This window comes from Pseudarthrobacter sp. R1 (genome assembly GCF_024494415.1).
Lineage (GTDB): Bacteria > Actinomycetota > Actinomycetes > Actinomycetales > Micrococcaceae > Arthrobacter.
This window is the reverse complement of record NZ_JAMKFI010000006.1, coordinates 193,979-306,454: the sequence shown is the minus strand read 5'-3', so window position 1 is coordinate 306,454 and position 112,476 is coordinate 193,979. Positions and strand designations below refer to the sequence as shown.

The 112,476-nt window shown below is 65.5% G+C and carries 109 protein-coding genes and 2 pseudogenes (1 of these 111 running past the window's edge); 40 read left to right on the top strand and 71 right to left on the bottom strand.

Annotation, left to right across the window (positions count from 1 at the left end; genetic code table 11):
* Window positions 1–263 carry the 5' portion of a TetR/AcrR family transcriptional regulator gene (locus M8J71_RS07485; RefSeq protein WP_256247314.1) on the bottom strand. 466 nt of this gene lie to the left of the window's left edge, so the window shows 263 of its 729 coding nt (coding positions 1–263); it begins with the start codon at window positions 261–263; its stop codon lies beyond the left edge, outside the window.
* Between the two features lie 161 nt (window positions 264–424).
* Here M8J71_RS07485 and ptsP point away from each other — a divergent pair, with 161 nt between their 5' ends.
* Window positions 425–2,110, top strand: a complete 1,686-nt coding sequence (ptsP, locus tag M8J71_RS07480; protein ID WP_256247313.1) for a phosphoenolpyruvate--protein phosphotransferase — start codon at window positions 425–427, stop codon at window positions 2,108–2,110.
* A 34-nt stretch (window positions 2,111–2,144) separates the two neighbouring features.
* On the opposite strand, the gene M8J71_RS07475 is transcribed toward ptsP, so the two are convergent.
* Complete coding sequence (locus M8J71_RS07475; RefSeq protein ID WP_256247312.1) at window positions 2,145–2,927, bottom strand: alpha/beta fold hydrolase; 783 nt, start codon at window positions 2,925–2,927, stop codon at window positions 2,145–2,147.
* Between the two features lie 101 nt (window positions 2,928–3,028).
* Here M8J71_RS07475 and M8J71_RS07470 point away from each other — a divergent pair, with 101 nt between their 5' ends.
* Window positions 3,029–3,472, top strand: coding sequence for a helix-turn-helix domain-containing protein (locus M8J71_RS07470; protein WP_256247311.1), 444 nt, complete (start codon window positions 3,029–3,031; stop codon window positions 3,470–3,472).
* On the opposite strand, the gene M8J71_RS07465 is transcribed toward M8J71_RS07470, so the two are convergent.
* The gene (locus tag M8J71_RS07465) at window positions 3,435–4,655 is read right to left on the bottom strand and encodes a PucR family transcriptional regulator (protein WP_256247310.1); all 1,221 of its coding nucleotides are present in this window, start codon (window positions 4,653–4,655) and stop codon (window positions 3,435–3,437) included. The genes M8J71_RS07470 and M8J71_RS07465 overlap by 38 nt on opposite strands.
* Window positions 4,656–4,931: 276 nt before the next feature.
* On the opposite strand from M8J71_RS07465, the pseudogene ald reads away from it, so the two are divergent.
* Window positions 4,932–6,033, top strand: a pseudogene (gene ald, locus M8J71_RS07460) (alanine dehydrogenase); the annotation flags it as partial.
* Between the two features lie 106 nt (window positions 6,034–6,139).
* Window positions 6,140–6,259: pseudogene (locus M8J71_RS23785) on the top strand (alanine dehydrogenase); the annotation flags it as partial.
* Window positions 6,260–6,407: 148 nt separating this feature from the next.
* Here M8J71_RS23785 and M8J71_RS07450 read toward each other — a convergent pair.
* From M8J71_RS07450 to M8J71_RS07425, 6 genes are all read right to left on the bottom strand, one after another.
* Entirely contained in the window at window positions 6,408–7,478 is a 1,071-nt protein-coding gene (locus M8J71_RS07450; RefSeq protein ID WP_256247309.1) for a Gfo/Idh/MocA family protein, read from the bottom strand.
* Window positions 7,479–7,611: 133 nt separating this feature from the next.
* On the bottom strand, window positions 7,612–9,333 hold the full coding sequence (locus tag M8J71_RS07445; protein ID WP_256247308.1) for an ABC transporter family substrate-binding protein: 1,722 nt from the start codon (window positions 9,331–9,333) through the stop codon (window positions 7,612–7,614).
* A 52-nt stretch (window positions 9,334–9,385) separates the two neighbouring features.
* Window positions 9,386–11,623 (bottom strand): dipeptide ABC transporter ATP-binding protein, encoded by a 2,238-nt coding sequence (locus M8J71_RS07440; RefSeq protein ID WP_256247307.1) that lies wholly within the window; start codon window positions 11,621–11,623, stop codon window positions 9,386–9,388.
* Window positions 11,620–12,609, bottom strand: coding sequence for an ABC transporter permease (locus M8J71_RS07435; RefSeq protein ID WP_256247306.1), 990 nt, complete (start codon window positions 12,607–12,609; stop codon window positions 11,620–11,622). Before M8J71_RS07435 ends, M8J71_RS07440 begins: the two co-directional genes overlap by 4 nt.
* A 2-nt stretch (window positions 12,610–12,611) precedes the next feature.
* Window positions 12,612–13,595: an ABC transporter permease gene (locus M8J71_RS07430; RefSeq protein ID WP_256247305.1), complete on the bottom strand. Its 984-nt coding sequence runs from the start codon at window positions 13,593–13,595 to the stop codon at window positions 12,612–12,614.
* A 353-nt stretch (window positions 13,596–13,948) separates the two neighbouring features.
* Complete coding sequence (locus tag M8J71_RS07425; RefSeq protein WP_256247304.1) at window positions 13,949–14,557, bottom strand: TetR/AcrR family transcriptional regulator; 609 nt, start codon at window positions 14,555–14,557, stop codon at window positions 13,949–13,951.
* 126 nt (window positions 14,558–14,683) lie between these two features.
* Here M8J71_RS07425 and M8J71_RS07420 point away from each other — a divergent pair, with 126 nt between their 5' ends.
* The 6 genes from M8J71_RS07420 to M8J71_RS07395 all read left to right on the top strand — a co-directional run bounded on the left by M8J71_RS07420 (window position 14,684) and on the right by M8J71_RS07395 (window position 19,892).
* Window positions 14,684–15,241, top strand: a complete 558-nt coding sequence (locus M8J71_RS07420; RefSeq protein WP_256247303.1) for an NAD(P)H-dependent oxidoreductase — start codon at window positions 14,684–14,686, stop codon at window positions 15,239–15,241.
* 143 nt (window positions 15,242–15,384) lie between these two features.
* Complete coding sequence (ligD, locus tag M8J71_RS07415; protein ID WP_256247302.1) at window positions 15,385–16,629, top strand: non-homologous end-joining DNA ligase; 1,245 nt, start codon at window positions 15,385–15,387, stop codon at window positions 16,627–16,629.
* A 369-nt stretch (window positions 16,630–16,998) separates the two neighbouring features.
* Window positions 16,999–17,550 carry a GerMN domain-containing protein gene (locus M8J71_RS07410; protein WP_256247301.1) on the top strand — a complete coding sequence of 184 codons (552 nt, stop codon included), beginning with the start codon at window positions 16,999–17,001 and terminating at the stop codon, window positions 17,548–17,550.
* A 78-nt stretch (window positions 17,551–17,628) separates the two neighbouring features.
* Entirely contained in the window at window positions 17,629–18,921 is a 1,293-nt protein-coding gene (locus M8J71_RS07405; RefSeq protein ID WP_256247300.1) for an aminotransferase-like domain-containing protein, read from the top strand.
* Window positions 18,922–18,970: 49 nt separating this feature from the next.
* On the top strand, window positions 18,971–19,399 hold the full coding sequence (locus M8J71_RS07400) for a universal stress protein (RefSeq protein ID WP_091419548.1): 429 nt from the start codon (window positions 18,971–18,973) through the stop codon (window positions 19,397–19,399).
* Between the two features lie 157 nt (window positions 19,400–19,556).
* Entirely contained in the window at window positions 19,557–19,892 is a 336-nt protein-coding gene (locus M8J71_RS07395; RefSeq protein WP_256247299.1) for a hypothetical protein, read from the top strand.
* Window positions 19,893–19,900: 8 nt separating this feature from the next.
* On the opposite strand, the gene M8J71_RS07390 is transcribed toward M8J71_RS07395, so the two are convergent.
* The 7 genes from M8J71_RS07390 to M8J71_RS07360 form a co-directional block, all read right to left on the bottom strand.
* A complete protein-coding gene (locus M8J71_RS07390; RefSeq protein ID WP_256247298.1) occupies window positions 19,901–20,518 on the bottom strand; it encodes a phosphatase PAP2 family protein in 618 nt (205 codons plus the stop codon).
* A gap of 12 nt (window positions 20,519–20,530) precedes the next feature.
* A complete protein-coding gene (locus tag M8J71_RS07385) occupies window positions 20,531–22,042 on the bottom strand; it encodes a dihydrolipoamide acetyltransferase family protein (RefSeq protein WP_256247297.1) in 1,512 nt (503 codons plus the stop codon).
* A 67-nt stretch (window positions 22,043–22,109) separates the two neighbouring features.
* Entirely contained in the window at window positions 22,110–23,090 is a 981-nt protein-coding gene (locus tag M8J71_RS07380) for an alpha-ketoacid dehydrogenase subunit beta (RefSeq protein ID WP_163165185.1), read from the bottom strand.
* Entirely contained in the window at window positions 23,090–24,367 is a 1,278-nt protein-coding gene (gene pdhA / locus M8J71_RS07375) for a pyruvate dehydrogenase (acetyl-transferring) E1 component subunit alpha (RefSeq protein WP_256247296.1), read from the bottom strand. Before pdhA ends, M8J71_RS07380 begins: the two co-directional genes overlap by 1 nt.
* A 148-nt stretch (window positions 24,368–24,515) precedes the next feature.
* A complete protein-coding gene (locus M8J71_RS07370; RefSeq protein ID WP_256247295.1) occupies window positions 24,516–25,634 on the bottom strand; it encodes a histidinol-phosphate transaminase in 1,119 nt (372 codons plus the stop codon).
* A 152-nt stretch (window positions 25,635–25,786) separates the two neighbouring features.
* Window positions 25,787–27,664 carry a pectinesterase family protein gene (locus M8J71_RS07365; RefSeq protein WP_256247294.1) on the bottom strand — a complete coding sequence of 626 codons (1,878 nt, stop codon included), beginning with the start codon at window positions 27,662–27,664 and terminating at the stop codon, window positions 25,787–25,789.
* Entirely contained in the window at window positions 27,664–29,034 is a 1,371-nt protein-coding gene (locus tag M8J71_RS07360) for a pectate lyase family protein (protein ID WP_256247293.1), read from the bottom strand. The genes M8J71_RS07365 and M8J71_RS07360 overlap by 1 nt, the downstream gene beginning before the upstream one ends.
* Before the next feature lie 253 nt (window positions 29,035–29,287).
* Between M8J71_RS07360 and M8J71_RS07355 the strand changes: the two genes are divergently transcribed.
* The gene (locus M8J71_RS07355) at window positions 29,288–29,710 is read left to right on the top strand and encodes a phage holin family protein (RefSeq protein ID WP_256247292.1); all 423 of its coding nucleotides are present in this window, start codon (window positions 29,288–29,290) and stop codon (window positions 29,708–29,710) included.
* Window positions 29,711–29,766: 56 nt separating this feature from the next.
* Here the strand turns inward: M8J71_RS07355 and M8J71_RS07350 are convergent, their stop codons facing one another.
* Both M8J71_RS07350 and M8J71_RS07345 read right to left on the bottom strand, forming a co-directional pair.
* Window positions 29,767–31,134 (bottom strand): hypothetical protein, encoded by a 1,368-nt coding sequence (locus tag M8J71_RS07350; protein ID WP_256247291.1) that lies wholly within the window; start codon window positions 31,132–31,134, stop codon window positions 29,767–29,769.
* The gene (locus tag M8J71_RS07345; protein ID WP_256247290.1) at window positions 31,134–31,436 is read right to left on the bottom strand and encodes a hypothetical protein; all 303 of its coding nucleotides are present in this window, start codon (window positions 31,434–31,436) and stop codon (window positions 31,134–31,136) included. The genes M8J71_RS07350 and M8J71_RS07345 overlap by 1 nt, the downstream gene beginning before the upstream one ends.
* Before the next feature lie 173 nt (window positions 31,437–31,609).
* On the opposite strand from M8J71_RS07345, the gene purB reads away from it, so the two are divergent.
* Entirely contained in the window at window positions 31,610–33,052 is a 1,443-nt protein-coding gene (purB, locus tag M8J71_RS07340) for an adenylosuccinate lyase (RefSeq protein ID WP_256247289.1), read from the top strand.
* Between the two features lie 104 nt (window positions 33,053–33,156).
* Window positions 33,157–33,831, top strand: coding sequence for a histidine phosphatase family protein (locus M8J71_RS07335; protein ID WP_256247288.1), 675 nt, complete (start codon window positions 33,157–33,159; stop codon window positions 33,829–33,831).
* Here M8J71_RS07335 and M8J71_RS07330 read toward each other — a convergent pair.
* The 3 genes from M8J71_RS07330 to M8J71_RS07320 form a co-directional block, all read right to left on the bottom strand.
* Window positions 33,828–34,757, bottom strand: a complete 930-nt coding sequence (locus tag M8J71_RS07330) for a serine/threonine-protein kinase (protein ID WP_256247287.1) — start codon at window positions 34,755–34,757, stop codon at window positions 33,828–33,830. The genes M8J71_RS07335 and M8J71_RS07330 overlap by 4 nt on opposite strands.
* Window positions 34,754–34,954 (bottom strand): hypothetical protein, encoded by a 201-nt coding sequence (locus M8J71_RS07325; RefSeq protein WP_256247286.1) that lies wholly within the window; start codon window positions 34,952–34,954, stop codon window positions 34,754–34,756. The genes M8J71_RS07330 and M8J71_RS07325 overlap by 4 nt, the downstream gene beginning before the upstream one ends.
* Before the next feature lie 199 nt (window positions 34,955–35,153).
* Entirely contained in the window at window positions 35,154–35,666 is a 513-nt protein-coding gene (locus tag M8J71_RS07320; RefSeq protein ID WP_256247285.1) for a MarR family winged helix-turn-helix transcriptional regulator, read from the bottom strand.
* 146 nt (window positions 35,667–35,812) lie between these two features.
* Here M8J71_RS07320 and M8J71_RS07315 point away from each other — a divergent pair, with 146 nt between their 5' ends.
* The 5 genes from M8J71_RS07315 (at window position 35,813) to M8J71_RS07295 (ending at window position 41,081) form a co-directional block, all read left to right on the top strand.
* On the top strand, window positions 35,813–36,316 hold the full coding sequence (locus tag M8J71_RS07315) for a GNAT family N-acetyltransferase (protein WP_256247284.1): 504 nt from the start codon (window positions 35,813–35,815) through the stop codon (window positions 36,314–36,316).
* Window positions 36,317–36,386: 70 nt separating this feature from the next.
* Entirely contained in the window at window positions 36,387–36,821 is a 435-nt protein-coding gene (locus M8J71_RS07310; RefSeq protein WP_256247283.1) for an acyl-CoA thioesterase, read from the top strand.
* Between the two features lie 251 nt (window positions 36,822–37,072).
* Window positions 37,073–38,149 carry an extracellular solute-binding protein gene (locus M8J71_RS07305; protein WP_256247282.1) on the top strand — a complete coding sequence of 359 codons (1,077 nt, stop codon included), beginning with the start codon at window positions 37,073–37,075 and terminating at the stop codon, window positions 38,147–38,149.
* A 47-nt stretch (window positions 38,150–38,196) separates the two neighbouring features.
* Window positions 38,197–39,261 (top strand): ABC transporter ATP-binding protein, encoded by a 1,065-nt coding sequence (locus M8J71_RS07300; protein ID WP_256247281.1) that lies wholly within the window; start codon window positions 38,197–38,199, stop codon window positions 39,259–39,261.
* Complete coding sequence (locus tag M8J71_RS07295; RefSeq protein WP_256247280.1) at window positions 39,261–41,081, top strand: ABC transporter permease; 1,821 nt, start codon at window positions 39,261–39,263, stop codon at window positions 41,079–41,081. The genes M8J71_RS07300 and M8J71_RS07295 overlap by 1 nt, the downstream gene beginning before the upstream one ends.
* On the opposite strand, the gene M8J71_RS07290 is transcribed toward M8J71_RS07295, so the two are convergent.
* The gene (locus M8J71_RS07290; RefSeq protein ID WP_256247279.1) at window positions 41,082–42,137 is read right to left on the bottom strand and encodes an FAD-dependent monooxygenase; all 1,056 of its coding nucleotides are present in this window, start codon (window positions 42,135–42,137) and stop codon (window positions 41,082–41,084) included. It lies immediately after the preceding gene.
* A gap of 52 nt (window positions 42,138–42,189) precedes the next feature.
* Here M8J71_RS07290 and M8J71_RS07285 point away from each other — a divergent pair, with 52 nt between their 5' ends.
* On the top strand, window positions 42,190–42,729 hold the full coding sequence (locus M8J71_RS07285) for a TetR/AcrR family transcriptional regulator (protein WP_256247278.1): 540 nt from the start codon (window positions 42,190–42,192) through the stop codon (window positions 42,727–42,729).
* Between the two features lie 135 nt (window positions 42,730–42,864).
* On the opposite strand, the gene M8J71_RS07280 is transcribed toward M8J71_RS07285, so the two are convergent.
* The 3 genes from M8J71_RS07280 to M8J71_RS07270 form a co-directional block, all read right to left on the bottom strand.
* The gene (locus M8J71_RS07280; protein ID WP_256247389.1) at window positions 42,865–44,052 is read right to left on the bottom strand and encodes a 4-hydroxybenzoate 3-monooxygenase; all 1,188 of its coding nucleotides are present in this window, start codon (window positions 44,050–44,052) and stop codon (window positions 42,865–42,867) included.
* Window positions 44,053–44,174: 122 nt separating this feature from the next.
* The gene (locus M8J71_RS07275; RefSeq protein WP_256247388.1) at window positions 44,175–44,918 is read right to left on the bottom strand and encodes an IclR family transcriptional regulator; all 744 of its coding nucleotides are present in this window, start codon (window positions 44,916–44,918) and stop codon (window positions 44,175–44,177) included.
* 36 nt (window positions 44,919–44,954) lie between these two features.
* The gene (locus M8J71_RS07270; protein ID WP_256247277.1) at window positions 44,955–46,058 is read right to left on the bottom strand and encodes an FUSC family protein; all 1,104 of its coding nucleotides are present in this window, start codon (window positions 46,056–46,058) and stop codon (window positions 44,955–44,957) included.
* A gap of 157 nt (window positions 46,059–46,215) precedes the next feature.
* On the opposite strand from M8J71_RS07270, the gene M8J71_RS07265 reads away from it, so the two are divergent.
* Window positions 46,216–47,055, top strand: a complete 840-nt coding sequence (locus M8J71_RS07265; protein WP_256247276.1) for an ACT domain-containing protein — start codon at window positions 46,216–46,218, stop codon at window positions 47,053–47,055.
* Here the strand turns inward: M8J71_RS07265 and M8J71_RS07260 are convergent, their stop codons facing one another.
* From M8J71_RS07260 to M8J71_RS07180, 17 genes are all read right to left on the bottom strand, one after another.
* Window positions 47,056–47,973: a diacylglycerol/lipid kinase family protein gene (locus M8J71_RS07260; protein ID WP_256247275.1), complete on the bottom strand. Its 918-nt coding sequence runs from the start codon at window positions 47,971–47,973 to the stop codon at window positions 47,056–47,058. It lies immediately after the preceding gene.
* Between the two features lie 81 nt (window positions 47,974–48,054).
* Window positions 48,055–49,428 carry an NAD(P)(+) transhydrogenase (Re/Si-specific) subunit beta gene (locus tag M8J71_RS07255; protein ID WP_256247274.1) on the bottom strand — a complete coding sequence of 458 codons (1,374 nt, stop codon included), beginning with the start codon at window positions 49,426–49,428 and terminating at the stop codon, window positions 48,055–48,057.
* Complete coding sequence (locus M8J71_RS07250) at window positions 49,425–49,745, bottom strand: NAD(P) transhydrogenase subunit alpha (RefSeq protein ID WP_256247273.1); 321 nt, start codon at window positions 49,743–49,745, stop codon at window positions 49,425–49,427. The genes M8J71_RS07255 and M8J71_RS07250 overlap by 4 nt, the downstream gene beginning before the upstream one ends.
* On the bottom strand, window positions 49,745–50,914 hold the full coding sequence (locus M8J71_RS07245; RefSeq protein WP_256247272.1) for a Re/Si-specific NAD(P)(+) transhydrogenase subunit alpha: 1,170 nt from the start codon (window positions 50,912–50,914) through the stop codon (window positions 49,745–49,747). Before M8J71_RS07245 ends, M8J71_RS07250 begins: the two co-directional genes overlap by 1 nt.
* A 170-nt stretch (window positions 50,915–51,084) precedes the next feature.
* Complete coding sequence (locus M8J71_RS07240; protein ID WP_256247271.1) at window positions 51,085–51,411, bottom strand: MmcQ/YjbR family DNA-binding protein; 327 nt, start codon at window positions 51,409–51,411, stop codon at window positions 51,085–51,087.
* A gap of 120 nt (window positions 51,412–51,531) precedes the next feature.
* Window positions 51,532–52,335, bottom strand: coding sequence for an IclR family transcriptional regulator domain-containing protein (locus M8J71_RS07235; protein WP_256247270.1), 804 nt, complete (start codon window positions 52,333–52,335; stop codon window positions 51,532–51,534).
* A 23-nt stretch (window positions 52,336–52,358) separates the two neighbouring features.
* Window positions 52,359–53,033 (bottom strand): 3-oxoacid CoA-transferase subunit B, encoded by a 675-nt coding sequence (locus M8J71_RS07230; protein WP_256247269.1) that lies wholly within the window; start codon window positions 53,031–53,033, stop codon window positions 52,359–52,361.
* A 1-nt stretch (window position 53,034) separates the two neighbouring features.
* The gene (locus M8J71_RS07225) at window positions 53,035–53,718 is read right to left on the bottom strand and encodes a 3-oxoacid CoA-transferase subunit A (RefSeq protein ID WP_256247268.1); all 684 of its coding nucleotides are present in this window, start codon (window positions 53,716–53,718) and stop codon (window positions 53,035–53,037) included.
* Between the two features lie 3 nt (window positions 53,719–53,721).
* Entirely contained in the window at window positions 53,722–54,951 is a 1,230-nt protein-coding gene (locus M8J71_RS07220) for a thiolase family protein (protein ID WP_256247267.1), read from the bottom strand.
* A complete protein-coding gene (pcaC, locus tag M8J71_RS07215) occupies window positions 54,948–55,400 on the bottom strand; it encodes a 4-carboxymuconolactone decarboxylase (RefSeq protein ID WP_256247265.1) in 453 nt (150 codons plus the stop codon). The genes M8J71_RS07220 and pcaC overlap by 4 nt, the downstream gene beginning before the upstream one ends.
* Entirely contained in the window at window positions 55,397–56,215 is an 819-nt protein-coding gene (locus tag M8J71_RS07210) for an alpha/beta fold hydrolase (protein WP_256247264.1), read from the bottom strand. Before M8J71_RS07210 ends, pcaC begins: the two co-directional genes overlap by 4 nt.
* Window positions 56,208–57,689, bottom strand: a complete 1,482-nt coding sequence (locus tag M8J71_RS07205) for a lyase family protein (RefSeq protein WP_256247263.1) — start codon at window positions 57,687–57,689, stop codon at window positions 56,208–56,210. The genes M8J71_RS07210 and M8J71_RS07205 overlap by 8 nt, the downstream gene beginning before the upstream one ends.
* Window positions 57,686–58,258: a protocatechuate 3,4-dioxygenase subunit alpha gene (pcaG, locus tag M8J71_RS07200; RefSeq protein WP_256247262.1), complete on the bottom strand. Its 573-nt coding sequence runs from the start codon at window positions 58,256–58,258 to the stop codon at window positions 57,686–57,688. The genes M8J71_RS07205 and pcaG overlap by 4 nt, the downstream gene beginning before the upstream one ends.
* Window positions 58,259–58,261: 3 nt before the next feature.
* A complete protein-coding gene (pcaH, locus tag M8J71_RS07195) occupies window positions 58,262–59,134 on the bottom strand; it encodes a protocatechuate 3,4-dioxygenase subunit beta (RefSeq protein ID WP_256247261.1) in 873 nt (290 codons plus the stop codon).
* A gap of 42 nt (window positions 59,135–59,176) precedes the next feature.
* The gene (locus M8J71_RS07190; protein ID WP_256247260.1) at window positions 59,177–61,069 is read right to left on the bottom strand and encodes a bifunctional sugar phosphate isomerase/epimerase/4-hydroxyphenylpyruvate dioxygenase family protein; all 1,893 of its coding nucleotides are present in this window, start codon (window positions 61,067–61,069) and stop codon (window positions 59,177–59,179) included.
* Entirely contained in the window at window positions 61,069–61,950 is an 882-nt protein-coding gene (locus M8J71_RS07185; RefSeq protein WP_256247259.1) for a shikimate dehydrogenase, read from the bottom strand. Before M8J71_RS07185 ends, M8J71_RS07190 begins: the two co-directional genes overlap by 1 nt.
* Window positions 61,951–62,099: 149 nt before the next feature.
* Entirely contained in the window at window positions 62,100–62,924 is an 825-nt protein-coding gene (locus M8J71_RS07180) for an IclR family transcriptional regulator (RefSeq protein ID WP_256247258.1), read from the bottom strand.
* A 232-nt stretch (window positions 62,925–63,156) separates the two neighbouring features.
* Between M8J71_RS07180 and M8J71_RS07175 the strand changes: the two genes are divergently transcribed.
* The gene (locus tag M8J71_RS07175; protein WP_256247257.1) at window positions 63,157–64,476 is read left to right on the top strand and encodes an MFS transporter; all 1,320 of its coding nucleotides are present in this window, start codon (window positions 63,157–63,159) and stop codon (window positions 64,474–64,476) included.
* A 184-nt stretch (window positions 64,477–64,660) separates the two neighbouring features.
* Here M8J71_RS07175 and M8J71_RS07170 read toward each other — a convergent pair whose 3' ends face one another.
* A complete protein-coding gene (locus M8J71_RS07170; RefSeq protein ID WP_256247256.1) occupies window positions 64,661–65,737 on the bottom strand; it encodes an ATP-dependent DNA ligase in 1,077 nt (358 codons plus the stop codon).
* A gap of 65 nt (window positions 65,738–65,802) precedes the next feature.
* The gene (locus tag M8J71_RS07165; protein ID WP_256247255.1) at window positions 65,803–66,726 is read right to left on the bottom strand and encodes an AEC family transporter; all 924 of its coding nucleotides are present in this window, start codon (window positions 66,724–66,726) and stop codon (window positions 65,803–65,805) included.
* Window positions 66,727–66,899: 173 nt separating this feature from the next.
* Here M8J71_RS07165 and M8J71_RS07160 point away from each other — a divergent pair, with 173 nt between their 5' ends.
* The gene (locus M8J71_RS07160) at window positions 66,900–67,940 is read left to right on the top strand and encodes a TIGR03885 family FMN-dependent LLM class oxidoreductase (RefSeq protein WP_256247254.1); all 1,041 of its coding nucleotides are present in this window, start codon (window positions 66,900–66,902) and stop codon (window positions 67,938–67,940) included.
* On the top strand, window positions 67,937–69,631 hold the full coding sequence (locus M8J71_RS07155) for an alpha-amylase family protein (protein ID WP_256247253.1): 1,695 nt from the start codon (window positions 67,937–67,939) through the stop codon (window positions 69,629–69,631). The genes M8J71_RS07160 and M8J71_RS07155 overlap by 4 nt, the downstream gene beginning before the upstream one ends.
* 78 nt (window positions 69,632–69,709) lie before the next feature.
* Here the strand turns inward: M8J71_RS07155 and M8J71_RS07150 are convergent, their stop codons facing one another.
* Complete coding sequence (locus M8J71_RS07150) at window positions 69,710–70,105, bottom strand: hypothetical protein (RefSeq protein ID WP_256247252.1); 396 nt, start codon at window positions 70,103–70,105, stop codon at window positions 69,710–69,712.
* A 165-nt stretch (window positions 70,106–70,270) separates the two neighbouring features.
* On the opposite strand from M8J71_RS07150, the gene M8J71_RS07145 reads away from it, so the two are divergent.
* On the top strand, window positions 70,271–70,507 hold the full coding sequence (locus tag M8J71_RS07145) for a hypothetical protein (protein WP_163165091.1): 237 nt from the start codon (window positions 70,271–70,273) through the stop codon (window positions 70,505–70,507).
* Between the two features lie 108 nt (window positions 70,508–70,615).
* Here the strand turns inward: M8J71_RS07145 and M8J71_RS07140 are convergent, their stop codons facing one another.
* The 3 genes from M8J71_RS07140 to M8J71_RS07130 all read right to left on the bottom strand — a co-directional run bounded on the left by M8J71_RS07140 (window position 70,616) and on the right by M8J71_RS07130 (window position 72,358).
* Window positions 70,616–70,936 (bottom strand): MoaD/ThiS family protein, encoded by a 321-nt coding sequence (locus M8J71_RS07140; protein ID WP_256247387.1) that lies wholly within the window; start codon window positions 70,934–70,936, stop codon window positions 70,616–70,618.
* A gap of 52 nt (window positions 70,937–70,988) precedes the next feature.
* Entirely contained in the window at window positions 70,989–72,095 is a 1,107-nt protein-coding gene (locus M8J71_RS07135) for a WD40/YVTN/BNR-like repeat-containing protein (RefSeq protein WP_256247251.1), read from the bottom strand.
* A gap of 62 nt (window positions 72,096–72,157) precedes the next feature.
* Window positions 72,158–72,358: a hypothetical protein gene (locus tag M8J71_RS07130; protein ID WP_163165088.1), complete on the bottom strand. Its 201-nt coding sequence runs from the start codon at window positions 72,356–72,358 to the stop codon at window positions 72,158–72,160.
* Window positions 72,359–72,643: 285 nt separating this feature from the next.
* Between M8J71_RS07130 and M8J71_RS07125 the strand changes: the two genes are divergently transcribed.
* From M8J71_RS07125 to M8J71_RS07100, 6 genes are all read left to right on the top strand, one after another.
* Window positions 72,644–73,354 (top strand): hypothetical protein, encoded by a 711-nt coding sequence (locus M8J71_RS07125; RefSeq protein WP_256247250.1) that lies wholly within the window; start codon window positions 72,644–72,646, stop codon window positions 73,352–73,354.
* A gap of 99 nt (window positions 73,355–73,453) precedes the next feature.
* Window positions 73,454–74,197, top strand: coding sequence for a class F sortase (locus M8J71_RS07120; protein ID WP_256247249.1), 744 nt, complete (start codon window positions 73,454–73,456; stop codon window positions 74,195–74,197).
* A gap of 56 nt (window positions 74,198–74,253) precedes the next feature.
* Window positions 74,254–74,769: a universal stress protein gene (locus M8J71_RS07115; RefSeq protein ID WP_256247248.1), complete on the top strand. Its 516-nt coding sequence runs from the start codon at window positions 74,254–74,256 to the stop codon at window positions 74,767–74,769.
* Between the two features lie 283 nt (window positions 74,770–75,052).
* The gene (locus M8J71_RS07110) at window positions 75,053–75,415 is read left to right on the top strand and encodes a metal-sensitive transcriptional regulator (protein ID WP_256247247.1); all 363 of its coding nucleotides are present in this window, start codon (window positions 75,053–75,055) and stop codon (window positions 75,413–75,415) included.
* A 67-nt stretch (window positions 75,416–75,482) separates the two neighbouring features.
* Window positions 75,483–75,722 (top strand): heavy-metal-associated domain-containing protein, encoded by a 240-nt coding sequence (locus M8J71_RS07105; RefSeq protein WP_256247246.1) that lies wholly within the window; start codon window positions 75,483–75,485, stop codon window positions 75,720–75,722.
* A 23-nt stretch (window positions 75,723–75,745) separates the two neighbouring features.
* Window positions 75,746–78,223: a heavy metal translocating P-type ATPase gene (locus M8J71_RS07100; RefSeq protein ID WP_256247245.1), complete on the top strand. Its 2,478-nt coding sequence runs from the start codon at window positions 75,746–75,748 to the stop codon at window positions 78,221–78,223.
* Here the strand turns inward: M8J71_RS07100 and M8J71_RS07095 are convergent.
* The gene (locus tag M8J71_RS07095) at window positions 78,208–78,480 is read right to left on the bottom strand and encodes a DUF2277 domain-containing protein (protein WP_079598081.1); all 273 of its coding nucleotides are present in this window, start codon (window positions 78,478–78,480) and stop codon (window positions 78,208–78,210) included. The two genes, M8J71_RS07100 and M8J71_RS07095, sit on opposite strands and share 16 nt — an antisense overlap.
* Before the next feature lie 213 nt (window positions 78,481–78,693).
* On the opposite strand from M8J71_RS07095, the gene M8J71_RS07090 reads away from it, so the two are divergent.
* Window positions 78,694–78,957 (top strand): WXG100 family type VII secretion target, encoded by a 264-nt coding sequence (locus M8J71_RS07090; protein WP_256247244.1) that lies wholly within the window; start codon window positions 78,694–78,696, stop codon window positions 78,955–78,957.
* A gap of 130 nt (window positions 78,958–79,087) precedes the next feature.
* Here M8J71_RS07090 and M8J71_RS07085 read toward each other — a convergent pair whose 3' ends face one another.
* The gene (locus M8J71_RS07085; RefSeq protein WP_256247243.1) at window positions 79,088–80,134 is read right to left on the bottom strand and encodes an EamA family transporter; all 1,047 of its coding nucleotides are present in this window, start codon (window positions 80,132–80,134) and stop codon (window positions 79,088–79,090) included.
* 71 nt (window positions 80,135–80,205) lie between these two features.
* Here M8J71_RS07085 and M8J71_RS07080 point away from each other — a divergent pair, with 71 nt between their 5' ends.
* Window positions 80,206–80,751 (top strand): CGNR zinc finger domain-containing protein, encoded by a 546-nt coding sequence (locus M8J71_RS07080; RefSeq protein WP_256247242.1) that lies wholly within the window; start codon window positions 80,206–80,208, stop codon window positions 80,749–80,751.
* 4 nt (window positions 80,752–80,755) lie between these two features.
* On the opposite strand, the gene M8J71_RS07075 is transcribed toward M8J71_RS07080, so the two are convergent.
* The 3 genes from M8J71_RS07075 to M8J71_RS07065 all read right to left on the bottom strand — a co-directional run bounded on the left by M8J71_RS07075 (window position 80,756) and on the right by M8J71_RS07065 (window position 83,185).
* The gene (locus M8J71_RS07075; protein ID WP_256247241.1) at window positions 80,756–81,112 is read right to left on the bottom strand and encodes a hypothetical protein; all 357 of its coding nucleotides are present in this window, start codon (window positions 81,110–81,112) and stop codon (window positions 80,756–80,758) included.
* A gap of 104 nt (window positions 81,113–81,216) precedes the next feature.
* Window positions 81,217–81,807, bottom strand: coding sequence for a hypothetical protein (locus tag M8J71_RS07070; protein ID WP_256247240.1), 591 nt, complete (start codon window positions 81,805–81,807; stop codon window positions 81,217–81,219).
* 25 nt (window positions 81,808–81,832) lie between these two features.
* Window positions 81,833–83,185: an MATE family efflux transporter gene (locus M8J71_RS07065; protein ID WP_256247239.1), complete on the bottom strand. Its 1,353-nt coding sequence runs from the start codon at window positions 83,183–83,185 to the stop codon at window positions 81,833–81,835.
* A gap of 108 nt (window positions 83,186–83,293) precedes the next feature.
* Here M8J71_RS07065 and M8J71_RS07060 point away from each other — a divergent pair, with 108 nt between their 5' ends.
* The 3 genes from M8J71_RS07060 to M8J71_RS07045 all read left to right on the top strand — a co-directional run bounded on the left by M8J71_RS07060 (window position 83,294) and on the right by M8J71_RS07045 (window position 89,612).
* Window positions 83,294–83,728 (top strand): DoxX family protein, encoded by a 435-nt coding sequence (locus tag M8J71_RS07060; protein ID WP_256247238.1) that lies wholly within the window; start codon window positions 83,294–83,296, stop codon window positions 83,726–83,728.
* 389 nt (window positions 83,729–84,117) lie between these two features.
* Window positions 84,118–88,512: a rhamnogalacturonan lyase family protein gene (locus M8J71_RS23325; RefSeq protein WP_308292950.1), complete on the top strand. Its 4,395-nt coding sequence runs from the start codon at window positions 84,118–84,120 to the stop codon at window positions 88,510–88,512.
* Window positions 88,513–88,640: 128 nt separating this feature from the next.
* Window positions 88,641–89,612: an acyl-CoA thioesterase gene (locus tag M8J71_RS07045; RefSeq protein WP_256247237.1), complete on the top strand. Its 972-nt coding sequence runs from the start codon at window positions 88,641–88,643 to the stop codon at window positions 89,610–89,612.
* 53 nt (window positions 89,613–89,665) lie between these two features.
* Here the strand turns inward: M8J71_RS07045 and dnaB are convergent, their stop codons facing one another.
* Window positions 89,666–91,048 (bottom strand): replicative DNA helicase, encoded by a 1,383-nt coding sequence (dnaB, locus tag M8J71_RS07040; protein WP_256247236.1) that lies wholly within the window; start codon window positions 91,046–91,048, stop codon window positions 89,666–89,668.
* A 660-nt stretch (window positions 91,049–91,708) separates the two neighbouring features.
* On the opposite strand from dnaB, the gene M8J71_RS07035 reads away from it, so the two are divergent.
* Window positions 91,709–91,987 (top strand): hypothetical protein, encoded by a 279-nt coding sequence (locus tag M8J71_RS07035; RefSeq protein WP_256247235.1) that lies wholly within the window; start codon window positions 91,709–91,711, stop codon window positions 91,985–91,987.
* 3 nt (window positions 91,988–91,990) lie between these two features.
* Window positions 91,991–92,563, top strand: coding sequence for a hypothetical protein (locus tag M8J71_RS07030; protein WP_256247234.1), 573 nt, complete (start codon window positions 91,991–91,993; stop codon window positions 92,561–92,563).
* 53 nt (window positions 92,564–92,616) lie between these two features.
* On the opposite strand, the gene M8J71_RS07025 is transcribed toward M8J71_RS07030, so the two are convergent.
* The 3 genes from M8J71_RS07025 to M8J71_RS07015 form a co-directional block, all read right to left on the bottom strand.
* Window positions 92,617–92,955 carry a TFIIB-type zinc ribbon-containing protein gene (locus M8J71_RS07025; RefSeq protein ID WP_256247233.1) on the bottom strand — a complete coding sequence of 113 codons (339 nt, stop codon included), beginning with the start codon at window positions 92,953–92,955 and terminating at the stop codon, window positions 92,617–92,619.
* Window positions 92,956–93,001: 46 nt separating this feature from the next.
* Window positions 93,002–93,628, bottom strand: a complete 627-nt coding sequence (locus M8J71_RS07020) for an FMN reductase (RefSeq protein WP_256247385.1) — start codon at window positions 93,626–93,628, stop codon at window positions 93,002–93,004.
* 94 nt (window positions 93,629–93,722) lie between these two features.
* Window positions 93,723–94,574 (bottom strand): PhzF family phenazine biosynthesis protein, encoded by an 852-nt coding sequence (locus tag M8J71_RS07015; RefSeq protein WP_256247232.1) that lies wholly within the window; start codon window positions 94,572–94,574, stop codon window positions 93,723–93,725.
* Between the two features lie 59 nt (window positions 94,575–94,633).
* Between M8J71_RS07015 and M8J71_RS07010 the strand changes: the two genes are divergently transcribed.
* Complete coding sequence (locus tag M8J71_RS07010; RefSeq protein ID WP_256247231.1) at window positions 94,634–95,056, top strand: DUF1801 domain-containing protein; 423 nt, start codon at window positions 94,634–94,636, stop codon at window positions 95,054–95,056.
* Window positions 95,057–95,123: 67 nt separating this feature from the next.
* Here M8J71_RS07010 and rplI read toward each other — a convergent pair whose 3' ends face one another.
* From rplI to rpsF, 4 genes are all read right to left on the bottom strand, one after another.
* Complete coding sequence (rplI, locus tag M8J71_RS07005) at window positions 95,124–95,576, bottom strand: 50S ribosomal protein L9 (protein ID WP_256247230.1); 453 nt, start codon at window positions 95,574–95,576, stop codon at window positions 95,124–95,126.
* Window positions 95,577–95,593: 17 nt separating this feature from the next.
* On the bottom strand, window positions 95,594–95,833 hold the full coding sequence (gene rpsR / locus M8J71_RS07000) for a 30S ribosomal protein S18 (RefSeq protein WP_003800144.1): 240 nt from the start codon (window positions 95,831–95,833) through the stop codon (window positions 95,594–95,596).
* Between the two features lie 126 nt (window positions 95,834–95,959).
* Window positions 95,960–96,538: a single-stranded DNA-binding protein gene (locus tag M8J71_RS06995; protein ID WP_163165048.1), complete on the bottom strand. Its 579-nt coding sequence runs from the start codon at window positions 96,536–96,538 to the stop codon at window positions 95,960–95,962.
* A gap of 73 nt (window positions 96,539–96,611) precedes the next feature.
* Window positions 96,612–96,917: a 30S ribosomal protein S6 gene (gene rpsF / locus M8J71_RS06990; RefSeq protein WP_015939036.1), complete on the bottom strand. Its 306-nt coding sequence runs from the start codon at window positions 96,915–96,917 to the stop codon at window positions 96,612–96,614.
* A gap of 485 nt (window positions 96,918–97,402) precedes the next feature.
* Between rpsF and M8J71_RS06985 the strand changes: the two genes are divergently transcribed.
* On the top strand, window positions 97,403–100,096 hold the full coding sequence (locus M8J71_RS06985; protein WP_256247229.1) for a helix-turn-helix transcriptional regulator: 2,694 nt from the start codon (window positions 97,403–97,405) through the stop codon (window positions 100,094–100,096).
* A gap of 243 nt (window positions 100,097–100,339) precedes the next feature.
* Entirely contained in the window at window positions 100,340–100,999 is a 660-nt protein-coding gene (locus M8J71_RS06980) for an acetyltransferase (RefSeq protein ID WP_256247228.1), read from the top strand.
* A 106-nt stretch (window positions 101,000–101,105) separates the two neighbouring features.
* On the opposite strand, the gene M8J71_RS06975 is transcribed toward M8J71_RS06980, so the two are convergent.
* From M8J71_RS06975 to M8J71_RS06930, 10 genes are all read right to left on the bottom strand, one after another.
* Complete coding sequence (locus M8J71_RS06975) at window positions 101,106–102,158, bottom strand: hypothetical protein (protein ID WP_256247227.1); 1,053 nt, start codon at window positions 102,156–102,158, stop codon at window positions 101,106–101,108.
* Window positions 102,155–102,379 carry a hypothetical protein gene (locus M8J71_RS06970; RefSeq protein WP_256247226.1) on the bottom strand — a complete coding sequence of 75 codons (225 nt, stop codon included), beginning with the start codon at window positions 102,377–102,379 and terminating at the stop codon, window positions 102,155–102,157. Before M8J71_RS06970 ends, M8J71_RS06975 begins: the two co-directional genes overlap by 4 nt.
* Window positions 102,376–102,714: a hypothetical protein gene (locus M8J71_RS06965; protein ID WP_256247225.1), complete on the bottom strand. Its 339-nt coding sequence runs from the start codon at window positions 102,712–102,714 to the stop codon at window positions 102,376–102,378. Before M8J71_RS06965 ends, M8J71_RS06970 begins: the two co-directional genes overlap by 4 nt.
* Window positions 102,711–104,489: a glycosyltransferase gene (locus M8J71_RS06960; RefSeq protein WP_256247224.1), complete on the bottom strand. Its 1,779-nt coding sequence runs from the start codon at window positions 104,487–104,489 to the stop codon at window positions 102,711–102,713. Before M8J71_RS06960 ends, M8J71_RS06965 begins: the two co-directional genes overlap by 4 nt.
* Window positions 104,486–105,769 carry a lipopolysaccharide biosynthesis protein gene (locus M8J71_RS06955; protein ID WP_256247223.1) on the bottom strand — a complete coding sequence of 428 codons (1,284 nt, stop codon included), beginning with the start codon at window positions 105,767–105,769 and terminating at the stop codon, window positions 104,486–104,488. Before M8J71_RS06955 ends, M8J71_RS06960 begins: the two co-directional genes overlap by 4 nt.
* A complete protein-coding gene (locus M8J71_RS06950) occupies window positions 105,766–106,578 on the bottom strand; it encodes a glycosyltransferase (RefSeq protein WP_256247222.1) in 813 nt (270 codons plus the stop codon). Before M8J71_RS06950 ends, M8J71_RS06955 begins: the two co-directional genes overlap by 4 nt.
* A 13-nt stretch (window positions 106,579–106,591) precedes the next feature.
* Window positions 106,592–107,692 (bottom strand): hypothetical protein, encoded by a 1,101-nt coding sequence (locus M8J71_RS06945; RefSeq protein ID WP_256247221.1) that lies wholly within the window; start codon window positions 107,690–107,692, stop codon window positions 106,592–106,594.
* A 98-nt stretch (window positions 107,693–107,790) separates the two neighbouring features.
* Entirely contained in the window at window positions 107,791–110,205 is a 2,415-nt protein-coding gene (locus M8J71_RS06940; protein WP_256247220.1) for a CBM96 family carbohydrate-binding protein, read from the bottom strand.
* Between the two features lie 146 nt (window positions 110,206–110,351).
* Window positions 110,352–111,347, bottom strand: coding sequence for a glycosyltransferase (locus M8J71_RS06935; RefSeq protein ID WP_256247219.1), 996 nt, complete (start codon window positions 111,345–111,347; stop codon window positions 110,352–110,354).
* A 1-nt stretch (window position 111,348) separates the two neighbouring features.
* Window positions 111,349–112,206 carry a glycosyltransferase family 2 protein gene (locus M8J71_RS06930; RefSeq protein ID WP_256247218.1) on the bottom strand — a complete coding sequence of 286 codons (858 nt, stop codon included), beginning with the start codon at window positions 112,204–112,206 and terminating at the stop codon, window positions 111,349–111,351.
* Between the last annotated feature and the right edge of the window lie 270 nt (window positions 112,207–112,476).

Here is a 112,476-nt window from a genome sequence, read left to right as displayed (position 1 = left end):
CACATTCTCCGGATATCCTCGAGCGGCTGTCCGGAGGGGGCGAAATCCCTTTCGCCCGCAACATACTCTTCAAACCCTGCGGCGACGACGGCGTCGAACAGCCCTTCCTTGTCACCGAAGTGGTGGTACAGCGTGGGAGCCGTCACTCCTGCCAGCTGGGTGATCTGGCGGGTGGAAACAGGTGCTCCCGCAGAGTTCGCCAGCAGCTCGGCGGCTGCACGCAGCAGCCGCATCTTGGGGGGAAGCTGGCCATCCAAACTCATAACCGCTACCCTAGCACCTATAGCAATGCTATATGAACTGAATCACATACAATTTTTTCAGGCACGTTTCCCGCCTCCGGACGTAGCAGTCCTCCGGCGGGCCGGCATGGCGCCGGACAATACCGGCGGGCCTGGCAACCGGCAGAGAATGAGGACCTTCAGTGCAGAACTTCCCAGGAGTAGGCGTCAGCCCAGGCCGCGTCATCGGCACCGTCCGGCAGATGCCCAAACCCATCAGCGAACCTCCGGCCGGCGAGCAGCTGGCAGCAGGCACCACCGCCGAGGAAGCCACAGCAGCGCTGAAGGCGGCCTCACAGGCCGTGCACGATGAGCTCAAAGCTCGCGCCGCCCATGCCACCGGCGACGGCAAGGCAGTCCTGGAAGCCACGGCACTGATGGCCAAGGACACCATGTTGATCAAGGGCGCCGCCAAGCTGGTTGCCCGCGGAACATCGGCCGAACGCGCCATCTGGGAGTCCGGCTCCTCCGTTTCCGAAATGCTCCACAACCTGGGCGGCTACATGGCCGAGCGCGCCACCGACGTCCTCGACGTGCGCGCGCGGATCGTCGCCGAGCTGCGGGGTGTGCCCGCGCCCGGAATCCCGGCTTCAAACACCCCGTTCGTCCTGGTGGCCGAGGACCTGGCCCCGGCGGACACCGCCACATTGGACCCGAACAAGGTCCTGGCCCTGGTGACCTCAGGCGGCGGGCCCCAGTCCCACACCGCCATCATTGCCCGTTCCCTCGGCCTGCCCGCCGTCGTCGCGGCAGTAGGAGTGGACGAACTTCCGGACGGCACGGAAGTGTACTTGGACGGCGCCGCCGGCGCTGTCACCTCCGAGCCGGACGACGCCTTGCGCGCAGCCGCAGAGGCGTGGGCGGCCACGGCTTCCCTGCTGGCCGAGTTCAGCGGCACGGGCGCGACGGCGGACGGCCACTTGGTCCCGCTGCTCGCCAACGTGGGCGGCGGCAAGGACGCGGAGGCGGCAGCCAAGCTCGGCGCCCAAGGCGTGGGGCTGTTCCGTACCGAGTTCTGCTTCCTGGAACGTGACACCGAACCCAGCGTTGAAGAGCAGGCCCTTGCCTACAAAAAGGTCTTTGATGCCTTCCCGGGCAAGAAAGTGGTCCTGCGGACGCTCGATGCCGGCGCCGACAAGCCGCTCCCCTTCCTCACTGACTCCACCGAACCCAATCCCGCCCTCGGCGTCCGCGGCTACCGCACCGACTTCACCACCCCCGGCGTCCTGGACCGCCAACTGGAAGCCATCGCGCTGGCTGAAAAGCAGTCCGAAGCGGACGTGTGGGTCATGGCCCCGATGATCTCGACGGCGGAAGAGGCTGCCCGGTTTGCCTCCATGTGCGCTGATGCCGGCATCAAGACCCCCGGCGTCATGGTGGAGGTTCCTTCCGCTGCCCTTACTGCGGAAGCCATCCTCCGCGAAGTGGGCTTCGCGAGCCTTGGCACCAACGACCTCACCCAGTACGCCATGGCCGCGGACCGCCAGCTCGGCCCGCTCGCGAACCTCAACACCCCCTGGCAGCCGGCCGTCCTGCGCCTTGTTGGGCTGACGGTGGAGGGATCACGTGCCGAGGGCAACAACAAACCCGTGGGCGTCTGCGGTGAGGCAGCCGCGGACCCGGCGCTCGCCGTCGTCCTTACGGGCCTCGGCGTGAGCACGCTGTCCATGACGGCCCGCTCCCTCGCCGCTGTCGCAGCCGTGCTGAAGACGGTGACCTTCGAGGAAGCGCAGCAACTCGCCAAGCTTGCCCTGTCCGCCCCCAGCGCGACTGAGGCGCGGGCGTGGGTGCGCGAAAAGCTGCCCGTCCTGGAGGAACTGGGGCTCTGACCCGGCTGGCCCCCGCCCTGCCGGCGGGGGCCTGCTAGGCCGTAACGCCGAACCCGTTCACGGCCCGGACCCAGCCGCTGATGGCCTGGGCCGCGATTTCGGGGGCAGTGTGCTGGAAGACGTGGCCCTGGCCCAGGATCTCGGCCATCGTTCCCTGCTGGGCCACCTCTGCGAGGTTCACGCACCAAGGCCGGCGGGCAATGGGGTCCTTGGTTCCGCGGAGCACCAGCACGGGCTGGCTGACAGCGGCCAGCCGTTCCTCCAAGGGGTAGTCCATCATCACCGGCAGTTCGGTCAGGTACCAGCGCGGGCCCGCCCTGAAGTAGTCGCTGAAGACGATGGCGTTGGAGGTCAGGGACTCGCTGAACATGGCGTCGCGCGTGAGTGCCACCGCCTGCCTGGCCGTCGACTTCCTGCTGGTTTCCACCACCGGACCCATCAGCACGGCACCGGCCACCCGCTCGGGTTCCTGCAGGGCCAGTTCGACTGCGAACTGGGTCCCCATCGAGTGGCCCACCGGCACGTAGTTGTGGACCCCGGCCTCCGTCAGGACGTCCCCTACGAAGCCAGCGAACTCTTCAACCTGCAGTTGGCGCCCGGGGTTTGACGACTTCCCAAAGCCGGGCAGGTCGAAGGAGTAGACGTCCGCTGCTTTTGCCAGTTCCTCGTGAAGCCGGGCCAGATAGCGGTGCGAGACACCGATGCCGTGCAGCAGCACATAGGTAGGCCGCGCTCCCATCTCTGCCGGCTGGACGGAAGCGTAGAGCCTTCCCTGCAAACCACCGGATTCAACGTCCCGGCCACCAGTTAATGCCATCAGCCGAGCATACCGCCGGAGCCCGAAAGGCACCGGCAGGCCGCGGCGCACAGGTAGACCGGTCTCATCGGCAGGCTCCGGACCACCGGTAGGCTGGGGCCATGGCACTGATTGCTCCCAGGATGGCCGGCGCCCTTCCGCCCGAAGACGCCGTAAAGCTGCAGCAGGCACTGGCCGGCAGCGACGACATCACCGTTTTCGTGGACGGCACTGTCCCCCGCCTGCCGCCCCTGGCGAGGGACGCCGTCGTTGACCTCCTGCAGCGGTTCAGCCGCGGCGAGGCTGTGACGGTCAGCAGCGTGGAGGAAATGCTGACCACGTCAAAGGCTGCAGAACTGGCGGGAATCTCGCACACCTACCTCCGCAACATGACGGACCGCGGCGAGATTCCCGTGGAATACCGGGGCAGCCACCGTCGGATTCCCCTGGCGGCGATCATGGCGTGGCTGGAGGGGCAGAAGAAGGACCGGCAGAAAAAGGCTGCTGCGGACCAGGCTGACGGGGACGTCAGATCCGGGGCCGAAGGGCCCAGCGCCGCATCTTGAGGGCAGCGTGGAGTTCCAGGCGGGGCAGCCCTTTCAGCGGATCCACCCCCAGCAGTTGCCGGATCCGGCCCAGCCTGTTGTAGATGCTGCTGCGGTGCAGGTGGAGTTTCGCGGCAACGTCCTGGACGGAACCGTCGTTGTCGTACAGCAGTTCCAGGACCGGGATCAGTTCGCCGTTGCGGTCGTGGTCTTCAAGCGCGCGGAAGTAGACGGACCCGGAGTCAGCCCACGCCCCTGCACCGCCCCCGGCAGAGGCCAACAGCTGATAGACGCCGGTGGACCGGCAGTCCACGAGTTCCCCGAGCTGGGCGTCCACCGCGGCGGCCTGTGCGGCGAGCTTGGATTGCCGGTAGGCCTCGGCGAGTTCCCGCGGCCGGGCAAACCCTTCGCTGATCCCTAAGATGATGCGGTGAACCGGCCGTCCGGAGCGCTTTGCCAGCTCCAGCTGGTAGTGGACCAGGACCTGGGCGTGGTTTGCGCGGCCCGATGACTCGCGGAACAGCACCACGGAGTGGGTCTCCGTCCCGGCGCTGAAAAGGGCGGCATCAACACCCACCGTTGCCTGGAGCGCTGCCGAGCGGTGGATCAGGGTTGAGGCGATGGGATCCGGCCCACCCGCCCACCCGTCGGCGTCGAGCACTGTAACCATCTGCCAGGGCCCGCGGCCCTGGACCTCTTTCCAGCCGGCCACCGCCGCCACCGCATTTGCTTCCCCCGCACAAGCTGAAAGGAATTCCCGCTCCCGCCCGCGCCGGAATTCGGACTCGGCGGTGTTCGAATCGAGCAGCAGACCGGAGAGCATCTCGAGCTCGTTGGTGACCGTCGGCAATTGCGTGAGGATCGACGTCGGATTCTCCTCCACGGAGTCCTGCTGCACCCAGAGGTAACCCACCCGGAAGCCGCGGACCATCAGCGGGACACAGACGCGGCCGAGCATCCCAAGGTGAGGGTTTGCGGGAACCGCGACGGGGCGGACGGCGGTGGCAATACCGTGGGACAGCTGCCAGGCGCTGACATCGGCCGGTACCTTCTTGCTGAGCAGGAAGTTCACGCGGACCCGGTCGGCGTGGGACTGGTTGGAGCTGTAAGCCAGCAGCACGCCGTCCAGGTCTTCCAGGGACAAGCCGCGGCCCAGTTTCTGCGCCACCTGCTCAACCAGTTGCTCCACGCCCTGCTGCTGCATGGCCCAACACTACTGCCTTTGCACTGGCGGGGACGAACGGACATGAGGCGACACCTGACGCCCCAGGGCTGGACAAATGTCGATCTGCTAGAGTCTGGATCCGCGGAATGACGGGGTTTTTACTTCACCGACCCTTCCTTCCCATGTCAGCTGGCTCACAACCGGATTTATCGTGGAAACACACAATCTTCCGCACTTTCCGGCTTACCCGCCGAGAACCTGGAGCCCACGATGATCATCGGTGTCCCCAAAGAAATCAAGAATAACGAATTCCGGGTGGCCATCACCGCCGCCGGCGTCCACGAGTTCCGCACCCACGGCCACACCGTGCTGGTGGAACGCGGCGCAGGACTGGGGTCAGGCATCACGGACGAGGAATACGCCATCGCCGGCGCCGAGATCGTCAACGACGCCGACGACGTCTGGGCACGTGCGGACATGGTGATGAAGGTCAAGGAACCCATCAAGGCCGAGTACCACCGCTTCCGCAAGGGCCTGATCCTCTTCACCTACCTCCACCTCGCCGCCGAGCCGGAACTTACCCGCGGTCTGGGCACGTGCGGACATGGTGATGAAGGTCAAGGAACCCATCAAGGCCGAGTACCACCGCTTCCGCAAGGGCCTGATCCTCTTCACCTACCTCCACCTCGCCGCCGAGCCGGAACTTACCCGCGAGCTCATCAACTCCGGCGTCACCGCCATCGCCTACGAGACCGTCCAGGAAGGCCGCACCCTCCCGCTGCTGGCCCCCATGTCCGAGGTAGCAGGCCGGCTCTCCGTCCAGGTGGGCGCCGCTTCGCTGATGGCCCCCGCCGGCGGCAAGGGCGTGCTGCTGGGCGGCGTGCCCGGCGTCCGGCCCGCAAAGGTAGTTGTCCTGGGCGCCGGCGTTGCCGGAACCAACGCGGCAGCCATGGCATTGGGCCTGGGTGCCGACGTCACCATCATGGACATCAACATCAACCGCCTGCGCGAGCTGGACGCCCAGTACCAGGGCCGGCTGAAGACGGTGGCATCGAACTCCTACGAGATCGAAAAGTCCGTGGTGGACGCCGACCTGGTAATCGGCTCCGTCCTCATCCCGGGCGCCAAGGCCCCCAAGCTGGTAACCAACGAGCTGGTGGCCCGCATGAAGCCCGGTTCAGTCCTGGTGGATATCGCCGTGGACCAGGGCGGCTGCTTCGAGGACACCCGCCCCACCACGCATCAGGAACCCACCTACAAGGTCCACAACACCATTTTCTACTGCGTGGCCAACATGCCCGGCGCCGTCCCCAACACCTCCACCTACGCCTTGACCAACGTGACCCTGCGGTACGCGGTGTCCCTGGCCAACCTCGGCGTCAAGGCCGCCTTCGACCGCGACCCCGCCCTGGCCGCCCAACATGCCCGGCGCCGTCCCCAACACCTCCACCTACGCCTTGACCAACGTGACCCTGCGGTACGCGGTGTCCCTGGCCAACCTCGGCGTCAAGGCCGCCTTCGACCGCGACCCCGCCCTGGCCGCAGGCCTCAACATCGCCGCCGGCCACGTTGCACACCACTCCGTGTCCGAAGCGCACGACCTGCCCCTCGTAGCGGACTGGCACGAACTGGTGTCTGCGTAGGTCTAACTCGTCCCGCTGCGCCGGACGGCAGTCATCCAACGCGTGCCGCCCCCTGGGCCCACGCCAGCAGGGTTCCCTGGCCGAGCTTGCGAGGTTAGGGGGCTGGTGGGGAGCACGCTGCCGGATGTCTGTCGTCCAGCGTTGTCGTTTAAGCCCTTTCTCCAGCCAGTTCCCTTGCTTTTTCTATTAGTTTGATTGTCTCGACGGCGTCTGCCGGGTCTACCGGGAGCGGCAGCTTTGAGGCCGTTCCGCCGTCGAGGATCTTGTCCGCCAGGAGCCGGTAGAACTCGGGGTAGGCGCCCCGCTCGGTGGGGAGGGCATCAAGGTGGCCGTCACGGCCCAGGAGCCCTGCCCACTCCGGCGCCTCCTCGCCGTACTCCGCGTCCAGGGGGCTGCCGCCGGCAACGATGTACGGCTCCTGCGGATCCACGCCGTTCTTGGTGTAGCCGCCAACGGAACCCAACACCCGGAACCGCGGGCCCTGCTGCGCGCAGAGCATGTTCATTGTGAGGTGGCTCAGCACTCCTGAGGTGTGCCGCAGCACCAGGAAGACGTCGTCGTCCGCCCGCTCGTCCGCGCGCCGTGCCCTCAGCTCGGCGTGGACCACCGTCGCGGGACCAAACAGCAGGAGCGCCTGGTCGATCAGGTGGCTGCCGAGGTCGAACAGGACGCCGCCCCCGTCCGAGGCGGTGGCATGCGCCTTCCACGCCTTGGCGATGGCGGGAGACCACCGTTCGAACCGCGACTCAAACCTGGTCACCTTCCCCACGGCGTCCGCCGCCAGGAGTTTCCGGAGCGTCAGGAAGTCCCCGTCCCACCGCCTGTTCTGGAACACCGTCAACACCCGGCCCCGTTGTTGGGCGAGGGCAACAAGCTCCTGTCCTTCCTCGCTGGTCACCGCAAATGGCTTGTCCACCACCACATCCAGGCCGGCTTCCAGCGCTGCCTTGGCGAGCGGGTAATGCGTGGCCGGCGGGGTGCCCAGGACCACGAGGTCAAGGTCAGCAGCGCGCGCCAGGACAGCATCGCCGTCGTGCACTGTCCTCACGCCGGGGTAGCGGGCAGTGGCCGCCTTCTGCCGCTCCACGTTGGACGTGGCGATGATGTCCAGCGAGTAGCGCGCGTCCGTCCCGATCAAGGGTGCGTGGAAGACGCTGCCGGACAGGCCGTAGCCGACGACGGCCGTGCGGATAGTGCGTGGAGCGGCGGAGTCAGTCATAGGGCTACGGTACTCCGGCACGCTCTCTCACCTAATGCCCCTTAACGGCCAACGCTCTCTCACTTCCTAAAAGAAAGTGAGAGAGCGTTGCAGGAAAACCCACATTAAGTGAGAGAGCGTCCCGGGGGTGGGGCTACTTCTTTTCCCAGCCGAGGGTGGTCCAGTCCGGAACCTGGGACAGGCTCTGGAACAGCGACGGGCCGTAGTTGGCCAGGCCGGTGCGGACGAAGGAGATCTGCGGGCCGTTGAAGACTACGCCCATGGAGTAGTACTTGGCCATGTGCTCCTTTTCAACTTCCATTGCCGCCTTGTTGCGCTCGGCGTTGTCCTCGATGGACGCCAGATCGGCGATCTTCTTGTCCAGTTCGGCATCGCCCAGCTGGTTTTCGTTGGTCTTGGAGTCGTAGTACTGCTTGACGGCGGACGTGGCGTCCGGACCGACCGTGTAGCCGGAGATGCTCAGGTCGAATTCACGCGAGCCCAGGACCTTGCCGAAGTCGGCCGAGGCACGCTGGTCGATACCAACATCCATGCCGCCGGCCTGGAGCTGCTTCTGCAGGGTCTGCGCGACGGCCAGCGTAGTTGGGTCGTCACCGAAGTTGCTGATCTTGAACGCGGCGGGCTTGCCGTCCTTCTCCATGATGCCGTTGGCGTTGGCAGTGTAGCCGGCATCGGTGAGCACCTTCTTGGCGGCGTCCGGACCGGTTTCCTTCACAGGGTAGTTGTCCTGGTAGTACTCGGAGAATGGCAGCAGCATCATGGAGCCGGAGCTAGGCTCTTCCCAGTTCAGTCCGTTGAACCGCACCTTGCGGAGGGCCTCACGGTCCACTGCCGCGAAGATCGCCTTGCGGACGGCCACATCGGTGATGCGCTGGGCGTTGAGATTCAAGCCGCCGGCGAACAGGCGTTGGCCGCGCCGGACCTCTGAGTCCTTAGTTCCGTCCAGCTGCTTGTACAGGGAGACGGTGTTGGCGGACATGGCGTCGATCTCGCCGTTCTTGAAGGCAGCGATCTGGGCGCTGGTCTCAAGCTGGCGGAACACTACGCTTTCCAGGACCGGCTTGTTGCCCCACCACTTCTCGTTGGGCACCAGGGTTACCGTCTTGGCCGCGGTATCGTACTGGTCCAGCTTGAACGGGCCTGCCATCCACTGCGGATGCAGTTCCCCGTTGAAGCCTTCGTTGAAGATCTGCGGAGTGTTCACAGCGGGGTGGATCAGGCCGAAGAACAGGTCCTCCAGCGGGTACACCGGCTGGCTGGTCTTGACAATGATTTCCTTGTCGCTGCTGCCGGCCTCGACGGATTCAACAAACTCGTACGCTCCCGAGGAGACGATGTCGTAGCCGGTATCGGGGCTCTTCAGGATGTTCCAGGTGTTCTGGAAGGCCTTAACGTCGATGGGGGTGCCGTCGTTGTAGGTGGCCTTCTCGTTGACCTTGATGGTGATGGTCTGCTTGCCATCCTTGACTTCGTTCGTGACCTCCTCGCAGAAGTCCTTATTGGGCGATGCCTTGCCCTCGAAGTCGAGCTTCCAGCAACCGCCGATGCCGCCGCTGTTTACCGCGACAGGGTTCATGGGAATCTGCAGCGCCGAGTTGTCTGCGCTGTTGCCGTTGTTCGAGAAGCCGTTGAAGTCCGGGCCGATGTTGCCCAGCGGAAGGGTGACCTTGCCGCCCTGTTCAAGATCTGCAGCGGGCTTTTCGTTAACGCTGATGAGCTTGGACAGGTCGCTGCCTGCTTCCTGCCCCTTTGCCGTTTCCGGCCCTGTGGCCCCGCCACCGCCGCCGCCGCAGGCAGTCAGCGCCAGAGCAGCAGCAATGGCCGCCGCTCCGCCGATCTTGTTCAGTTTCCTCATGGTGTTCCCTTCGTTGTTGCAGGTGGTGATGCTGGTGATGGGTCGAAAAAACCTAAGGTGCATGGTGGTCCGATGATTCGTGGACTACCAGCATGTCCTCGTCCAGTTCCCCGTCCGGGAAGAAGCAGGCGAAGCGCTGGTCCAGGGCCGGCAGTGGCTGGGCGGCCAGGGCCTGGGCCGCTGCCGAGGGCGCCACCGGTTCCAGCGGCGGCTCCAGGGTGAGGCACTTTTCCTGTTTCGCAGGCGGCAGCGCCGCGAAGACCGGGCACCTGGTGGCAAAGTTGCAGCCCTTGGGGGCGTCCAGCGGGGAGGGCAGGTCGCCCCGCAGGATGATCCGCTCCCTGGTCTTCTCCACCTGCGGGTCCGGCACCGGGATGGCCGAGAGCAGGGCCCGGGTGTAGGGGTGGCGGGGGTTGTCGAACACCCGGTCCACTTCACCGATCTCCACAATCTTGCCCAGGTACATAACAGCCACGCGGTTGGAGATGTGCCGGACCACCGAAAGGTCATGGGCCACCAGCAGGTAGCTGAGGCCCAGCTCGGCACGGAGCTTGTCCAAAAGGTTGATCACGCCGGCCTGGACGGAAACATCAAGGGCGGAGACAGGTTCGTCCAGGACCACCAGCTTCGGATTCACGGCCAGGGCGCGGGCAATCCCGACGCGCTGGCGCTGTCCCCCGGAAAACTGGTTGGGGAAGCGGTTGACGTGGTCCGGCTGCAGGCCCACCAGCTTCATCAGTTCCATGATGCGTGTCCTGATGGCCTGCTTGTCCATGCCGGCGTTTTGAAGCGGCTCGGCGAGGACTTCGTAGACCGTGAACCGTGGATCCAGCGCCCCGGTGGGGTCCTGGAACACCATCTGCATCTCGCGGCGCATGGCACTCTTGGTCCGGGCATCGGCAGCCTGCTTGTTGCTGATGCCGCCAATCGTCACCTCGCCGTCCTGGTCCTTGTGGAACTCCATGATCTCCAGCAGGGTGGTGGTCTTTCCGGAACCGGACTCGCCCACAATCGAGAAGCACTCACCTTCGCGGATATCGAAGCTGACACCGTCCACGGCCTTGACCGTGCCGATCCGGCGCTTTAGCAACGCACCCTTGGTCAGGGGGAAGTGCTTACGCACGTCCTTGAGCTGCAGGACGGTGGAGCGTTCCGCACGCGGAATGGCATCAAAGCGGGACACCGCCACCGGCGGGGCCGAGAAGACGTCGTGGACGTCGACGTCGCCGCCCAGGGATCCGGACTTGATGCAGGCGGCGCGGTGAAGGGCACCTCCGGGTACCGCCGCCAACGCCGGCTCGCCCTCCAGGCAGGCGTCGGTGGCCAGCGGGCAGCGGGGTGCGAAAGAGCAGCCGGTGGGTGTGTGGATCAGGTTGGGCGGCATGCCCTCAATGGGAACCAGGGACGACTTCTCCGCCACGTCCACCCGCGGCACGGCGCCGAGCAATCCCATGGTGTAGGGCATCCGCGGGTTGTAGTAGATGTCATCCACCGCGCCCGTCTCCACGGGCTTGCCGGCATACATCACCATGATGTCGTCTGCCATCCCGGCCACCACGCCCAGGTCGTGCGTGATCATCACGACGGCGGCACCCGTCTCCTCCTGGGCGGTGTGCAGCACCTCCAGCACCTGCGCCTGGATGGTGACGTCCAGGGCCGTCGTCGGCTCGTCAGCGATGAGGACGCGCGGGTTGTTCGCGATCGCGATGGCAATCATCACCCGCTGGCGCATGCCGCCCGAGAACTCGTGCGGGAAGGCCTTTAGCCTATCCTTGGGGCTCGGAATGCCCACCATGGCCAGGAGTTCGACGGCGCGGGCTTCTTTTGCCTGCCTGCTCATCGTGGAATTGTGGATGGTGAGCGCTTCCACAATCTGGGTGCCTACGGTGTACACCGGTGTCAGGGAAGACAGCGGGTCCTGGAAGACCATGGCCAGTTCGTTGCCGCGGTACTCGCACATGGCTTTATCACTGAGGCCCAGCAGCTCCTTGCCTTTGAGCCGGACGGACCCGGATATTTCCGCTGTGGTGGGGAGGAGCCCCATGATGGCCAGGGACGTAACCGATTTGCCGGACCCCGATTCACCCACGATGCCCAGCGTCTTTCCAGGCAGGAGATCGAAATCAACGCCCCGGACTGCGTGGACTACGCCGTTCTCTGTGTTGAAGCGGACGTTCAGGTCGCGGACAGAGAGGACTGCGTCCGTTGGCGCGTGGAGGCCGGCGACGTGCAGCCGCTCCACTGTTGACTGTGGCTGTTCGGCGTGGCCGGCGGCAATTTCGCTGCTCATGAGTACTTCCCCTTAACACGGGCTTTCAGTGCGCGGCGTTTTTTGGCGCTGCCGCTTGAGCTGGAGCTGGGGTCGAAGGCGTCCCGCAGTCCGTCGTTCATCATGGCCAGAGAGCCTGTCAGCAGGAACATAACGGTCAACGGCACCCAGAACATCCAGGGAAAGGTCTGTACCTGCGATGTGGCAGCGCCGATGAGGACCCCCAGGCTGACGTCCGGAACTTTGATGCCGATGCCGATGAACGAGAAGGCCACCTCCGCAAGGATGGCGCCGGTGACGCCGCGGGTAATGTCGAGCACCAGCAGGGACCCGATATTGGGAACCAGGTGCCGCCAGACGATCCGGCGCGGCGGGACACCCATGTACTGGGCGGCTTTGACGTAGTCCCGCTGCATCAGGGACATGGACAGCGACCGGATCAGCCGGGCCGTTCCCATCCAACTGAAGACCAGCAGCACGATGATCAGCAGCAGCCAGGAGGGCAGGTCCCGCTTCAGGCCTTCCCCTCCCCCGCTGGTGGCGACCGCTACCACCAGCAGTGCCGGCATCATGATGAGCGCTTCAAGGACGAAGAGCATCACCTTGTCCACCTTGCCGCCGAAGTAGGCCATGGTGCACCCATAGACGGCGGCAATAAGGACGGAGACAAGCCCCACGATCAAGCCGATCAGGATGGAGATCCTGGTGCCTTCGACCGTCATGGCATAGAGGTCAATGCCTGCCTGGGACGTTCCGAGGTAGTGCTCGGCCGAGGGAGGCATGCCGATGTTGAAGGGATCGATGGTCTCTTTGTCCCACGGGGTGAAGTAGCCTCCGACAAAGGAGAAGACGGTCAGGGCCAGGAAAATGGCAAGGCCTGTCACGGCCGTCCTGTTGCGCATAAAACGGCGGAAGATGATGGTGTTCTTGCCGATGATGACATCGGCGTTTTCCAGGTGCGCGTCCTGTGCGACCGCGGCCGGGTCAACGGCGTTAAGGTTGGTCATGGCTACTGCACCCGCACTCTCGGGTCGACGAGGGTGGTGGCGAAGTCCGCCAGGATGGCCCCCAGGGCGAAAATAACGGAACCGTAGGCCAGCGTGGCCGTGGCGGCGTTGACGTCCTGGAGCGAGATGGCGTCGATGCTCCAGGAGCCCACACCGGGCCAGGCGAAGATCTTCTCCGCGAAGAAGCCGCCGGCAAAGATGGCCGGGATGGTGAAGGCGATGCTTTGGGCCACGGGAATGAATGAGACCCGCAATGCGTGCCGGGAGATCGCCTGGTTCCGGGTCAGCCCCTTGGCCCGGGCGGTCCGGACAAAGTCGGCGTTCACGTTGTCCAGGAGGTACTGGCGCTGCGCAATCTGGTACGAACCCCATCCCACCAGCGTGATGGCGACCGTCGGAACCGCGTAGTGCGCCAGCATGTCCACGAACTGCGCCCACCCCGGCCCAATTCCGGGCGTGGAAATGCCGGTGACAAAGAAGATGCGCTCCCCCACGGTTTCATTGATGTTGATGGCGCCCAGCTGCACCAGGAAGTACGCAATGGGGGCAGGCACGATGTAGGCGAGGTAGCTGTAGGACGTGATGACGCGGTCCTGGAACTTGTACTGGCGTGCTGCCGAATAGACCCCGAGTGCCACACCGATGACGAGCGTCAGGATGATGGAGGCCAGGAAGAGCCGGGTGGAAATCCATACCCGGTCCCCGAACTCGGCGTTGATGAACGCGCCGTTGGGGCTGCGGCCCCAGTCCCAGCGGGTAACGATGGCAGTCAGCCATTCAACGTAGCGCTCCCACGGGCTCAGGTCCGGGTCCAGGCCCTTGAGGCGCATCGAGTTTGCCACCTGCTCCGGGGTGGGCCGGGGTATCCGTTCCTGCTCCAGCAATGCGGGCTTTAGGGAGCTGACCGCCAGGAAGTATCCCGCCGAGGTGGTCAGGAAGATCATAAAAACGTACGTGATGCCGCGCTTGGCGAGGTACCTGAGCATGGCGCTAGTTCAGCTTCGCCGCCGGCAGCTGGACGGTAAAACCCCGCGGTGTCAGCAGGCGGGCCAGGCTGTTGGGCAAATCAACAATCACGTGCTGGATCCTTCCGTTATCCCCGGATCAGCGGGGGTTGTGCCGCTTCATCGGGTCCTCTGCCAGCGGTAGCTGGGCTCCCGCAGCCTTTGCAGGCCCAGCCCTGGTGGACTATGTCGCGGGTCACATTCCAGAGGAAACTATCACAAGCCGCTCCCCAAAAAGGGCTGGTTGTGGGCAAACCCACCTGCCCGTATCAGATCGTTATGAATAATTCTGTAAATTTGGTGTGACACGGCGTAAGAACAATGAGCGGCGAAGTCTAGGAAGCGGTGACAACCCGCGTGACAAGCTCCCGCCACGAGTCATTGAGCCGGTCACTGCTCACTCCATGCACGCGAACCAGATTTAGGAGCCGGTCCGGCGCCAGGGTGGCGCCCAGCGAACGCGCCATCAGCCAAGGGTCGGCCCCGAACCCCTCCTCCCTGAGCAGCACCTCGATATGGCGGTACCACAGGGCAGCAGCAGGAACCTCAAAGCGGCCCCGGGAGGAGTTCTCCGCCGCGAGCGCCAGGTCACCAAACTCCATCACGTAGGCAATCCGCTCCACGCCGAAAGCAATCAGGCGTTCCAGTCCGGGCGCGCCGGGGCCCAGGGGTGGCGGCCCGAACATAAAGCGGGCCTGGAAGGCAGCCTCGGACTCGCTCAGGAGGGTGAGCATGAGCCCGGCACGGCTGCCAAAACGGCGGAATACGGTGCCTTTGCCCACCCCTGCGTGCTCGGCGAGCCGGTCCATGGTCAGCGCTCCTGCCCCGCACTCGCCGATGAGGTCCCGGGCAGCCTCGAGCAGGCGCTCCCGATTCCTCGCGGCATCGCTGCGTTCCACCGCCTCCCCCGGCGGTAGTCGCGGACGCAATGGGATGAAGCTCACATTCCACATTCTAGACCCCGGGAATAAGAAACGGACCGCAGTCCGTTTAGATGGGTGAAGGCAGCAAGAGCCTCAGCTACTACCCGGCCGGCGGACCCCTCCCGCCGCCCCTACCCAGGAGTTCCTATGACCAAGAGCACCGTACTTACCCTCGTCGGCAGCCTCCGCGCCGAATCCACCAACCAGAAGTTGGCTGAAGCAATCCAGCTGAACGCGCCGGAGCAGGTGGACGTCGTCATCCACGAAAACCTTGGAAACATCCCCTTCTACAACGAAGACATTGACGTCGAAGGCCAGGTTCCCGCCGCTGCTGCCGCCCTGCGCGCCGCAGCCAACGACGCCGACACGCTCCTCCTGGTCACCCCGGAGCACAACGGCACTGTACCCGCAGCACTGAAGAACGCCATCGACTGGCTGTCCCGTCCCTTCGGTGCCGGAGCCCTCGCCGGTAAGCCCACCGCCGTCGTCGGCACTGCCTTCGGCCAGTACGGTGGAGTCTGGGCCCAGGACGAGGCCCGCAAGGCAGCAGGAATCGCCGGTGCCCAGATCCTCGAGGACGTCAAGCTCGCAGTGCCGGGTTCAATGGTGCGCTTCGCCGAAGTCCACCCGAAGGACGATGCAGAGGTCGTGGAGCAGATCAAGGGCGTTTTTGATGCCATCACAGCTTCCCAGCCTGCAGCATAACCAGCCGTTCGCGGTGCCCGGTGCATACTGCGCCGGGCACCGCTGTTTAAGCTGCGCGGCTGCGTTCACCGTGCCGGTGCGTGCGGCACACTGCGTCCCGCCGAACTCTGGCTGAGAAATCCAATCGTTGCTAGCGTGACGGAATGACGCCCTCGAAGACCCCGGCCGAGATCCTCGACATCGGCGGCGCTGAGGTCCGCATCTCAAGCCCGGACAAAATGGTGTTCCCGGGGCCCGGGCTCACGAAGCTGGACCTGGTGCGGTACTACCTTGCGGTGGCGGATGGCGCGCTCCGCGGCGCCGGCGGGCGGCCCATGGTGCTCAAGCGTTTCCCGAAGGGCATTGACGCCGAGCCGTTCTTCCAAAAGCGCGTGCCCGAGAACCGCCCTGACTTCATTGACACGGCCACCCTGCACTACGCGTCCGGCACGTCGGCCGAGGAGGCTGTAATCCGGGATGCCGCAGGACTGGCGTGGGTGGTGAATCTTGGCTGCCTGGACCTCAACCCGCATCCCGTAAGGGCGGAGGACCTCGAGCATCCCGATGAGCTTCGGGTTGACCTCGATCCCATGCCGGGCGTGGACTGGTCACAAATCGTGGATGTGGCCTATGTGGCACGGGAAGTACTCGGCGACATGGGACTGGTGGGCTGGCCGAAGACAAGCGGCTCCCGCGGACTTCACATCCTGGTGCGCATCGCGCCGGAACGGTCCTACCGTGACGTGCGGCTCGCCGCGGAGACCCTTGCGCGCGAAGTCGAAAACCGGGCTCCCGGGCTCGCCACCGCCCGGTGGTGGAAGGAGGAGCGAGGCGAGAGCGTGTTCGTGGACTTCAACCAGAACGCCAAGGACCGCACGGTGGCATCCGCATATTCGGTCCGGCCCCTCCCCGACGCCCGGGTCTCAACGCCGCTGTCCTGGGATGAGGTGCGCTCCGCCCGTCCCGACCAGTTCACGGTCCTCACCGTGCCCGGCCGATTCAAGGACGTGGGCGACCCCCATGCAGGGATCGACAAGGCCGCAGGAAATCTGGACAGGCTCCTGGCCCTTGCAGAGGAGTTGGGGCCTGCGGAGAAAGCGCCGCGCAGCGGTGACGGCTCCGGCCGCCGGCAGTCGGTGATGCCGCTCATCGAAGTGGCCCGCACCAAAACCAAGCCTGAGGCCCTCGCGGCGCTCGACGAATGGAAGGCCCGGCATCCGGACCTCGTCCCGGCCCTGCACCCTGCAGATGTGCTGGTGGACGGAATGCGCGGATCGAGTTCGCTCTGGTACCGGGTAAGGGTGAATTTGCAGCACGTTCCCGGGCCGGAGCGGCCGCCGCAGGAGGAACTCATCGCCGACTACGACCCCTGGGCGGGCAAGGAATGGCCGGGGCGCCCGGGATCCTGAACGGAGGCTGCCCCGTCCCCTCGGCCTCCCGTGATCAACTCTTATCCCAACCGGTACCTCGTGGACATTCTTTGGCAGACGGGCCAGCCGTAACGTTAATCCACGGACGTACCGGGACGGGATTGCGGTGCAGGGATGGCAAGAGGGCCGATTGCTGGAAGGCGGATAACGGGTGCGCGCGCTCTAGTAGCAGCATCCGCGCTGGCGCTTCCGCTGTGGGCCGCCGCCTGCGTCAGCCCGCCCCCTCAACAAACACCGCCGCCTTCCCCGGAGCCCCTGGTCGGCGCCGGCACCACCCCCGCCCCTGCACCCGCTCCCCCCGCGCCGGCTCCCCAGCCGCAGTCTCCGCCTCCTGAAGGCACAACCGGGGTGACGCCGGGAGTGGTCCCGCCCAGCACGGCCAGGACCACGCCCCGCGGCACGCCCGCGGCTTCGAAAACGCCGGAAGTACCTGCGCCGGAGGACCCCGTTCCATCCGAGCCGGTTCCCTCGGGCAGTCCGGCCGCCCTGCAGGCGGTGACCGCCTACTACGTGCTCCTGGACGACGGCGGCAGCAACGGCGTGCGGTTCGGTTGCAATGACAGCCTGGTGGGCGTAGCCCGTACCAGTTCCGCCGGAGAGGACCCGCTCCCCGCCGCCGTTCGCGCACTGCTGGAAACGCCGGCTGATGCAGCCGCGCCACGGCCGTCTCCGGACGTGTACAACGCGCTCCAGGGCTCGGACCTGACGTTCCTTTCGGGAAGCTTCGACGGCACCACCGTCACGGTGTACCTCGCCGGGACGCTCAGCATGGGAGGTGTTTGCGACCTCCCGCGCGTAGAAGCCCAGCTGACACAGACGGCGGTCTCGGCAGTCGGGGCTATCCGGGCGGAGATCCATATCAACGGGCGCCCCCTGGCCGAGGCATTGCGGCAGGACTAACAGGCGGGTTGGCGCCCGGTACATCTTTACTCAACGAGTGTTGCCTATCCAGCAACACTCGGCTGTATCCTGATTCATGTGAGCCACGAGACACTCGACGCCGCAGCACAGACGCTGCCTGCCGAAGCCATTGATGCCATCGAGCGGGCGGCAACGTCCGCCCACCGCCATGAGGAACTCTTCTCAGAGCGCGCCGCCAATATCCGCCAGTCCGCCGTCAGGGACGTCTTCGATATCTCCCTGCGTCCCGGGCTGGTTTCCCTCGCGGGTGGAAGTCCCTACCTGCAGTCCCTCCCCCTTGACCGGCTGGCCGCCACTGCCGCAACCATCATCGCCGAGGACGGGCTGGCGGCCCTCCAGTACGGCAGCGGCCAGGGCACCGAAGAGCTGCGAACCCAGATCTGCGAAGTGATGGCCGCCGAGGGCATCCTCGACGCACTCGCCCGGAACGTGGTGATCACAGCAGGTTCGCAGTCCGCTCAGGACGTCGCCACCAAGGTCTTTTGCAACCCCGGAGATGTGGTGCTGGTGGAAGACCCAACCTACGTGGGCGCGCTGAATACCTTTGAGGCGTACCAGGTCCAGGTGGAAACGGTGGAGATGGACGCGGACGGCCTCGTTCCGGATCTCCTTGAGGCGAAGATCGCAGCCCTGCAGCTCGCCGGGAAGAACGTCAAATTCCTGTACACCATCCCCAACTTCAACAATCCCTCCGGAATTACCCTCGCCCGGGAGCGGCGGCAGAAGATCGTGGACATATGCCGCAATGCGAATATTCTGGTCCTCGAGGACAACCCCTACGGACTCCTGCGTTTTGACGGAGAACCGCTGCCGCCCCTTCGCGCCGACAACCCTTCGGACGTGATCTATATGGGCTCGTTCTCCAAGATCTTCGCTCCCGGACTCCGCATCGGTTGGGCCCTGGTGCCCGAACACCTGCAGCGCCGGTACTACCTTGCGGCCGAAGCTGTAACCCTGTGCCCGCCCGCCCTCAACCAGATGCTGGTTTCCGCCTACCTGCGCGACTACGACTGGCGGGACCAAATCGAAACGTACCGTGGACTGTACGCGGAGCGTTGCCGGGCGATGCTCGCTGCCTTGGAGGCGCACATGCCCGCCGGTACCAGTTGGACGAGCCCGGAGGGCGGATTCTTCGTCTGGGTGACCCTGCCGGAAGGAGTAGACACCTACCCGCTGCTGCACAAGGCGATCGACGCCGGCGTGGTGTTTATCCCCGGCGCCGCCTTCACGCCGTCGGACGAGCCGTCCAACAAGCTGCGCCTGGCCTTCAGTGCGGTGCCGCCGGAGGCCATCACGGAAGGCGTGCGCCGGCTGGCGCCGGTACTGCGGGAAGCCATCGCCGGACTGTAGCCTTGGGCTCACTGACTTACGCCGCATTAACCAAGCAAAGGAGCAACACATGAGCGGAATCATCGTTGTAGGGGTTGACGGCAGCGGTACAGCCAAAAAGGCGGCAGAGTCCGCCCGGGACCTCGCCGCTGCACTGGGCGCCTCGCTTCACGTCGTCTCAGCCTTCGACAGCGACCGCACGGAGGTCTTCGGCAGCGGCAGCGACCAGTGGATCGTCTCCGACGCCGACGCCGCCGAACATGTGGCCCGCACCGTGGCGGAATCCCTGGGCCGGGACATCAAAGTGACGTATTCGGCTGCCCGCGGCCGCCCGGCCGACGCCCTGATTAAAGAGGCGCTGCGGATGGAGGCCCGCATTATCGTGGTCGGAAACCGCAGGATGCAGGGCATTGGGCGCGTGCTTGGGAGCGTGGCGAACAGCGTTGCCCACAACGCTCCGTGCGACGTTTACATCGCCAACACCTACGACGCCGACTAAAAGTTACCGCGGACACTCCCCGTGGTGGCAAAGGTCGCTACGGGGAGTGTCTGTTCTCACGCCAGATACACCACTGAGGTCTCGGACGCAACGATAAAATTGGATAAGCCCCCAATGGAGCGGCAACCCAGCATCCACGATTATCCAAGGGGCACCATTGAAAACTCTCCAGCGCCGCCAACTCGTAGGCCACGACATTCTCCTGGCCCGCCACGGAAACCACATCTGCTCCATGCGCGTCGACCGCAGCAACGGCAGGGTGGTGGCGCTGCTGGACGATGGAACCGTGGACAGCGCACCGAACGTGATCGCCCCGGGCCTGGAGCTTCCCGCCACAGTGGGCAGCGTGATGCGCGAGGACTGGAAGATTCTGACGGCCTGCGGGGCCGTGGCTGCGGGAATGGGCGCGCTGATGGTGACAGCAGCGGTTGCCCTTGGAACAATGGCGGACCCCACCGCGGTTGAAATGCTCTCGGCCTACGCCATCTACTGAGGCACTCCCTACGGCACCATCCAGCCTTGCAGTGCCCACCAGATACCGGCCATCACCAGGCCGCCGAAAAGTGAACCGGCAACCACCTGCGCCAGCGTGTGGGCGCGCAGCACCACCCTCGACCAGCCCACAGCGGGGATAAGCAGCAGCAGCGGAAGCCACGGGGCTCCGAGCATCAGCACGGCGATGACTGCAGAAGACGAAATTGCGGCAGCATGCCCGCTGATCTTCCAGAATGGGCTCACACCCGCCAGCACAACCACCCCGGCCACCACTGCCAGGACCATGGCCACGACGCTCTCAGGAGCTCCTGCCGCGTACAGCACCAGAAGCCCGGCAACGATCGACGCCAGCGCCATCAGGAGTACGGGCGCCCGCTGTTTGCGGTCGCTGACGTGGTGGTCGGTGACCTTGCCCAGCCTCACCAGGACCAGCAGCAGGACCAGCGGGATCACGCAGACGAACAGCGCCGCCAGGGCGCCGTAGGCCATCGTTCCGGGAAAGCCGGCCTGCGTCAGTGGGCTGATCAACAACTGCACACTCACCACCGCTGGCGGCTGCAACAGCTCCGTAATCCATCTGGCTGCCCTGTTTTTGGCACGGATACCGCCGGCGTTAATGACCACTGCTGTCAGTTCCTAGTCCAGCAGCAGCGCTGGCTCCTCCAGGATGGCGGCGACGTCGGCCATGAAGCGGGCGGACAGGTCTCCGTCCACCACCCGGTGATCGAACGAGCCGCCAAGGGTGGTGATCCAGCGGGGTATCACTTCGCCGTCCAGGACCCAGGGCTTCTGCTTGATGGTTCCAAACGCAACGATCGCCACCTCGCCGGGGTTGATGATCGGCGTGCCCGTGTCGATGCCCAAAGCCCCGATGTTGGTGATGGTCAGCGTCCCGCCCTGCATTTCCGCGGGCTGGGTCTTGCCGGCCCTGGCGGTGATGGCCAGGTTGTTCAGGGCCAGCGCCAGTTCCTTCAGTGATAGGTCCTGCGCGTTTTTGATGTTCGGCACCATCAAGCCGCGCGGGGTTGCCGCTGCGATTCCCAGGTTCATGTAGTGCTTGACCTGGATCTCGGCGCTGCCTTCGCCGTTGTCCACCCAGGTGGCGTTGACGCTGGGGTTCCGTGCAGCCGCCCAGATCACGGCCTTCGCGAGGATCAGCAGCGGCGATACCCGGATGCCCTCAAAGTCACGCGAGGCCTTGAGCCTCTTGACGAACTCCATGGTGCGGCTGGCGTCCACGTCCACAAAAATGCTGACGTGCGGTGCCGAGAACGCCGAGTCCACCATCGCCTTCGCCGTGGCCTTGCGGACGCCCTTGACGGGGATCCGCTCCACCCGCTGGTCCTGCGGCTTTCCGGCTTTGCCCCAGAATCCGTCAGCCTTGTCCAGCTCGGCGTCCCGCTGGGCCTGGTAGCTGACCAGGTCCTCGCGCGTCACCTCGCCGCGCGAACCGGTGGCCACCACGTCTGCCAGGTCGATGCCAAGGTCACGGGCAATCTTCCGGACCGGGGGCTTGGCCAGGACCTTGTTCACCAGGCCCGTGATGGTGCCGCCAAAGGTAGGACGGTTGTCGACGGCGTCTCCGGCGGTTTGGCCTGGAGCCTCCTTCGCAGCCCCTGCTGTGCTCACCGGCGGTTCGGCGGTCACGGCAGCCGGCGTAAGGGGCTGGACGGGCTCCACTTCCGGGGCGTTAGCTGTGATGGCGCCCGCTGCGCCACCGGTGCTTGAGCTGGCCGAAATCCGCGGACGGCGCTTGACGGCGTCCGCCTTGGGACCGGAACCCACCAGCGGACCGCCTGCCAAGGCACTTTCCGGGGTGTCGCCGTCGGACGCAGGAAGCGTTCCGTAGAGCGGCTGTACGGGCGTCTCGGGAGCCCGGACGTCAGCGGGTGTGGGATCACCGGCCACCTCGCTGCTGACGCTGATGATGGCCGTGCCGACGTCGATGGTAACCCCTTCGGGCACCAGCAGTTCGCTGACAGTGCCGGCGAACGGCGAGGGCAGCTCCACGATCGACTTGGCCGTCTCGATCTCACAGAGGACGTCGTTGATGGCGACGGCGTCGCCGGGCTTGACCTTCCAGGAGACGATTTCCGCCTCGGTGAGGCCCTCGCCGACGTCAGGCAGGTTGAACTTGTTGAGAGTCATGGTGTCCTCGGTTCGGGAAGCCCGGCTGCTGTTGGAAAACGCAAGCGGGCGGAAAGGATGCGGCGGCTCAGTAGGAAAGGGCGCGGTCCAGCGCCTCGAGGATGCGATCGATGTCCGGAAGATAGTCTTCCTCCACCTTGGCAACCGGATAGGGCATGTGGAAGCCGCCCACGCGGATCACCGGCGCCTCCAGGGAATGGAACGCCCGCTCACTGATCCGGGCAGCGATTTCACCGCCGATTCCTCCGAAGGTCGGTGCCTCGTGGGCCACAATCAGCCGTCCGGTCTTTTTCACCGAGGCTGTGACGGTATCGAAGTCCAGGGGCGAGATGGAGCGCAGGTCGATGACCTCAACGCTGCGGCCGTCCTCCTCTGCCGCGTTCGCCGCGGCCAGCGCCACTGGCACCAGCGGTCCGTAGGCCACGATGGTGGCGTCCGTCCCGGCCCGGAGCACGTGGGCCTTGAAGGGGTCCTCCGCCAGGCCGGGTGCCTCGACGTCGACCTCTCCCTTGAGCCAGTAACGGCGTTTGGGCTCGAAGATGATCACCGGGTCCTGGCAGTCGACCGCCTGCTGGATCATCCAGTAGGCGTCGTGCGGGTTTGACGGGGTGATGATCCGCAGGCCAGCGGTGTGGGCGAAAAGCGCTTCGGGAGATTCCGAGTGGTGCTCCACAGAGCCGATGCCCCCGCCGTAGGGGATGCGGATGACCACAGGAACGGTGAGGTTGCCGTTGCTGCGCGCGTGCATCTTGGCCAGCTGGGTGGTGATCTGGTTGAAGCCCGGGAAAACGAATCCGTCGAACTGGATTTCACAGACCGGGGTGTAGCCGCGCAGCGCGAGGCCGATGGCCGTGCCGATGATGCCGGATTCGGCCAGCGGGGTGTCCACTACGCGGTCCGGGCCGAACTCGCCGATCAGCCCGTCCGTCACGCGGTACACGCCGCCCAGGGCGCCGATGTCTTCGCCCATCAGCAGCGACTTGGGGTTGTCAGTGAGTGCTGTGCGAAGGCCCTCGTTGATGGCCTTGGCGATGGTCATGGTGGTCATCAGTGGCCTGCCTCTTGGGATGCCTGCGCTGTTACTGCCTGCCGGGCGGGTTCTTCTTCAGTTGCAAAACCCGCTGAGTACTCCTCGAACCAGGCCAGTTCCTCTGCCACCAGCGGGTGGGCCTCCACGTAAGTGTTGGCGAAGGCGGACCGGATATCCGGGGTTTCCAGGTCATGGGTGGTGCGCCGGACGTAGGCTGCGAGCTCGTCCCCGTCGGCTTTCACCTTGGCGAAGAACGCCTCGTCGGCCAGGCCTTCGGCGCGCAGGTACTTCTCCAGGCGCTTCAGCGGATCCTTGGCCCGCCAGGCGTCCTCCTCCGCCGACTCGCGGTACTTGGTGGGGTCGTCCGCCGTCGTGTGAGCACCGACCCTGTACGTAAAGGCCTCGATCAGGACCGGGCCCTTGCCCTGGCGTGCGTGCTCCAGTGCCCACTCGGTGACGGCGTGGACGGCAATGACGTCGTTGCCGTCCACCCTGATGCCGGGGAAACCGTACCCCTTGGCCCGGTTGGACAGCGGCACCCGCGTTTGTACGTTGGTGGGGACGGAGATGGCCCAATGGTTGTTCTGGCAGAAGAAAACAACCGGCGCATTGTAGGAGGAGGCGAACACCATGGACTCGTGGACGTCACCCTCCGAGCTGGCGCCGTCGCCGAAGTAGGCGATCACCGCGGCGTCCGGGGCGGCAGCCGCGTTGTCCTGGCCGTCAGAGCGGACTGCGGCGGCACTGGAGGCTGCCAGCTTCTGGTCCCGCTGAATGCCCATGGCGTAGCCCACCGCGTGGAGCGTCTGGGCCGCCAGGACCAGGGTATAGAGGTGGAAGTTGGTGTCCTTCGGGTTCCACCCTCCGTTGGAGACGCCGCGGAACTGGCGCAGGAGCTCGGCAAGGTCCACATTGCGGGTCCAGGCCACGCCATGCTCCCGGTACGTAGGGAAGATGTAGTCCTGCGGCTGGCTGGCCCGGCCCGAACCGATCTGCGCGGCTTCCTGGCCGGTCAACGGAACCCAGAGCGCCAACTGGCCCTGCCGCTGCAAGGCTGTTGCTTCGACGTCGAACCGGCGGATTGCGGCCATGTCCGCGTAGAGCCCGCGGAGCTTCTCCGGGGTGAGCTTTTCGGCGTAGCCGGTGAAGACCGGATCAAAACCCAGTTTCCCGTCGGGGCCGAGGAGCTGGACCATCTGCGCCGGAGGCTCTCCCATCACGGCTTCGGCATCGGCCTCACGCTGGTCGTCTACAGCTGTTCCGTCGAACTCGGTGGCAGGCAGATGTGTGCCCATACCGTCTCCTTGCTTGCCGCATCCGGATGCAATGCAATGTCGCTGGGATATATGCCTCAAAAGGAATAGATTCCTCCGGCGGCATATATATGGCTTACTGATCCTAACTTTATCTTCAGTAAGTAATCGCGGGGCTACTTGTTAAGTGCTAGGAACCGCGCGGGGCCTTTGTATAGTTCGCACACAGAGCGAGAAAACGCGTATTGGCCTCTTCCTCCCCGACGCTGACGCGGACGCCTTCGCCGGCAAAGGCCCTCACGGACAAGGCCTGCGTGGCAGCAAGTTCGGCAAACCCGGTGCTGTCAGCGCCAAGATCCAGCCAGACGAAGTTGCCCTGGGCATCCGGAACACTCCAGCCGAGGCTCCGCAGGCCTGCCGTGACGCGCTCCCGTTCGTCCACCAGTCTTTGTACCCTCTCCACAACTTGCGGGTAATTCTGCAGCGAAACAATTGCGGCAGTCTCTGCAATCTGCGACACGGCGAACGGTGTGGCTGCAACCCGCAGGTGTTGGGTCAGCACAGGATTGGAGACACTGTAGCCCACCCGGAGGCCGGCAAGCCCGTGTGCCTTTGAGAAGGTCCGGAGCACAATAATGTTGGGGTACCTGCGGTACAGCGCAATCCCATCCACGGCATCAGCCGCCCGCACGAACTCCTGGTATGCCTCGTCAACCACCACCACCACGTCAGACGGGACGGACCGGATAAACGCCTCTGTTTCGGCCGCACCCAGGGCAGGACCGGTGGGATTGTTGGGGGTGCACAGGAGGATCACCTTGGTGCGGGCCGTGACTGCCGCCGCCATGGCCTTGAGGTCGTGGCGGCCGCCGGCAGCCAACGGAACCGGGACGCCTTCCGCGCCGGAGAGGCCAACACTGATGGGGTAGGCCTCGAAGGAGCGCCAGGCATAGATGACTTCATCGGGCTTGCCGTCTTCGTTCCGCCCGGCGAACGCGGCCAGGAGTTGGTTCAGGGCGCCCAGGCTGCCGGCGCCAGTGACGATGTCTTCGGCGGGAACATCGAGGAACGCGGCGAGTTCTGTGCGAAGCCTGCTGCTCAGCGGATCAGGGTAGCGGTTGAAGTCCGCCTGCCGTGCAATCGCCTCGATGACCGCCGGGATCGGGGGCAAAGGGTTTTCGTTTGAAGACAGCTTGTAACTGGTCAGTCCGTCCACGGCGACAGGAGGTTTGCCAGCGGCGTAGCGGGGCAGCTTTGCCACCACAGGGCGCGGCTGGATGCCCCCGGCGAGGGTATCTGGTGAAGTCATGCAAACCAGCCTACTTCTCCAGCCGCGGGACGGAACGCGGCATCCGCGCAGGGTCGCAACGTGCTGCCGTAGTGGGACGGGCAGCCGGACGGGCCGCCAAGCGCGGCCCCGTCCGGCCACCTGCTCCTTCTCCGCTCCCTGTCCGGCGGCCCCTACACCCGCGAAGTGCTGTCGGACCGGCTGCCCGCCAGCTGGGGAGCCCAACCGTCGCTTCCCCGGAGGTACGCCTCCAGCGTGAACTCTTGTGCCAGCCCCGGATCAAGTTGCGGCCTCTCCGGGGTGATGCGGGACCCCGGGCCGTTGTTGTTGAACTCATGGAAGCGGGCTTCCCGCCAGGAGAATCCGCTCATGTCCGTCCAGGGTGCGCCGGAAATATGCGCGCCCAGCCAGGAATCCCGGACGAGCACCTGGGCAATGGCATCGACGTCCCCGCTGGGGTGCCAGGGGCGGCCCAAATGGACTGAACCGGCAGCGGCGTCCGACACAAAGCGGCAGCCGGTAAACAGATACCCGTGCTTGATCCCGATATTCAGGCTGCCTGCCGAAACGTAGCCGTTGTTGCTGTCCGACCCACGGTCAAGGGAACGGATTTCACTTTCGAAGAAGACTGCGGTGCCTCGGCCGAAGATGAAATCCACGTCGCCTTCGATGTAGCAGCCGCTAAAGAAGAAGCGCGACTGTACCCCGCGGGAGGGGGAATCAACCAGCAGGGTGTCCTGGTTGCCCAGGCACCTGACGTTGTTAAGGACGGCACGGTCTCCGGTCAGGAAGAGCGCCACCGCCTGGCGGTTCTTCATGTCCTGGTTGGCGGCCTCGTCAAAGTCATTGCTGAAGGTGATGTTTGAAGCCATAAAGTCCGGCCCCTCAATCCGAACGCTTGCGCTTCCGCCCGTCCCGTAGGCTCCGGTGCCATCCGGTTTAAGAGTGCCGGAGGCGTTGTTGTAGACCAGGACAACGTCTTCCGCTTTCTCCCCCAACCCGAGGAACGAGATTCTTGGCTTGTTGGCCGGCACCCTGATGGCCTGCCGGTAGACGCCCGGCTGGATCCGGATGAGGGTTCGGCGGGTGCTGCCTGTGGGCACCGCGTCCACGGCTGCCTGGACTGACGGGAACGCCTGGCCCCTGCCCACATCCAGGACCGTGGGCTTGTCCACGGGGCGTTCGCTGGGCCAGTAGATGGCGGTGAGGGCATCCAGCCGGGCGTCGAGGTTCTGGAAGTACCCGGGGGGCAGGGCCTGTTGTGCCCGAAGTTCGGACGCAACCAGCCGGGCGACGGCCAAGGCGCCTTCCGCCTGGAAATGCGTATTGTCGGTCACGCCTTGCGGATACTGCGGATACTGGCCCGGCGAGGCATGGAGGAAGTGGGACTTGGTTCCCTCGGCCCCGAGCTTCTGCCACAGGTCCTTTGAGGAGGCGGTGAGGTCCACCAGCGGCGTCCCGGTGGCCGCCGCAAGTTCGCGTACGGCCTGTGGGTACGCGCCGTGCGAGTCCTGCGCAATGCCAAGGGCGCTGAACCGGCGGCGGTCCACCGGCGTCACCAGTACGGCCTTCGCGCCACGGCCGGCGGCACCGTCGATGTACTTCTGAAGGTACTCCTTGAAGGTGGTCTGCGGATCGGTTCCCCTGGCGGGGTCCTCCACCTTCTCGTCGTTGTGCCCGAAGGAGATGAGCAGATAGTCGCCGGGCTGGAGCAAGGCCACCACCTCGTCCAGCAGGCCGGCGTCGGCGAAACTCTTGGACGAAGCTCCCGACCAGGCGTAGTTGAAGACGTCAGCCTGTGGCCCCAACAGCAGCGGGAGGGCCTGCCCCCAGCCGGCCCGGGGACGCTCGGAGTGCTGGTAGGCGGAAGAGGTGGAATCGCCCACCACGAAGATCACGGGCTTTGTTCTTGCCTGTGGCGGGACCGTCACGGCACGGACTGCGGCTTCTGAGCGGGCAACCCCTGGTCCGGCGAGCCCCGTGGCCGCGGTGACGGCTCCGGCGGCCACTGCGGCAAGCAAGGAGCGGCGCGTGGGCTGGAAGCGCCGCATCAGCGGGCATCCCCTGCCGTGAAGACAGGCCCGACGGCGTCCGCCAGGAGTGCGGGAACGGCCTGGGCGGCGTTGACGTGCGTCCGCAGGACCGGCGTCCAGGTGTCATCGGCGCTCAACTGCCTGTCCGCAGGCGCAGCTTCGTTATAGGCAGCGCGTAGGTCGACGATTTTGCCGTTGACTGCGTTTCCGCTGGTGGTGATGACCTTCCCCTTGAAGTAGGAGATCAGGGACTGCACGGGGATGTCCGCCGGGAGTGTGAAGGCATTGGCCTCGGCGTACAGGTGGGAGTCAACGCCTGCACCGAAGGTGTAGCCATACGGGATATCCGAATCCGGGGTCGTCTTGAAGTGGTTGTTGTAGACGTCCACCTGGCCAAAACGGACCCGGGGTGCGCGCTGGCCTACGTTCTCGAAAACGTTGTGGTGGATGGTCACCCGCAGCTTGCCGGCGTCTCCCCGGTTGGTCGAGTCCGTCGAGCCGATGAGCAGCAGCTTGTCGTGCTCGGAGAACCGGTTGTAGGACATCGTCACGAGGTCGGAGCCGTTAGTGACATCCACTGCTCCGTCGTGGACCTGGTACGGCCGGCCAAAGTAGTTGGGCTGGGCGCTGTCCAGGTTCGGGGCATCTGTGAACTGCGAGTGGTCCACCCACACGTGCTTCGAGCCGTTGATGATCTGCAGCAGGTCATACTCGCTGTTCCAGTTGCCGGTGGCACCGTCCGTAGGGTCCCACGAGGGGAAGCAGTCGGCGGCATCCCGCACTGTGAGGTTCCGGAAGATGACGTTTTCGGCGCCGTTGATCCTCAGTGCAGCTCCGGTGATGCTGCTGTCCGGGCCGGCCCCCACGATCGTTGTGTTGCTGGGGATGTCCCAGCGGATGGCGGCGGCCTGCTTTGATGCAGCCAGCCGCCGTGCGTTCTCCTGCGTGCCTTCCGGCTTTTTCGCGGTTCCGTAACGGGCCGGATCGAAATCATGGAGGTACTGGGCCAGGGAGTAGCCGGTACCGCTGGCGTAGTCTTCACAGCTGATCGGTGTGCCGTCCGCGCCGGCGTTCGCAGCAATGTCCCCGTGGACCCGAATGATTTTGGGTTCGGTGCCGGTGGCGAGGGCCGCGAGGAGTTGTCCTTTGTTGGAGACGTCGTAGATCCGGTCTTTCCCAGCGGTCGAGCCGCCAGTAGTTCCGGGCCCCAAGGCTGCCCAGCCATCGTTTTGGGGAAGTACTTGGCGTTCAAGGGGTTGGCGCGCAGTCTGGGCTGTTGGATCCGCCTGCGGGGATGGAGATGCTGACGAGTGGGCGGGGGCTGCGAGCAGGGATACCGCGATGGCCGCGACGACGGATACGGGCGCGAAGGGCATTTTCTTGCGCATGATCTCTCTTCCTCCATTGGAATGAACCACGCTTCGGCGCCGGCCTCGAACCGCCAGCGCGTCAGAAAGCGATTTCTCAACTATGGGAAAACGCTTTCTTCTTGTCAAGGGTTAGTTGATATTTGACACAGGTTCTCGAAAGGCGGTCATGCGTGCGCCCACGGTCACTCGGCCATGCCTGACCCGGTGAACAGGATCGAAGCTGTAGCGCTACCCCGCAGGGGCCTTCAGGGCGGTGTGCAACCATTGGGTTATGCGACTGATTGCCCGGGTACTGATCAACGCCCTCGCCCTCTGGGTGGCCAGCTGGATCCTGCCGGGGCTGGAGATTTCCAGTTCAGCAGCCACGGACGCAGTGGCAAAAACCGGCGTGACGCAGGGGACGGACACCGCTGGGATCGCCCTCGCCTACTTGTTCATCGGCGCCATCTTCGGCTTGGTGAACGCCTTGGTGCGCCCGCTGGTGAGCCTCCTCGCGCTGCCCATCACCATCCTGACGCTCGGCCTGTTCACTATCGTCATCAACGCGGCGATGCTCTACCTGACCTCCTGGATCAGCAGCTACACGCCGGTGCACTTCACCATCGACTCCTTTTTCTGGACTGCTGTTTTGGCGGCGATCATCATCACGCTGATCTCACTGGTGGCCGGCCGGATTGCTGGAACCCGAAGGTAGCTGAATTCCCGGGGCACTGTGCGCACTGCAGGTGAATTTGTCGCTTCCCGGCCCGGCTAGCGTCCGCCATAGCCGCGCTCTTGCCTGCGGGTGTCTGCCGCATGGAGATCTTGCGTGGGAGCCTTGGTCCGGGCCAGGGAAAAGCGGGTAGCGGTGGCTGCCCCGCCGGCTCCCAGCACCGCCCCCAGCGCGGCGGTGGACCCGGCCAGCGAGGGATCGTTGCTCGCCGAAACGAGCCGCGCGGCGTCCTGGTAAGTGCTGAGTTTGTGGCCGATTCCGATCCCGCCTTCCCCTTCTGCGGCCCTCGGCGTGTTGCTCAAGGAGACCGTCACGCGGTCTCTCGTGTCCGGATTTGGGGCCCCGTCCGAGCCCGGCACCCAGTCGGCGCGATGCTCAAGGTGCAGTGACTGCACTCCTGGCATGGCATTAATGCCGGCGACTGGGGAGCCAGCAGTGAGCACGTACCGCAGGTCGTAATCGCGGAGGAATCGCGGATCCGCAGCCAGATTCATCGCATGGATACCGCCCTGGCTGTACCCCACGGCTACCACGGGGGCTCCGCGCTCGGCGCCCGCGGCGTGGAGAGCCTGGAGCGCGGCAACGGTCATTTCGTCCGAGCTGTAGACCATTGCCTCCGCTACTCCGGTTTCATCAAAAGGGTTTTCCCCGCCGGCCCCGAAACCAGCAGGCTGAGTGCCGGGGACCATAACCACATAGGCCTTTTCCCCTCCGTTGGTGATTTCGACGACCTCGATATGGCCGGCACCGCGCGCATCTATAAGTCGGATGCGTTCCAGCAGGCCGGCTGGGGAAGCGTCCAGGCTCACCGGCACCGTCTCCTCCAGATGAATATCAATCGGACGGCTGAGGGTGCCGGAACGCTCAAGGGCATCCCAGACCAAGGTTTCCTCCGCTGCCCGCCGCTTCACATCAGCGGCCGCGAGCCCCAGGCTGGCCGTGATGGTCTCCATCGTCTTGTCATCAGGAAAGTGCGTGGATGCCATATTGGACAACGACTCCCGGACATCTGTGGGACTGACTATGCCCATCCACCTCGCAGTGCTGGCAAGCGACTCCGCCATCTCGTACTCCCGTTTGCAGGCGCGGACCTCGCTGCTGATGCGCTGCAGTTCGGTCCGCACCGCCTGAAGGCTCCGCCCGGACTCACCAACCGCACTCAGGGCCATGGCCCCGGACCACCTGGGCATGTTCTGGAAGGGGACGAGGTCCTCCCAAATCCGGCGGACCTCAACCTCGAGTTCGGAAAGCCTGGCGGCGAGGCCATCCACCCTTTCGGCACCTCCGGCCAGTTCCTCCAACTGGAAACTGATGCCGCCGACCCCGCCACGGATGGCAAGGGGCCCGTCGTCGGGAGGACCGTACAGCCTTATGGAGCCGCTCCCGGACGGCGTCGCTTCGGCCATTATGGCCTGCCCGGATAAGTGCAATCAGCGGTGAAGGTTTCGCGGGCATGCCGCTCCACAGCAGCCTTTGCTTCAACGAGCGCCTCAAGGGCGCGCCGGAAGGCAGCACACTGCAGTGATACCGCTTCACGGTAGGCACGGCCGGCCGGCGACTCCCATTCCAGCAACTGAATATCCCTGAAGCCTGCCAGGACGTCCTCTCCGCGACCAACGCAATAGGCCACGCGGCCGGCCAACTGCTCCACCTGGGAGACGCGCAACATCTCTTGCTGCAGATTGGCGCCTGCCGGCTCACTACTCATTGCCCTTCCCTTTCCCGGACTGTCCAACACCCCGGACGCCCGCCCCTGAAACTACTGAAGTGAACGCTACGGCGGGACAACCACCCGGCCCAACCCCCGCCGCCATCTATGTGGACAAGTAATCCCGCGGGAACGGCTCAAGCTGGCGGAGGAGTTCATGAAAGAATCAGCACATGCCTGAAACTGCCGCCACAGCTGACACCCGTACGCCCTCAGGACGCCTGGCCCTCGCCGCGTCCCCGGAAAGAATCGCGCTCGGCCCGCTGGACGGCCGTTACCAGTCCGCGGTCGCCCCGCTCGTGGATTACCTGTCGGAGGCAGCCCTCAACCGGGACCGCGTGGCCGTGGAAGTTGAATGGCTCATCCACCTGACCGGCAACAACGTGCTCCCCGGCGCAGGTCCCCTGACCCCCTCGCAACAGGACCAGCTGCGAGCCATCGTCACCGAATTCGACGCCGGATCGGTGGCCGAGCTGGCTGATATCGAAGCCGTGACCGTCCACGATGTAAAGGCCGTGGAGTACTACATCGGCCGGCGCCTCCCGGGCATCGGCATCGAAAACCTCACAGCCATGGTGCACTTCGGCTGCACCTCCGAGGACATCAACAACCTCTCCTACGCGCTGGGCGTCAAGGGTGCTGTGGAGGACGTGTGGCTTCCGGCAGCGCGCGCCCTGGTGGCCCAGATCAGCAAGATGGCACAGGACAACCGCGCCGTCCCCATGCTGTCCCGCACCCACGGACAGCCTGCCACCCCCACCACGCTGGGCAAGGAACTGGCCGTCATCGCGCACCGCCTCACGCGCCAGCTCGACCGCATCGCCAAAACTGAATACCTGGGCAAGATCAACGGTGCCACCGGCACCTACGCTGCCCATGTTGCGTCGGTTCCCGGTGCGGACTGGCAGGAGGTGTCCAAATCCTTTGTGGAGGCCCTGGGACTGACCTGGAATCCGCTGACCACCCAGATCGAAAGCCACGACTGGCAGGCTGAACTCTACGCCGACGTCGCCCGCTTCAACCGCATCCTGCACAACGTCTGCACGGATATCTGGAGCTACATCTCCATCGGCTACTTCGCGCAGATCCCCGTGGCCGGCGCCACAGGATCCTCCACCATGCCGCACAAGGTGAACCCCATCCGCTTCGAAAACGCCGAGGCCAACCTGGAAATCTCCTCCGGGCTGCTGGACGTCCTGGGATCCACGCTCGTCACCTCCCGCTGGCAGCGTGACCTCACCGACTCCTCCAGCCAGCGCAACATCGGTGTGGCATTCGGCCACTCACTCCTGGCCATCTCCAACGTGGCCAAGGGCCTGGAACGCCTCGACGTTGCCGAGGACGTGCTGGCCGGAGACCTGGACACCAACTGGGAAGTCCTGGGCGAAGCGATCCAGATGGTCATGCGGGCAGAGGCGATCGCCGGCGTCGAAGGCATGGAGAACCCCTACGAGCGGCTCAAGGACCTCACCCGCGGACAGCGTGTTGACGCGGCCCGCATGCAGGAATTCGTCCAGGGCCTGGGCCTCTCCCCCGAAGCCGAAGCGCGGCTCCTCGCGTTGACTCCCGGGAAGTACACCGGCATCGCGGACCAACTGGTGGACCACCTGAAGTAAAAGTACGACGGCGGCGCCGGGCCTGGGAGGGCCCGGCGCCTTCCTTCATTCCTGCCCGCTTGTGGCCGGGACGGCGGCATCCTTCAAGGTGCGAAACTGGAGGAATGAAGCTGCTCCTGATCCGCCACGGACAAACTCCGGGCAACGTGCTTGGCCAACTGGACACTGCCCACCCAGGTCCCGGGCTTACTGAACTGGGTGAGCGGCAGGCCGAAGCCCTGGCCCGTTCGCTGGCGAACGAGCCGATCGAGGCCCTCTACGCCTCCACCCTGGTTCGAACCCAGATCACCGCGGCACCGTTGGGCCGGCTGCACAGCCTGGACGTCGAAATCATGGATGGCCTCCACGAAATCGAGGCCGGGTCACTGGAAAAGCTGACCGACCACGAGTCGCACAAACGGTACATGGGCACTGTGTTTTCCTGGGCCGCCGGGGATCTTGACCAGCGGATGCCGGCCGGGCCTGACGGCCACGACTTCTTCGCACGGTTTGATACAGCCATCGCCCGGGTTCTGGAACGCGCATCCGGGGATCAGGCCACGGCAGCAGTTGTCAGCCACGGCGCAGCCATCCGCACCTGGGCCGGACGGCGGGCCGAGGACGCAGACCACGAATTCGCCGCGAAACATGCATTGGCCAACACCGGGATTGTGGCGCTCGAGGGTGATCCGGACAGCGGGTGGAGGCTGATCCACTGGGACGGCAGCCCGGTGGGCGGTCTGGCACTTGCCGATCCCACAGCTGAAGACCCTACCGGACGCAATGTGGATGGGCCCTAGACCAGCTGCCTGATCCGGCGGGCCGGGAACACAGCCATTTTGCGGCACTGACCGGTGCCCTCCACAACGGGTGGCGGGGGCACAAGCCGCGCAGCCATGACGGCAGCCTCAGCCGCCGTCGGCCGTGCATCGCTGTCCATCGCCGTAAGGGCCCCCAAAAAGCTGCACCATCCGGGACCGAGGGAATCCGGGATGACCGGGCTGCGAAGGGTCCTCGCCACCAGGGACTCTATGGCGGTGCCGGGAAAAGCTTTGGACCCGGTGAGAAGCTCCAACAGGACCAGGCCCATGGCGTAGACGTCCCACGAGGTCCGGGCCGACCCACCCGCCGCCTGCTCCGGACTCATGTAGTGCGCCGTTCCTGACGAGATGCCCGGCTCCGGAGCCGAGCCGGCGGCAGCCACGATGCCGAAGTCGATGATGCGTACCGGGCTCCTCCGCAGGCCGCTGAGCATCAGGTTGGCAGGCTTGATGTCACGGTGGACCAGTCCCTGCCCATGCAGATGGGCAAGAGCCCCAAAGAGACCGCACGCCCAACCGGCAACATCACCGGCGCCGGGGCGGCCGGTGCGGGCTGCGTCTGCGAGGCTCGCGCCGAGGGCCAGTTCTTCAACCAGGAATGGGCGGCCGGCGAGCTGTGTCCCGGCGGGCATCACACCGTGGGCGATGAACCTGATGATGGAGGGGTGTTTCAGTGCGGCCAGGACTTCTGCTTCATTGCGGATCCTGCCGAAGTGCTTTTCGGAGCCGCCAACGGCCACCTTGATGGCGACATCGGGACCGCCCGCAAGGTCGGCAGCGCGGAAAACCTCAGCCAGTGAGCCCCGGCCCAAGCGTTCCTTGACGTGGTAACGGTCCGCCATGAGGGACATCCCGGAAAGAAGGGGGGCGCTCTTCTGCAGTGGCACTGCTGCGGCGGAGCTCATGCGGAGAGGGCCGCGGTATGGGCTTCTCCCGAATCACTGAACTGCTCCCGGGAAGCGTAGGGGGAACGGATCCAGGCGTCGAGCTGAAAGCCGCAGCCGCAGCGCCAGACAGGAGGAAGCTGGACGGGACCGCCGTCGTCCGGCTCGAAGGTGTAGCCGACGGCGACCGGCCCCACGGCAGGCGTCACCAGTTCCATGGTTGTTCCGCAGTGCAAGGGGGCTCCGTGCCACGCGCTGTTCACCTGCCCTGCAGGGCCCAGCGACAGCCTGTTGGTGCAGGCACTCGGGGCACCAAGCTCAGTAAAAGTTGCCAACGCACTCACGACTCCAGCCGAAGTAATTTCAGGATTGATCGTAAGCATACATATTACTAGCTGATCTAGCTAGTCCGGCTAGTTACTTCTGCGAGCGCCCATCGTCCACGTCCTGCAAGGCGTCAGTCATTCGTTGGAGGAAGTCGATGACAACGTGTGCCTCGTCGGCGCTCAACCCCTCAGCGACCGCCATCATGCGGCGGTGCATCGCACCAAGGGTCACGCGGACTTCCTTGTCCGACTCAACGGTTGGAACCACCACCACAGAACGCCGGTCCGTAGGGTGGGCTTCCCGCCGCACGTGTCCGCTCCGCACAAGCCTGTCAATCAGCGTGGTGGTGGACGCGCTGGTAATTCCCAGGAATCGGCTTAAGTCCTTTGGTGCTGTCGCCTCGCCTGCGGCCTGGACCCGCAGGAGGTAGCGCAGGGCGAGGATGTCCGTTTCACCCATGCCCATGGAGTCGCGGGTAGAACGCCTGACGGTGGTCTCAGCGGCCCGATATTCCCGCAGGGACTTCAGTACTGCCGCGCTGTAATCGAGCTGGCCGTCAGGGCCGTACCAATAGCCAGAGCCTTCATTACCGGTGGAACGCATGCAAACATTCTAGATCCGCTTGTATCTAGACAGCCAAGCGAGTCGGGCCCGCTAGCGTTATTCGAGCGCTTACCGAGGAGAAACACCAGCGTAACCAGAGCCTCCTAGCCTTGATTTGCATATCCCTTCGGCGAATCGAGGCAGACATGCAGACCAACCCGCGCCTGAACATCCGGCAGGTCACCTGGTCCAACCCGGTGGGCGCGGACCTGCGCCGCGCCCAACAAGCCGAACTCGATGCCCGCTTTGGTACCCCTGACCATGAACCCGGCACCCCGCCGTCGGGCGCTGACTGCGCAGTGTTCCTGGTGGCGTATGACAAGGGATCCGGCCAGCCCGTGGGGTGCGGCGGGTTACGGCTACTCGACGACAGGACAGCAGAAATAAAGCGTTTGTACGTTCTCCCCTACACCCGGGGATCAGGAGTGGCGAGCTCTAACCTCGCAGCGCTGGAAGCCGAGGCCTTCAAGCAGGGAATCACCCGCATCAAAGCCGAAGCCGGTTCCGCCCAGCCCGACGGGCGCAACTTTTACCAGAACTCCGGCTTCGAGCCGGTACCCAACTATGGCCCCTACATTGGCGTTGCGCACTCCTACTGCTACGCCAAGAGCATCCACGCGCGCAGCGCAGCACATACCGCCATGGCGTAGCAGGAGAAAGATGGCCGCCGGGGAACCGTCACACTCGGTGCAGCCCGCACGGCTCGGCTAACCTCGGGCTATGGAATCAGCAGACATCACGTTCCGCACCCGAAAGTGGGTCCGGCCCGAGGACCTCAACGCCAACGGCACCCTTTTCGGCGGAAGCCTGCTGAAGTGGATTGATGAGGAAGCGGCCATCTACGCCATCCTCCAGCTCGGTAACGGGCGTGCCGTCACCAAGTACATCTCGGAAATCAACTTCGTCAGCTCCGCAGTGCAGGGCGACCTGATTGAGATGGGGCTGACGGCCACACGGTTCGGCCGGACCTCCCTGACGATGCGCGCCGAAGTCCGGAACATGATCACCCGCCAGAGCATCCTCACCATCGAAGAGATCGTCTTCGTGAACCTCAACGCCTCCGGCAAACCGGAGCCCCACGGCTACACCGAAATCACCTATGACAGGGACCGGATCCCCACCCATCACCTCACGGACGCCCACCATCAGGACTGACGCATAAGCAGGACTGCGCACGGCAGGACTGCCGTCCCACACACTCTGCCCTTCTGGACGACCGGCAGCGGCACCCCCGGCAAACGTTAACCCCAGGTTTGCCCGACCGGCGCCGGGCGTTTCCCTCGCTGGACCACGGTGGACAGCCGGGCTGTTTATCGAATCGATAGCAATAACGCCCGACTTTCGCCATGCCCGGCTATAGGCTTGCCGGACATGCTCCGATTCCAGTCCAGAAATGAGTCCTGATCGTGCGTAAATTGCAGACTTTGGTTGCCGCCGCCGTCGCCGTCACCCTCCTCGCCGGATGCGGCGGGGGCACAGCAACACCAGCCGCCTCAGGTGATGCCTCCTCGGCCCCGGCGGGGGGTTCGGGGGAGACCCTGGTTGTCTACACCAACTCCAACGGTGAAGGCCGCGGCGAGTGGGTGACCACAAAGGCAGCCGAGGCCGGTTTCAAGATCGAGATCGTCGGTGCCGGCGGCGCAGACGCCACCAACAAGCTGATCGCCGAGAAGAACAACCCCATCGCTGACGTTGCCTTCGGGTTGAACAACATGTATTTCTCCCAGATCAAGGCCGAGGACGCCCTTGAACCCTACGAGCCCGCCTGGGCCGGCGAGGTGGACAAGGAACTGGGCGACGGCGAGACCTACTGGCCGTTGGTCAAGCAGGCCATCCTCCTGGGCTACAACTCCGACAAGTTTGCCAAAAATGCTGCCCCGCAGGACTGGACGGACCTCTGGACGAAGGACGAGTTCAAGGCCCGCTATGAGCGGGTCACTGGCCTGGGAACTGCCACTGCTCAGCTGGTTTTCGCCGGAATCCTGAGCCGCTACCGGGATGACTCAGGCGACCTGGGCATTTCTGATGAAGGCTGGAAGCAGGTGGAGCAGTACTTCCAGAACGGGAGCCCCGCGGTTGCCAAGACCGACCTCTTTGCCCGCATTGCATCGGGCGAAGTGGACATGGGCCAGATGCCGTCCTCGATCATCGCTGAGCGTGAAAAGTCGTTCAAGGTGAACGTTGAAACGGTAATCCCGTCCGTCGGTGTCCCGCTTGCCGTGGAGCAGGTGGCGCTTGTGAAGGGCACCAAAAAGAAGGAGCAGGCCCAGAAGTTCATCGACTGGTTCGGCAGCGCCGAAGTCCAGGGCGAGTTTGCGCAGCAGTTCAATTCCATGCCGGTGAACAAGTCTGCTGAAGCTAAGGCCAACGCCGAGGTGGTGGACTTTTTCGCGGACCTCAAGCAGCAGGATATCGACTGGGAGTTCGTGCAGGAGAACATGGGCGCCTGGGTGGAGAAGATCGAGCTCGAGTACATGACGTAGCCCGCGGTTTCCGGCCCTCCCACCCGCTTCACCAGACAGGTTTTGCCATGATCCGCTTGGACAACATCACAGTATCCTTTGGTGACTTCACCGCCATTCCGCATCTGGACCTGCACGTCCGGCCTGGCGAGTTCTTCACCTTGCTGGGGCCTTCAGGCTGCGGCAAAACGACGGCGTTGCGCACCCTGGCAGGTTTCATCCAGCCCTCGGCGGGGACAGTCCAGGTGGATGGCAAGGACGTGACCCGGCTTCCGAGCGACAAAAGGCAGGTGGGCATGGTCTTCCAAAACTATGCCCTGTTCCCCAGCATGAGTGTGTGGGAGAACATTGCCTTCGGGTTGCGGGTGCGGAAGGAGAAACCAGCGGACAGCGACCGCCTGGTCCGGGACATTGCCGGGCGGGTGGAGCTCAGCGATGAGCAGTTGTCCAAGAACGTGGCTGAACTTTCCGGCGGCCAGCAGCAGCGGGTGGCCGTGGCGCGGGCACTCGTGCTGCGGCCCAAGATCCTGCTGCTGGATGAACCTTTGTCCAACCTTGACGCAAAGCTCCGGCATCAGTTGCGGCAGCAACTGAAGGACCTGCAAAGCGAGTTCGGGATTACTACTGTCTACGTCACGCATGACCAGGACGAGGCATTGGCGATGAGCGACCGCGTGGCTGTCTTCAACAAAGGCGTAGTGGAGCAGGTGGGAACCCCACAGGAGATATATGATCACTCCGCCACAGAGTTCGTCTGCAACTTCATCGGGGACAGCTCCGCCCTCACGCCTGAGTTCGTGGCTGAACTGAACCGGCTGTCAGGTGCGGGGCTCAGCACGGACGCGAAGTCCTATCTCCGGGTGGAAAAAGCGTCGCTGAACCCGGCGGCGGACGGGAGTGCCGCCGTCGGACTCCCCGGAACGGTGACGTCCCGCACGTACCACGGCCTTCACAGCCGCTACGTGGTGCGGAGCCATGGCGCGGACATCCGCCTGCTGGTGAAGGAAGACGGCGGCGCCCACCCTGAGCCGGGCACGGAGACCACCGTCTACCTTCAGCCCGCCCACGTGCTGCAATACCATCCCGGAACCGGCGCCGTACTCAAGCAGGAAGACCAGGCGGTATCCCTGTGATGGGCGGGACACCGGTCCGCAGCATGGCCCGCTCCCCCTTCGTCCTGGTTGTCGGGGTTGTCCTCACGTGGTTCATCGCTGCGTTCCTGGTGTGGCCCAACGTCAACGTCCTGATCGCCACCTTCTTCCCGGACGGCAGTTTTTCGGGACGCGCTGCGGAGAAACTCTTCTCGTCCCAACGCGCCATGAAAGCCCTGGGAAACAGCTTCCTGCTCGCCGTCGCCCTGTCCATCACCGTGAACCTGGTGGGCATATTTATTGTCCTGGTGACGCACTACTTCCGCATCCGGGGATCAAGGATCCTCTTCCTCGGCTACGCCTCCACCTTCATCTACGGCGGCATCGTGCTGGCCGCCGGCTACAAGTTCATTTACGGGGACAAAGGAATCGTCACGTCCCTGCTCGTGAAGGTTTTCCCGGCCATGGACCCGGGGTGGTTTTCCGGGTTCTTCGCCGTCCTGGTAGTGATGACTTTCGCCACCACCACCAACCACATGCTCTTTGTGGCCAACGCGCTGAAGGGCATCGATTACCAGACCATTGAGGCAGCCCGGAACCTCGGCGCTTCAACCTGGACCATCCTGCGGCGGATTGTGCTGCCCATGCTCAAACCAACGCTGTTCGCCGTCACCATCCTTTCCTTCCTCACCGGCCTCGGTGCGCTGAGCGCTCCGCAGGTGCTGGGCGGCCGGGATTTCCAAACGATCACGCCGATGATCCTGACGTTTACGAACAGTCCCACTTCACGCGACCTGGCGGCACTGCTTGCAGTCATCCTGGGCGTGGCCACCATCCTGATGCTCGCGGTGATGTCCCGCCTCGAAAAAGGCGGCACGTATTTTTCGGTGTCAAAGGTTTCATCAGCCCTGGAGAAGCAGGACATCACCAACCCGGTGGCCAACGCGGCGGTCCACGCCGTGGCCTACCTGCTCTTTGCCGTGTACACCCTGCCCGTGCTGCTGATCGTTGTGTATTCATTTGCCGACGGCGCCGCCATCCAGACTGGCCAGCTCACGCCGGGGAACCTGACGCTGGACAACTATGTCCGGGTCCTGACCCAGCAGTCCGGGTTGCGTCCGTTCGTCGTCAGTGTGGTGTACAGCGCGCTGGCTGCCCTGATCGCCGTCGGCGGCCTGCTCTTCGTGGCCCGGCTGCTGCAGAAGTACAGGAACTGGGTGTCGGCTGTCTTCGAATACCTGCTGCACATCCCCTGGGTCCTGCCGTCGGCCCTTCTGGCCCTGGGCCTGATCATTAGTTACGACCATCCAAATCCGCTGGTGGGCGGGGCTGTACTCACTGGAACCACTGTGATTCTGCTGATCGCTTTTGTCACCGTAAAGATCCCGTTTACGCTGCGCATGCTCAAGGCGTCCTTCGCCTCGGTTAATTCGTCGCTGGAGGAAGCGGCAGCCATCATGGGCGCCAAAACCCTCTACGTGTTCCGGCGGATCCTCCTGCCGCTGGTGCTGCCCGCAGCCGCCGCCATCACGGCCCTGAACTACAACAGCCTGCTGGACGACTACGACACAGCCATCTTCCTTGCCCACCCGCTGGTCCAGCCCCTCGGCCTGGTCATCAAGGCCAACACGGACGGGGCCGAGGGCGTGGAAGGCGTGGCCAATACCTTCGTCTACACCGTGCTCCTGATGGTCATCACCGGCGTGACGATGTATCTCGTCTACGGCCGGTCCCGCCGGCGCGGGTCAACAAAGAAGCGGCGGCCGGGCATCCCGCCTGCCGCACCCGTTGCCGGGCCCACCCCCGCCGGCGCCCCCGTGCCCGCCGAGGACACCACCCAACCGGCAGCTGCCGTTCGCTGATCAGCCGCCGGAACTGTTGCCGACGGCGGCGCGCTGGTTCCGCCGTCGGGCAAGCCTTAGCAGGCCGTCACGCAGCGGTTGGGCACCATCCGCCAGGGCGACGCGCACCAGCACCGAGGACGCCAGGCTCAAGGCACCGGTCCGCAGCACGCGCCGCCGGTCGTAGGCACGGAGTGCCTCATCCGGGGGCCGTGTGTTGAGGAGGTCAGCCAGGGTTACCGCGTCCACCAACGACTCACAGGCGCCGCGGCCGAGGCTGGGTGCCATGGCGTGCGCGGCGTCGCCGATGAGCACGGACCTGCCGCGGACGAAGGACCTGAGACGGGGAGCCGTCCAGATCCGCTGCACCAGGATGCCTTCAGGGGTAGCGGCAGCGAGCACCTGGCGTATTGTCGGCGAGTACCCGGCGAACCGCTTCCGGGCCTGCTCCAAGGCTGTCGCAGCGGCAATCCCATAGGGGCCAAGCCCGGACCGGTAGCTGGCGTACCAGAACAATCCATCCTGTGCAGCGGCGAGGCCGAACAAGTCCCCGCGGCCCCAGTACTCGCCCACCGCGTCCGGGTTGACCCGGGAAGGGAGAGTCCCGCGCAGGGCAAGGTATGGCGTCAGTTTGGCAGCGCTGCGGGCACCCCACGCCTCCTGGCGAACCATGCTGTGCACGCCGTCCGCCCCTACCACCAGGCCGTCGTGTGCCGGAAGCGCCCGGACATTGCCTGTCGCCCGGCGCACCGTCCCGGGTACGGCCGCATCAAGCAGCCGCAGCAGCTCAACCCGGGAAATCGCGAACATATCCCCGCCCTTGACAGTGACCCAGGGCTCGCCGGCGGCGTTGCGGACCGATCCGCTGCCGATCACGGGACTGACGGCCCGCGCCTCCTCAAGCACCCCAATCCGGGCGAGCGCACGCTGGGCGTTCGGCCACATCCCCAGCGCATTGCCAACGGTGGGCTGGCCGGGCCGCTTCTCGTGCACGGTCACGTCGAAACGGTCCGGGTCCAGGCAGGAGGCCAGGGCCAGGCCGGCAATGCCGCCGCCAACAATCGAGATTGTTTGCATGAGGCGATTTTACTACTTTTGTAGTGGATGGAAAGGGTCATACACTGGGCCCATGCCTGACCGCCGCACGGAACTGATGGATGCCGCACTGACGGTGGTGGCGGAAAAGGGGATGAAGGGCCTCACCCACCGGGCGGTTGATGCAGCGGCCACACTGCCTGAAGGCACCACCTCCAACTACTACCGGAACCGCGCCACATTGGTGGAGGCAGTGCTGGACCGTCTGCTGGAGCTGGACGCAACGCTCCTGCAGGACCAGGGACCGGCCGGCCCGCCGCAGACCGTTGAGGAGCTGGCAGCCCAACTTGCCGCTTTAGTGCTGGCCCTGGCCGGAGAGCATGCAGGCCTCACCCGCGCCCGATTGGCCCTCTCGCTGGACCAGCCCGAGTCAGTAACAGCCGGGCACTTCCGGCTGGTCGGCGGCCTCGAACAGGCCCTCGCCATGTTGGGGATTGCCGATGCGCCCGCCCGGGCCCGGGACTTAGCGGACTACGGCGACGGCGTCCTGCTCCACCTGCTCACGGTCAGGCGGGACGAGCAGCCCGACGCTGCCGCCATTGCCGCAGCAGTCCGGCGGCTGCTGGCGCCCTGAGGCGTCCTTCTCCACCGCGCACGACGGCGACCTGCCGCCTGAGCGGCGCCAGCCCGGCGTCGTACGCCCGGAGTTTTTGCCCAGATATGCAGGGCCGCACTTTTGGTCGGCATATCTGGACAAAAACTCAGCTTGTCAGGGCTGGCCGGGCCAGCCGGTGTACGCCTCGGCGAGGTAGGCCATGCCGTGGCGGGAGGAGACGACCGAATGCAGTTCGCCGAGCTGGCGGGCGCGGGAGAAGTCATCGGCGTCCGCAGGCGTGTGCAGCATGGTGGTCATCCAGTAGGAGAACTGCTGGGCCTTCCACACCCGCTCGAGGGCCCGGTCGCTGTAGGACTCCAGCAGGCGGCCGGAGCCGGAGTTGTAATGGCTGTCCAGTCCTTCGAAGAGGACTTTCACGTCATGGATCGCCAGGTTCAGGCCCTTGGCGCCGGTGGGCGGCACGGTGTGTGCTGCGTCCCCGGCCAGGAACAGGTTGCCGTGGCGCATGGGGGTGTGGACGAAGCTGCGGAACGGCAGGACCATCTTTTCGATGACCGGCCCCTCGTTGAGCTCGAAGCCGTTGCCGTTGACCCGGCTGCGGAACTCGGCCCAGATCCTGTCGTCGTCCCACTCGGCAACGTTTTCCTTGGGGTCGCACTGGAAGTACATCCGCTGGACGGTTTCGGTGCGCTGGCTGATCAGGGCGAAACCGTTGGCGGAGTTGGCGTAGATCAGCTCGTCCGAGCTGCGGGGGGCTTCGGCCAGGATGCCGAACCAGGCGAAGGGGTATTCGTGGAAGTACCACTTGCGGTGCGCTTCCGGGATCTGGAACCGGCAGTGGCTGCGGGAGCCGTCAGCGCCCACCACGAAGTCCGCCTGGATCTCGTACTCCACACCGTCGTCGGTGAACCGGACCTTTGGCTTGCCCTCAAGGTCGTGGACGGAGGTGTCCGTGACGCTGTAGCGGACGTCGCCGCCGTCGGCCTTTCGGCGGGCGGCGAGGTCCAGGAACACATCCGTCTGCGGGTACAGCCACACGGACTCCCCCACCAGCTCTTTGAAGTCCACGCGGTGGCTCTCGCCGTTGAAGCGCAGTTCGATGCCGTCGTGCCGGTCGCCGTCGCGCAGCACCCGGTCCGAGACGCCGCTGTCCACCAGCATGTTGACCGTCCCGTGCTCCAGGATGCCGGCGCGGACCGTTTCGGAGATCTCCTTGTGGCTGCGGACTTCGATCACCGTGGACTCGATGCCCGATGCCGCCAGCAGGTGGGAGAGCATCAGCCCGGCAGGTCCGGCTCCCATGATGGCCACCTGGGTGGTGATGATTTTTCGTGCTGCCATGGCGCTGTCTCGCTTCATTGCGGGCTCCGCGGGGGGGCGGTGCCGGGTTTCCTGGTCTGGCACCCAGTGTGCGCCACGCGGAGTGACTGCAGGCACACTGATTCCGTTGAATGGGGGCAGCGTCAGGAATCGGCCAGGTGGCGGGCGATGCCGCGGGCGGCTGTCTGCAGCGCCGGCACCAGCGCCTGGAGGCGCATCTCGCGCAGGGGCACCACGACGCCGAGCGACGCCACGGCGCGCTGCCGGCGGTTCAGCACGGGGACAGCGATCCCCCACGTGTCCGGGTCCACCACACCCTTCAGCTGCGCGAATCCCTGGTGCGCCGTTTCGGCCAGCAGCCCCCGGACATCGTCCGGGCTGACCTTCCCGTCAGGGTCGGAGAACTGGTCCAGGTACTGCCCCTGGAGGGCCTTGTCCTGGTGGGCCATCAACGCCAGCCCGGCAGAAGATATGTAAACGGGCATCCTGCCTGCCACCTGGGCCCGGTTGGCCACCGAACCCCGCCGGGACAGCCTCTCCACGAAGAGCGCCTCCCAGCCGTCCAGCACCGCGAGGTTCACGTTCTGGTTGAGGACCTGCTGGATGTCCTCCATGAAGGGCATCGCGGCCTGCCGGAGCGCCAGGGTGGGAGAGGTCCGGTTGACCAGCTCCCACAGCCGAAGTCCGGGCCGCACCGTGCCGCCGGGTCCGGCTTCTAGGAGGCCGTGGCCGGCGAGCTGGCGGACCAGCCGGTGGGTGGTGGTCAGCGGAAGGTCTGCGCGCTCCGCAAGTTCCGAGAGCTGGAGGACGTGGACATCCTGGGGGAAGGCAGCGATCAGGCGAACGATCCTGTCCACCACCGAATCACCTGACGCGGAATTGGCCACCACACCCCCGCTTCCGTTCAATGGGACGTTCCCAGCTTACCGCCGCGGCACCCGCGTGGGCCGGCGCACCCGCTGAACTTCCGCCGTCGTCCGCTCACGAACGCCGCGCCAGACCTCCGGGGCCAGCACCACGGCAATGCCGACGGCGGCCCCAATCACCGTTTCGATGATGCGGTCCCGGAGCAGGATGGCGGGCGGGGACGGAACCACCAGGAGGGTGGAAATCAGGGCGAGGGGTGTGACGAAAAGCTGGGCCAGCAGGTATTGGCGGATGATGAACATTTCCGCGCCGAACTGGCACAGTGCCATGACCAGCACCGTCTGCCAGGGTTCCAGGTCAAGCAGCACAATCCCGGCCAGGATCACCAGGCCCAGGACCGTGCCGATGATGCGCTGGACACCACGGCGGATGCGGTGCCGGGTGGTGTGTCCCACCAACGGCACAACGGCTGCCACCATGGCCCAGTAGTTATGCCCGAAGCCCAGCAGCTGGCCGGCCCAGGTGGCCAGGGTCCCGGCCAGCCCGGCGGCGATGAGGTAGCCCAGGCCCTCCAGCCAGGCGGCCCGTCTTTCGTTGGGCGTGCGGCGGACGGGCCGCGGCCGGATCCAGGGGGTCCGGCGGCTGGGAAGGATCCTGGAGGAGAAGCCCACCAGCAGGCAGAACACTGTGGTGAGGACGGCCACGAGCATGGCCTGCCACAGCGGAGGCTGGTTCGGGATGGAAGCGATCGCCGCGAACGCGAAGATGTGGAACAGCGAGCCGGCCGGGCGCATCCGCCACCAGGAAATGATCAATGAGCAGGCGCCTGCCACCAGGGTGGTGGCGGGAACCAGGAGCCACGCTGTGCCGGTGCCGTCCAGTTCAAGGGCCGCCGCTGCCCTCGCCGCCAGGGTGGCAAGGAGAATGACTGCGAGCATCAGCAGCCCGGCCCGCAGTTGGAGCGCGAACCGGGTTCCGTGGGGTTCGCCGCGGCCGTAGATTCCGGTGAAGGCGCCGAAGGACGCGAAGATTGCCAGGTCCAGCCGGCCCAGCAGCACCAGCGTGAGGAGCGGAACGAAGACGCCCACGGCGCACCGCAGCGCGGGGTGGTGGTCCTTGTTGCCGGGACCAATGCTGAACATTTCAGCGAGCATCTTCACGAAAGGAGCGCCTTCCTGCGGGTGGACTTCTGACGGGCGGCCGCGCTGACGTTCCTGCTAAATCCTACGTCGGGGCACTCCGAAGCCTGCCCGGACGTTCCCATGAATGGAACCGCGGGGCAACACCGCTGAAACAGCTCGCCCTGATGCTTGAGGCATGAAGCCTCCCGTACCGAACACACCCGCGGCTGAATTGAGCTGTGAGGTCTGCGGCCTGATGCCCGAACCTCCCAAGGCGCGCCTGACCCTGGCCCACGTGGCCGTGATGCTGCCCATCGAACTCCTGGTGCACGCCCTGGTAGTCCAAACCCACCTGCCCTATGTGGCCAAGGTCCTGGTGCTCACCTTGACCGCCACGGTCCTGGTGATCTGGGTGGCCGAGCCGTCAGCTGCCCGGATGCTGCGCGGCTGGCTTCACGCCCCGGCGCTGCGCCACCGAAGGAAGCTGGAGGCGGCACCTGCGCTGTGGCGTGCCCGCACCGTTCTGCGGGATGAGCCCGGTTCCCTGCAGAAGGTCACCCAGGCGCTGGCCCGCAGCGGAACCAACATCCTGAGCATCCACGTGCATCCGGTGGCGGACGGGGTGCTGGACGAATTTGTCCTCTCAGCCCCGGGGCACCTTGGCGAGCGCGGGATCCTGGACGCGCTGCACGACGGCGGCGGCACCCGCTCGCACGTCTGGCCCACTACCGCGTTGGCCATGGCGGACGGGCAGACCAGGGCCCTCAGCCTTGCGGCGCGGATCGCGGATGCACCGGACGAACTTCCGCTGGCAGTGGCGGAGCTGCTCCGGGCGCGGATCCTCACCCCGGCGGCGGCCGCCCTGGAAAGGGACGACGCCGGCACCCGGCTCAAGATCCCCACCGCGTGGCACGGCCCCATCATCTTCGCCCGGCCCGGGGAACCGTTCACGCCGGCGGAATCAGCCCGGGCGCACCGGCTCGCAGAGCTCGCCGAAATCCTGTCGCACCAGCGGGCGGCCGGAACGCCCCACTAGTTACATCCGGATGGTCAGTGCGCCCGGGTCCAGGGACATCAGGACGTGCTTGCCCTGGCCCTCGTGGTCGCCGTCCAGCTGGTAGTCGTCATTGTGCTCCAGGGTAATTTCCACGGTTTTGCCCTGGAAGTACTCCACGGCGGTGTCCTTGCCCCGGCCCTTGCCGATCATTCCGGCCACCACCGAGAGCCAGCCCAGCCGGCCATGGTGGGGAGCCAGCACCGCCACGTCGAGCAACCCGTCATCCATCTTGGCTTCAGGAAAGATTTCCAGGCCGCCCTGGACCTTGCCGCAGTTGCCCACCATAACGCTGCGGACACCGCGGCGCACCGCCTGCTGGCCGTCGATCACGATGGTTGCCTTGACAGGTTTGCCCGGCAGGTTGCGGATGCCGGCATCCACGTAGGCCAGCCAGCCCACCTTGTGCTTAAGCTCCTCGTCGGTGTCGGCCATGATGGTGGCGTCGTACCCCACACCGGCCATCACCAGGAAGAGCTGCTCCTTCTCGGGGTCGCTCCGGCGGGCACGTACGACGTCGATCTTCCGCTCGGTGCCGGCGAACGCGCCAGCCATGGCGCCGTCGTAATCCGTGATATCCATGCCGAGGTTGCGGGCCAGCAGGTTGCCGGTGCCCAGGGGAAGCAGGCCCATGGGTATGTCGCCCCCGGAGAGTACTTCGGCCACGCAGCGGACCGTCCCGTCGCCGCCGCCGGCGATGACGATGTCGGCCCCCTGCGCGAGGGCTTCCTTCGCTTGGCCAACGCCGGGGTCCTCCTTGGTGGTTTCGAACCAGAGCGTTTCGCCCCAGCCGTTTTCGGCACTGTGCTTGGCTGCCAGTTCGCGCACATCGATGTCCACCGTCTTGGCCGGATTGATGATGATGGCTGCGCGTTGAGGGGCATTGGAGTTGGCAGTCATGGCGTCCTTCGGTGGCAAATGGAAAGGCTACTTCTCACAGAAGACTAGCCTGCCTGCTAAGAGCAGGTCATCAGCCTGGCGCTACAGCGTTTTTACTGCTCCGAGAACCTGGGCGAGGGAGTCCTTGGCGTCGCCGAAGAGCAGGGAGGTCTGGGGTTCGTACAGCAGGTCGTTCTCGATCCCGGCGAACCCCGGCCGCATGGACCGTTTCAGGAAGACCACCTGCCGGGCATCGGCAACTTCCAGGATGGGCATGCCATAGATGGGCGACCCCGAGGATGTCTTGGCCGCCGGGTTGACCACATCATTGGCACCTACCACCAGCGCCACATCAGCGGTCTTGAACTGCGGGTTGATCTCACCCATCTCCTTGAGCGACTCGTAGGGCACGTTGGCTTCGGCCAGGAGCACGTTCATGTGCCCGGGCATCCGCCCGGCCACGGGATGGATGGCAAAATCCACCTCGATGCCGCGGGCCTCCAGCGCCAGGGCCAACTCTGCCGCTGTGTGCTGGCCCTGGGCCACTGCCAGGCCATAGCCGGGAACGATGATCACGCGCTGCGCGTAGCCCAGGAGCACCGCCACGTCCTCAGCGCTGGAAGAGCGTACCGGACGCTCGCTCACAGCCGTGGATCCCGCCGTCGAACCTCCCCGGAAGGCGCCGAACAGGATGCCGGCAACGCTGCGGCCCATCGCTGCTGCCATGGCGCGGGTCAGGATGGTGCCCGAGGCGCCCACCAGCGTGCCCGCCACCACCAGCAGCACGTTGCCCAGCACCACGCCCGACGCCGCCACGGCCAGTCCGGTGAAGGCGTTCAGCAGCGAGATCACGATGGGGACGTCCGCACCGCCCACGGGCAGCACCAGGAGGACCCCGGCGGCAAGCCCCAGGACCAGGAGCAGCACCGCGAGCGCGGCCGAACCGGTGAGGATAACGGCGGCGCCGGCTGCCACCGCCGCGAGCAGCACCACTCCCATCACGGCCGGAAGCCCCGTGAACACCACGGGCCGTGTGGTCATCAGTTCCTGCAGCTTCGCGAAGGTGACCCCGGACCCGGCAAAGGAAACGGCACCCACCAGCAAGGTGAAGACAATGGCGAGGCGGACCCAGGGATCGTCCGTATGGCTGAGCTCAAGGAGCGCCACGAGCGCCGCAGCACCGCCGCCCACGCCGTTGAAGAGCGCCACCAGCTGCGGCATCTGCGTCATTTTGACCCGCCGGGCCACAGGCGCAGCCACCGCTGATCCGGCCACTATTGCGGCCATGATCCACGGGATGTTCTCCAGCCGCGAGGACAGGAAGACGGTGACGACGGCGATCAGGGCACCGAGTGCGCCGATGAGGTTTCCCCACCGGGCGGTGCGGGGCGAGCTGAGGCCGCGCAGCGCCAGGATGAAAAAGACGGCGGCGGCAAGGTACAGGAGCGATGTCCACACGGGGTCGAGGAGGCTCACCTGCCTTCCACCTTCCCGGCGCCCTCTTTAGGTGCCACTTGTTTGCGCGCATGGAACATGTGCAGCATCCGGTCGGTCACCACAAAACCTCCCACAAGGTTCGCGGTGGCCAGGACGACGGCGAGGAGGGCCACCGCGAGCACCCCCGGGTCGGCTGCCTGGCCGGCAACGATAATGGCGCCGACCAGTATGATCCCGTGGATGGCGTTCGCGCCGGACATCAGCGGCGTGTGCAGGGTGCTGGAAACCTTCGAGACAACCTCAAAGCCGACAAACACCGCCAGGACCGTGATGGTCAGCAGGCTGATCCCGTCCATCAGAGAACCCCTTCCCGCCGGCTGCCGGCCCTGGCGGCCAACAGTTCCGCGGTGGGCTGGTGCCGGACCGAGCCGTCGTGTGTCAGGCAGGAGCCTGCCAGCACCTCGTCGCCGAAGTCTGGCGCCAAGGCTCCGTCCCGGATCATCAGGGCCAGCAGGTTGGCGACGTTCTTGGCGTACAAGCGGGAGGCATCTGACGCCATCGCGGAGGGGGCGTCCTTCAGGCCCACCAGGGTCACGAAGCCGGAGCCGTTGGCCGTGGGAACGGGAATGTCCTGCCCGGGCACCACCGCTTCCACGTTGCCGCCGGACTCAGCGGCGAGGTCGATGACGACGGACCCGGCCCGCATGCCCTGCACCATCTCAGTGGTGACCAGGAGGGGGGCGCGCCTGCCGGGGACGGCCGCCGTCGTGATCAGGACGTCCGCCTGGGCCACGTGCGGGGCGAGCAGCTGCCGCTGCCGGGTCCCGGCGTCGGAACTGAGCTGGCGGGCGTAGCCTCCGGCTGCCTCCACGGTTTCAAGGTCCAGCCGGATGAAGGTGCCGCCCATGGACGCCACCTCGTCCGCGGAGGCGGGCCGGATGTCGTTGGCGAAGACCCGGGCGCCCAGCCGTTTCGCGGTGCCGATGGCCTGCAGCCCGGCCACCCCTGCTCCGAGCACCAGGACGCGGGCGGGCGGCACGGTGCCGGCGGCGGTCATGTACAGCGGGAAAAACCGGGGCAGCCGGATGGCGGCTTCCAGGACGCAGCGGTAGCCGGCCACCAAGGCCTGGGAGCTGAGGGCGTCCATGGACTGGGCCCGGGAAATGCGGGGCACGAGCTCAAGGGCGAAGGATGTGACGCCAGCATCCGCCAGCGCCTGGACGGTGGGCAATTCCGACGACGGCGATGCCAGTCCCACGGTCACCGCTCCCCTTTTCAGGGACCCCGCCGTGTGCGGATCAAGTGGCCGGACGTGGGTGAGGACATCCAGCTGGGCTTCATCGAGCTGCGGGACGATGCGGGCTCCGGCCTGGCGGTAGTCCGCGTCCGGGTGGCCGGCGGCTGCACCGGCGTCCGCCTCAAGAAGTATTTCCACGCCCAGCGCCGCCAGTTGCTTCACCGTCTCCGGTGTGGCGGCCACCCGCCGTTCACCCTCACGGCGTTCCCGCGGTATGCCCAGTTTCACCCGCCGACTCCCCTCGCTGCACGGGTGCGGCAACGCCGCCCTGCCGGGCCGTGTCCGTCTGGATCAGAGGGCTTCGCGGAGCGGCGTTGCTGCACGTAGTTGGCTAGAGTCTATGGCCCGCACCGCTGCGGCGGGAGTAGGGCGGCTGGCTTGGGTGGCAAACAGTTACCTTAATGGTTCCCCCGCTGCTGCTTGGGCTCCCCTCCCGCGAGCCGGTAGGAGTCCTGCAGCAGTTCTTCCAGCAGCTTGTCGTCGATCCGGTCCAGCCGTACCAGGACCAGCTGGGGAGAGCGCTCGTGATGGGGTGTCCAGAAATAGGTTTCCGGTTCGGTTCCCGCCAAGGCGTCGCGCTCCTCCGTTTTGACCGTGAGGACGCCGGGCTCCCAGATCCGGGCCATCAGGGTCTTGGCGAACCACGCCGGCTGGCCCCAACTCGGCCGCTCGGTGACGCCGGGCATTGCCAGGGCAGCTTTTCGGACGTCATCCTCCGTGGTCATGTGCCACAGTCTGCCTGCCACGTACCTACCGGCGCAATGAAAGCCGGGGCCAATCCGCAGGGGCTGTCCCTGCGCAGTGACCGCTGCCTTCAGCGTGCGGTCAATGCACCAAAGCCCCTTTTAGCCGCGGGCGCTGAGGTCCGCGGAGACGAGTTTCGCCGTCGCTACGATTTCCTGCGCCACTGACGCCAGGTAGGCGTCCGGGTCCGGCTGCGCCGCCACGGACTGCGCCTGGAGTGACACATTCACCGCGGCCACCACTTTGGTTCCGTCGTAAACCGGTGCAGCTACCGACATCAGGCCCAACTCCAGTTCCTGGTCCAGGAGGCACCAGCCCTGGGCGCGGACAGTCTCGAGGACGGCCAGCAGCTCCTTGGCGGTGCCCAGGGCACGCGGGGTCAGCGGTTTGATGTCCGCGGCCGCCAGGTACGCCTTTAGGTCTGCGGGCGGCAGCCCGGCCAGGAGCACCCTGCCCATGGACGTGGCATAGGCCGGGAACCGCGTGCCCACCGTGATTCCGACGTTCATGATCCGGCGGGTGGTGACCCGCGCGATGTAGGCGATGTCCGTGCCGTCAAGCACCGCAGCGGACGTGGACTCCCCCAGCTTCAGCGAGAGCTCCTCGAGGTGCGGCTGCGCCAGCTGCGGCAATGACAAACCCGACAGGTACGCGTACCCCAGCTGAAGGACCTTGGCCGTGAGCGCGAACGTCTTGCCGTCGGTCCGCACATAGCCCAGTTCCACCAGGGTGTGCAGGAAGCGCCGCGCCGTAGCGCGGGTCAGGTCCGTCCGGGCTGCCACCTCGGTCAGGGTCATGACGGGATGGTCGGTATCGAACGCGCGAATGACGGCGAGCCCGCGGGCCAGCGACTGGACGTACTGGTCACTGGCCTGCGGGGCACCCGCTACTGCTGCGTCGGTCATGGTTACCAATCCTAGGGGCCACCTCAGGAAGCCGTGGCGGCCTTCAACGGGACGGGTACCAGCTCCTGCAGCTCCTCCAAAGTGCAGCCGAAGGTTTCACGGACAGTAACGCCGTCGGGTCCGGTCAGGAAAACGGCCTTGTCGGTGTACACGCGGGTGACGCAGCCGACCCCGGTGAGCGGGTAGGTGCAGGCTTCCACGATCTTGGAGGCACCTTCGCGGGTGAGCAGCGTCATCATCACGAAGACGTCCTTGGCGCCGGTGGCCAGGTCCATGGCACCACCGACGGCGGGAATCGCCCCGGGAGCGCCGGTGTGCCAGTTGGCCAGGTCACCGGTAGCCGAAACCTGGAAGGCTCCCAGCACGCAGATGTCCAGGTGCCCGCCGCGCATGATGGCGAAAGAGTCGGCATGGTGGAAGTACGCCGCCCCGGGGAGTTCGGTGACGGGGATCTTGCCGGCGTTGATCAGGTCGCCGTCGATCTCGTCGCCCTTGGCCTCCGGTCCCATCCCGAGCATCCCGTTCTCGGTATGGAGCGTGATGTTCTGCTCTTCGGTGAGGTAGTTGGAGACCAGGGTGGGCTGGCCGATGCCAAGGTTCACAAAGGATCCGGGGGCGATGTCGCGGGCCACCAGGCGGGCCAGATCATCCCGGCCCATGGCCGTCTCCGAGGTTTGAATGGACGTTGCGGTGCTCATGTCAGGCCACCTTCTCTGCACTGCTGCCGGCTACGCGGACAATACTGTTGACGTAAATTCCGGGGGTGACAATGTTCTCCGGGTCCAGGCTGCCGGTGGGAACGACCTCGGACACCTGGACGATGGTGTGCTTCGCGGCGGCAGCCATGATGGGCCCGAAGTTGCGGGCGGTCTTGCGGTACACGAGGTTGCCCTTACCGTCCGCTTTGAGTGCCTTGATGAGTGCGACGTCGGCGTGGATGGGGGTTTCGAAGACCTGGCCGCGGCCGTCGATGATGCGGGTTTCCTTGCCCTCGGCCAGCATGGTCCCGTACCCCGTGGGGGTGAAGAACCCGCCGATCCCCGCCCCGGCGGCACGGATCCGCTCGGCCAGGTTGCCCTGCGGCACGAGTTCCAGCTCGATCCCGCCGGCCTTGTACTTGCCGTCGAAGTGCCAGGAATCGGACTGCCTCGGGAAGGAACAGATCATTTTCCGCACCCGGCCTTCCTTGATCAGCAGGGCAAGGCCCTGGTCACCCTGCCCGGCGTTGTTGTTCACCACCGTCAGGTCCGTGGCGCCGCACTCCATCAGCGCATCAATCAGTTCGAACGGCTGCCCGGCGTTGCCGAAACCGCCGATCATCACCGTGGAACCGTCCTTGATCCCGGCCACGGCCTCCTGGACCGAATCTACGAAGTTCAACATGGCTTAGGCCCTTCCTGTGTTGGTGCCGGTGGCCGTCATGTTCTCAAGCACCACGGCCAGGCCCTGCCCCACGCCGATGCAGATCGCCGCGACGCCCCAGCGTTCACCCGACGCCTGCAGGGACCGGGCAAGGGGGCCCAGGATCCGGGTTCCGGAGGCGCCGAGCGGGTGGCCCATCGCGATCGCCCCGCCGTGCCGGTTCACGATCGAGGGGTCGATGCCCCAGGCGCTGATGCACGCCAGGGACTGCGCGGCAAAGGCTTCGTTAAGTTCGACGGCGCCCACCTGGTCCCAGCCGATGCCCGCCTTCGCGAGGGCCTTGTTCGCCGCCTCCACCGGGGCGAACCCGAAGTACTGGGGGTCGTTGCCGTGCGCGCCGCGGCCCGCGATCCGGGCCAGCGGCTCCAGGCCCAGCAGCCCGGCGGCACTTTCGGACCCGATCCAGGCCGCGGAGGCGCCGTCGGACAACGGCGACGCGTTGCCGGCAGTGACCGTGCCGCCCACTTCGGCGCCCTCGGGTTCCTTGCGGAACACCGTCTTCAGGGCCGCCAGCTTCTCAGCCGTGGAGCCGGGGCGGATTCCCTCGTCACGGACCAGGTCCGTGCCCGGAACCGGCGCGACGAGGTTGTCGTAGAAGCCCCCGTCCCACGCGGCGGCGGAGAGGTTGTGCGAGTCCGCGGCGAACTGGTCCTGCTGCTCCCGCGTCACACCGTACTTCTCGCGCAGCCGCTCGGTGGCCTCACCCAGGGGGATGGTCCACTCCTTCGGCATCGCTTTGTTCACCAGCCGCCAGCCCAGGGTGGTGGACGCCAGGGTCATGTCACCGGCAGGGTAGGGCTTTTCCGTTTTGGGCAGCACCCACGGCGCGCGGGACATCGACTCGGCACCGCCCACCAGCACCAGGTCCGCGTCGCCGGCGTTGATCTGGCGGGAGGCGATGATCGCAGCGTCCAGTGACGAGCCGCACAGCCGGTTGACCGTGGTGCCGGGAATCGACACCGGAAGCCCGGCCAGCAGCGTGCCCATCCGGGCGATGTTGCGGTTCTCCTCGCCGGCGCCGTTGGCGTTCCCGAACACCACCTCATCGATCCGCTCCGGATCAAGGGCAGGCGCCCGCTTCACGGATTCCCTGATCACATGCGCGGCCAGGTCGTCCGGGCGGACGGCGGCAAGGCCGGACCCGAACTTGCCGAAAGGAGTGCGCACGGCGTCGTACACAAAAGCCTGGTTCATGGGGTTGCGTCCATTCCGGTGTTGTCCATTTCGTGGAACACCTGCTGTGCTGTTTTGAAGGCGGTGTTGGCGGAGGGGACTCCGCAGTAAATGGCGGTCTGCAGCAGGATCTCCTTGATCTCGTCCCTGCTCAGGCCGTTCGTGAGGGCCGCGCGGATGTGCATGGCCAGCTCTTCCCAGTGCCCGTGCGCCACCATCGCGGTAATGGTGACGGCAGATCGCATCTGCCGGGTCAGGCCCGGGCGGGTCCAGATTCCACCCCACGCGATCCGCGTGATCATGTCCTGGAAGTCCTCCGTGAAGTGGTCCTTGTTGGCGTTGGCCCGGTCCACGTGCGCGTCGCCCAACACTTCGCGCCGGACCTTCATGCCGCCGTCATACATCTCCTGGCTGGTAGCGCCGGGCTGGACCACACCGTGCCGTTCACTGCCGGGCTGAAGGCCGCTCATGCGTTTGCTCCCCGTGACTCGGCCCAGGCGAGAAGACCGCGCATCAGCTCCGCAACGTGGGCCGGCGCCTCGGCGGGAGCCAGGTGGGCCACCCCCTCAAGCGTGACGGCGGTGGCGGTGCCGCCGCCGGCGGTGATGCCCGCTGCCACTTCCTCGGCGAACGACGGCGGGGCCACACCGTCCAGAGCCCCTGCGATGACCTGGGTGGGGACGCGGATGGAGCCGAGTTCCCCGCGCACGTCGAAGGCCGCCAGGGCTTCGCAGCAGAACGCGTAGCTGGAGCGGTCGGCGTCGCGCAGGGCGTGGAGGAGCCTGCTGCTCAGCTCGGGCTCGCGGTCCATAAAGCCGGGGGCGAACCAGCGCTGGGCCGAGCCCTGGATCATCACCGGGGTGCCTTGGCTGCGGACGGTTTCGGCACGTTCCAGCCATCCCTCCGGCGTGCCCAGTTTGGCGCCGCTGCACTGCACGGACAGGCTCTTGAGCCGTTCGCCGTGTTTGATGCCCAGCTGCAGGCCGGTGGCTCCGCCGAGGGAGACGCCGGCGTAGTGGAAGGACTCGCCGGGGGCGATGGAGTCGATCAGGTCCACCACGGCATCAGCCAGCGCCGCGACGTCGAACGCCTCGGTGGCGGCCGGTGAGACCCCGTGGCCGGGCAGGTCCCAGGCCACGACGTCGAAGTCGTTGCCCAGCAGGGAGGCAGTCCTGTTCCAAAGGATGGTGGAGGTGCCCAGGGACGGGCCCACCACCAGCAGGGGGTGCTCGCCCAGGGCACGCTGGGGCGACAGCAGGGCGGCCTTCAAGGCAGGTTTAGCCACGGCGGGCTCCGTTCGCGTCGGTTTCTGCAGATGCTGGAGGGGAAAATTCCCGGTAGGCGGCCAGGATGCGCCGGGCGATTTCAGCAGCCTCGCCCAGGTAGCTGGCCGGGTTGAGGAGTTCCTCCATCCGGAGATCGGGAAGCGCCCCGGGCGGGACGGCTTCACGGAGCAGCTTGCGGTATGTGGCGGCTTGCTCCGCGGGTGGTGCCTGCAGGGTCTGGTCCACGACGGCCTGCAGCTGCTGCTTGCCGTTGCGGCCGTCCTTGTCCTCCAGCAGGGGCGCCGCAGCGGCGGCCACACCTTCGGCCAGGAGCAGCGGACCGGCGAGGTCCAGGTTGCGGCGCATGGCGTCCGGGAAAACCTGCAGCCCCTCGGCGAGCTCCCTAACGTGCCCTGCGGCGCCAAGTGCCAGGGCCAACAGCTGCCGGAGTGCGGGCCACTCAGTGTGCCAGGCGCCGTCCGGCCGCTCGTCGTTGAAGTTCGCGGCGGCCAGGTGCAGTTGGGCCACCAGCTGGGGTGCCTGGAGCGCTGCGCTGCGGACCAGCACCGACAGCACCGGGTTCTGCTTTTGCGGCATAGCCGAGGAAACGCCACGGCCCGCCGCGCGCGGTTCGGCCAGCTCCCCGACCTCGGGCCGGCTCAGGAACAGGACATCCGCGGCGATCTTGCCAAAGGCATCCAGCACGGCTGCCAGGGCATGGCCCAATGAGGTGATAACCAGGCGGTTGGTGTGCCAGGGAGCGGGCGCGGGGGCGAGGTCCAACTGAACGGCCAGGGCGTCGGCAAGGCCGAAGGGTGTTGCCGGCGAACCGGAGGTGAGGACGGTTCCGGCCGCCAGGGTACCGGCAGCACCACCGAACTGGACCGGAAGCGCCAGCCCTTCCACCTGGCGTCCCGCGGCAGCGAGGCCGTGGAACCACTGCGCTGCCCGGAGCCCGAACGTGAACGGCAGGGAATGCTGGGTCAGGCTCCTGCCCACGCACAGCGTGTCCGCGTGGCGCTCCGCCACGGTGGCGAGCGCCGCCGTCGTGCCTTTCAGGTCAGCCAGCAGCGCCTCGATGGTGTTCCGGGCAACCAGCATCAGCGCCGTATCCAGCACGTCCTGGCTGGTCAGCGAGGTGTGGACGGCCTTCCCGGCCCCGATGCCCTGCGTGTCCAGCACCGCCACGTGCTTGCGGAGGTCGGCCAGCAGCGGGATCACAGGGTTGCCGCCGCCCTGTGCGCGGCGGGCGATATCGGCGGGGTTGTAGCGGCTGGCCTCCGCAGCAGAGGCGACGACGGCGGCGGAACCGGCGGGCGCCAGGCCCGCCTTCTCCAGCACGGCAGCCCAGCCGGACTCGACGGCGAGGATCGCCGCGAGCACTGCCCGGTCCCCCGTCAGCGCCGCCACCAAAGGCGACGCCGAGACGGGGCTGAGCAGGCCGACGTCGCCATCGGCACCGCTTCCGAAGTTGCCCGGGACTGCTTCAGTCACTGGAAGTCCAGGAAGACTGTCTCGCCCTCACCCTGAAGGCGGATGTCAAAGGTGAGTCCGCCGTCGGGATCCCGCCGGGCGATCAGCGTCTTGCGGCGCTCCGGTTCCAGCGAGCTGAGCAGCGGGTCGTTGGCCAGCGCCTCCTCGTTCTCCGGGAGGTAAATGCGGGTGAAGAGCCTGTTGGTCAGGCCGCGGGCGAAGACGGCCACGGAAATAAAGGGCGCCGCCGCTGGTTTTCCGGGGACCTGCTTGGTGGGGCCGGGGTTGACCGTGGTGAACGTGTACACGCCGGAGTAGCCTACGGAGCCGCGTCCCCAGCCGGTGAAGGTGTAACCGTCACGGACAAGGGACCCGGTCTTCTGGACGATGTTGCCCTCGGCGTCGGGCTGCCAGATTTCCAGGATCGCGTCCGGAACGGTCTCGCCTGCGCCGTCGTACACGGTGCCCTGGAGCCGGATGGAACCTGGCGAGCCGGGGGCCAGGAGTTCGTTGTCCTTCTCGAAGGGCAGCGCGTAGCCGTAGAACGGGCCAACGGTCTGGCCGGGGGTGGGTACCAGTTTGGTGCTCATCTTCTACTCTCCATCACCTTCTGCGCCCAGCGCCTCGTTTTCGGTCCAGGTCCGCTTGGGACCGGTCAGGACGATGTCCCAGTTGTAGCCCAGCGCCCACTCCGGCTCGGTGAGGGTGTGGTCGTAGTTGGCCACCAGCCGGTCGCGGGCGTCCTGGTCCACGATGGTCTGGTAAATCGGATCCAGCGGGAAGAGCTGGTCGCCGGGGAAGTACATCTGGGTGATGATCCGCTGGGTGAATTCGGTGCCGAACAGCGAAAAGTGGATGTGGGCCGGCCGCCAGGCGTTGAGGTGGTTCTTCCACGGGTAGGCACCGGGTTTGATGGTGGTGAAACGGTAGGAGCCATCGGCGCCGGTGATGCAGCGGCCGATGCCCGTGAAGTTGGGGTCGATCGGTGCGGGGTGCTGGTCGCGCTTGTGGATGTAGCGGCCGGAGGCGTTGGCCTGCCAGATCTCCACCAGCTGGCCTGCCACCGGGCGGCCGTTGCCGTCCAGCACCTTGCCCGCCACGATGATCCGCTCGCCCTGCGGCTCGCCGTTGTGCTGGATGGTCAAGTCGGATTCCAGGGCGTGCACGTCCTGGTGGCCGAACGCCGGGGAGTACAGCTCGATGGTCTCCGGGTCCGCGTGGTGCAGGCTCTTGGTGGGGTGCCGCAGGATGCTGCTCCGGTAGGGCGGGTAGTCCAGCCGGGGCTGGGTCTCGGCCGGGGCGCCGTCCTTGAGGGCACGCGCGTAGGCGTCGGCCAGGCCATTGATCTCTGCGCTGAGGTCAGCCTGGGTCTCGACGGCACGGTTTAAAGGCAGGTGCGCTGCGTGGGGTTCGGCGGCCGGTACGAGCTCGTCGGCTTCAAGCTGGGCGTTGATGTCCTGCGGCACGGCTGGCTCCTTTCGTTGGTGGTTTCTGGTGTGTATGTGGTCTTAGGGGCGATGGAGCGAGTCGTATTGGACGGCGTGCCGCACGGGAGCGTTCGGCGCCCCGTAGCCGTCGTAGCTGCCGCGGCGTTCCACCATCTCGAAGAACACACTGCCCACCGTGGCCGTGTAGAAATGGAGGAACTCCCCGTCGGCGTCCCGGTCATACAGGAGGTTCAGCTCCTGGAGGGTGGCCAGGAAACCCGGGTCAAGGTCGAAGCGGGCGTCCAGGTCCTCGTAGTAGTTGGCCGGAATTTGCAGGAACTCCAGGCCGCGGTCCCGGGCGGACCGGGCAGCGGATACGAGGTTGTCCACGGCGAACGCGATGTGTTCCTGGTACGTCTTGTGCGCCTGCTGCGCCGGGGCCTGCTGGTTGGGTGCCAGGTTCAGGACGAGCCGCACCGCACCGTCGGAGGTTTGCATGACCTGCGAGCGCACCAGTCCGCTGGGGCTGGGCACCTCCGCGAACGGCTGCGGCTCGAGGGCAAGTGCGCTGGTGTAGAAGAGGACGGCTTCGTCGAAGTGCTGCCAGGGTTGGGCCAGGTTCACGTGGTCAATGACCGCGTTTCCTGCCTGCCGCAGGTGTTCCAGCCCTTCGCCGGACTCGCCCCCCTGCCCGAATTCGGCAGTCCACGCGGCGGTACCGTCAGGGCTGCCCTGGCACAGGAAGATCTCCGTCGAGTCCGGCGCGGAGATGCCCTGGAAGACTTCCTCGTCGGCCTGGACCTTGCGGGCCACTACCGGCGCCTTGAGCTGCTGGGCCCGGGCGGAGGCAATCACCGGCGAATCGACGTCGAACCCCAGGGCGGCGATAGCCGGTTCGGTGTGTGTTGCTGCCTGTTCGTTGATGATCACCCGGGCCTGGCCCATGGTCCAGAGCTGTACGTCCTTGGTGCGGTGGCGGCCTTCGAAGGCGAAGCCGAGCTGGCCCAGGAGTTTCTCCAGCCGGGCGGTGTCGTCGGCTTTCACTTCCGCGAAGTTGAACCCTGCCGGTTCGCTCACCTTGGGCAGCGTGGCCAGTTCCATGGGATAACGACGGCGGGAGGCGGCGCTGCGGGCGCCGTCGGCTTGGGCCGCGGAGGTAAGCCACTTGGCGCTCTGTTCCTCCAGCCAGATGAGGGAGCGCATGGCGTCCACGGCGGTGCGTTCGACGTCGGACTGGCGGAAGACGTCGTTGAAGACCTCAAGGGACACCGGCCCGGTGTAGCCGGCACGGACCACGTGGCCCATGAATTTGGCGAGCTCGAACTGGCCCTCACCCGGGAACACGCGGTAGTGGCGGCTCCAGGAGAGCACATCCATGGAGAGTTTGGGGGCGTCGGCAACCTGGACGAAGAAGATCTTCTCCGGGTTGAGCTTCTCGATGGGCGCGGTGTCCCAGTCCCTGGACAGGATGTGGAATGAGTCCAGGCAGGTGCCGAAGTTGGGGTGGTCCACCATCTCCACCAGGCGGTACGCGTGCTCGTAGTCGTTGACGTACTTGCCCCAGGCCAAGGCCTCGTAGGCGACCTTGACGCCGTGGTCCCCGGCCAGCTCCGCGAGCTCGGTGAGCTGCGAGGCGCGGAGGCTGTCGTCGTCGATGGTGGCGGTGGCAACGTTGGAGCAGACCAGGATGGTGTCCATGCCCAGCCGGGACATCAGCTTGAACTTGGCCTCTGCCCGCCGGAGGTTCGCCTTCAGCAGGTCCGGCGTCACGCCGTCGAAGTCCCGGAACGGCTGGTAAAGGTCCAATCCCAGGCCAAGGTCGGCGGCCATGGTACGCACGTCCTCGGGACCCAGGGGCGAGGTGACCAGGTCCTGCTCGAAGATCTCGATGCCGTCGAACCCCGCAATGGCGCAGGCCTGCATCTTTTCCTTCAGGGTCCCGGAAAGGCAGACAGTGGCGATTCCCGTGCGCATCAGGCAGCCACCTCCTCGGCTGCGACGAGTTCCAGGAAGTGCGACCGCATGCGGTCCGGGTCCGGTTCGAGGCCGGTGAAAATGCGGAAGGCGTCAGCTGCCTGGCCCACCGCCATGCGGCCGCCGTCAAGGACTTCGCAGCCCTTGGCACGGGCACCGCGGACGAGTTCGGTGTCGATGGGGCGGTAGACGATATCCGCCACCCAGTGCCGGGATTCCAGCAGGCCAAGATCCAGCGGGACGCCGGGGTGGGCGGCCATGCCCACCGGGGTGCAGTGCACCAGGCCGTCGGCCAGCGGCATGAGCTGCGGCAGCTCCGCCGTCGTACGCGCCGTGACGGTGCTGTCCGGGAAGAAGCCGGCCAGCTCCTCCGCCCGGGCTGCGCTGCGGGCAGCGTCCATGTCCACGAGGTCCAGGTGGCGGACCCCGGCGCTAAGCAGGGCATAGGCGACGGCGGAGCCCGCCCCGCCTGCCCCGAGCTGCACCACGCGGCCCAGGCGGGCACCGGGAAGACCGGAAGCGAAGGCGGCGGCGAAACCGGAGAAGTCTGTGTTGTGGCCAACGAACCGGCCATCCCGGATCACCACTGTGTTGACGGCGCCAAGCCGCAAAGCGTCCGGGGACACCTCATCCAGGTGCTGCAGGACCAGCTGCTTGCAGGGGTGGGTGATGTTCAGGCCGTTGAAGCCAAGGCTGCGTGCGCTCTTCAGCAGCTGCCCCACGGATTCGCCCGGCAAGCCCAGTTCCAGCAGGTCGATGGGGCGGTAAAGGTAGCGCAGCCCCTGCACATCACCTTCGCGTTCGTGCATCGGCGGGGTGAGTGACGGCATCACGCCATCGCCGACCAGTCCCACCAGGTAGGACTCAGTTCGATTACTCATCCGTGCAGCTCCTTTGATACGGCACCGGGCAGCTTCCTTGCGGAGAGTACGCTGCCGGGTGATGGAAATTACGGTACATCATTTGTTCTCTTTCCGCACTACTGTTCGGGATGCGAACCTAAAAAGCGCTGAGTGCCGCGGCAAGGCTGCTAGCGCTGGGGCAGCCTGGCCGCAAGCTCTGCGGCCGCTTCCTGCAGCAGGGGGACATGCGCTTCCAGGTCCTCAAGGCTTAGGCGGAAGACGGGGACCGCCGTGGCCAGCGAGGCGAACGCGTGGCCCTGGTCATTGAAGAGCGGGACCGCCACGGCACGCATACCGGTCTCGTTCTCTTCATCCATCACCGCGAACCCGCGGCGCCGGACCAGGTCGATCTCCTCGCGGAAGGCGTCCCTGTCGGTGATGGACTTTGGCGTGAGCGGCTCGAGGGGCAGTTCAGCCAGGAGCTTTTCGCGCTCGGAGTCTTCGGCGAACGCCACCAATGCCTTGCCCACGGCGGTGGTGGAGAGGGAGCCGAGGTGCCCGGGGTCGCTGGTCACACGGAACATCTGCGGCCCGTCCACTTTGTTCACGGTGAGGTGGTGATGTCCGTCGCGGACGCTGAGGATAGTGGCCTCCCCCGTTTGCTCCGTCACGCGGCGGAGGACTGGCATGGCCGTCCCGGCGAAGCCGTGGTGGTTGGAAACCCGTTGGCCCAGCTGGAAAATGCGCAGGCCCAGGTGGTAACGGCGGCCCTCGGCCTCGTAGTCCACGAAGCCGTCCCTGGTGAGGGAGCCCAGGAGGCGGTAGGTGGTACTGAAGGGCAGCTGGGCCCGCCGGGAGATCTCTGCCGCACTGGCGCCGCGCGGCTCATCACCAAGCAGGACCAGGAGACCCAGGGCCTTGCCCACCATGTCGGTACGGTCGGGCCGCCCGGCCTTCGGGGAGTTTTCTTCAGCGGCAACATCACTGGGCGCTGTGTCTTGGTTCACACTCATACCTCGATGTTGCCACAATGTGAGAGCTATTGCCAGCGAATGATTATTTTCTTGACAAGTGACTGCCCTCACAGCCACTATTGCTGTATCGCACAAGTAGCTCCCACAATGTGGCTACTGTCCGGGTTTTTCCCGCACCTCCAGCCGTGCCGCGCCTGGCCACCACCCCCGGCAGCGCCGGCTGCGAGCCCCTGATCCATCCGCGACAAAGTCGTCACATCAAAGGAACTCCATGAGCCAGATACTTCCGTCCGCCGAGCCAGGCATTGATGCCCCGGCCGGGACGCCGAAGAAGGCAGCCCTCGCCAGCTTCCTGGGCAGCGCCGTCGAATACTACGACTTCTTCATCTTCGGTTCCGCCGCCGCCCTGATCTTCCCCACGGTCTTTTTCCCGGATGCTGACGCCAACGCGGCCATCATGTCCTTCGCAACCTTCGGCTTCGCCTATATTGCACGCCCTGTGGGCGCCGTCATCCTGGGCCACTTCGGCGACCGGGTTGGCCGCCGGAAGGTCCTGATGTTCACCCTCCTCCTGATGGGCGCCTCCACCTTCCTGATCGGCTGCCTCCCGGACTTCAACACCGTTGGCTGGTGGGCTCCCGCACTGCTGGTGCTGGCCCGCCTCTGCCAGGGCCTTTCCGCCGCAGGCGAGCAGGCCGGCGCCTCCTCCATGACGCTGGAACACGCCCCGGACAACCGCCGCTCCTTCTTCACCTCCTGGACCCTCACGGGCACCCAGGGCGGGCAGATCCTCGCAGCCCTCGTCTTCATTCCCGTGCTCGCACTTCCGGACGAGATCAAGTACGGCATCGGGTGGCGGATCCCCTTCTGGCTGAGCGCCGTGGTGGTTGTAGTCGCGTTCTTCATCCGCCGCACGCTGCACGAGCCGCCGGCCTTCGAGGAAGCCCAGAAGACCGCACAGATCTCCAAACTCCCCGTCGCCGACCTGCTCAAGGGCCACTGGCGCGACGTCCTCCGGGTCATCTGCTGCGCCTTCATCGCGGCCGTCTCCACGGTCTTTGGCACCCTCGCCATCAGCTACGCCAAAACCGTGGCAGGCGTGGACGGCACCACCACCCTGTGGCTGGTGGTGGGCGCCAACCTCGTGGCGCTGGGCACCCAGCCGCTGTTCGGCATGCTGGCGGACAAGATCGGCCGCAAGCCCGTCTTCATCTACGGCGCCGTTGCCAGTGCCGCCCTGACACCCGTCTTCCTGCTTAGCCTGGAATCAGGCAGCGTGCCGCTGATGTTCCTGGCCGCCATCGGCTTCTTCTCCTGCGGCTACGCAGCCTCCAACGCCGTCTGGCCGTCCTTCTACGCCGAGATGTTCAGCACCAAGGTGCGGTTCTCCGGCTTGGCCATCGGCACGCAGCTGGGCTTCCTGATGGCAGGATTCGCCCCCGCCATCGTGGCAGCCATGGGCGGCATCAAGGCCGGCGGCTGGGTACAGATCAGCATCTTCACCGCCGTCATCTGCACAGTGGCAGCCATCTCCGCGCTGACCGCCAAGGAAACGTTCAAGGTTCCCACCAAGCAGCTCGGCCTGAAGTAGCCTTTCTGCCCGACCGGAGGCCGTTCCAGCCCGGGTTTTTCAGACCGGAAAGCCCGCTATTCCCCCAAATGGCGGGCTTTCCTTTGTCATAGAGCGGGCTTTTCCCGTCGGCAGAACATACGACGGCGGGTGGCGGCGGAGTGCCTTTCCAATCCGTAGCCACGTGGGCGGGAAGTCTGCGGCGCTACGGCCGGCCGGTCTCCAGCACCGAGGCCAGATTGAAGTTGACGGGTTCCTCAAGCTGGGCGTAGGTGCATGACTCCGGGTCCCGGTCCGGCCGCCAGCGGTTGAACTGCGCCGTATGCCGGAACCGGTCGCCTTCCATGTGGTCGTACCGGACCTCCACCACCAGTTCCGGGCGCAGCGGCACGAAGGAGAGGTTCTTGCCGGCGCTCCAGCGGCTGCCTTCGGCGTTGCGCGGGGTCCTCTCCCCTTCCTCCTGCTTGCCCCAGGCCCACGGATGGCCCTCAAAGTCGGTGACCAGCGGCTGAAACTGTTCGTACAGCTCCTGCCGGCGCTTCATGGGGAAGGCGCCGATTACCCCGACGCTGGCCAGGCCGCCGTCGTCCTTGTACAAACCGAGCAGCAGCGAGCCGATGGCGTCAGGTCCGCTCTTGTGCAGCCGGTAGCCTGCCACCACGCAGTCGGCGGTGCGCTCGTGCTTGGTCTTGAACATCACCCGCTTGTCCGGCTGGTACCGGCCCTCCAGCGGCTTGGCCACAATGCCGTCCAAACCGGCCCCCTCGAACTGCCGGAACCACTGTTCCGCCGTGTCCTTGTCCGTGGTGGCGGCTGTGAGGTGGACAGGGGCCTTGCTCGCCGCCATAGCCTTCTCCAGCGCCGCCCGCCGCTCGGTGAAGGGCCGGTCCTTATAGTCGTCGTCGCCCAGGGCCAGCAGGTCGAACGCCACAAACGAGGCAGGTGTCTGGGAAGCGAGCAGCTTGACCCGGCTCGCGGCGGGATGGATGCGCTGCTGGAGGGCATCGAAATCCAGCCGGTCCCCTGCGGCGCCCACCAGGATAATTTCCCCATCAATGACGCAGCGCGGCGGCAGGTTTTCCTTCAGCGCCGCCACGAGCTCGGGGAAGTAGCGGGTCATCGGCTTTTCGTTGCGGCTGCCGATCTCCACTTCGTCGCCGTCGCGGAAGATGATGGACCGGAAGCCGTCCCACTTTGGCTCATAACTGAGGTCACCTTCCGGGATGCCGCTGACGGCCTTGGCGAGCATGGGCGGGACGGGCGGCATCACGGGAAGTTCCATGTGCCCATTCTTGCCCGGAGGCAGCCGCTCGCGGAACCCCACACGCCCCACGGGGAAGTCCGGGCTTACCCGGCCAGCAACCAGACAATCAGGATCAGCGCCGGGGCTGCTGCCGCCGTCGAGAGGAGAATCGTTTCGCGTGCCACCGCCACCCCGCGCCCGTACTTGCCGGCAAACAGGAACACGTTCTGCGCCGAGGGAAGCGCGGCCATCAGCACCACGCCCAGGAGCATGTGCTGGTCAAGGTTGAACACGAAGCGTCCGACGACGAACGCCAGCGCCGGCATCACGGCGGACTTCAGCGCCGTGGCAGTAAGGATTTCCACCGCGTGCCCGCCGCTTTGCAGCATCCGTGCACCATGCAGCGACATGCCGAAGGCCAGCAGCACCACCGGAACCGCCGCGCCGCCCAGGAGTGTCAGCGGCGCCATCACCGGATCAGGAAGTTCCACGTTGAACGCGGCCAGCACCACGCCCAGGAGCGAGGCGATGATCATGGGGTTCCGGAACGGCTGCGTAAGCAGCAGGCGTGGCGAAAACCGGCCGGCCTCGGAGAGATCCAGCACGGTAAGGACCAACGGGGCGAACAGAAGCAACTGGACCAACAGGACAGGGGCCACGGGGGTTGCATCACCCAGGGCATACAGCGTGATGGGAATGCCGATGTTGTTGGCGTTGACGTACGAACTGGCCATCGCACCGATCGTGGTCTCGGCCAGCGGCCGCCGGAACCACAGCCGGCTGGCCAGTACATACAACAGGGCTGTGGCAACCGCGGTCATCAGCGCCAGCGGAACATACGCGGAAAAGACCACGGAGAGATCCGATTCCAGGACCACCGTGAACAGCAGGACGGGGTTGGTAATGAAAAAGGCTGTACGGGTCAGCGCCGAAACCGTTGGCTCCCCGCCCAGCCCGCACCGTGCGGCGATGTACCCCACTGCAATCACGACGCCGATCACCGCCAGCCCGATCAGCACACCGCCCACGAGTGGTACTTCCTTCCAGTTTCCGCCGCCTGCGCAGGAGTTCCGGGAAGCGCAGTACTACAAGTTACAAACTTATCTGACAAGTGGCTTGCTGCCGGCGCGCCAACACTGGCCCGGCGACGCAGGCCAGAAAAACCTCGACACAGCACCGCGCCGGACGGTAGAGGTTAACGATGGTTACTGTCGGCTTCCACGCCTCCCACGAACAAATCAGTCCGGGCCAGCTGCTCAAGGACGTCCAGCACGCAGAACGCGCCGGCTTCGACGCGGCGATGTGCTCGGACCACATTGAGCCGTGGTCCGCACGCCAGGGCCATTCCGGGTTCGCCTGGTCCTGGCTGGGTGCCGCGCTGGCAACCACCAATCTCCGCTTTGGCGTAGTGACGGCGCCGGGCCAGCGGTACCACCCCGCCATCATCGCCCACGCCTCGGCCACCCTTGCCAGTATGTTCCCGGGCCGCTTCTGGTTCGCTCCGGGCAGCGGCGAGAACATGAACGAGCACATTACGGGCGACGGATGGCCGGCCAAGGACATCCGCCAGCGCCGGCTGGAGGAATGTATCGACGTGATCCGGCGGCTGCACCGCGGCGAGGAGGTCACCCACCGCGGCCTCGTGACCGTGGAGCAGGCGCGCATTTGGGACGTTCCGGACAGTCCACCGCCGCTCATTGCTCCCGCGGTGAGCGTGGACACCGCGCGCCGGGCGGCATCCTGGGCGGACGGCCTGGTCACCGTGAACCAGCCACCCGGCAAGCTGCGCGAGATGCTGGCTGCGTACCGGGACAACGGCGGGCGGGGCAAGGCTGCCCTGCAGGTCCATTTGTCCTGGGCCGGAAACGAGGACGAAGCCGTTGCCGTTGCCCTGGACCAGTGGCGGACCAACACCTACGCTCCGCCCATCCCCTGGGACCTCCCCACCGCCGGACACTTCGACCTCGTGGGCGAACACGTAACTGAGGACCAGGTCCGGACCACAGTCAACATCTCATCCAGCCTGGAACAGCACGTGGACTGGCTCGCCGGATACGCGGACCTGGGCTTCGACGAGCTCTACCTGCACTACGTGGGGCAGGAGCAAGGTCCCTTCATCGACGCGTTCGCCGCGGAAGTCCTCCCGCAGCTGCGCACTCCCGGCAGCACCACGGCCGGTCCCCCCGCTGAGCCGCAGCTTGTCACTTCCGCTGCCGAACCGGCGTCGGGCACCCCGGCATGAGGATCGCCGAAACCTCGGACCTTTGGTGGAAAAACGCCGTCATCTATTGCCTGGACGTCGAGACGTTCTTTGACGACGACGGCGACGGAACGGGCGACTTCGCCGGCCTCACCCAGCGCGTGGACTACCTGGCCGCGCTGGGCGTGACCTGCATCTGGCTTATGCCGTTCTACCCCTCGCCTGACCGGGACGACGGGTACGACGTGACGGATTTCTTCACCGTAGACCCCCGGCTGGGCACAATGGGTGACCTGGTGGAGTTCATCCGGGCCGCCAAGGACCGCGGCATGCGGGTCATCGCGGACTTCGTGGTGAACCACACCTCGGACCAGCACCCGTGGTTCGTCGAGGCCCGGAAATCCACGGACAACCCGTACCGGGACTTCTACGTGTGGCGGAGTGACACTCCCCCGGACACGTCCTCGGAGGTGGTTTTTCCCGGCGAGGAAAGCTCGCTGTGGACCCAGGATGACGCCACCGGGGAGTGGTACCTGCATATGTTCGCCAAGCACCAGCCGGACCTGAATGTCACCAACCCCGGGGTGCGGAATGAAATCGCCAAGGCGATGGGCCTGTGGCTGGAACTCGGGCTGGACGGTTTCCGGCTGGACGCGGTGCCCTTCTTCCTGGAAACCCGCGGCCAGCCCAAGGACGAGGCCGCCAACCTGGATCCGCACGGCTACCTTACGGCGCTGCGGAGCTTCGTCAGCCGCCGGAACGGCAGCGCGGTGCTGCTGGGGGAGGTGAACCTGCCCTACAAGGAACAGTTGGAGTACTTCGGCGGCCCGGACGGCAACGAACTGAACATGCAGTTCGACTTCATGACCATGCAGCACCTCTACCTGTCCCTGGCCCGGCAGGATGCACGGCCACTGGCGGAGACGCTCAAGAGCCGTCCGCCGCTCCATCCCGACAACCAGTGGGCCATGTTCGTGCGCAACCATGACGAGCTCACCCTGGACAAGCTCAGCGACGGCGAGCGCGGTGAAGTTTTTGCCGCCTTCGGGCCGGAGAAGAACATGCAGATCTACGGGCGGGGGCTGCGCCGCCGGCTTCCCCCGATGCTGGGCGGTGATCCCGAACGCCTCCGGATGGTGTACTCGCTGATGTTCTCCCTCCCCGGGACCCCGGTGCTGTTCTACGGTGAGGAAATCGGCATGGGCGAGGACCTCCGGCAAAAAAGCCGTGCCGCGGTGCGCACCCCCATGCAGTGGAACGACGCAAAAAACGCGGGATTTTCCAGCGCGAAGGCAGCGGACCTCGTGGTGCCGCTGGTTCGCGGGGAGTACGGCCCGGACAATGTCAACGCCGCAGCCGCCAAACGCGACCCCAACTCGCTGTTCAACTTCATGGCGACACTGATCGGGCGCTACCGGGAATCCCCCGAGCTGGGCTGGGGCAAGTTCGGCATTATCGACCAGCCGGAGCCGGCGGTCTTCGCGCACACCTGCAGCTCCGACGGCGGCACCCTGGTCCTCCTGCACAACCTCGGCGAGGAGCCGGTGAAGGTCGCCGGCAAAGTTGGCGCGGCGGACGGGCCGCGGCAAACGTTCAAGGACGCGATCCTGCTGGACCTGTTCGACGGCGACAACGCGGCTTTGGAGCCCGACGGCGGCTTCACCGTTGAGCTGGGACGTTACGGCTACCGGTGGTTCCGGGTGCACGGAAAAGGGGACCGGCTGGCACCTTGAGTGCCTGGTACACACGGGCGGCGGCTCGGCTGCCGGGCAACAGTTCGGGCAACAGTGTGGACGGCAGCTGGGACACCGTCAGCGGGCGGAAGCCGCCTGCAACAGGCGTTCGGCTTCTGCCAGGATCCGGTCTTTTACCGGAGGGGACACCGTTACCGTCCGCCGGCCGTCCTGCTCCTGGTCGCGTATCCCCACGGCCAGGGCGCTCATCAGCTCCGCGTCCTCGGCGGTGGCAAGGTCGCTGCCGATGAGCTGGACCAGCACCTTCAAGCCGGCCAGGCGGCGCTGCGGGTCGGCGTCATTCAGTGCGGAGTCAATGGCCCATTGCGCCCGCTTCCACCACTGGTCCCTCCTGTCCGCGCGTGACCGTTGCCGGTAGGTCAGGTAAGCCACCAGAACCACCCCGAAGGTTGCCAGCGGCGCTATCGCCGCCGCACCCAGCAGGGCGGCCCGGATCCCGTCAACGATCTCCATGGCACCACCCTAAGGCCCGGCAGTTGCGGACCGCCGTCGGGAAACAGTTCCGGCTTCAAGAACTAACCGGCGCCTAACCGCGAGGAAACCAGCGCGCAACATTGGCCGAGCACACTTGGTAGTGCAGGCAAGAGCCGGCACCAGCTCCAGCCAGGAGGCCCCGCCATGTTGAAGAAAGCAGCAGCCAATGTAACCAGAGTCCGCGCCCTGGACCAGCTCCACCGCGGTGATGAGATTGAAGCCCGGCTCTCGGTGGGCCCTTCCTACGACGACGTAGTGATCCGCCGCGGCAGTGTGCAGGAAACAGCGCCCGGCATCGGCGTGGTGTGGATTCTGGACCGGATCACCGGCCTGCGGAAAGCCGTCAACACGGACGAATGCAGCGTCTGGCGGATCGCTTGACGCATGCTCCTGTTCACGTGTGCCTTCCCCGACAATTAGCGCCGCGACGGCGGGTGTAGTCAGTAAGGACTGCCCGCCACTGCCAAGCACCACGCCCGTAGGGGCGCGTCAGCCGCCGGCCACTGACTGGATAACCAGCACCTCCTGGCCGGGTGACACTTCGGTCTCCAGTCCCTGCAGCCGCCGAACTTCGTCGCCGTCCACATAGATATTCACGAAGCGCCGCAACGCTCCCGTCTCGTCTCGCAGCCGTCTGGCGAGCACCGCGAAGTCCGTGGTGACGGCATCCAGCAAGTCAGCAACCGTCACGGGCCCATCGGCGGGCGCAGTCAGGATGGACTGCCCGCCGGCCAGGGGCTGAAGAATGCTGGGAAGAACCACGCTGATACTGGGCGCTGCGGCCTGCCCCCTGTCACCAGCCGTCGCCATTGTGCCCTGGGGCGGCGCGCTGCCCGGCAGTCTGCTGTCAGGCAGTGTGCTGTCAGGCACCGGCAACCACTGCCGCCCGCACGCACAGCACGTCAGGCAGATGGGCTGCCACTTCGGTAAACGTCTCCCCCTCGTCCGAACTGGCGTAAACGGTGCCCCCGCGGGTGCCGAAATAAACGCCGGCCGGCTCCGCGGTGTCCACGGAGGCGGCGTCCCGCAGTACGCTGTTGTACTCGCCGGTTGGCAGTCCGTTGCTCAGCCTCTTCCAGGAGCCGCCGGCGTCGTCGGTCCGATGGACTGCCAGCTCGCCGTTGGGCGGGATACGCTCGCCGTCGGCCTTCAGCGGGACAACCCAGGCGGTACCTTCCCGGCGAGGGTGGGTCAGCATCACGAAGCCGAAGTCTGCGGGCAGGCCCTCTGCAATGGAGTTCCAGGTCTCCGCGTTGTCATCCGTGCGGTAGACGCCGTGATGGTTTTGGGCATAGAGGCGGCCGTCGACGGCGGCGTCCGCGGCTATCTTGTGCACGCACTGGCCAAATTCCGGGTTGGGGTCCGGCATGAAGTAGGCCGAGATGCCCCGGTTCCGCGCCTCCCAGGAGGCGCCGCCGTCGAGCGAGCGGTAAACGCCGCCGGTGCTCATGGCGACGTGCACGGTTTCGCGCGCGGGGTGGACCACGATGGAGTGGGCGGCGGCGCCGCCGTAGCCGGCGCCCCATTCGCTGCGGTGGGGGTGGTCCCACAGGCCGCGGTTAAGTTCGAAGTGTTCGCCCCCGTCCGTGGATTTCCAGACCGAGATTGGCTCGGCCCCTGCCCAAACGACGCCCGGGCGGGACTCGGCGTCCGGATAGATCTGCCAGATTCGCTCCAGTGCAGCCCCGGTGTCCTCCGGGAACCTGATAGCGCCCTGTTCAGGCTCGGACCACGTAGCGCCAAGGTCATCCGAGTGGGCAACCGTTGGCCCCCAATGCTCGTTCCGGACACCGACCATGATCCGTGTGCGGCCGTTCCGGGTGTCAATCCCAATGCTGGGGATCTCACTCATGAGGAAGTGCGGGCCAGTGAAGGACCATTCGCGCCTGTCCTGGCTGATTGCGAGCCACAAGCCCTTTTTAGTGCCGATCGCTAAGACAAAACTCTTTGCGGTTGTCATGCCCCCCATGCAACCACCGCCCCGGACAGCCCGCAACGGTTTTCTTGTGTATCGCCAAAAGCCTGGCTTGGCTAGTCCACGAACTCCGACTGAGTTTCGATGAAGTCCCAGTCGGCCGCCGTCAAGGCTGCGGCGGGATTGTCGGGATGGGGTCCGCCTGCCTCCGCAATGCCTTGCAGCACCGGAAGCGGAAGCTCCTCCGCCCGGAGGTTCTCCCGCAACCATTCTTTGCTTGCAAGGTCCAGGTCAAGCCACCACATGAAAATTTCCATGCCCTCCACGCCCTTTCGTCGCCTGCTTCAACGGTAGGCGCGGTCAACGCCGGCTACAAGGTGTTGAGGCTGCACCGAGTGGTGCGTCGATTTTTTCGGGTACCGGCAAGTAACCGTGCCGCCGGGAGCCCCCGAAAGACGAGTACCCCCTACTCGCGACTGGCAACAGTGGCCCGCCCTAGCCTGAAGACTCAAGCAAGCTGACCGTGCTGCTGGGGCATTCGGCGCATTCGCTGGTCCTCCTCGCCATGGTCCGTTTCACATCGAAAACTGGGGAGAATCATCATGAAACGAGCCATCACAACGTTGGGGGTGCTGGGCCTGGCGGCATTTGCCGTCACGGCTCCGGCGGTAGCGGACCGCGGATCCGACGACGACAACAAGATTGTCATCTGCCACGCAGGGTCGGGCTCCAACTCCGGGCACTTCACCGAGAACATGGTTGCCGTCCCGGGGCTGAACGGCCATAACAATCACTCCGCGGACATCATCCCGCCCAACGACGGCATGGAACATGGGCAGAACTGGGCCGCCGGCAGCGCCACCCACGCCAATGTGTGCGTCGTCCCGTCTGTCGTGGTCCCACCCGTTGAGAACCCGCCAGCCGTCAACCCTCCCGTGGAGAACCCGCCTGCCGGAAACACCCCCGTCGAAAACCCAGCTGTTGTTGTTCAGCCCGTCGAGCCGCAGATTGTTACACCTGTGGTTGAGCAGCCTCCTGTTGTCCCACCGGCGGCCGTGGCGCCTCCCGCGGCGACCGTCGTCGTGCCCCAACAGCCGGCGGCAGCCCAGCCGAGGGCTGCTGCTCCGCAGCAGGCGGCGGCGGTGCCCGCTGCCACCACAAGTCTGGGAACCAACCAGGGGTACAACGCCCAGACCGCCGTCGGCGGCTCTGACGGCGCACCCTCCTGGCTGGCCGGCCTGGGTGCACTGTTTGCAGCGGGAGCGGCAGTAATGGTGCGGCGCACGTCCCACACCGCGCACCTGACCGACTGACGCCGGCCAGGCCGCAGCCGCGGCCACCTGACAAGGAAGGCGTTCCGCCAGTGCCCGGCGGGGCGCCTTCCTTCCCCGTTACCAGCGGTGAGGAGCAGCATGTCAAAGGAACGCAGCCGGCACGCGGACCGAAAAGCGCGCAGGTGGAGGCGTTGGAACCGCGGCGACCTGGCCATTCTCCTGTGCGGTGTCCTGGCCTTTGTGCTCATCACGTTCGGCGCCCCCCTGTTCCTGCAGGCGCAACTCCCTGCCGGGAGAAGCGGGACAGTGACCGCACCGACCCCCTCCGTCATCAACTCCGGAGAAGCGGCGCCGATGGCGGTCATGGGCCCACCGGAAGGGAGGAGGTCAACTCCCGCCGATTCCCCTGCACAGCAAGCTGCGGCTCCTGCCCTTCCCGCAGCGGCGCAACCGGTGCGGATCCGCTACGCCTCGGCCGCTTTCGATGTGCCCGTGCATGCGCTGGAGCTGGACGACTCCGCACGCGCCAGCCAAACAATCGTGCCGCCTGCCACCAAGGACGGATACTGGCTGACCCCATTCGGCACCCCGGGACACGGCTCGGCCAACACCACGTACGTGATCGGCCACAGCTGGGAGGGCGCGGAGGCACCCTTCAACCATCTGAGTTCAGCGGCAACCGTGGGCGATCGGTTCGAGGTGGACACCACAACCGGCACCATTGCCTACGAAGTGGCCAGTGTGACGACGTATCTGAAGTCCAACCTGAAGGACAGTCCCATCTGGGACATCGTGCCCAACCGGCTGGTCCTGATCAGCTGCTTTACCGAAGATCCCTGGGGCAAAAACGTGGTGGTCACCGCTTCGCCCGTCACCGGCTGACGCTCACTGGCGGAATGCCGCTGTTCAAGAGGGTCCAAGGAGGCCGAGAATAAACTATGTCAGAACATCTGCGCGGTACTTCTCCACTACTGGTAGGCGTAGCCCCCGGGCAGCATCCGGAGGTCCTGCAAACCGCCGCCGGCCTCGCTGCGAAACTGGGGACCCGCTTGCTTTGTGCCTACGTCGACGAGGCCAGCTACCTGGTGGAATGGGACCCGGCCCGGTCCGCCCACCGGCTCTCGCTCCACCCGGATGCTGATGCTGGGAACATCGGCGGCGTGACGATGGAGCTCAAGGCTGCGATCGAAGCTGCGGTGGCCCAAGTCCCGCCTGGCACGGCGGCTGCGGAATGGACCCTCGAGACCCTCACGGGCGATCCTGCCCGTGCCCTCGCCCAGCTTGCCGCGGAAACCAACGCGCCGATGATCATTGTGGGAACCTCTGAGCGGGGACTCTCCCACCGCCTGGCGGAGGCACTCAGCGGGTCGGTAGGTGCCTGGCTCACGCATCATCAGAGCAGGCCAGTACTCATCGTCCCGTACCGGAGGGCTGCCCACGAGGACCGGTCTTGAGCTGCGAAAAGACCCTCGCAAATGCGCAGAAATTACGCCAGGGAAAGTAAAGCGAAAGTAGTTATTCCGGGTGCTGGCGTAGTGGACTACCAGCCAGTAAGCTGATTCAAGCAGGCCGGTTCCACAGACGTGGAAGCCAGGTTTGCCCAAAAGCTGCTCCGGAGTGCGTATCCCCCAATAACGCACTCCGGAGCTTTTTGTTGCCCAAAAACCCTGCCGCCTCCCGGGCTATACCCCCTAGGGGTACTTGCCCCGATACCCCTAGAGGGTATACCGTGGAAGCATGAGCGCAACCGATGAAGCCGTCACAGAGCCCACCGTGGACCAGGTGACACCAGACCAGGTACCGCCGGAGCACGGCTATACCGGAAACAAGGATGCCTACCTCCGCCGGCTCAAACGCATCGAAGGCCAAGTGCGGGGAATCGCGCGCATGGTGGATGAGGACAAGTACTGCATCGACATCCTCACCCAGGTCTCCGCCGTCACCAAGGCGTTGCATGCCGTCAGTCTGGGACTCGTTGAAGAGCACATCGGCCACTGTGTGGTTGGTGCGGCCTCTGAACCGAACCCCGAGCTGCGCGCAGAAGCCATCGATGCCAAGGTCAAGGAAGCCGCCGATGCGATCGGCCGGCTCCTGCGGTAGCAGCCCACCTTCCCCGGATGCCGCTGAACGCCATCATCAACCCCTTCCCCACAACAAGGAGCAGCACATGAGCACCATTTCTCCCACCACAACAACCGTCAGCGTCTCCGGAATGACCTGCGGGCACTGCGTCTCGGCCGTGAGCGAGGAACTTGAAGCCCTCGCGGGCGTAGAGGCGGTGAACGTCGAGCTCAACGCCGGCGGGATTTCCACCGTCACCATCACTTCCAGCAACGAACTGTCACCTTCGGAAATCGGCGAAGCCGTAGCGGAGGCCGGTTACCTGGTCGTCGCCAACGAAGCCTAGATCCACCAAACCCGGGGAGCCGCATGAGTAACCAGGAACTTCTCCACCAGCCCGAAACCAGGGTGGTGGAACTCGACATCGAGGGCATGACCTGCGCCTCCTGCGTCAACCGGGTGGAAAAAAAGCTCGGCAAGCTCGACGGCGTACAGGCCATGGTCAACCTGCCCCTGGAATCCGCCCACGTGACAGTGCCGGCAGGAATCACCGATGAGCAACTGGTAGAAACCGTCAACGCGGCCGGATACAAAGCAAAAGTCAGCTCCCCGCGTTACCCGAGCCAGAGTTCCGGTGACCTGCCCACGAGCGGGGACGCCGGGGATTTGCGGCAGCATGCGTCTAAGGTGGGCCCACGGCGGCAGGGTTCCTTGGACGAGCTTGCGAGGCCAGGGAGCCGCCGGGGAGGAACGAGCGAGCATGCCGAGCAAGTCGCCGGTGGCACGGCGGTTGGTGACCATAGCACCGGAAGGATGCTTCGCCCACGCCTGATCCTCGCCGCCGCCTTTACGGTGCCGGTGTTCCTGATTTCCATGGTCCCTGCGTTCCAGTTCCCGCAGTGGGGTTGGGTGGCGGCCGTACTTGCCCTGCCGGTGGTCACATGGTCGGCGTGGCCGTTTCACCGGGCAGCGGCCATCAACGCCCGCCACTTCGCCTCAACCATGGACACACTGGTATCAATTGGCGTTGCCGCGGCATACCTTTTCTCGGCCTGGCAGCTGTTCTCGGATCCCCTGATGACCCAGCACCCCGGCATGGAGGGTATGGAGCAGGGCGGCCTTTACTTCGAGGTCGCGGCGGTGGTCACCACGTTCCTGCTTCTTGGGCGCTACCTGGAAGCCAACGCCAAGCAAAAGGCCGGCGACGCCCTGCATGCCCTCCTCAGCCTCGGCGCAAAGGACGCCACCGTTCTCCGCGATGGCACCGAACACCGGACCCCTGCCGACCGGCTCCAGGTAGGCGATGTCCTGGTAGTCCGGCCCGGCGAGAAGATCGCCACCGACGGCGTGGTGATCGAAGGGACGTCGGCCGTGGACGCCTCACTGGTCACCGGCGAATCAGTACCGGTGGAGGTAGGCCCGGACAGCCGCGTCACCGGCGCAACCATCAATACCTCCGGCCGCCTGCTGGTCAGGGCCACGCGGGTGGGTTCGGAGACCACCCTCGCGCAGATGGCGCGGCTGGTGTCCCAGGCGCAGACCGGCAAGGCTCCCATTGCCCGCCTCGCCGACCGGATCAGCGCTGTGTTTGTTCCGGTGGTCCTGGCAATCGCCGCTCTCACCTTTGTGCTCTGGCTGCTCTTCGCAGGAGCGGAAGGCGGAGGGCTGCGTTCGGCTTTTATTGCGGCCGTCGCCGTCCTGGTGATCGCCTGCCCGTGCGCGCTGGGGCTGGCCACGCCGGTCGGCCTGCTTACAGGGACCGGCAGGGGCGCCCAGCTGGGCATCCTGATCAAGGGCCCGCAGGTCCTGGAGGACACGCGCACCGTGGACACCATTCTTTTGGACAAGACCGGCACCGTCACCACCGGACTGCTGGCAGTTGACTCCACGCTCGCTTTCGGCGGGTTTGAGGAGCATGAGGTACTGCGGCTGGCCGGCGCTGTGGAAGCGGCGTCCGAGCACCCCATCGCCCGGGCCATTGCCGCAGCGGCAGTTGCCCAGGAAACGCAGAAAGCAATACAAGCAGCGGCCGACGGCGCGCGGTTGCCGTCCGTGCGAAACTTCCGTTCCGCTCCGGGCGGCGGTGTAACTGGAACCGTCGAGGGCCGGCTGGTGACCGCCGGGCGTACCGGCTGGCTCAAGGAAAACGGCATTGCCATAACGCCGGACCAACTGAAGCTGCTTGAAGCGGCGGAAGCTGCCGGTGCCACCGCCATCTGGCTCGCCGTAGACGGTACAGCAGTGGGCATCATCAACCTCCGGGATACCATCAAGGACGGCTCTGCGGCCGCCGTCGAACGAATGAAGTCCCTGGGCCTGCGGCCCATTCTGTTGACCGGTGACAACGCGGCCGTAGCTGCCCAGGTGGCCGCCGCCGTCGGCATCGATCCCGCAGATGTCTATGCAGGCGTCCTGCCCGAGGGCAAAGTGGAAGTGGTGCGCGCGCTGCAGGCCAGCGGCGCTACCGTGGCCATGGCCGGGGACGGCGTCAACGATGCTGCAGCCCTTGCCCAGGCTGACCTTGGCATCGCCATGGGATCCGGCACCGACGTTGCCATCGAGGCTGCCGACCTTACAGTGATGGGCAATGACCTCTCCCAGGTGGTGCAGGCCATCCAACTGTCCCGCAGGACGCTGGCCACCATCAAAACCAACCTGTTCTGGGCGTTCTTCTACAACGCCGTGGGCATCCCAGTGGCGGCCCTGGGGCTACTCAACCCGATGATCGCCGGCGCCGCGATGGCGGCGAGCTCGGTCCTGGTGGTTGCGAACTCGCTGCGGCTGCGGAGCTTCGGAAAAAGGTTTAGGGCGCAGGCCCTGAAGCCGAGGGCTCAGGCGGCGCCGTAGCGCACTGCGGCACGTGCCTTGGCCTTGGCGGCCTCCGTCTCCCGGTCTTTAGGCGGGGCCTGCGACACGAGCGAGTCCAGGAGATGCTGGGTGATGTGGGCAATCTCGTGGACCGCCTCCTCGAAGGCTTCCTGGTTGGCCTTGGACGGCTTGGTGCTTCCGCTGACTTTGCGCACATACTGCAACGCTGCGGCGTGCACCTCCTCCGAGGTGGCGTGCGGCTCGAAGTTGTGAAGGGTTCGGATATTCCGGCACATACAGCCATGCTAGGCTCTGGAGCGCCTGGGATCGACCCCTCCCCGCAGGGTTTACGCACCCGTGTCCATGGGGACCGCGGCATGGGCAGGGGTGCCCATCGACACTGTTTTGAGGGCCGGGGTAGGTTTTAGGCAATGGATCTTCCGGATGAGCCGGGGGGCCGCTGGGGATGCCGACCTTATTCGGATCCACGAGTTTACAAGGAGAAACTGATGGCTATTTGGGGTGCAGACGTTCAGCAGCTTCGTCAGCTGGGCAGCAAGCTTCAGGCAGGTGCGTCCGAGATCGAGACGCAGAAGTCCACGCTCACCAAGGTCCTGAGCAGCACCAACTGGGAGGGCCCCGACGCGGACAAGTTCCGCAACGAGTGGTCCGGAACCCACACCACCATGCTGACCAAGGTGGCGGAAGCACTCAAGGAAGCCGGCGACAAGGCCAGGCGCAACGCCGAAGAGCAGGACCAGGCTTCCCGCTAGTCCCGCAGCAGTGCAGGTTCCCGAAGGAGCCGAAGCGCTGCCAGGGCCCGGACACTTTCGAGAGTGTCCGGGCCCTGCCATTTCAGAACCGGGGTTGTTGAGGCGGCAGCAACTCCGGCGACAGTCTCGCCTAAGGCACGGGTTCGACGTCGTTCGCGTGTTCCAGCGGCGACGCCGCCTTGGGTGCTTCCGGCCCGCCGGTTGTGGCTGACGCCGGTGCGGGGCCCCGCAGTTCGTCGAGCCGGACCAGGATGACGCCGCCCACAATCAGCGCGCCGCCCAGGAGCTGGATGGCGCCCGGCAGTTCGCCCAGCAGCAGCCACGCCCACACCACGGCAAAGAGGACCTCTGTCAGCGACACGAAGGACGCCACCTTCGAGCCCAGGGCACGGGCGGCCATAATGCCGGACACGTAGGCCAGTACCGTGGCCAGGATGACCAGGCCGGCCAGCGAAACCCACCAGGGAGTCACCCATGGGCCGAGTTTGGTGTCGGCCGTGCTGAAGGCCATGGGCAGCAGACCCGTGGCCGCCGCCAACCACATGGCGGCGGCCCCCACCAGGAGTCCGCCGGAGGCCAGGACGATGGGCGGAAGTGAGTCGTTCTCCTTCGCGGTGATGAAGAAGTAGATGGCAAGGCACACTGCCGCGGCCATGCCCCAGAACACCCCCACGAGGTCGATCTTCACCGCGCCCGTGAGGTCCAGGACCAGGACCAGGCCGGCGAGGGAAAGCAACGTTCCTCCGAAGGTCAGCACCCGCGGCCGCTTCCGGCTGGCCGCCCAGAGCCACAGCACAATGATCACCGGAGCGAGGTACTCGAGCAGGAGTGCGACGCCCACGGAAAGCCGGGCAACGGCGTTGAAGTAGAACAACTGGCAGGCTGCGACCCCGATCAGGCCGAAGAGCAGGATGGTGACCCAGTTGTCCCGGAGCTGGTGCCAGCGGCCGCGCAGGGCGGGAACCGCAGGAATGGCGAGGATCAGGGCAGCGCCGGTGAGCCGGGCGGTGACCGCAGCTCCCGGCGACCATCCTGTTTCCAGCAAGGCTTTGGCAAAGGATCCGGAGAGGCCAAAAACAGCAGACGAGAAAAGTGCAATGCCGAGGCCGGAGGCGAGGAAGCTGCGTTTGTCTGCGGGCACCCTCAGGCCGGGGGTGCGGTCGCTTGCGGCAGACATCGTTGCCTCCTGTCAGGAGTAAAGTGGGGCTATGGTCATGACAGTACGGGACAGCACTGTAAGGAGTCAAGATGGTTTTTGCCCCTGACACTGAGGTGGCTCTGCGCAGCGTGGTGAATTTGGTCAATTCGGCGGCCAACGGAAGCGAGGGACTGGCATCCACGGAGGACCTGGACCGTTTCCTGGCAGCGGAAGGATTCAGCGGATCGCGCACCCGGGACGACGACGAGCTGGCGGGCGTGCGCCGACTGCGCCAACAGCTTGCGGCGCTGTGGACCGCGGACGAAGACTCCGCTGTGGAGACGGTCAACCGCCTGCTCCGGGAAGCCAGGGCCCTGCCGCAGCTGGTGAAGCACGACGACTGGGACTGGCACCTTCATGCCACCACTCCCGAGGCCCCGCTGGTGGACCGTATGAGCACGGAAGCGGCCATGGCCCTGGCAGACGTGATCCGAGGGAAGGAGATGGACCGGATGCGGATCTGCGAGTCGGAGGATTGCGATGCTGCGGTGCTTGACCTCAGCAGGAACCGGTCAAAACGGTACTGCGATACCGGGAACTGCGCCAACCGTGCCCACGTGGCGGCCTACCGGGCACGCCAGGCGGCAACAAGTTAGGCGCCTAGCGGGGGCCCGGGTTGCCGGACTCATCAGGGGATCCCGGGTCCTGCGGGCCCGGGGCACCGAAGCCGTGGGATTTCTTCGGAGCCGAGCTGAGGTTCACGCCCGACCCCTTGCCCAGGTAATCGGCGTTGTCCTTGTGGCTCATGGAGAGCATCGCGGCAATTACCAGAGTGACAATGAAGGCGATGCCGGCAGCGGTGAAGGCCAGGTCGAAGCGGGGGGCACGCGCACTGCCGCCGGAGGCGAAAATCACGACGGCGACGAAGGCGATCGCGGCCCAGAATGCGGAGAACATCAGCGGGCCCTTCACCGAGGTCCGCATCTTGCGCGGATGTCCTGGTTGCTGGTCTGCCACGGTGATTCCTCCCTGCAGGCGGCGCGCCGGCCAGCCTGGGTCAATGTCTTTCGGTAGTAAGCCCGGCTATCTTCTACGCAAAGTAGAACCGGACATCTCCTAGTTTACGGGTTTCCCGCTTCAGTGCGGGCATCGTGCCGGATGGTCAGCCCGGCAAGGGCCCAGAGCACGCCGGAGATGATGGCCCCGCCGCCGGCAACGCCCAGCAGCGCATGCGCCCCGAGGCTGATAAAAAAGGGCAGGATAATGGCCGTCCCAAGGGCAATAATTCCCGAGGCAATCCAGTCCCGGGCCAGCACGTGCCGGCCGCGGAATGCCAGCCCGCAATACAGCTCCAGGGCTCCCGCCACGCCCAGGCCCAGGGCGGCAATCACGCCAAACAGCAGGTCCCCGTGCAGCACTATCAGCGCAAACCCCGCGCCGGCAAGCACGGAACCGGCGGCGGAAAGCACTTTGCCCGTCCTGCTGTCCCGCTGGAAGCCGGTTGCCGGAATACCCCACATCAGCAGCAGCCCGGTGGCCAGCAGGTAGAGCCCGCCCGACCACCCCATAACCTCCACGGACGGCGCCGCCCAGAAGATGGTCACAGCCCCAAAGACCAGCGCCGCTGCGGAACGGAGCAGCACCGGCTTCCACAGCTCGCCCGTGGGAGCCGTTCCGGAAGCAGTACCTGCGGGAGTTCTCGGTTGGGTCACCGGTCCAGTTTAGTGGGGCACCGCCCTACGGCGAACCCAGCACCATCCAATGGTCGGACCGCGCGCGGGCGCCGAGCGTGAGGGCACGCGCCGCCATGTAGCCCAGGGCGAAGGCGGCCCACAGCCAGCCCAACCCTGCCGCGCCCCCTGCTCCTGACAGCGCTACGGCGATCAACAGCGGCGCGTACGCGACGAGATTAACCACCCCGGCGAGTGCCAGGTATTTGGCATCACCGGCGCCGATCAACACCCCGTCGAGGACAAAGACATAGCCGGCCATGGGCTGGCCGGCGGCAAGGATCCACAGGGCGACGGCCAGGACGCTCTGCACGTCAGGATCCGGGGTGAAAAGGGAGCCCGCCCAGGGTGCGGCCGCCGCCAGGAGCGCGCCGGTGACCGCTCCGAAGCCCAGTCCCCAGCGGGTCATGGTCCTGGTCAGGAGCCGCGCCTTTGCAGGGTTGGCGGCGCCCAGTTCCTTGCCAATCAGCGCCTGCGCGGCGATGGCGAGGGCATCCAGGGCGAAGGCCAGGAAGGAAAAGATGGTCATGGCCAGTTGATGGGCAGCGAGGTTGACCGGCCCCTGCGAGGTGACCACAACCACCGTCGCCAGGATGGCCACACGCAGGCTGAGCGTCCGCAGCATCAGCCAGGACCCAACGCGCGTCATGCTCCGAATCCCACGCCAGCTCGGCAGGAGGCTGACGCCGTTCCGCTGGGCATTCCGCTTTACCATCACCAGGTAGACGGCCGCCATGGCCCATTGCGCCAGGCTGGTACCCACGGCGGAACCCGTGACGGACCAGCCCAGGCCGTAGACCAGCCACAGGTTCAGGACGATGTTCAGGGCGAACCCGGCGGTGGCCACCACCAGCGGCGTTCGGGTGTCCTGCAGGCCGCGAAGCAGCCCGGTGCCGGCAAAAATGAGCAGCATGGCCACCAGCCCCGGCATGGACCAGCGGAGGTAGTCGACGGCGAAAGTGCGCACCTCGCCCTCCGCGCCCAGCAGTCCGATCAACGGGTCTGCGGCCAGGGAGCCTGCCACGGCGAGGACGGTGCCGAGCAGCAGTGCCAGCCAGACGCCGTCGCGCCCGGCCGCCAGGGCCTTGCCCAGCTGGCCGTCGCCGATGGCGCGGGCCACGGCGGGAGTGGTGGAATAGGCCAGGAAAACCATCAGGCCGACGGCGGTATGCAGCACGGCCGACGCCAGCCCCACCCCCGCGAGCTGCGCTACGCCAAGGTGGCCCACGATGGCCGAATCAGCCAGCAGGAACAGGGGTTCGGCCACGAGCGCACCGAAAGCCGGCACAGCCAGCCGGAGGATTTCGCGGGCATGTCCCTTCGGTGGCGCGGCCGCCGCAGGGGCAGGTAATTGGGGCACCCAGCCAGCCTAATGCGCCTTCCGTGCATGACCACGAGTGCATGACAAACGCCACATTGTGACGTAATTGGTTGACACTTCAAGTATTAGCAGGGAGACTTAAGTCCTATGAACCAGTCACGACTTACCACCACCGCCATTACCGCCCTCCGGATTGTCCTCGGTTTCCTCTTTGCAGCCCACGGCTGGCAGAAGTTTAACGAATGGACCATCGCAGGCACCCAGGCGTCATTTGCCAAGATGGGAGTCCCGGCAGCGGAAATTGCCGCGCCGGCCGTCGCCGTACTGGAACTGGCCGGCGGAATCGCCCTGATCCTTGGCATTCTCACCCGCGTGGTTGCAGCACTCCTGGCCCTGGACATGCTGGGCGCCCTGTTCCTGGTTCACGCCCCTGCCGGCGTTTTCGCCGCGAACGGCGGCTACGAACTGGTCCTGCTCCTCGCGGCAGCAGCCTTCGCCCTGGCCCTCACTGGCGCCGGCCGCCTCTCCGTGGACCGCGCCGTCTTTGGCCGAAGCAACTCAAAGCTGGCCGTCCTGGCCTAACCAACTACGTCCGGCTGAAGCCGGGAAACCGCGACGGCGGATGGGCACCTCGGTGCGCATCCGCCGTCGCGCTCTTAATTGCCGGAGCTGCACGGGGGGCGGGCCGCTTATGCCGGCAGCGCGGAGCCGTGGGGAACAAACCGGAACATCCGACACCAGAAACTCACGGGAAAGTTCGGAAAACGCTTGCCAGGTGACCAGTGCGGCTGATAAACCAATGAGTGCTGCAGTGAGAGCTGCACCACTCCATCCCAGGTCTCAGTCCTATCGCCGGCCACCCCGGCCACCCCTCAGCTTGAAATGCGCTGCCACCACCAGCACACTCCTGCTTTGAATCGTTCCAACCTTCCTGGGTACCGCTTTGCCACCGCTCATCGAAGGAGATGTCCGTGAACACACCCCCGCAAATGCCTCCACTCTCCAAGGAAGCTCCGCCACCCCGCCAGCGCAGGCTCCCGGCCGCAGCGAAAGCAGTCACAGCCGCCGTGGCCTCCGCTGCCATCGCTTTCACCGGGCTTCCGGCAGCCCAGGCGGATACCGCCCTGCCCCCGGTGGGAAGCGGCTTCAAATTCGACTTTGGCCCTGGCGCCACCGCAGACGGCTACACGGCCATAGCCGCCGGCACCCAGTATTCTGCCGGCACCAAGTTCGGCTTCACCGATACGGCCGTCACCTCCGGGGTGGACCGCGGCACGGGCGATCCGTTGCGGTCCGACTTTGTCCAGGCCCAGGGGAGTTCGTTCCTGGTGGACCTGCCCAATGGGGACTACACGGTCAAGCTGATCGCCGGCGACGCAGCGGAAGCCACCAACATCGCCATCACGGCCGAGAAGATGGCCAAGGTCCAGGCAACCGACAAGCCCGCCGGCCAGTACCTGGAGATGGAATTCCCCATCTCGCTGGTGGATGGACAACTCAACCTGGACTTCACCGGTACGGCGGCCAAGATCAACTCCCTGGTGATCGCGGCCCGTGCTCCGCGCACCGCCACCACTGACCCCGGCGTCTATCTCGCGGGGGACTCCACCGTGCAGACCTACGACCCGGGTTTCGCCCCCCAAGCGGGCTGGGGCCAGATGATCGACCGGTATTTCGACGACAGCGTCACCTTCAAGAACCACGCCATCGGCGGCCGGAGCTCCAAGAACTTCATCAGCCAGGGACGGCTGGACGAGATCCTGCGCGTCATCAACCCCGGCGACTACCTGATGGTCCAGTTCGGCCACAACGATGCCACCGTCGGCGTCGATGACCGCTACGCCTCGCCCGCCGATTACAAGGAATACCTCCGGACCTACGTCAACGGCGCCCGCCAGCGCGGCGCCACGCCAATCCTGGTGACCCCTGTGGGACGCCGGGACTACGACGAAGCCACGGGCAAGTTCCGGGTCAGCTTCCCTGAGTACGTAGCCAAGATGCAGGAACTGGCCGCTGAGGAAAACGTTGCCCTGGTGGACCTCTCCGCCTCGAGCCGCGCCTACTACGACGCAATCGGCCCGGAGGACACCAAGTCCGTCTTCCTCCACGTAGACGCCGGCGTCTACCCCAACCGCCCCACCGGCACGGTTGACAACACCCACTTCCAGGAATACGGCGCCATCCAGATCGCGCGCCTGGTTGCCGGCGGGGTCAAGGAGCTCAGCGTTCCGCTGGCCTCCCGCGTCAAAGAGGCCGCGCCGCCGTCGTCGGTTCCTGCCAAGCCGCAGGGACTGGTGGCCGGCAGCGTCTCCAACGCCGGGGCACTTCTGAAGTGGCAGCCCGTCGAAGGCGCGGACATCTACAAGGTGTACCGCAAGCTGGCCTCCGAGCCGGACAGCGCCTACAAACTCACCACCACTTCAACTGTCCCCACCGCCAACCTGGGCGGGCTGGCCGAAGGTACCGCCTACAACGTCCGGATCGCCGCCATGAACGGCAAGGGTCTTTCCGAACCCAGCGACCCTCTGGCCGTAACCACGAAACAGGCGAAGTACAAGTTCGATTTTGGACCTGCGGGGGCACCGCTTGAGGCAGGCTACACCGAGGTCAACCGGACCATGGCGTACACCCCGCAGCGGGGCTTCGGCTTCAAGGACATCTCGGTGCTCAGCGACCGGGACCGGGGAGCGGTGACCAGCAACCTGCTGCGCGACTTCGTCCTCAGCGGCTCCAGCTTCGAATTCCAGCTCGACGTTCCCAACGGCACTTACGCCCTGAAGACGTACCACAGCGACTGGATCGGCTCCACACGGACGGACGTCGCCGCCGAGGGCACTCCCTTCGGCCAGGTGTCTTCCAGCCGGGCATCCTCGGCAACCAAGATCATCAACCAGGTCCTGGTCTCCGACGGTCAGCTCAACCTGTCCATCAGCGGCTCGGGCCAGCGGCTCAACGGCCTGGAGGTTACGCCGCTGCTGGTGGGTCCCACCAACCTGCACACGGTTGCGGTTAACGCCGCTGCAGAACCGCCTACCGTTGACCTCGCCTGGGATGCTGTGGCAGACGCCGCCACCTACAAGGTGTTCCGCCAGGCATCCTTTGAAGCTGAGCCACAGCTGATCGCCGAAAACGTGACGGCAGCGTCCTTCCAGGACACCACTGCCTTCGCAGGCCTGAAGTACAAGTACTTCGTCACCGCACTGGACAGCACAGGCCTTGAATCGGTGCCCTCCAACACTGTGGAGACCGCCCTGGTGGATCCCAACACACCAGTCCCGGCGGCCACCAGCAAGGTGGACGTAAAGGCTGTGGAGAAGACCAGTGTCACGCTCAAGTGGCAGAAAGTCCCCGGCGCTGCGGCATACCAGGTCTACCGGTCCACCTCACCCGACGGGCCCTTTGACTACGTGGGCCGTGCCACCGAGGTGAACTACACCGACTACACCGTGCTGACCACCATCAAGTACTACTACCGCGTTACCACCGTGAACAAGGGCGGCGAATCCGTGCCCTCCCCCGTGGTGGGAACGGAAAAGGTCACCGTGGTGAACCGGCAAATGGAGCAGTTGGACCGGGCCCCCGTGGCCCTGCTCACCGGTGACGGCGTACGGGTGGGCTGGCGCATGCTGGGCCTGGACCCTGAGCAAGTCGGTTTCCATGTGATCCGGGACGGCGTCCAGCTCACGGACGAGCCGATCCGCAGCAGCACCACCTACCTGGATCCCGCTGGAACAGCGTCCTCCAAGTACGTCATCAAGACCGTGGGCAACGGCGGGGACCAGCTCACCGCCGAGTTCACGCCGCTTGCCCAGGACTACCTGTCCATCAAGCTCGACAAGCCCGCCGACGACTACACCAAGGACGGCCAGCCCTACAGCTACTCCGCCGGTGACTCCAGCGTCGCGGACCTGGATGGCGACGGGACCTACGAAGTCATCCAGATGTGGTCGCCGTCCAATTCCAAGGACAACTCGCAGGCGGGCTACACCGGCACTGTCTACGTGGATGCCTACAGGATGGACGGCACCAGGCTCTGGCGCATCAACATGGGGCCGAACATCCGTGCCGGCGCCCACTACACCCAGCTCCTCGCGTATGACTTCGACGGCGACGGCAAGGCTGAGGTGGCCATGAAAACGGCCGACGGTACCCGGGACGCGGCCGGCACAGCGATTGGCAACCCCAGCGCCGACCACCGCAACAGCACCGGCTACGTGCTGACCGGCGATGAATTCCTGACGGTGTTCCACGGCGCCACCGGCACCGTGATGGACACGGTGAAGTACGATCCTCCCCGCGGCGACGTGGGGGCGTGGGGCGACACCTACGGCAACCGCGTTGACCGGTTCCTTGGTGCCGTTGCGTACCTCGACGGCGAGCACCCGTCCATGATGTTCAGCCGCGGCTATTACACCCGTGCCGTGCTCGCTACGTACGACCTGGTGGGCGGCAAGATCGTGAAGCGCTGGGTCTTCGATTCGGACGCTGCCGGCGCGCAGTACCGCGGCCAGGGCAACCACAACCTGTCCGTCGCCGACGTTGATGCCGACGGCAAGGATGAGTTTGTTTTCGGGTCCATGACGATCGACGATAACGGCAAGCCGCTGTACAACACCGGCCTCGGCCACGGCGACGCCATCCACACGAGCGACCTCGATCCGTCCCGCCCGGGGCTGGAGACCTTCGCTGCCCACGAGGACATGGGTTCCAGCGGCAACAAGGGCGCGACATTCCGGGATTCACGGACAGGTGAAGTGCTGTGGAGCATTCCGGCCACCAAGGACACGGGACGCGCTGCAGCGGGAGACATCGACCCCCGCCATCCGGGTGCCGAAGGCTGGGCCATCGGCGGCGACGCTGCCTGGAACTCCGCTGTCGGTGAGCTCCGCTCAGCGAAGGGCCAGCTGATTGCCAACAACATCCCGGCAGCCAATTTCCTGGCCTGGTGGGACGGCGACCTGCTGCGCGAAATCGTGGACCATGACTGGAACGCCACCACCAACACGGGCACCCCCAGCATCGCCAAGTGGAACTGGGAGACGGAATCCAGCGACAGGCTGCTGACAGCAACCGGTGCCAAGACCAACAACAGCACCAAGGGGAACCCTGCCATCCAGGCGGATCTCCTGGGTGACTGGCGTGAGGAACTGGCATGGCCTTCGGCCGACAGCACGGAGCTGCGCATCTACACCACCTCCGCAGCCACGGATGTCCGGCTGCGCACCCTGATGCATGATCCGGTGTACCGGCTCTCGGTTGCGCGTGAGAACATCGCCTACAACCAGCCGCCGCACCCCGGCTTCTTCATCGGAGAAGGCATGGAGCTTCCTGCCCAGCCGGACATTGTGTACACCCGCGCCGGCTAACTTGCCGCGATCGCACTGAGCTGTTCAAGCAATGCCCCGTCCGCCCTTCGGCGGGCGGGGCATTGCTGTTGGCTCCAATGTTGCACGCCCAACCCATGGGTAACCGGCGGCGCCAGTAAGATCGCACCATGACTGAGACCGGCACTCCCAACTCCGTGACCCTCCGCTTCCTGGCAGCCCCCACGGACGTTGGCCACAGCGGTTCCGTAGACGCGGGAACCGTCCTTGAGTGGGTGGACAAGGCTGCCTACGCTGCCGCCGTGGGCTGGGCAAAGTCCTATTGCGTGACCGCCTATGTGGGGAACATCCACTTCGCCGACCCGGTGAACAGCGGAGACATGGTGGAAGTGGAAGCGACCATCGTCTACACCGGACGCTCATCCATGCACATCCGGACCGTGGTGTCCTCGGGGGATCCGAAGGGTGGCCCAGCCACCATGCGCAGCCAGTGCATGGTGATTTTTGTGGCCGTCGGCGAGGACGGAAAGCCCATCCCGGTTAAGCAGTTCGAGCCTGGCACGGCTAAAGAAATCGAGCAGCGGGACCACGCCCTTGCCCGCATTAGGATCCGCGAGCAGATCGTCGAAGCCATGAACCGGCAGGAATATACGGAGGCGGGCACAGCCGAGAGGGTGACGCTGCGGTTCATGGCCGCACCCACGGACGTGAACTGGGGCGGAAAGGTCCACGGCGGCATCGTGATGAAGTGGATTGACGAAGCCGCCTACGTCTGCGCGTCCCGCTACTGCGGGAAGGACACCGTGGCCGTGTTCTCCGGTGGGGTCCGGTTCTACCGCCCACTGCTGATCGGCCATGTGGTTGAGGTGGAAGCGCGCCTGGTATACACGGGGACGAAAGGCATGCACATCGCCGTCCACGTCCGCTCCGGCGATCCCAAGGGCGGCGAACTGAACCTCACCACCTATTGCCTCACCGTGATGGTGGCGCGCGACGCCGACGGCAACTCTGTGCCCGTTCCACCTTGGGTGCCCGTCAGCGAAGAGGACAAGAGGCTCCACGCCCACGCCCGCGAACTGCTGGAAATCAGGGGCACAGCGCCGGGAAACCGGCTGCCGAACCATCTGCTTGCGCAGGGCTGAAGACCAGCGGCAAAAGTCCGCTGGATGACCTGCCCCGGCGGGGAGCGCCGGCCTTAGAAGCCTCCGCCGCCGGCGTCGGCCGCCATGTTGGCGAACCGGGAGTAGTGGCCCTGGAAGGCCACCACAATGTCCTTGGTGGGGCCGTTACGGTGCTTGGCCACCAGGATGTCGGCCTCACCCGCGCGCGGTGATTCCTTGTCGTAAACGTCCTCGCGGTGGAGCAGGATCACCATGTCCGCGTCCTGCTCAATGGAGCCGGATTCACGGAGGTCCGACACCATAGGCCGCTTGTCCGAGCGCTGCTCCGACCCACGGTTCAGCTGCGACAGGGCGATCACGGGAACCTGCAGCTCCTTGGCCAGCAGCTTCAGGGCACGGGAAAACTCGGAGACTTCCTGCTGGCGGGACTCCACCTTCTTGCCGGAACTCATCAGCTGCAGGTAGTCGAGGATGACGAGCTTGAGATCGTGCTGCTGCTTCAGCCGGCGGCACTTAGCGCGGATTTCCATCAGGGACATGTTGGGGCTGTCGTCGATGAACAGCGGGGCATCGTTCATGCGGCCCATGGTGGTGGCGATCTTGGACCACTGCTCGTCCTTGATGGTGCCCTTCCGGAGATCCTGCAGCCCGATGGTGGCCTCGGCCGAGAGGAGGCGCATGGCGATCTCGTTCCGGCCCATTTCAAGCGAGAACATAACAGTAGCCAGGTTGTTCTTGATGGCGGCGGAGCGGGCAAAGTCCAGGGCGAAGGTGGATTTACCCACGGCGGGACGGGCGGCGATAACGATCATCTGGCCCGGGTGGAGCCCGTGCGTGAGCTCGTCGAGTTCAAAAAAGCCGGTGGGCACACCGGTCATGCCCTCGCCGCGGTGCCCGGACGCCTCGATCTCGTCCACCGTGGACTCCATGACGTCCTTGAGGACCACGTAGTCCTCAGCCGTCCGGCGTTCCGCCACAGCGTAGACCTCGGCCTGGGCCTGGTTGACCAGGTCTTCCACCTCGCCGTCCGAGCCGTAGCCCAGCTGGACGATCTTGGTGCCGGCGTTCACGAGACGCCGGAGGACCGCCCGTTCGGCAACGATCTCTGCGTAATAACCCGCGTTGGCTGCAGTGGGAACGGTCTGGATCAGCTCATGCAGGTAGGCGGGGCCGCCGATCCGGTTGATCTCGGCGCGCTTGGTGAGCTCATCGGAGACTGTGACGGCGTCGGCCGGCTCACCCCGGCCGTAGAGGTCGATGATGGCTTCATAGATGGTTTCATGTGCGGGCCGGTAGAAATCCTGGCCACGGAGGATTTCCACGACGTCGGCAATGGCGTCCTTGGACAACATCATTCCGCCAAGGACAGACTGTTCGGCGGGGATGTCCTGCGGGGGCTTCCGGCTCACGTCCGATCCGCGGGTGGCCTCGATCGGATCCAGATGCGCTACTGACAAAACTGCCGTCCTCCACTGTGTACCGGGACCGAAGTGCCCGGTGGTTAACCATCCTGCTAAAGGCGTTGCGCCGCCCAAGCCGCGCCCACCTGTCCAGGTTTACCGGCGGGGTCTGACAATCGTGCACAACCCGCGAAAGTGCGGGCTTTGCCGGAGTTATCCCCACTATCCACAGGTTTTCCACATTTGGCCGTCCCTGCAGGTTGCAGCGGTCCGTCCCGTACCGTTTCACCGCCCTGTTGAAGCCGTAGCGGGCACCAAAAACAGGTACCCCGCTACGCTAGCCGCCAGGCGTTCAGCCTCCAAGCCCGCATGCGGGAGAGGTTGTGGATAACCTGTGCACTACCGGGCATAGCTTGTGCACAGCCTGTGGGGAAAGCTGTGGAAACTAAAAAACTTTGGAACCACTTATACCTTTGACCTGCGGAAACGTCATTGCCGGCATGTGGAGTAAATATTTCTTTTGGGGAATTTCATCCACAGCCGGCACCGCGGACGCCAGCAAGGAGAGACGCCCGGGGGCCGCCAGCCGATACTGCCGGCGGCCTTGTGGCAATCATCATATTCCGCCCTGCCGATTTGACCCGGCCCCGTTGCCCGCCTTTATGCACGATGCCGAATATTGCTGTGGATAACCCGGATCTGGCATAAGCTCTATGCATGGGCGAACTACTGCTGATGCTGTTGCCTGCGATTGTTTTGGTGGCGCTCATATGGGGTCTTTTCACCGCCCTGAGCCCGCGCGACTCGGGGATGTCCGACGCCGAAAAATACCAGCGCGACCTGGCGGAGCGTTCGGCACAGCATTACGCAGCCCAAGTCGCCGCTGCCACCGCCGCCCGGGCCCGGCTGGAACGGAATACGAAGCCCAGCCAGAACACCGCCCAGGCAAAGCAATCAGATCTGGCTGCTGCCAGGAAGCACATAGAACGGCTTTAGACAATGGAATCGCTCCTGGCCCCTGTCCTTATCCTCCTGGCAGTCATTGCCGGAGTAACGCTGGCTGCCCGCGCCATCAGCAGGCGGAAGGCCGCCCGCAGCGCAGAACCGGCGGAACCCGCCATTACCCCCGCCGAGCTGGCCCGCACGGCCGCCGCCAAACTTTCCGAAGAGGAACACCGCAGGCTCTATGCCTTGATCGCGCAAGGCCAGGCCATGGCGGCCATCAAGCTGTACTACGAGGCCACAGGAGAGGGCCTGCGGGCGTCCCGTGACGCCGTCGGGGCCCTGGCATCCCACCCGCAGCCCTACCGGGGAACGGAGGCTCCCCCTGCGCCCGTTGAAGACGACGAGGACGAGGAGCCGCAGCGCTTCCCCTACCGCTACCGTGCAATCGCCAGCAAAGGCGATGTGACCCGGGAAGTCAGCAGCAACATGCTCAATGACGAGATCTACGGAAGGATCCGCACGCTGGCCCGCAGCGGGGACACGGAAGGTGCTGCCACCGCCCTGACCCGGCACTCGGACATCACGCTGAAGCAGGCAAGGGAATTCATCGAACTACTGGACGACTAACGTACGGGGCGGCCAGCCTTCCCGGCGGAGCCTGGTGCCCGGGTGGGCCCAGCCTAGAAGTCGAACATCTCTCCCAGCCAGCCTTCCTTCTTCTTATGGCGCCGCCCGTCAGGATCCCGGTCGTAGTCCTGCTTGCCGTACCTGCGGTCGTCGTAGCCGCGCTGCTGTTCCCGCCGCGGTTCAAAGTTCGGATACAACGGCGGAGGCGCTACCGCGGGCGCGGGGGCCGGGCGTGCCGGTGCAGGGCCAGGCACGGAATCTGCCGCCCGGTCCAGGATCTTGTCCAGTTCCCCACGGTCCAGCCACACCCCCCGGCACTGGGGGCAGTAGTCGATCTCAACCCCGCTGCGCTCGGTCATCAACAGTTCCACTGAATCCACAGGACATTTCATGCCCACACAACGTCCCGCGCCGCCCGAAAGTTCGGCCGTGGCCGGCTTACCGTGATCCGGAGATGCCTGCCAGCAGCTGCTCAAAGGGCAGGGACTCCATCGGGGCAGCCTTCCGCCGCGGCTGCGGTCCTTCAAGCAGGCGCGTAAATTCGCCGGCGGCCCGGTTGATGCGCTCGGCAAGGCCGGAGCCGCCGTCGTCCGTCATGCCCCAGTCCTGGGGGCCGGCGAAGACGCCAGTGGCTGCCATCCGCGTACGAAGGTAGCTGAACAACGGCCGCATGGCGTAGTCGAGGACCATCTGGTGGCGGTCCGTGCCGCCGGTGGCACCCAGCAGGACAGCTTTGCCGTCCAGTGACTTCGGGTCCAGGACGTCAATGAACGACTTGAAGAGCCCGCTGTAGGAGGCACTGAAGACCGGCGTCACAGCGATGACGCCGTCCGAAGCTTCCACGCCTCCAATCACTTCGGCGAGGCGGGGGGCCGCATAGCCGGTGACGAAGTTGTTGGCGATGTCCACAGCAAGGTCGCGGAGCTCCACGACGTCGACCTGCACGTCGAATCCTGCCGCACGCAGTTGCCGCTCCGCGGAGGCGGCCAGCTGGTCCGCCAGGAGGCGGCTCGACGACGGTACGCCGAGTCCGGCGGAAAGGACTGTGATGCGGCGGGTCTCCATGGCATTCTCCTGTTGCTCGTTCATTCCATCATACATGCGTATGCATCTATCTTCTGAACGGGGAAAGCTCTCCAGGTATTCCCGCATCCCGGTTCTACAGCAACACTGATCCCCGAATGCAGGTGGTTGAATGTCCGCCCACCCAAATGTCGGCGTCTTCAGCCTTGATGTGAAGGCGCCCGGCCCGCCCGAGGACAGTCCCCTGCGCGGCCACGTACTCGTCCGGGGCCCTGTTGCTGCTCATCAGCCACTGCGCCACTCCGGCGTTAAAACTGCCGGTAACGGGGTCCTCCGTGATGGCATCACCGGGGAGGAAAGTCCGCACCTCAAAGTCGGCATCGGCTCCGGGTTTGTGGGCACCCGCGATTCCCACCTTCAACGCACCCATCGCGGCGAAATCGGGCTGGACGGCCAGCACCTGCTCCGCCGATTCGAGCAGCACGCCGATCCATTCCGGACCGCTAACCAGCCACGACGCATCAAGGATCCCGGCTTCGGGAAGCCGCAGGCATGCTGCCAGCTGCCGCCGAAGGGTGTCCTCCACCGGGCCGAAGCGGGTGAGCGGCGGGGCCGCGAAGGCCAGCCGGCCGGCGTCGTGCTTCACCCTGACCAAACCGGCACCGCACTCCTGCACCACAAAGCCGGCCGACTTTGGCACGCCCCCGGACTCCAGCCACGTGTGGGCCGAACCAAGTGTCGGATGCCCGGCGAATGGAAACTCCTCGCTGCCCGTGAATATCCGCACACGGTAGTCGGCGCGGGGATCTGTGGGAGGCAGCAGGAACGTCGTCTCGGAGAGGTTGGTCCAGTTGGCGAACTGCTGCATCTGTTTCGCGGACAGTCCCTCGGCCTCATCGACGACGGCGAGGGGGTTGCCGCGGTAGGGCTCGCTGGAGAAGACATCAACCTGGTGGAAGGGCCGGCTGCGCGGGGATGGTGAGCTCACCGGTGCAGATTATCACCGGCTGCTGGCAGGCGGACGGCCGGGTCTGCGACACTACGACCATGGCAGAGAACAAGACCCAGCCCACCACGGTGCCCGTAGATGAGTTCCTGGCGTCGGTGGAGCACCCTGGCCGCCGTGCCGACAGCTTCGAGCTACTCGAACTCATGGCCAGCATCACCGGGCAGGAAGCGGTGATGTGGGGGACAGGCATCATTGGGTTCGGCAGTTACCACTACCGGTACGCCAGTGGACGGGAAGGCGATGCCGCTGCCGTGGGCTTTTCTCCGCGCAAAACCAACCTCGCCTTTTACGGACTTACCTACGGCCCGGACGCCGAGCGGCTGCTCCCGGCCCTGGGCAGGCACAAGACGGGGGTGTCCTGCCTCTACATCAGCAAGCTGCAGGACGTCGACCGCGACGTGCTCGCCGAGATGGTGCGGACCGGTTACCACCACGTGATGGCGGAGCTTCACAGCCCGTAAGCGGGAGGGCACGAAAAGACCCCCGCCACCGGAATCCGGCGACGGGGGTCCTTGCGCAGTCAGGAGACTACTTACCTGCCACTACGTCGAGTTCGATGACAGCAGCAACGTCGTCGTGCAGACGGATGTTGGCCTGGTAGGAACCAACCGACTTGATGTGTGCCGGCAGTTCAACCTTGCGCTTGTCGATGCGGCCAAGGCCAGCGGCCTCAACAGCGTCAGCCACGTCGGCCTGCTTGACGGTGCCGAACAGGCGTCCGGTCTCGCCAGCCTTGACAACGAGCTTGACCGGCTTGGCGGAGAGTGCAGCGGCCTGCTTCTGAGCATCTTCCAGGGAAGCGTGCTCGCGGGCGGCGCGGGCAGCCTTGATGGACTCAACCTGCTTCTCGCCACCCTTCGACCAGGTCAGGGCGAAGTTGCGGGGGAGCAGGTAGTTACGTGCGTAACCGTCCTTGACCTCTACAACATCGCCAGCAGCACCGAGACCGGTTACTTCGTGGGTCAGAATGAGCTTTGCCATGTTAGTTAATCCCTTCCTTAGCCGCGGCCAGCGCCGGAGTAAGGCAGCAGGGCAACTTCGCGGGCGTTCTTGATTGCCTGTGCGATCTTGCGCTGTTCCTGCACCGTGACGCCAGTGACGCGACGGGCGCGGATCTTTCCGCGGTCGGAGATGAACTTGCGCAGCAATGCTACGTCCTTGTAGTCGATGACAGTGATGTCAGCGGCCTTCAAGGGGTTGGACTTTGGTTTGGGCTTACGGAGTTCAGCCTTAGCCATCGTGGAGCTCCTATTCTAGGGAGCCCGTGGATATTGATCCACGGGATGGTGGTGGTCCGACGGCGGCAATCACCTTGGTGCCTTCCGGCAGTTCCGGTGGTCCCGTCGTCGGGCCTTAATTGGTTGTTAGAAGGGAGGTTCGGAATCGGGGCCGTTGCCCCAGCCACCTGCATTGGAGACACCGGGCGTTGCCCAAGGATCATCCTGTGCAGCCTGCTGGTTGCCGCCGCCCCAGCCTCCACCGGAGTTGCCGCCCTGGTTCCCACCAGGAGCGCCGCCTCCGAAGCCACCGCCGCTGTTGCCGCCGCCGAAGCCACCCTGAGCACCCCCAGCGCCGGAGCGCTGGGTGCGGTTGACCTTGGCATTGGCGTAGCGCAGGCTCGGGCCGATTTCATCGACCTCGAGCTCGATAACGGTGCGCTTTTCGCCTTCTTTGGTTTCGTAGGAACGGCTCTTCAGGCGCCCGGTAACAATCACGCGCATGCCCTTGGTGAGGGACTCGGCGACGTTCTCGGCCGCTTCACGCCAGACAGCGGCGCGGAGGAACAGGGTTTCCCCGTCCTTCCACTCGTTGGACTGGCGGTCAAAGGTGCGGGGGGTGGAAGCGATGGTGAAGTTCGCTACTGCCGAACCGGACGGTGTGAACCGCAATTCCGGGTCATTGGTGAGATTACCGATGACCGTAATGGTGGTCTCGCCTGCCATCTACTGCCTCCTTGTTCGATCCTGGGTGAAGAGTGCGTTTCCTGCGGGGTAAAGAATGAAAATTGGGCTGAAATTACTCAGCAACAACCTTCTGCTCTTCGGGGCGGGTGATCTTGGTGCGCATGATGGTCTCGTTAAGAGACAGCTGGCGGTCAAGTTCCTTGGCGGTTTCCGGCTTGGCGGTGAAGTTCACCACGGCGTAGATACCCTCGGACTTCTTCTTGATGTCGTAAGCCAGCCGGCGACGGCCCCAGATGTCAACCTTTTCGATGGTTCCACCATCGTTGGTGATGACGTTCAGGAACTTCTGAAGCGACGGCTCAACGGTACGCTCTTCGACCTCGGGGTCGATGATTACCATCAATTCGTAAGGACGCATATGTGAACCCACCTCCTTTGGGCTAAGCGGTTACGGCATTTCCGTAACAGGAGGTTCATTTGCGATGCCATGCAATGCCCCGCCGCCGGAACGGAGGCAGGACGCAGCACAGACTTCACTATCTTAGTGCATTTGGACCGGATAGGCGATTCGCGCTTGACTCCAAGCTTAGCGGCCGGCAGCGGCACGGAAAGCGCTGATGCGCCTATGTGGAAAACTTGCCGCTTGGGCCGGTATCCGGATCCGGGGCGGCCATCCCAACCCAGCATGGGCGTCACCAAATATGAGTACTTGAAGGCCCGGATCTCTCTGGTGCGGGTTATGGATCAGGGTTATATTGGCAACCATCGGCTGGGTACCGTGCTGGACGCGACAAGCGGACAGGCAGTTGGTCCGCTGGACGTGCATTCGGCTGGCGGCCCAAATGGGCGGATGTGGGCAGTACAAAGGAATACAGGTCTCCTTCTTCGATGGATGGGGACCACATGTCGTTGATAGGCCGAAGCAAGGAGCTGGACCGGATCCTTGCCGTGATCCGGGGGCCCAATGAATCCGCACTGAGGGTCGTCGGCCAGCGAGGTGTAGGAAAATCCTCCCTGCTGTCCGAGATTCCCAGGCTTTCCGACTACAGGACTGTCTTCCTGCGGGCAAGCGCATCAGAATACGACTGGCCGCTCTCCGGTCTTACAGCGCTCCTGGACGGAATCGACGATCCCGTCCTCAACCGCTTTGCGGACGAGTTGCTCCGCGATACCACCGGCGTCATGGACGTTCCCATGGTCTCCAGCATGCTCCTCAACGCACTGCACCAGCGCTCGTCCTCCCGCACGGTAATTGTCGTGGACGACGCTGACCGGCTGGACCCCAGCAGCCAAGCGGTGATCGGATTCCTGGCGCGCCGCCTTTCCCGAACCGATATGGCGCTGTTCATCAGCGTGCGCGAAGAAACCCCTGACAGCATGTTCGCAAGCCTGCCGGCCCTTCTACTTAGGCCGCTGAGCTACAACGACACCGTACGGATGCTCGAGTCAATACCGGCTCGGCAGGCAGCGACGGCGGCCGTCCATGTGGTTGCGGCCGCAACCCGGGGCAACCCGCTCGCCGCCGTCGAGCTCTACACCTGCCTGCTTGAACGGCAGGCCGAAGGGAAATATGCCCTTCCGGTGCCTTTGCCCTGCAAGGGCAGTTTCGAATCCGAGTTCGCCGCGACCGTTGGTGGGCTGAGCCAGGATGCACGCCACGTCCTGGACCTCCTCTCGTTGTCCTGCCGGAGCGACATCGCGACTTTGGAAAAGGTGTACAGCCAGCTGTGGCCCGGGACGGACGAACTCCTGGCCACCGGCATGGTCAGCAGGACCGGCGCGCACCTTCAGATCCAGGACCAGCTGCTCCGCGGCTACGTCTTCGCGGCCATGACACCGGCAGTCCGGACGGCCAACCACCGTGCCTTGGCCGAAGCCGCCGACCCCACTGATCCCTATGCCCGGCGGTGGCACCTGAGCTTTACCGCGTTGGAGCGGCAGACGCCGTTCGGTCTCCTCGGGTTCGCCGTCGATCTTATCCGCAGCGGGGAAATCGCCTTCGCCGTCGAATACATCGAACGTGCCCTTACCATCAACCCTTGGGAGCCCGAGACTGCCGCCCGCCTTACTGCTGTGGCCGAACTTCTGTTCAACAGGGCCGAGTTTGTCTATGCCAAGCGCTACCTGGCCTGGGCACAACGGGTGACGAGCAACCCTGCCCTGACCCTTCGCCTGACCGGACTTGCCTTCGAGATCCAGTTCATCCAAGGGGCAGCGGTGCGCTCCAGCATGGTGTTGCGCCTGGTCAGGGAATTCGGCCAGCACGATCCCGTATTCGCCTCGAACCTGCTGGCCATGGGTTCCCTCTACTATGCCGAGCGCTGGGAGCTGGCGGACGCAGTCAGCCTGCTGCAATACATCGAGAAGTTCAGGGATTCCGCGTCCGCGGACTGCCTTGCAGTTGTGGGGCGTGCCAAGCAGCTGATCGAGGTAATCGGCGGCACCACAGAACAGGCCGGCCGTAAGCATGTGGCCGGCCACCGTGACATGGTGCCGGCGCTCGTGGTCCAGGGCCGCTCCCTGAGCTATGCCGAACACCATGAACTCGCCCAGGAGGCGTTCACCATGGTCCGGAACTCCGTTGCGGCGGGCAACATCAACTGGCGGGAAACGGCGAACTTCCTTGCGGTGGACAACGAGATCCGCGCCGGCAATGTCCGAACGGCCATCAAGCTCATCGAAGACCTGGAAAACTCTGAACCGGAGACAAAATACCATCGCGGGATGCGGCACATCTTCCGGGTATGGCGGGCACACGCTTTGGGTGACGAGGCGTTGGCACGTGTCTATGTGACCGAGGCGCAGCATTCCTTTGGCGCCGAAAGCCACCCCGCCATGACCGCCCAGCTGGCCGCCTGCCAGGGCCATTTTGCCCTCATGCGCGGCAACCTCGCGGAGTCATTCGCGCAGTTGTCCCGGGCTGCTGAGATCGGCCTGGCCTTCCGAAACCCCGCCCTGCTGCGATGCGAGGCGGACCTGGTGGAGGTCCTGGTCCGGCTGGGTCGGCACAGGGAAGCGACGGAAGTGCTCTTCCGCCTTGAAGGCCGTTCCGTGGGCCTGCGCTCACCATGGCTCATGTCCGCTATTGCCCGCAGTCGCGCGATGCTGGCCGACGGCGAACAGTCCCTGCAGTTGTTCCGCCAGGCGCTGGAGGGCAGGATCGGCCGCGAGTCCCTGCTGGAGCGGGCCCGGACAACGCTCTGCTTTGCGGAGCGGCTGGGTGCATTTGGCCGGCTGCGCGAAGCCCGGGAAGGGCTGCTGCGGGCGAAAGTGCTGTTCGACGAAGCCGGGGCCGATGCCTGGACCCAGCACGTGGATTCCCTGCTGCTGGACGAGCGGGTGGAACCCGTCCGCGTCCCTGGCAACCCCGCCATGCTGATGCTCGCAGACCACGAACAGGCACTGGCAAAAATGGTGGCGAGAGGCATGCGGAACAAGGAAATCGCAGCCACGCTCTACGTGTCCGTCCGGACCGTGGAAGTGCGCCTCACGGCGATCTACCGCAAGCTGGGTGTGGAATCACGTGCCCAGCTGACGGCACTGGCAGCAGGTAAGGAAGCCGCGTCCCGGGAGCCCTACGTCCTGCCCGTGCTTTAGGCAAGCCCGCGCCGAAGACCAGGCAAAAAGCGCGCCATTGCAGGTACCCGCAGTTTCCACACTGTTCCCTTCAGGTACCCACAGAGGCCCTGTCTTTCCCCGCTATAGCCGGCTTCGGGGGACTATTTTTGTATCAGCGTCACAGCACAATGAGCGGTCACAGCGGGAAGGGGTAATCATGGCAGGGGTACCAGTTGCCCGGTCGCACTGCGCAGCCTTTGGTTGGTCCGCCGGTGCCCGGGCGTGAGCGAGCTCATCCTTATCACCGCGAGCGGCCTTGCCCGCGAGGTCCTGGCGATGGTGCGCAGCAGCGGCCAATACGACGTCGTGGGCCTGCTCGATGACGACAAGGAGATGGCGGGGGTTACGGTGGACGGCGCGCCGGTCCTGGGGACCATCGACGATGCCCGCAAGTACACGCACGCGTTTGTGCTCGTATGCATCAGTTCCGGAAAATCGAGGGAGGCCGTGGTGGAGCGCCTGACAGCCATGGGCCTGCACGAGACCCGCTACGCCACGGCAGTCGACCCCTCCGTGCAGCCACCCGAGGGGTGCAGGATCGGCCGCGGCAGCATCCTGCTGCGGAACGTTACCCTGACAGCGTCGGTCACCCTGGGATCCCATGTGGTGGCCATGCCCTCGGTGACCTTCACGCACGACGACGACGTGGCGGACTTCGCCACGTTCGCCGCCGGCGTCTCGCTGGGCGGCGGGGTACGGATCGGGCGGGCGGCCTACCTCGGGATGAATTCCAGCGTCAGGGAACGGACATCGGTGGGAGCCTACGCCACCGTCGGCATGGGTGCCGCCGTCCTCAGCAACGTGCCCGACGGCGAGACCTGGGCAGGCGTCCCTGCCCATGAAATCGACCGGGACGCGTTCGGGTTCGGTAACGGACGGTGAGCGCGCCACTGCGCACTTCAGGCGACAGGCTCTGGCGCACGTCGGCATTTCTCTAGGCGCGCGAAAAGTCCGCCCGCCCCGCCCGTGCGCTGGCCCCGGTGCCGGCTCAGCTGCCGTCCGGACGCCAGAACCGCAGACCGCCGCTGGTGGCGCCGTCGGCGGCGACATCGACCACGGCGTACGGGAACACCCGCCTGTCCGACTGGTCCGGTCCTCGGCCGCGGACGTCAGAACTCCAGGTACCGGTGTTGATATACCGGGCGGAGCCACCCTCGAGCGTCGACTCAAGGGCACGGTGCGTGTGGGCCGAGACGTACCATGCCACCCCGGACCCGTGCGTTTCAAGGGTACGTACGAACCGGCCCGCCGCAGCAGGAGCCTTCTCCCCGGCGGTACTTCGTCCCGCGGCCGCAAGGACCATGCGGGTGGCGGTGCGCGGGAGCGCCGACACCGTCCGGAACCTGGACAGGCGTGCCAGGTCCCGAACGGCCACTTCATCGAGCGCGAGCCGCAGTGATTCGGTCTGCAGCAGCTCGCCGTACCCGGGCTCCCGGATGCGGCGTTCCGCCCGCTCGGACGCCAGGCAGGCCCGGGCAACGGCCCCGGCGCGGCTCAGGCGCGACCTCGACGGATGTGCATGCCAGGCTGCGAGCGGTGGCAGGTCCAGTTCGTCAGTGCCGTTGACTGCCGCGCGGAGCACTTCGGGAATGCGGTGCAGCGCGTGGTGCTGGTGCCCGTGCTCCGCCACGAGTACGTGGGGCACGTGCAGGAACCACGGGTGCACCCTTACCCGCGTCGTCTCGGCGGGCGATAGGAGTGCCGACAGACGTGCGGCAACCGCCGGCCGGGCAAGCTCCACGTCGTGGTTGCCGCACACGAAGTGCAGCTGCACTCCGTGTGCGGCACATGCCTCCAGCACCCGGAACGTGTCCGGATGTCGGACCAGGATGGACTCGAGCCGGGCCAGGCTCCCGGCCTCGTCGAACCCCGCAAGCTCGAACGTGTCACCTACAAAGACGACGTGCTGCTGCATGCCGGAGGCTGCGAGCACCTCGCGGCGCAGGAAATCGGGCAGCACGGTGCCGGGGCGCCGGGGGTCGTCGTCGGACATACCCAGGTGCAGGTCGCTGAGGAGCCACCAGCGTGCCGGGCGGCTCACGCGAGCAGTTCCAACACGCGTGGCAGGAAGAAGAGCAGGGACACTATCCACATGACGGCTACGGCCCTGCGGCTCACTGTCCTCCCGACTAGCGTCGGACGTGCTGTGGGCTGCCCGGCTTCCGGTCCAACGCGTCTGACCTCAAGCCCGACGAGGGTAACGAGCAGGGCGAGGGTGACGACCAGCGCGGCCGTCCCGACTATTACCGACAGATCGATCATGACACGGCCTCCTGGCGTGCGCGTGCTACGCACGCGAGGATGGTGATGACGCCCATCGCGACAACGCATGCCTGCCACGACCACACAGCAAGGTAGAACATCGCGGTGGACACCGCCGTGAGGGCGGCGAGGCCAAGCGCCAGGACCAGCAACGCGGTGAGCGCGAAGTCGGTAACCGGCGTGAGTCGGGCCAGTGCCTGCCCTGGCAGCAGGATGAGGACGGCTATCGCGGCGACCGCCTGCAGCGGTGTCGGGAGCCCGATGAGCGTCACCAGCGACAGCACGACGGCTGCGACACCGAGTACCGCGGTGGGCCGGTTGATGGCGGCGATCATGGCGTCACCCGGTAAACGCGTGCGTCTACGTTGCTGAACACGAGCTCCACACCTTCCTGCGCGGTCAACCACGCTTCCAGTTCATCGAAACTACCCTCGTTGCTGACGCCCCGGACTACGAGGCTCGCTTCCGACGAGCGCGTGAGCAACACGACGGCACCGGCAGCGTTGTCCTTGGCGGCTTCGTAGACGAGCGGTCCGCACGTCGGAGTCGACAAGTCGGACTTGCACATGAAGTCGATCGTCCGGTACCGGTGTTCGAGGTATGCCTCGCTGCGCCACGGCGTCGGGGTGGACGCCGAGATCATCATCGAACCGGGGGGCGCGAGGCGCTGTGCAGCGGCGACGGCGGCGATCTCATTGTCGGTGAAGACGTCATACTGCGCGTTCCCGAACCTGCCTGTCACGGTCATCCCGGCCAACAGGAGGCACGTGAGCACAAGGCCACCCGCCGCCCGGGAGGAGGGGCGTGTGCTGCCGTCCGCGGGGAGCAGGACCGAGCACGCCTGCAGGGCGATGAAGGGCAGCGCGAACAGCGAGACGCGGATGAGCATCTCCCCGCCGTACACCTGCACAGGGAAGAGCAGCAGCGGGGTGAGGGCGAGGAGGACCACCCGGATGTCGAGGCGTCCCCTGCGCCAGTCGCGCACGGCCCCTGCTGTGGCGAGCGCCCATAGCACGAGGGTGAGAAGGACCCGGATCTGTACCACGAGCACGTGGCCCGCAGTTCCGCTTACGCGGTCCACGACGTTTGCGTCGATCGCGGCCAGCAGCCCTCCTTCCGCCAGGGGTGGGTTCCCGGCGAGGTATGCGCTGGCGGGGTAGACGAGCCAAAGCGCCAGCACCACCCCGATGATCAGGGGCAGCCGGCTGGGCCAGACACGTCCGCTCAAGGTGAGGGCGGTGACCGTAATGAGCAGCAGGAACGGCGTCAGTTGATGGCTGGCAGAGATGACCGTGATCAGCAGGAAGGTCACCGCGAGGGCGGTTACCCGGTGCCGCGGCCGGTGCTCGGCGGGCGACCGCCCCCGCCACCACTCCACCAGGTCGGCACGTCCGAAGCCGAGGAACTTAGGGGTCCGCGCGGCCAACGGGCCGAGGACCAGCGCGATCACAACGAGGTACAGGAAGAAGCCAAAGGCCTGGGGAGACAAGTAGTCCTGGTCCTGCCAGTTGCCGAGGCAAAAGATCCAGAGCACCAACCACCGCCGCCGCGCATCGCGCGTCAGGTAGCCCGTCAGGACACTCAGGGCAGCGAGCCACAATCCCATGTTGATCACCGGCGCCCATAGGGCAACAGTCACCGGGTCCAGGCCGGTCGCCTTAAGCACCGTCGCCAGGAGGGCGAAGAAACCCGGCCAGTTGAAGTAGGCATCGATGTCCGGGTTGACCCCCTCGGTGCGCGTGAGTGCGTCCGCAATGCCCAGATGGCGGAACGCGACCTCACCCCGCGGTACGTCCGTTACGAAGGATGCGGTCCCAAAGAGGACGAGCACCAGCACCACAACCAGCCACAACATGACCGGGCGGCTTGCCGGGCCGGCGGCATCTCCGCGCAGCGCCACGACAAAGGCGACGTTCAGGACCAGAAGCCCCACCCAGAACGGGTAGGGCAGGACGGCGACGAGCCCCAAATCGCTGTTCACGGGCAGTGCCACCGTGGATGCCGCCCATACGGTAAGCACCAGTGACACTACTCCCGCGAGTGCGCACCACACGTCACGGGGCTTCCAGTGTGCCTGGATGCGGCTGGGTGCATCAATTGTGGTGGTCATCTTGACTCCTTCGTGATGCGCCGAAGAACGGCGACTAAGCGTAGGCCGACCCCAACTGCCCCAACGGACAGCACCACCAGCCACGCAAGGGCCATGGCACCTGGGCCCGTTTCGGCGACCAACAGCGCTGAAACGCAGAGGGCGACGCCGATCGTCACGCCAACCACGATCGGCTCCGTGTACCGGCCGAGAGCCCGGCACACGGCGTTGTAGGCCTGCAGCACCGCGTACGGCACCAGTCCGGCCGCCAACCACCGCAGCGCGTCAGCGGATGCGTCGGCGTACCGCTCGCCCAGCAGACTAAGCAGCGGGTGAGCGAGGAGGACGAGGACGACTGCGGCCAGGCCCCCCACGGCAAGCGACCACCGGAGACTCGCCCAGGTTGTCGACACCAGGCGGCGCGGGTCGCGGACACCTTCGGAAAACTGGACGATGCCCATCAGCATCGGCGCGGAGTAGGCGGCCCAGGCCATCATCCAGGCGGGATACCAGTAGGCAGCGGTCTCCGGTGCCACCGTGTGGGCGAGCAGGAGCGGCAGCACCAGCCCGGGGGCGCGCTCCGTGAGGGTGAGCAGCTGGTATGGAATACCCACCGCCAGCAGTGGACGGCCGCGGGCCGAGCGCAGGGATGGTCGCGGCCGGTAGCCAATCAGTCTTCGCAGCTGGACCACACCGACGACGCACGCCACCGTATTCCCTAGGGTCCAGCAGGCCATCACCACATCGGCGGAGGCGCCGTGAGCCTGCCAGGCCACGAGCGCTGCCGCCCCGAGTGAAACCCCGCCGCCCAACGCGTACCTCAAGCTCGCACTGGCACCGCGGCCCAACGCGACCAGCGCCTGGTCCAGCACGATCACCAGGGTGCCGGTGACGGCAGCCGCAAGGAACGTAAGCCAGAAGAGAACCGATGCCGACGCCGTGTCCGGCGCCACAGCCGACTGCAGCACGAGGTAACCGACGGCCAGCACGGTGCCGGCCACCCCCACGATGGCAAACGCCGCATCCAGCACCCGCGCGGGCGGCTCTCCCCGACCCACGGCAACAATTACGGCCGACCCGGCACCCAGCACCGCGAGCTGCGTGCAGATCATCACTGCCGCAACTGCGGCCATGGTGAGCCCGACCTCACGGTCTGACGTCGCACGCGCCGCCACCACCCAGAAGGCAAAACCCCAGCCAATCTGGGCGCCCTTGCCAACGATGAGGCCGAGCGAGCTCCGCAAGGCAGAGTGCCGGACAGTCAAAGGGTCAGTGACAGCGGTCCCAACATCGGCACTCATGACGCGAGACCTTTCCTCAGGCCCGCATAGTTGTACCAGCAGAAGGCGAGGTAGTAGCGCAGCCACCGGGGTTGGCCCGAGGCGAGGCTAAGGGCGCTGCCCCGGACTGCCGCGGCGGCGGGCAGCAGCGCCAACCTCGCACCCCGCCAGCCGTGCTTGCGGATCATCCGTCCCAGACCCGTTCCGTCCATAAGGAACTGGTCGAGCGCAAAGTCGAAGTCGTCAGCGGCGAAACGGTGCTCGACCACGACCCGCTGTGACACCGCCGTTCGGAGCCCTGACTGCCGCATCCGCCAGCGCAGCTCTATGTCCTCCCCCGACTTGAACTTATCGTCGAAACCCACACCCAGCATCAGCTCGCGGTCAACGATCGTCGCCACGAGCCCGAACCAGTTGCGGCTGCGGCCGGTGCGGTGGTGATGTGCCAGCGCCTGCCCCCAGTAGCCGGGCCCGGCGACACTCTCCAGGCCGGCCTGGAGTGCGTCGTAGCCGCCTTCGACCAGCTCCGTGAGCAGGTCCGAGACCCCTGTTGGCCCGAACACGACGTCGGAGTCAACGAGCAGGACCCAGGGGGTGCTGCTGTTCTGCACACCGAGCGTTCGGGCCCACGGGAGGCCACGGCCCTCGTCACTCAGGATCCGGGCGCCGGCCGCGACGGCGATTTCAACAGTGCGGTCCGTAGAGCCTCCGTCCACCAGGATGATCTCGGCGACGCCGGACTGGCGCAGCGCTTCCAGGCAGCGCGGGAGCATGAGCTCCGCGTTGCGGGCCGGAACCACCGCGGTGACCTCGGAAGGGCTTGGACCCACTCTGTCCACCCCCTCAGATCTGCTCGTCGATGACCGACGGCAACAGCTCCTCGAGATACCGGACGATGTCGTCCGACGCCTCGTCCGCGCTGTACGCGGCAGGCACCTGCAGCAGGTGGCAGGGCCGCCCGTCCAGGGCTTTGCTCAGCACTACACCTTTTGCCGCGAAGTGCTCGCGCCATGGGACGACGGACGTGGCGGCCAGGCCCGTCACCACATGCTGCGAGAAGCCTGCCATCTCGATGTGGAAGTTGCCGATCATCCGGTCCACCATCCAATCGGTTGTCCGCTCGACAATCCGGGACCGGGAGCCTTCGTAGCGCTCAATGTAGATAGCCGCCGCGAGCGGGGCCGTGGTGGTCACTTCCCGGCCGGGAAACGCCTTCGCAGCATCCACCATGCGGTGCTCCGGCGACCACCGGCGGGAGAAGTCCGCCAGGCGCGGATAGCGGATGACGTACGGATGCACCACCGTGGTGAGGCGGCCGACGCTCTTCGAGAGCTGTGGCGGGACGAGGGGCTTCCGGACACCTTCAAACAGATGCGGGTAGATGTTCCGGTGGTGCGGCTTGATGAACATAGGCTTCGCGTACCCGAGCAACGTGGCGTCCTCGGCGAGGAAGGCCCAGTCATCGCCCATGAACGACCACCCCTCGCGCCGCATCAGCTTCGCTGCGGTGCTCGTCTTACCGGTCCCCCCGGCGGCCGGAAGCGCGATCGCGTGCCCCCGGTACGCCATGGTTGCCGCGTGGATCATGCCCGCTCCCCGCGCGACCATGGCGGCGTCCAGAACAGGGACCACGGAGGTCAACAGCTCGCCAGGGCCGTGGATGCGCCACTGGTTTCCGTCCCTCACGACCTGGAGCTGCTCGGCCTGGAAGCGCACGCTGTTTTCCGTGTACGCGAGCTCGTGCTCAAGCAGACCCGCATCCGGCATTGGCTCCAGTTGGTCATCCACCGTGATGTCGGCTGGCCGTTCGGTGTCAGTAGCGAAACACGCCAACATGCTTCGGAGCTGCGGCGCTGACGGCGCCGCTGCGTCGACGCGGAGCGTGATGCGGCCATGGATGTCGAAGTGCAGTGCCTGGGTGTTGGTCTTGGTCTGCTTGTGCATTGTTTGTCCCCTGTTTGTGTGGTGTTTCTTAGATGGTGTTGCTGGTTGGTGGTGCCGGTCGGATGGTGTTGTTGGTGGATGGTGTCGACGGCGTCCGGCTAGTTCGCCAGCGTGAGTACCAGCTTGGGTGCGTATAGGCCACTGCTGGCCTCCTTGGAGTTAAGGTCCACGCCGTCGCTGCTGCTGGAGTCCATACCAAGAGAGAGTTCCCCGCCGAGCTCACCCAACAAGGCAGTGGCATTCAGCGAAATGTTGTAGTTGGTGTTGGTGGTTGTTGGGCCAAGCGTGCCGAGAATGCTGGTCCCGAGCGCCGGCTTGTTGTTGTAGGTGATGCCGGTCTCGGTCCAGCTGTCATTAGCAACCAGCTTGACGTTCTGCGTACCCGTGGACCCGCTCCCGGCGCTGCGCAGCTGCAGCACTGCACTCTGCACCGTTCTGCCTGCATAACCCGACAGGTTGAACTTCAAGTACGTGGCCTCCACCGGGCTGTTGTCCACGCCCAGCATGGTACTGGTGCCATTGTTCACCGTCACCGCCCCGGCCGAGACGTAGCTGTCAGCGGTGGCAGTAAGCGTCACGGTCGTCGTCGTGCCGCCGGTGGAGCTGACGCTCCAGGTCCGCGTCGCTGGTGTGGCATCGGTGTTGCCGGCTGCATCGATGGCCCGGACGTTGAATGTGTGGGATCCCACCGACAACCCGGTGTAGGTCCGGGGCGAGGTGCACGCCACGTACGCTGCACTATCCAGGCTGCACTGGAACGTCGAACCAGCCTCAGTCGAGGTGAATTCAAAGGTGGCACTGGTTGACGTCGACGTCGATGCCTCAGCTGGTCCCGACGTGATCGTCGTCTCCGGGGCCGTCGTGTCTCCACCACCGGAGCTGACGCTCCAGGCGTGCCTAGCTGCTGTCCCGTCGGCGTTGCCGGCTGCGTCGGTCGCCCAGACATCGAATGTGTGGGGCCCGACGGACAACCCGCTGTAGGCCCGAGGCGAGGTGCACGCGACGCGTGCAGCACCGTCCAGACTGCACTGGAACGTCGAATTCGCTTCACTCGAAGTGAATGCAAAGGAGGCGCTGGTCGACGTCGATGTCGCAGCTGGTCCCGACGTGATCGTTGTATTCGGAGGCGTCGTATCACTACCGCCAGCGGGGCGTTCGTAATAGTGCCAATATCGGCTTGTAGCGTTCACATCGGCGAGCAACAACAGACCCGTCGAACTGTTGAGGTTCTGCTTCGTCGACGTTACGTTGTGGACGTACTGGTCGGCGTCCATGATACGAAGCGTCTTCGTCGCGGTGGCGAGCCCGCCGGGGTTGCTTACGGGCGCAGACTTCTCGTAGATCGCGCCCCCCGAACTTGTGCAAACACCAGCGTTCGTCGCACCAGTGCCACTCTTCGGATAGGTAGCGAAGGTACGCAGCATCTGTGTGCTCTCGTCAATCAGGACCATCACCCGGTTCGGGCATTCCGCCACAGTCGCGATCGTGTGCGCCGCCCACTTCGCAGTCGCGGTATCCAGTGCCAACAGCTGGATCAGCGGCTGGGACGACGACGTGAATGACGTCTTGATAGCGGCGAAAACCCTTCCGCCCGAGGAGTCCAGCCACTTCAGGTTCATATGGTCATCACCGCTGCGCTGCCCCAAAACTGCCGCAACAGGAGCGGTCCAGGCGGTTCTGGACGTTGCAGAGTCCTCGCGGTAACTCCAGTACATGCCGTCGGTGGCACCACCGACCTGCCGGCTCCACATCACACCAACCTTCCCGCCGAACGCGATCACAGCCGAGATGTCGTCCACAGAAACGTTGCTCAACGACGCAGGGTGCTGGAACGGTGTCCCCCAAGTCACACCGCCCTCGTCAGTGTTGTTCAGGTAGATCCGGTTCCCCTGTTGCCAGGTGGCCCATAGCCGACCCTTCGAGTCCTTATCGATGGTCAGGGCCTCAACGCGTTGGTTGTTGATGTTGGAAGAACCAAGCAGCTTGTACGTCTTCGCAGCCGAGTCGTAGCTGTAACGCCGCATCGTGGTCGGGTAGTTCGGTTCAGCCGGCAGCCCGTCATTGACGAACCGATAGCTCGCCACATACAACGTCTTTCCGTCCCACAACACGTCATGATGCGTGTTGGCGCGCGTGTCCGTTGCCACGCCCGTATCAACCCACTTACTCGTCGCGCTGTCGAAGCGGAAGATATGGAAATCCGAACTGGCGGTGTCCCACATGTTCCCCCACCAGGTCCCGTCGTTGAACCACAGCCCACTCGTTGACCGCTTCGTGCCCGTCGGCGTGCCTGTCCCGGTATGCGACGGACCTTCAACGCCGACATCACCCGGGGCAGCCGACGCCGCAGGTACCACCACAACAACACTCACCGCAAGCAGCAGCGCAGTCAGCAGTGCTGCCAGCAATGAGTGTGGCCGCAGCTTCCGCGACCCGTGTGAACGGAGACCATCTCCGGCGACGAATCCGCGCGGAGCTGTACCCTCGAGCGCAATCTGGTTATTCATCTTCATTCCCCGACCTTTTCAAACTGAAAACTTCTGACAGTGCCGCTCCACCGTGCCCCCGGCCGGTCCGGCAATCGATCACTCTCCATACCCGGGATCAGCTCCGGGGACCGCGGCGTCGGCGGCCCGTAGCAGCTCCTTCGTACGTTTATTCACTGGACTTCCCGCCAGGCAGCATCCACGGGAGCTGTGCTTCCCGGAAGCGGCGAGACGTGGGCCAAGCGCCGGCCGCGCACATAACCTGCGGCTGTAACGGCCAAAACCGAAACCACGGCCCCTGCCCGCCCAAGTCCTCCCCGGTCGCGGTTTCTGCTCCAGTCGTAAATTCCGGAAACAACGGCGCGTGGCAGGACGCTGCGGACATAGCGGCGTTCGGGGCCCAGTGCCCGTTTGTGGCCTACGACCTGGCTGACCTGCGCCTTGGAGATCCCTTCGGACCAGGACCTGGCCAACATGTAACGGAACGTTCCCCTCTGGGCCGGAACGTGATGGTGTACCAGGGCGGCGGGTTCGTACACGATGCGTGACCCCGGTGTGCCCATCCTCGAACGTATGCAGATCTCCGTCTCTTCACAGCCGAGGGGCTTTGTCCCCTGGCGTCCGAGGTCAAGATTGAAGCCGCCGACCTGACGGAGCACTTCCAGCCGGAAGGACATATTCGCGCCGATGACGTTCCTGACCTCGGAGGCCACCTTGGGCATTCCCCTGTAGCTGCAGCCGACGATCCAGTCCAGCTCCTCGCCGAAGTAGGAGGGACGGCCGGCTTCCCAGATTGGTTCAACGCGACCGCCCACAGCCAGTACATCGGGATCGTCGTAGTAGGTGATAAGCCGTTCAAGCCAATCGGGAGCCGCTTCGGCGTCGTCATCGAGGAAGGCCACGACATCGGAGGTACAGAGGCCCACGCCCGTGTTCCGGGCTCCGGAGAGCCCCTGGGCACCGCTGCTCTCCACAAGCCTCACGTCATCAACAGTGGCGATGAGGCGCTTATAGAGATCTTGGTTGTGGTCGACAACCACAAAGACCTCGTGTGGAACAACGGTCTGGGCACGGACGGAACCAATGACGTCCAGCAACCTGTCCCAGCGCGCCATCGTGTAGCAGCAAATGACCACGGAAACGGTCGGAGGTTCAATATGTGTACGCATTTCAAAGTCCTTGAACTACGGAAAGAAGACTCTGCGGATCGGTAGGTGTACGCGGAAACCTGACGTTTTCGTATGCGTACTTCACTCGCCGGAGGGCCTCGGGGCGGGCTCCGGCAGTCGGCGCTTCCCAGAGCATGCATTCGCGTGCGAGCGTTCCCAAGACCCGCCACCCGTCACGGAACGTCTGCAGGTTCGAGGCTCCGGAGATGCGGTCGAGCTCAATGCTGGGTACCTCTGCAATGCGAAGGCCCGCCCTGGCTGCGCGGACGATCAGCTCGGTCTCGATCTCGAACCCGTCTGATTCCAGCTGCAGAACCTCCAGGCATTCCTTGCGGAAGGCTATATATCCGTAACAGAGGTCGGAGTAGTTGCTGCGCAATACAGTATTGGCCATCCACGTAAACGCGCGGTTGCCGGCGCTCCGCAGCCAGGTCAGGTCTTCGGATCCGCCTCCCGTGACGTAACGGGACCCTTTCACGAAGTCGTAGTCGTGCTGGAGCGGGGAGACAAACCACCCGATCTCCTGGGGGTCCATGCTTCCGTCAGCGTCCAGCATGACGATGATGTCTCCAGAGGCTGCTGCGAACCCTGCCCGGAGTGCGACGCCCTTGCCCTTGCGCTGCTCGTCCACCACTACAACGTCGACGCGCAGTGCACGGGCAACGTCGACGGTGTGATCGTGGGAGCGCCCATCCACGATGACAACCTCGTCCACGTACGAGGGCATGCGGCGAATGACCCAGGGAAGGTTCATTGCTTCATTCAGGGTTGGAATAACCACGCTGACTGACGCTCTTGGTGACGAGATAGTCGGCTCGGACAAGGAGACTGGGAGCTGGGTGGAAATAGACAAATGCATCACCACTTCATGACAATTACCGAATAGGAGACAACGTCGCTCTTATGAATGCGCGACACTAGCGCTTGTCGGGTCTCGGTCTAGTCTGTGGCCCCAGCTCTTCAGCCGTTGACTCTGCCCGTGTCAAAAGAGCCTACGGTCCGCCCCAGGGGGTGTCACGAGTAGCCTGTACTCCCTTTTCGCGGCAAAATCCCCTGGCCCTACGTAAGTAGCGGGGTTGCCGTGCAGGCAGGTACTTAGGTATAGGGTTATCGCCCAATCCGATGATTA

Bases quoted from the DNA above. Each gene is read 5' to 3' on its own strand.
- M8J71_RS07475 (WP_256247312.1), bottom strand. From the start codon at position 2,927: ATGGCATTAACTGGTGGCCGGGACGTTGAATCCGGTGGTTTGCAGGGA.
- M8J71_RS07470 (WP_256247311.1), top strand. From the start codon at position 3,029: ATGGCACTGATTGCTCCCAGGATGGCCGGCGCCCTTCCGCCCGAAGAC.
- M8J71_RS07465 (WP_256247310.1), bottom strand. From the start codon at position 4,655: ATGCAGCAGCAGGGCGTGGAGCAACTGGTTGAGCAGGTGGCGCAGAAA.
- M8J71_RS07450 (WP_256247309.1), bottom strand. From the start codon at position 7,478: ATGACTGACTCCGCCGCTCCACGCACTATCCGCACGGCCGTCGTCGGC.
- M8J71_RS07445 (WP_256247308.1), bottom strand. From the start codon at position 9,333: ATGAGGAAACTGAACAAGATCGGCGGAGCGGCGGCCATTGCTGCTGCT.
- M8J71_RS07440 (WP_256247307.1), bottom strand. From the start codon at position 11,623: ATGAGCAGCGAAATTGCCGCCGGCCACGCCGAACAGCCACAGTCAACA.
- M8J71_RS07435 (WP_256247306.1), bottom strand. From the start codon at position 12,609: ATGACCAACCTTAACGCCGTTGACCCGGCCGCGGTCGCACAGGACGCG.
- M8J71_RS07430 (WP_256247305.1), bottom strand. From the start codon at position 13,595: ATGCTCAGGTACCTCGCCAAGCGCGGCATCACGTACGTTTTTATGATC.
- M8J71_RS07420 (WP_256247303.1), top strand. From the start codon at position 14,684: ATGACCAAGAGCACCGTACTTACCCTCGTCGGCAGCCTCCGCGCCGAA.
- ligD (WP_256247302.1), top strand. From the start codon at position 15,385: ATGACGCCCTCGAAGACCCCGGCCGAGATCCTCGACATCGGCGGCGCT.
- M8J71_RS07400 (WP_091419548.1), top strand. From the start codon at position 18,971: ATGAGCGGAATCATCGTTGTAGGGGTTGACGGCAGCGGTACAGCCAAA.
- M8J71_RS07385 (WP_256247297.1), bottom strand. From the start codon at position 22,042: ATGACTCTCAACAAGTTCAACCTGCCTGACGTCGGCGAGGGCCTCACC.
- M8J71_RS07380 (WP_163165185.1), bottom strand. From the start codon at position 23,090: ATGACCACCATGACCATCGCCAAGGCCATCAACGAGGGCCTTCGCACA.
- pdhA (WP_256247296.1), bottom strand. From the start codon at position 24,367: ATGGGCACACATCTGCCTGCCACCGAGTTCGACGGAACAGCTGTAGAC.
- M8J71_RS07370 (WP_256247295.1), bottom strand. From the start codon at position 25,634: ATGACTTCACCAGATACCCTCGCCGGGGGCATCCAGCCGCGCCCTGTG.
- M8J71_RS07365 (WP_256247294.1), bottom strand. From the start codon at position 27,664: ATGCGGCGCTTCCAGCCCACGCGCCGCTCCTTGCTTGCCGCAGTGGCC.
- M8J71_RS07360 (WP_256247293.1), bottom strand. From the start codon at position 29,034: ATGCGCAAGAAAATGCCCTTCGCGCCCGTATCCGTCGTCGCGGCCATC.
- M8J71_RS07355 (WP_256247292.1), top strand. From the start codon at position 29,288: ATGCGACTGATTGCCCGGGTACTGATCAACGCCCTCGCCCTCTGGGTG.
- M8J71_RS07350 (WP_256247291.1), bottom strand. From the start codon at position 31,134: ATGGCCGAAGCGACGCCGTCCGGGAGCGGCTCCATAAGGCTGTACGGT.
- M8J71_RS07345 (WP_256247290.1), bottom strand. From the start codon at position 31,436: ATGAGTAGTGAGCCGGCAGGCGCCAATCTGCAGCAAGAGATGTTGCGC.
- purB (WP_256247289.1), top strand. From the start codon at position 31,610: ATGCCTGAAACTGCCGCCACAGCTGACACCCGTACGCCCTCAGGACGC.
- M8J71_RS07335 (WP_256247288.1), top strand. From the start codon at position 33,157: ATGAAGCTGCTCCTGATCCGCCACGGACAAACTCCGGGCAACGTGCTT.
- M8J71_RS07330 (WP_256247287.1), bottom strand. From the start codon at position 34,757: ATGAGCTCCGCCGCAGCAGTGCCACTGCAGAAGAGCGCCCCCCTTCTT.
- M8J71_RS07325 (WP_256247286.1), bottom strand. From the start codon at position 34,954: ATGGAACTGGTGACGCCTGCCGTGGGGCCGGTCGCCGTCGGCTACACC.
- M8J71_RS07320 (WP_256247285.1), bottom strand. From the start codon at position 35,666: ATGCGTTCCACCGGTAATGAAGGCTCTGGCTATTGGTACGGCCCTGAC.
- M8J71_RS07315 (WP_256247284.1), top strand. From the start codon at position 35,813: ATGCAGACCAACCCGCGCCTGAACATCCGGCAGGTCACCTGGTCCAAC.
- M8J71_RS07310 (WP_256247283.1), top strand. From the start codon at position 36,387: ATGGAATCAGCAGACATCACGTTCCGCACCCGAAAGTGGGTCCGGCCC.
- M8J71_RS07300 (WP_256247281.1), top strand. From the start codon at position 38,197: ATGATCCGCTTGGACAACATCACAGTATCCTTTGGTGACTTCACCGCC.
- M8J71_RS07295 (WP_256247280.1), top strand. From the start codon at position 39,261: ATGGGCGGGACACCGGTCCGCAGCATGGCCCGCTCCCCCTTCGTCCTG.
- M8J71_RS07290 (WP_256247279.1), bottom strand. From the start codon at position 42,137: ATGCAAACAATCTCGATTGTTGGCGGCGGCATTGCCGGCCTGGCCCTG.
- M8J71_RS07285 (WP_256247278.1), top strand. From the start codon at position 42,190: ATGCCTGACCGCCGCACGGAACTGATGGATGCCGCACTGACGGTGGTG.
- M8J71_RS07280 (WP_256247389.1), bottom strand. From the start codon at position 44,052: ATGGCAGCACGAAAAATCATCACCACCCAGGTGGCCATCATGGGAGCC.
- M8J71_RS07265 (WP_256247276.1), top strand. From the start codon at position 46,216: ATGAAGCCTCCCGTACCGAACACACCCGCGGCTGAATTGAGCTGTGAG.
- M8J71_RS07260 (WP_256247275.1), bottom strand. From the start codon at position 47,973: ATGACTGCCAACTCCAATGCCCCTCAACGCGCAGCCATCATCATCAAT.
- M8J71_RS07250 (WP_256247273.1), bottom strand. From the start codon at position 49,745: ATGGACGGGATCAGCCTGCTGACCATCACGGTCCTGGCGGTGTTTGTC.
- M8J71_RS07240 (WP_256247271.1), bottom strand. From the start codon at position 51,411: ATGACCACGGAGGATGACGTCCGAAAAGCTGCCCTGGCAATGCCCGGC.
- M8J71_RS07235 (WP_256247270.1), bottom strand. From the start codon at position 52,335: ATGACCGACGCAGCAGTAGCGGGTGCCCCGCAGGCCAGTGACCAGTAC.
- M8J71_RS07230 (WP_256247269.1), bottom strand. From the start codon at position 53,033: ATGAGCACCGCAACGTCCATTCAAACCTCGGAGACGGCCATGGGCCGG.
- M8J71_RS07225 (WP_256247268.1), bottom strand. From the start codon at position 53,718: ATGTTGAACTTCGTAGATTCGGTCCAGGAGGCCGTGGCCGGGATCAAG.
- M8J71_RS07220 (WP_256247267.1), bottom strand. From the start codon at position 54,951: ATGAACCAGGCTTTTGTGTACGACGCCGTGCGCACTCCTTTCGGCAAG.
- pcaC (WP_256247265.1), bottom strand. From the start codon at position 55,400: ATGAGCGGCCTTCAGCCCGGCAGTGAACGGCACGGTGTGGTCCAGCCC.
- pcaG (WP_256247262.1), bottom strand. From the start codon at position 58,258: ATGAGCACCAAACTGGTACCCACCCCCGGCCAGACCGTTGGCCCGTTC.
- M8J71_RS07190 (WP_256247260.1), bottom strand. From the start codon at position 61,069: ATGCGCACGGGAATCGCCACTGTCTGCCTTTCCGGGACCCTGAAGGAA.
- M8J71_RS07185 (WP_256247259.1), bottom strand. From the start codon at position 61,950: ATGAGTAATCGAACTGAGTCCTACCTGGTGGGACTGGTCGGCGATGGC.
- M8J71_RS07180 (WP_256247258.1), bottom strand. From the start codon at position 62,924: ATGAGTGTGAACCAAGACACAGCGCCCAGTGATGTTGCCGCTGAAGAA.
- M8J71_RS07175 (WP_256247257.1), top strand. From the start codon at position 63,157: ATGAGCCAGATACTTCCGTCCGCCGAGCCAGGCATTGATGCCCCGGCC.
- M8J71_RS07170 (WP_256247256.1), bottom strand. From the start codon at position 65,737: ATGGAACTTCCCGTGATGCCGCCCGTCCCGCCCATGCTCGCCAAGGCC.
- M8J71_RS07160 (WP_256247254.1), top strand. From the start codon at position 66,900: ATGGTTACTGTCGGCTTCCACGCCTCCCACGAACAAATCAGTCCGGGC.
- M8J71_RS07155 (WP_256247253.1), top strand. From the start codon at position 67,937: ATGAGGATCGCCGAAACCTCGGACCTTTGGTGGAAAAACGCCGTCATC.
- M8J71_RS07150 (WP_256247252.1), bottom strand. From the start codon at position 70,105: ATGGAGATCGTTGACGGGATCCGGGCCGCCCTGCTGGGTGCGGCGGCG.
- M8J71_RS07145 (WP_163165091.1), top strand. From the start codon at position 70,271: ATGTTGAAGAAAGCAGCAGCCAATGTAACCAGAGTCCGCGCCCTGGAC.
- M8J71_RS07140 (WP_256247387.1), bottom strand. From the start codon at position 70,936: ATGGCGACGGCTGGTGACAGGGGGCAGGCCGCAGCGCCCAGTATCAGC.
- M8J71_RS07135 (WP_256247251.1), bottom strand. From the start codon at position 72,095: ATGGGGGGCATGACAACCGCAAAGAGTTTTGTCTTAGCGATCGGCACT.
- M8J71_RS07130 (WP_163165088.1), bottom strand. From the start codon at position 72,358: ATGGAAATTTTCATGTGGTGGCTTGACCTGGACCTTGCAAGCAAAGAA.
- M8J71_RS07125 (WP_256247250.1), top strand. From the start codon at position 72,644: ATGAAACGAGCCATCACAACGTTGGGGGTGCTGGGCCTGGCGGCATTT.
- M8J71_RS07120 (WP_256247249.1), top strand. From the start codon at position 73,454: ATGTCAAAGGAACGCAGCCGGCACGCGGACCGAAAAGCGCGCAGGTGG.
- M8J71_RS07115 (WP_256247248.1), top strand. From the start codon at position 74,254: ATGTCAGAACATCTGCGCGGTACTTCTCCACTACTGGTAGGCGTAGCC.
- M8J71_RS07110 (WP_256247247.1), top strand. From the start codon at position 75,053: ATGAGCGCAACCGATGAAGCCGTCACAGAGCCCACCGTGGACCAGGTG.
- M8J71_RS07105 (WP_256247246.1), top strand. From the start codon at position 75,483: ATGAGCACCATTTCTCCCACCACAACAACCGTCAGCGTCTCCGGAATG.
- M8J71_RS07100 (WP_256247245.1), top strand. From the start codon at position 75,746: ATGAGTAACCAGGAACTTCTCCACCAGCCCGAAACCAGGGTGGTGGAA.
- M8J71_RS07095 (WP_079598081.1), bottom strand. From the start codon at position 78,480: ATGTGCCGGAATATCCGAACCCTTCACAACTTCGAGCCGCACGCCACC.
- M8J71_RS07090 (WP_256247244.1), top strand. From the start codon at position 78,694: ATGGCTATTTGGGGTGCAGACGTTCAGCAGCTTCGTCAGCTGGGCAGC.
- M8J71_RS07085 (WP_256247243.1), bottom strand. From the start codon at position 80,134: ATGTCTGCCGCAAGCGACCGCACCCCCGGCCTGAGGGTGCCCGCAGAC.
- M8J71_RS07080 (WP_256247242.1), top strand. From the start codon at position 80,206: ATGGTTTTTGCCCCTGACACTGAGGTGGCTCTGCGCAGCGTGGTGAAT.
- M8J71_RS07060 (WP_256247238.1), top strand. From the start codon at position 83,294: ATGAACCAGTCACGACTTACCACCACCGCCATTACCGCCCTCCGGATT.
- M8J71_RS07045 (WP_256247237.1), top strand. From the start codon at position 88,641: ATGACTGAGACCGGCACTCCCAACTCCGTGACCCTCCGCTTCCTGGCA.
- M8J71_RS07035 (WP_256247235.1), top strand. From the start codon at position 91,709: ATGGGCGAACTACTGCTGATGCTGTTGCCTGCGATTGTTTTGGTGGCG.
- M8J71_RS07030 (WP_256247234.1), top strand. From the start codon at position 91,991: ATGGAATCGCTCCTGGCCCCTGTCCTTATCCTCCTGGCAGTCATTGCC.
- M8J71_RS07025 (WP_256247233.1), bottom strand. From the start codon at position 92,955: ATGAAATGTCCTGTGGATTCAGTGGAACTGTTGATGACCGAGCGCAGC.
- M8J71_RS07020 (WP_256247385.1), bottom strand. From the start codon at position 93,628: ATGGAGACCCGCCGCATCACAGTCCTTTCCGCCGGACTCGGCGTACCG.
- M8J71_RS07010 (WP_256247231.1), top strand. From the start codon at position 94,634: ATGGCAGAGAACAAGACCCAGCCCACCACGGTGCCCGTAGATGAGTTC.
- rplI (WP_256247230.1), bottom strand. From the start codon at position 95,576: ATGGCAAAGCTCATTCTGACCCACGAAGTAACCGGTCTCGGTGCTGCT.
- rpsR (WP_003800144.1), bottom strand. From the start codon at position 95,833: ATGGCTAAGGCTGAACTCCGTAAGCCCAAACCAAAGTCCAACCCCTTG.
- M8J71_RS06995 (WP_163165048.1), bottom strand. From the start codon at position 96,538: ATGGCAGGCGAGACCACCATTACGGTCATCGGTAATCTCACCAATGAC.
- rpsF (WP_015939036.1), bottom strand. From the start codon at position 96,917: ATGCGTCCTTACGAATTGATGGTAATCATCGACCCCGAGGTCGAAGAG.
- M8J71_RS06985 (WP_256247229.1), top strand. From the start codon at position 97,403: ATGTCGTTGATAGGCCGAAGCAAGGAGCTGGACCGGATCCTTGCCGTG.
- M8J71_RS06970 (WP_256247226.1), bottom strand. From the start codon at position 102,379: ATGATCGATCTGTCGGTAATAGTCGGGACGGCCGCGCTGGTCGTCACC.
- M8J71_RS06965 (WP_256247225.1), bottom strand. From the start codon at position 102,714: ATGATCGCCGCCATCAACCGGCCCACCGCGGTACTCGGTGTCGCAGCC.
- M8J71_RS06960 (WP_256247224.1), bottom strand. From the start codon at position 104,489: ATGACCACCACAATTGATGCACCCAGCCGCATCCAGGCACACTGGAAG.
- M8J71_RS06955 (WP_256247223.1), bottom strand. From the start codon at position 105,769: ATGAGTGCCGATGTTGGGACCGCTGTCACTGACCCTTTGACTGTCCGG.
- M8J71_RS06945 (WP_256247221.1), bottom strand. From the start codon at position 107,692: ATGCACAAGCAGACCAAGACCAACACCCAGGCACTGCACTTCGACATC.
- M8J71_RS06940 (WP_256247220.1), bottom strand. From the start codon at position 110,205: ATGAAGATGAATAACCAGATTGCGCTCGAGGGTACAGCTCCGCGCGGA.
- M8J71_RS06935 (WP_256247219.1), bottom strand. From the start codon at position 111,347: ATGCGTACACATATTGAACCTCCGACCGTTTCCGTGGTCATTTGCTGC.
- M8J71_RS06930 (WP_256247218.1), bottom strand. From the start codon at position 112,206: ATGCATTTGTCTATTTCCACCCAGCTCCCAGTCTCCTTGTCCGAGCCG.